The sequence below is a fragment of the Streptomyces sp. NPDC055287 genome (assembly GCF_053646035.1).
Genome location: NZ_JBSHNE010000010.1, coordinates 115,344 through 227,260, shown reverse-complemented (window position 1 = coordinate 227,260; position 111,917 = coordinate 115,344). Strand labels below are relative to the sequence as shown.

Genomic DNA, 111,917 nt, shown 5'->3' with positions numbered 1-111,917 from the left:
TCGCTGCCCGGCCGCTGTGGCGAGCCGGGTCACGACCCAGTACGCGGCCTGGTTGGTGAGGACCAGCAGCACCAGCCATCCGGCCGCGCGCATCGGCCTGGTGAGGCCGCTGCCCCGCCAGTCGAAGCGGGGCCGCCAGCGGAAGCGGGCGGCGCGCAGGGCGGGGACGAGCGCGAGCGCCTGGACCGCGATCCCGGCCGTGGTGCCCCAGCCGAGCAGGGCCGTCCCGGCCGGCGTGAGGGCACCCCGCGAGGTGGTCGTGAGCCCGAGGAAGAGCCCGAACACCGCTATGACGACGACGTTGTTGAGGACTGGCGTCCACATCATCGCGCCGAACCGGCCGCGCGCGTTGAGGATCTGGCCGAGCAGCGTGAACAGGCCGAGGAAGAAGATCTGCGGCAGGCAGTAACGGGCGAAGGCGACCGTCATGGTGGCCTGGGCGCCCGTGTAGTCGGTGTACGCCGCGACGATGGCGGGCGCCGCGAGCACCGCGCCCGCCGTGATCACCAGCAGCGCCGTGACGCAGACGGTGAGCAGCCGGTCGGTGTAGGCGGCTCCGCCGTCCTCGTGTTCCTTGGCGGCCTTGACCAGCTCGGGCACGAAGACGGCGTTGAGGGCGCCGCCGAGGAGCAGCATGTAGACGATGGTGGGGACGGAGTTGCCCACCGCGTAGCCGTCGGCGGTCAGTCCGATCCCGAGGGCCGCGGCGACGGTGGCGGACCGTACGAACCCGGTCGCGCGGGAGACGAGGGACCCGGCGGCCATGAGGGCGCCACTGCGCAGCGGCGACGCCTTCGCAACCCCGCGGTCCGGCGGGCCCCCCGGACCGGCGCCGCTCACGGCGGCGGCACGCGTCGCCGCCCTGTGCTCCCCTGCCTCGGCCGTCGCGCTCATCGGCGGGCCAGGTACGCCTGGAAGGCGCGGTACAGCGTGTGATTGGCGGTGCCTGCCATCGGTATTTCCCATTCCCCCAGCGTTTCGACGACCTGTCCACCGGTGCCGAGCTTCCAGCGCAGCAGCCCGTGTCCGCGGTCGTCCGCATCGAGGGTGGAGGGTACCCCGCGCATGTCGTATACGTCGGCGCCGAGCGCGTGGGCGTCGCACATCATGCGCCACTGAAGGGCGTTGGAGGGGCGGACCTCGCGCCGGTGATCCGCGGAGGCACCGGTCTGGTACCAGACCCTGCGGCCCACCGTGATCATGGTGTGGGCGGCGAGGATCTCGCCCTCGTGGCGGGCGAGGTAGAGCTTCATCCGGCCGGGTTCCTCGGCGTTGAGGAGCTCGTACTGTCGCTCGTAGTACGCCAGTGACCGGCCGAGCCGGAATCCGTCGCGCTCCTCGGTGATCCGCAGCAGCCGGTAGAACTCCGGGAGTTCGGCGGCGCCCCCGACGGACACCTGGACGCCGGACTTCTCGGCCCGGCGCACATTGCGGCGCCACTCCTGGTTGAGCCCGTTCCACAGGTCGTCGGTGGTGCGCCCGGCGAGCGGGACCTGGAAGACCAGGCGCGGCTGGGCGTCCCCGTCGCCGTCGGGGCCGTCGCCCCCGCAGCGCCGCCATCCGCGCGCCCGCAGCCGCTCGGACACGGCGGTGCCGAGCGGGTCGACCTCGCAGGCGAGGACATCGAAGACGCTCCGGCCGCGCCCGGTGAGCGACTTGAGCCGGGCGGCGTTCCAGCGGCGGAAGGCGGGTGAGGGGCCGATGCGTACGGCGAAGACACCGGCCTCGCGCAGATACCTCAGCAGCGGAGTGAGCCAGCCGTCCAGGTCCGGGCCCGCCCAGTCCGCGTACGGTCCTTCGGGCAGGTAGGCGAAGTACTTCCGGGTGCCGGGGAACGGGCGGAGCAGGACCAGGGCGACTCCGGTCAGCCCGTGCGCGGTGGGGGCGCCGGGGCCCTCCGCCGCGGGTCCCCAGCCGATCAGCCGGGACTGCCAGCCCTCCTTGACGTCGCCCCAGGACGGGCACTGCAGAAAGCTGGGTCCGGGAGACCCGGCCGCGCGGGATGTGAGAGATGCGCGGAAGGTCTCGGCGGTGATCGGTCCCAGCCGCGCCTCCTGGCCGGGACCGGCCGCCGTTACGAGCAGAGCTGACACAGCGTGAGCCTCCGATTTCCGCCCCTCTCCGATGGGGCGGACAGGAGATTCACAGCCGCCCGTGACCGCGCCGCGCGGCGAATGTGACGGGACGACGACGGTTTCTCTGCAGCCGCTGTCACATGGCCGCGTACCCGGTTCCCGGCGCTTTTCGCGGCCTAGAGTCCGGGCATCCCACCCCTTTTTGGAGGCTTCCGTGAGTCATGTACGTGCGTCGCGTTCCGCTGCCGTGGCCGGCGTACTGAGCGCCGTGCTCTGCGCCTGTTCGGGCGGTGCCGGGAATGTGGCGCCCCCCGCCGACGCGAAGCCCGGCGGCGGGCGCGACCGCCCGGTGACCGTGACCGTCACCCCGGACGGCAAGGGCGTGCGGGCCGGGAAGCCGGTCGTGGTGAAAGCGAAGGGCGGCACGCTGTCGTCCGTGACCGTGGTCGACGCCGAGGGCAACCGGCTCGCCGGCCGCGCGGCGCCCGGCGGGGCGTCGTGGACCTCGGACCGCAAGGCGGTGCCCGGCACGACGTACACGGTGGAGGCCAGGACCCGTACCGGCGGCGGCCGGAAGGCCACCAGCAGGACCTCGTTCACCACGGCCGCCGCGGGCCGGGTCAACAAGCTGTCGCTGGCGCCCGGCAAGGACACCACGGTCGGCGTCGGCCAGCCGCTGTCTGTCGTCTTCGACAACCCGGTCGCCGACAGGGCCGGCGTCGAGCGACAGCTCGCGGTCACCACGTCGAACGGCACCGAGGGTTCGTGGGGCTGGGTGCGGGACCACTCCGGCAAGGACCGTGCCGACTGGCGCCCCAAGGAGTACTGGAAGCCGGGTACGAAGGTCACCCTCGACGCCCGGCTCAACGGCACCGACTCGGGACAGGGCGGCGGCTGGTTCGTCCGCGACTACCGCACCGGGTTCACCGTCGGCGGTGTGCGCCAGGTCGTCCGCGTCGACCTCGACCGCAAGCGGCTCACCCTGGAGCGGGACGGGAAGACGGTGCGGGAGATCCCGGTCTCCGGCGGCACCCCCGGCGGGGAGAAGCGGTCCTGGCGGGGCACGGCCGTACTCATGTCGAAGGAGGGCACCATCAACATGAACTCGGAGACCGTGGGCCTGCGCGACGCGTACGACAAGATGGTCGACCACTCGATGCGGCTCACCTGGTCCGGTATGTACGCGCACGCCGCTCCCTGGAACGCCCGCTACTTCGGCCGGGCCAACATGAGCTCGGGCTGCATCGGCATGAGCGACGCGGACGCGGCGTACTTCTACGGGCAGGTCCGGGTGGGCGACCCGTTCGAGATCAAGGGCGAGGACACCAAGGGCACGGTCGCCGAGGGCAACGGCTACGGCGCCTGGAACCTGTCCTGGAAGCAGTGGCGGGCCAAGAGCGCGCTCAGCGGCTGACGTCAGCCGCTCATCTCCCACAGCAGCACCTCGGCCGGGGCGGCGGCCGCCATCAGCTCCAGCCCGTCCGCCCCGGTGATCCGGGCCGCGTCACCGGGCCCCAGTGCGTACTCCCCGAGACCGAAGCGGCCCCGTACGACGTGGGCGTACACCAGCGGAGCGCCGGGGACGGCCGTCCGCTCCCCCGCGCCCGGCCGCCGCACGTGCAGCAGCGCGCCGGCCGCGGGCAGGGCGTAGGGGGTGGCGTCCGCGATACCGCGCACCACCTCGTACGCGGGTTCGCCGCCGTGGTCCTGCGGCGCCAGCCACATCTGCACGAACACCAGCGGGACGTCGCCGTCGTTGCGCTCCACGTGCCGCACCCCCGCGCCCGCGCTGAGCCGCTGCACGTCGCCGGGGCGTACGACGGTGGCGTGCCCGGCCGAGTCGCGGTGGGTGAGCTCCCCCTCGACGACCCAGGTGACGATCTCGGTGTGGCTGTGCGGGTGCTCGTCGAATCCGGCGCCGGGCTCCAGCCGCTCCTCGTTGCAGGCCAGGACCGCGCCGAAACGGAGGTGGTCCGGGTCGTAGAAGTGGCCGAAGGAGAAGGCGTGGAGGGACTCGATACCGGCGGAGGTGTCGCCGCCGCGGAAGCGGTCCGCGGAACGCCGTACAGAAATCACGAGGTCCACCGTAGCCCCCGGCCCAACGCCCCGGGGTTCCGATAAGGCAGTCTTGTCCCGTGCCCCAACCCGATCCTGAGCAGCCCGCCGCGAAAGCCGCCCACCCGCATTCCGCGACCCTGCGCCGGCTGGAGAAGTCCTCCGGCCGCCTCGCCGCGAACGCGATCGCCCGCATGGACGAGACGCTGCCGTGGTACCGGGCCATGCCACCGGAGAACCGGTCGTGGATCGGCCTGGTCGCCCAGGCCGGTATCGCCGCTTTCACCGAGTGGTTCCGGCATCCCGAGACCCCGCAGGCCATCTCCACCGACGTCTTCGGCACCGCGCCCCGTGAGCTGACCCGGGCGATCACGCTGCGCCAGACCGTCGAGATGGTGCGTACGACGATCGAGGTCATGGAGACCGCGATCGAGGAGGTCGCGGCGCCCGGCGACGAGTCGATCCTGCGCGAGGCCCTGCTCGTGTACGCCCGCGAGATCGCCTTCGCGACCGCACAGGTGTACGCCCAGGCCGCCGAGGCCCGCGGCGCCTGGGACGCCCGTCTGGAATCGCTCGTCGTGAACGCGGTGCTGTCCGGCGAGGCCGACGAGGGCGCGGTCTCCCGCGCGGCGGCGCTGGGCTGGAACTCCCCGGAGCACGTCTGCGTCGTACTCGGCACTGCGCCCGACGGCGACTCCGAGCTGACGGTCGAGGCGATCCGCCGCGCCGCCCGCCACGCCAAGCTCCAGGTGCTGACCGGCGTGCTCGGCAGCCGCCTGGTCGTCATCGCGGGCGGCAGCGACAACCCCCTTCAGGTCGCGAAGGCCCTGATCGGCCCGTACGCCGCCGGGCCCGTGGTCGCCGGGCCCGTGGTCCCCGACCTGCTGGCCGCCACGCGGTCCGCGCAGGCCGCCGCCGCCGGGCTCAAGGCGTGCCAGGCCTGGCAGGACGCCCCGCGCCCGGTCCTCGCGGACGATCTCCTGCCGGAGCGGGCGATCGCCTCGGATCCTGCCGCGCGGGATCAGCTGGTGGAGGAGATCTACAGACCGCTGGAAGAGGCGGGCTCGGCGCTGCTGGAGACACTGAGCGTGTATTTGGAGCAGGCGAGCAGTCTCGAGGGCGCGGCGCGGATGCTCTTCGTGCACCCGAACACCGTGCGATACCGCCTCCGACGTGTGACGGACGTCACCGGATGGTCACCCTCCGATGTTCGATCCGCCTTCACTCTGCGCATCGCGCTCATCCTGGGGCGTCTGGCCGACGTGGATGCCCAGTCCTAGACTTTTGTCGAACACCAACAAATCCCCCGACGGTTCTTGGTCCCTGTCCCCACGGGCCCGCAGTGCCGTCCGCAAGAGAGAGTGTGAGGGTGCTCGTACTCGTCGCTCCCGGCCAAGGCGCCCAGACGCCCGGCTTCCTGACTCCCTGGCTCGACCTCCCCGGCGCCGCCGACCGGCTCGCCGCCTGGTCCGACGCCATCGGGCTCGACCTTGTCCACTACGGCACGCAGGCCGACGCGGACGCGATCCGCGACACGGCCGTCGCCCAGCCCCTGCTGGTGGCCGCCGGTCTGCTGTCGGCCACCGCCCTGGACGCCCGCACGGACGTCTCCGCGGTCGCCGGCCACAGCGTCGGTGAGATCACCGCCGCCGCGTACGCCGGTGTGCTCACCGAAGAGGCGGCGCTCGGTTTCGTACGCACCCGTGGCCTGGGCATGGCCGAGGCGGCGGCCGTCACCGAGACCGGCATGGCGGCGCTGCTCGGCGGTGAGGCCGAAGTCGTCGTCCCGCACCTGGAGAAGCTCGGCCTGACCCCGGCGAACGTGAACGGCGCGGGCCAGATCGTGGCCGCGGGCACGATGGAGCAGCTCGCCGCGCTCGCGGAGGACAAGCCCGAGGGCGTACGCCGCGTCGTACCGCTCAAGGTCGCCGGCGCGTTCCACACGCACCACATGGCCCCGGCGGTCACCGAGCTGGGCAAGGCGGCGCAGGATCTGGTCGTCTCCGATCCGGCCATCACATACATCTCGAACGCCGACGGCAGCACTGTCGCCACCGGCCCCGAGGTCGTTTCGCGCCTGGTCAACCAGGTCTCCAACCCGGTCCGCTGGGACCTGTGCATGGAGACCCTCAAGGAGCTGGGCACCACCGCGCTCATCGAGGTCTGCCCCGGCGGCACTCTGACCGGCCTCGCGAAGCGCGCACTGCCCGGCGTGCAGACCCTCGCGCTCAAGACCCCCGACGACCTCGACGCGGCCCGCGCGCTCATCGCTGAGCACGCGGCGCGATAGGAGCCCGAGAGAGCATGTCGAAGATCAAGCCCAGCCAGGGGGCCCCGTACGCGCGCATCATGGGTGTCGGCGGCTACCGTCCGACCCGTGTCGTGCCCAACGAGGTGATCCTCGAGACGATCGACTCGTCCGACGAGTGGATCCGCTCCCGCTCCGGCATCGTGACCCGCCACTGGGCGTCCGACGAGGAAACCGTCGCGGCCATGTCGGTCGAGGCGGCCGGCAAGGCGCTGGCCGACGCCGGGATCACCGCCGCTCAGGTGGACGGCGTCATCGTCTCCACCGTCTCGCACTTCAAGCAGACACCGGCCGTCGCGACCGAGATCGCGGACAAGATCGGTGCCAACAAGCCCGCCGCCTTCGACATTTCGGCCGGATGCGCCGGCTTCGGTTACGGCCTGACCCTCGCCAAGGGCATGGTCGTCGAAGGCAGCGCGAAGTACGTCCTCGTCATCGGCGTCGAGCGGCTCTCGGACCTGACCGACCTGGAGGACCGCGCGACGGCCTTCCTGTTCGGCGACGGTGCGGGCGCGGTCGTCGTCGGCCCCGCCCAGGAACCGGCCATCGGCCCGACCGTGTGGGGTTCCGAGGGCGACAAGTCCGAGACCATCAAGCAGACCGTTCCGTGGTCGGACTACCGCAACGGTGGCGAGGTCGCGAAGTTCCCGGCCATCACGCAGGAGGGCCAGGCGGTCTTCCGCTGGGCCGTCTTCGAGATGGCGAAGGTCGCCCAGCAGGCGCTCGACGCGGCCGGGATCACGGCGGACGACCTGGACGTCTTCATTCCGCACCAGGCGAACATGCGGATCATCGACTCGATGGTGAAGACTCTGAAGCTGCCGGAGCATGTCACGGTCGCCCGTGACGTCGAAACCACCGGTAACACCTCGGCCGCCTCGATTCCGCTCGCTATGGAGCGGCTCCTGGCGACCGGGCAGGCGAAGAGCGGCGACACCGCGCTGGTCATCGGCTTCGGGGCGGGTCTCGTCTACGCCGCGACGGTCGTTACCCTCCCCTAGGCACGTCCGGATCATTCCGGGCCTGCCGTCTTACCCAATTCCCTCTGCTCAACACCGAAGGAGCGCCACAATGGCCGCCACTCAGGAAGAGATCGTCACCGGTCTCGCCGAGATCGTCAACGAGATCGCCGGCATCCCCACCGAGGACGTCCAGCTGGACAAGTCCTTCACCGACGACCTGGACGTCGACTCGCTGTCCATGGTCGAGGTCGTCGTCGCCGCCGAAGAGCGCTTCGACGTCAAGATCCCCGACGAGGACGTCAAGAACCTCAAGACGGTCGGCGACGCTGCCGACTACATCCTCAAGCACCAGGCCTGATCAGGCCGCTCCTGTGTCGCCGCCCGGCGGTGGCGCCGTGAAAATTCAGCACCCTCTACACGTGGAGAAAGAATTCCTGTGAGCCCGACCAATCGCACCGTGGTCGTCACCGGTATCGGCGCAACAACACCGCTGGGTGGCGACGCCGCATCGACCTGGGAAGGCCTGCTGGCCGGACGTTCCGGCGTCAAGCCCCTGGAAGGCGAGCGCTTCGCCGAACTTCCCGTCCGTATCGCGGCCCTCGCGGCCGTCGACCCGGGCGATGTACTTCCCCGCCCGCTGGCCCGCAAGCTGGACCGCTCGGCGCAGTTCGCGCTGATCGCGGCCCGTGAGGCGTGGGCCGACGCGGGTTACACCGCGAAGGCGGGCGAGGACGAGAAGATCCAGCCCAACCGCCTCGGCGCGGTCATCGCCTCCGGCATCGGTGGCGTCACCACTCTGCTCGACCAGTACGACGTGCTGAAGGAGAAGGGCGTACGCCGCGTCTCCCCGCACACCGTGCCCATGCTCATGCCGAACGGCCCCTCCGCCAACGTCGGCCTCGAGGTCAACGCCCAGGCGGGCGTGCACACTCCGGTCTCCGCGTGCGCCTCCGGCGCCGAAGCCATCGGTTACGCCGTCGAGATGATCCGCACCGGCCGCGCCGACGTGGTCGTCGCCGGCGGTACGGAGGCGGCGATCCACCCGCTGCCGATCGCGGCCTTCGCCAACATGATGGCGATGTCCAAGAGCAACGACGAGCCCGAGAAGGCCTCGCGCCCGTACGACACGGGCCGCGACGGCTTCGTCCTCGGCGAGGGCGCGGGCGTCGTCATCCTGGAGTCGGCCGAGCACGCGGCCGCGCGCGGTGCGCGGGTGTACTGCGAGGTCGTCGGCCAGGGTCTGTCCGCCGACGCGCACCACATCGCGCAGCCCGAGCCGAGCGGCCGGGGCATCGCCACCGCCATGCAGAACCTGCTCGACGACACCGGTCTCAAGCCGGCCGAGATCGTGCACCTCAACGCGCACGCCACCTCGACGCCGCAGGGCGACATCGCGGAGATCAAGGCCCTGCGCCGGGTTCTCGGTGACGACCTCGACCACGTGGCGGTCTCCGCCACGAAGTCGATGACCGGGCACCTGCTGGGCGGCGCCGGTGGCATCGAGACCGTCGCGACCGTGCTCGCGCTGCACCACCGGACGGCTCCGCCGACCATCAACGTCGACGACCTGGACGCCGATGTCGACGCCGACATCGTGCGCGCCGAGCCGAGGGCGCTGCCCGAGGGCACGATCGCCGCGATCAACAACTCGTTCGGCTTCGGCGGCCACAACGTGGTGCTTGCCTTCCGCTCGGTCTGATCCACGACCGCACCCAGCCGAAAGGCCCTGCCGGGAAGCTCCGAGCTTCCCGGCAGGGCCTTCGTCGTCCCTGACGCGAGCTCAGCGCACGGCGAAGAGGGGCGGTTCTCCGTCGGTGTACCGGTTGACGACCACATAGCCGTCACGGACGGCGAGCATTTCGGCGTCGATCGAGACCGGCGCCTCCTTGCCCAGCGTCGTCTTCTTCGCCACCGCTCCGTCCTTGGCGGGGTCGAGCACGACGACGTCCGAGCGGGGCCATCCGGAGGTCAGCACCGCCACCCGGCCGTCCTGGAGGGTGAGGGCGCCGATGGGGCCGAGTTCGCCGCTGCGCCACAGCTCCCTGCCGTCCGCGATGGAGAATCCGGCGACGTACTGCGGCACATCGTCGCCCGGCTTCTGCACCGCGGCGACCAGCGTGTCGCCCGCCACGAAGGGGCCCTCCGCCTTCAGGTCGCTGTCGGACCGTCGGACGTCGAGATCGCCCGAACGGCCGGAGAACGGCACGGCCCCGCGCACGGCGCCCCGCTCGTCGAAGGCGAGGACCGCGCGGACACCCTGTTCGTCGGTCTCCTGGAAGCCGATCACGGCCGGCTCGACGGAGTACACATACGCGGTGCTCGCGCTCTCCACCGGCAGCTTCGTGACCCACTGCTCCTTTCCGGTCCGGGTGTCCAGCGCGAGGAGCCGCGCGGTGACAACGCCGTCGTCCTTGGCCGGCGGGCACTCCTCGACGACCACGGTGCGGGAGGCGCTCGCACGCACCGCGAGTGTCTTGCAGCGCTCCGGCACCGGCCGCTTCCACCGTTCGGCGCCGGTCTCGGCCGATCGGCCGCGTACCGCCGCGTCCTCAGCGGTGACGGCGGTGGCGCCGCCCAGCGCGATGCCTGCGCCGACGCCTTCGCCCTTGAGCGTCTGCTTCCACAAGGTCGCGCCGTCGTCGAGCCGGACGGCCGCGAGGGTCGTGCAGGGCTTGTTGTGGCGCCCGTAGGCGACCAGGCCGATGCCCTTGGACGGATGCGCGCTCTGGGCGCACACGGACTCGCGGACCGGCGCCGTGACGTTCCACCGCTCCTTGCCGTCGCGTACGGCGTGGGCGGCGAGGCCGTCGGTACGGACCCGGACCACGGTGTCGCCCACGGCCCAGCCGCGCAGTCCCTTGGCGGCGGCGGCACTGGCCGACGGGGCCTGCCAGGCGATGTCCAGCCGTTCGGCGGCCTTCACCGGCGATTCGACGCGCATCTGCTCACCACGAAGCCACTGATATCCGAACATGCCGGGCAGCAGGCCGGCCAGCATTCCGGTGACCACGGCGGCGACAGCGGCCCACCGGCGCAGCGCCGCCGCCCCCAGCGCCTTGCCGGTGAGCGCCAGACCGAAGAGGGAGAACACGAAGGCCAGGACGAGTACGGCGGGCAGGCCGTCCGGGCACTCGTCGCCGCCGCACGAACCCCCGCTCTCCCGGACCAGCGCGGTCCAGCCCAGGGCATGGAAGACAACGGCCCAGCACAGCACGACCGAGGACAACACAACGGCGGCCACTTTGGCCGCCGGTCGTATACGCACAACCGACCCCTCACACGTGGTGCACCGCGTGGTGCACTGTGGGGCGGAATGTATCGGGGCGGCGAGCGGGCGCGGTCGGGAGGGTCAGACCACTTGGTGCAGCCAGCGCACGGGGGCGCCCTCGCCGGCGTATCTGAAGGGTTCGAGTTCGTCGTCCCACGGCTTGCCGAGGAGCTTGGCGACCTCGGCCTCCAGGTCGGTCTCGCCGCCCACCGAGCGGGCGAGAGCGGCGCGCAGCCGGTCCTCGGGGATGAGGATGTCGCCGTGCATTCCGGTGACGGCGTGGAAGATGCCGAGGCCGGGTGTGGAGCTGTAGCGCTCGCCCTCGGCCGTGGGACAGGGTTCGGCCGTCACTTCGAAGCGCAGCAGATGCCAGCCGCGCAGGGCGGAGGCCAGTTTGGAGGCGGTGCCCGGCTGGGCCTGCCAGGAGAACTCGGCTCTCCAGGTGCCGGGCGAGGCCGGCTGTCTGATCCAGTCGAGGTTGACCCGCACACCGAGTACGCCCGCTACTGCCCATTCGACGTGCGGGCACAGCGCGCGCGGTGCGGAGTGAACGTACAGAACTCCACGTGTCGTCACCGGGACCTCCAGTGTGGGACGAGGTTCGCCTTCCCCAGCGGCCTCGCGCCCGTACCGCCTCTTCCCGGTCGGCTCCCGAGGTTGTCAACAGTAAACAGCATCGGGAGTTAATCTCCTGAAAAGGGACAGTATGTGACGTGATGTAATTTACCGGAGCCCCGGATGGGCGAAGGGCTGCTGGTTCGACGGGGAAAAACTACCGTGCGGCGGCGTCCGGCGGGTGACGTACTGTCGGTCCGGGGGGCCGTGGACACGAAGCTTTCACTCGCCAGGACGCCAGTACGACGCCACGGAGGGGATCAGGGGATGCGGGTACGCCGCCGCGCGCACCGCTCACGGGCCGCCGTCGCCACCGCGACGGCGGCGCTGCTCGTCATGCTGGGCGCGGTCGCCGGGTGTGACACGGGGGACGACACGGACCCGGGCGGTTCGCCGGCCGCCCGTCGGCCCTCCCCGAGGCCCACGCCCGACTGGGACCGCAGCCCGGCGTCCATCGCCGCTGTCGGGGACTCCATCACGCGCGGTTTCGACGCGTGCACGGTACTCGCGGACTGCCCCGAGGTGTCGTGGGCGACGGGCACGGACGCCACGGTGCGGAGCGTGGCGTGGCGGCTGCTCGGCGCGGCGGGCGCGGCCGGGCGCACCTGGAACCATGCCAAGTCGGGGGCCCGGATCGCCGAGCTGCCGGAGCAGATGACGCGCGCGGTCGCGGACAAGCCGGAGCTGGTGACCGTCATGGTGGGGGCGAACGACGCCTGCCGCGACGACGTGTCGCACATGACATCGGTGGCTGATTTCCGGACGTACTTCGAGACATCGGTGAAGAGGTTCCGCAGCGAGCTGCCCACGTCGCAGCTCTACGTGTCGAGCGTGCCGGACCTCAAGCGGCTCTGGTCCGAGGGGCGCGGGAACGCGATGGGCAAGCAGATCTGGAAGCTCGGGATCTGCCAGTCGATGCTGGGCTCGCCTGACGCGATGGACGCGGCGGCGGTGGCGCGGCGGGACGCGGTGCAGGAGCGGGTCGTCGCGTACAACGAGGTGCTGAAGGACGTGTGCGGGAAGGACGCGCGCTGCCGGTACGACGGCGGAGCGGTCTTCGAGTTCCGCTTCTCCGGCGACCAGTTGAGCCAGTGGGACTGGTTCCACCCGAGCAGGAACGGGCAGCAGCGGCTGGCGGAGATCGCGTACCGCAACATCACGGCCGCCGAGCCGCCGGCGTAGTCGCATAGGGTTTCCGCTCATGAACGCGGAACCCTCGGAACCTTTCGGCACGCTCGACGACGGCACACCCGTGCATCGCTGGGTCCTGGAACGGGACGGGGTGGTGGTGCGCGTGCTGACGTACGGCGGGATCGTCCAGTCGGTGGAGGTGCCGGACCGGGACGGGCGTACGGACGGTGTCGCGGTCGGGTTCGACAGCCTCGCCGGGTACCTGGACTGCCCGGGGCCGTACTTCGGGGCGCTGGTCGGGCGGTACGCGAACCGGATCGCGGGCGGGGCCTTCCAGCTGGACGGCCGCACATACGCGCTGGCGCGCAACGGCGGCGCGCACCATCTGCACGGCGGCGGGCGCGGCTTCGACAAGCGGGTGTGGGACGCGGAGCCGGTCCCGTACGGCGTGCGGCTCTCGCGGGTCAGCCCCGACGGCGAGGAGGGCTTTCCCGGGCGCGTCGAGGTCTCGGCGACGTACACGCTGGAGGAGGGCGGGGCGTTGCGGATCGCCTACCGGGCGGTGACGGACGCGCCGACCGTGGTGAACCTGACGAACCACACGTACTGGAGTCTCGGGGGTGGCCGCCCGAACGAGCTGCGACTCGCGGCGGGCGCGGTGACGCCGGTGGACGGTGGCGGGATACCGACCGGGGAGATCAGGCCGGTGGCCGGGTCGCGGTTCGACTTCCGCGAGGCGCGGGTGCTGGGCGGCGGGTACGACCACAACTTCGTGCTGGACAAGGGTGTTACGGGCGGCGCCGAGGTCGTGGGCGAGCTGTACGACCCCGGGTCGGGGCGGGTGGTGACGGTCGCGACGACGGAGCCGGGGGTGCAGGTGTACACGCCGGACGGGTTCGACGGGGTCGCCCTGGAGACCCAGCACTTTCCCGATTCGCCGAACCGGCCGGAGTTCCCGCCGGTGGTACTGCGGCCGGGCGAGGCGTTCGAGTCGGTGACGGTGTACGGGTTCGGGGTGCGGGGGTAGGGGGCGGGGTGACGGCGGCCCCGGCGGATGCTGGCATGTCCTCGAATGCCGGAGGGACCGGACAGTCGCGGCACCGTCCAGCCCCTCCGGCGTTCGAGGACCGGGGTCTGGGGGCGGAGCCCCAGCAGGAGCTCAGCCCTGGAGGTCCAAGGTTGCCGTCAGGCGGGTGTCCGTGAGAGAGCGGCCCGTGCGGACCTCGTACTCGCCCGGGACGAACGACCACTCACCCGCCTTCTCGTCCCAGATCTCGAACGCACGCCCCGGCAGCGCGATCTCGGCCTCCGCGCACTCCCCCGGCCCCGCCACGACGCTGCCGAACCCCGCCAGCCACCGCGCCGGCCGCTCGACCGGGTCCGCCTGCGGGGCCAGATAGACCTGGACGATCTCACGGCCGGTGCGTGAACCCGTGTTGCGTACGCGGACCTTGGCCGTCGACCGGGTCACCTCCAGGGACTCGTACTCCCAGGTCGTGTAGCCCAGGCCGTGACCGAAGGCGTACGCCGGTGCGACGCCCGCCCTGTCCCAGGCGCGGTAGCCGACGAACAGCCCCTCGTCGTAGCGCAGTTCGCCGTCCGTCGGCACGACCTCCGACACCGGCACGTCGGTGAGGGCCACCGGCCAGGTGGTCGGCAGCCGCCCTCCCGGCTCCTCCGCGCCGAGCAGCACGTCGGCGAGCGCAGCACCGCCCTCCTGGCCCGGGAACCAGCCGAGCAGCACCGCGGCCACGTCCTCGCGCCACGGCATCTCCACCGGGGAACCGGAGTTGACGATCACGACGGTGTTCGGGTTGGCGGCGGCCACCGCGCGGACCAGGTCGTCCTGACGGCCCGGGAGGCGCATGTCCGTACGGTCGAAGCCCTCCGACTCGACCTGTTCGGTCGTGGCGACCACGACGACCGCCGTGCCGGCCTCCCGCGCCGCATCGACGGCCTCGGCGATCAGCTCGTCGGCGTCACGCCGTGGCGCCCCGTGCAGGAACGAGAACATGACCGCCGGGAGCGGGGCGTCGTCCCGCGCGTCGACGGGGTGGGCGAGCGAGACCTCCACCGGCTCGCCCGCGGTGAGGCGGACCCGCCCGCGCTCGGCCGGTGCGCCGAAGAAGGCCTCGAAGGGGTCTGAGGCGTCGGACATCGGCTGGACGCCGTCGTAGAGGACCTCGCCGGCGACGGTCAGCGTGAAGACGCCCAGGCCGCGCGTGCCGAAGGCGTGCTCGCCGCTCTCGCGGGGGGTGAAGGTGCCCTTGACCTCGACGCTGTGGAGCGTCCGGTGCGTGACGCCGTCGGGCAGGTCGTTGCCGATCCACTGAACCTGCCCGCCGGGGAGCGAGCGCGTACCGATGATGTCGCCCGCCGCGTCGCGGCAGAGGGCGTGGAGGGTGAATCCCTTGTCGGCAGGGCTGAGTTCCTCGCTGGGGTCGGCGCCGACGGCGTACGTCAGCACGGAGTCCGGCAGTGCGGCGGCGAGTCCGTCGAGAGGGGCGACGACGCGCTCGGGGAAGACGGTGGCGGAGCCGCCGCCGAGGACGCGCGCGTCGCGGGCTGCCGCGCCGATGAGGGCGAGCTTGCGGAGCTTCGTGGGGTCCAGCGGCAGGACGCGGTTCTCGTTGCGCAGAAGCACGAAAGCGCGGCGCGCCACCTCGCGGGCCAGCGCCTGGCCGTCGACCGCTTCCGGCAGTGCGGTGACGACGGGCGGGGCGCCCTCCAGGATCCCGGCGCGGGCGGCGAGCCGCAGGACGTTGCGTACGGCGTCGTCGACGACGGACTCGTCGACCTCGCCCGACCTGACCGCGCCGGCCAGCGCGTCGCCGTAGACCGTGGCGGGGCCCGGCATGGCGACGTCGAGGCCGCCTTCGATGTCGCCGGTGGTGGAGCGGGCGGCCATCCAGTCGGAGACGATGCAGCCGTCGAAGCCCCACTCGCCGCGCAGCACCTCGTTCTGGAGGTAGCGGTGCTCGGTCATGGTCACGCCGTTGACCTGGTTGTACGCGGCCATGATGCCCCAGGGGTGGGCGTTCTTGACGATGGCTTCGAAGGGCGCCAGGTACAGCTCGCGCAGGGGGCGCGGCGCGATGACGTTGTCGACGGTGAAGCGGTCGGTCTCGGCGTCGTTGGCGACGAAGTGCTTGACGGTGGTGCCGACACCGCCGTCCTGGACGCCGTTCACATAACCGGAGCCGATCTCACCGGTGAGGTACGGGTCCTCGGAGTAGCACTCGAAGTGCCGGCCGCCGAGCGGCGAGCGGTGCAGGTTGACCGTCGGGGCGAGGAGGACGTGCACGTCCTTGCGGCGGGCTTCCTGGGCGAGGAGGCGGCCGGCGCGGCGGGCGAGTTCCGGGTCCCAGGTCGCGGCGAGCGCGGTCGGCGACGGCAGCGCGATCGACGGGTCGTCGGCACTCCAGCGGACTCCGCGCACGCCGACCGGGCCGTCGGACATGACCAGGGACTTCAGTCCGATCTCGGGGAGCGCGGGCAGCGACCACATGTCCTGGCCGCCGAGCAGCTTCGCCTTGGCTTCGAGGCCGAGCTTGCCGAGGGCCGCTTCGACGGCTGCTTCGCGCGCCCGGTCGGCGGCGTCGGTGCCAGTGGTGTCGTTGGTGCCGTCGATGCCCTGGGGGGTGGATTCTGCTGCCACGGCCGTACCTCCTCTTTGAAGTCCTGCTGTGTCTCTCGTCCGCCCATCGTCACTCGATTACCTGTAGAACGGTAGGGTTCGTTATTCTTTCGTGATTTACGGCATGGCGTACCGTCCTGCCAGCAAGGTCGAGGGGAAGGAACCAGCACGATGGCCAGGGCCAGGAGCGAGGAGCGGCGGGCGGAGATTCTTCGCGCGGCCCTCGAAGTGATCGCCGAACGCGGCTACCGGGGGGCCTCGCTGGGTGCGGTCGCCGAGCGCGTCGGCCTCACCCAGCAGGGGCTGCTCCACTACTTCCCCACCAAGGAGCACCTGCTCGTCGCCGTACTCGAGGAGCGCGACCAGTGGGACACGGGCGGCTCCGGGCGCAGCGCCGGTGCCTGGCGGCTGGACCTGCTCGACTCGCTCGTGGAGTACAACGCCATGCGCCCCGGTGTTGTGCAGACGTTCTCCGCGCTGCTGGGCGAGAGCGTCACCGAGGACCACCCGGCGCGGGAGTTCTTCACCCACCGCTATGTCCAGGTCCGCGGCGGCATGGCGGCCGCCCTGCGCGCCGAGTACGGCGACGCGCTGCCCGGCGGGCTCACGCCCGAAGAAGCGGCGCCGCTGCTGGTGGCGGTCATGGACGGGCTCCAGTACCAGTGGCTGCTCGACCCGCAGTCGGTGGACATGCCGGCCGCCTTCCGTGACTTCCTCTCCCTGCTGCGACGCTCCCCCGCCCCGTAGCGCGAGTCACAGGCGTACCGGGATACTGCCGCCACCCGACGGAAGGATCACCGTGTCCCCGATACGCCCCGCACGTCCGACACGTCCGACACGCCCCCGGCGCACCGCACTTGGCATCGCACTGCTGACCCTGACGCCACTTCTCGGGGCGCTGCCCGCTGTGGCGGCGCAGCCGCAGGCGGTGGCTCCGGCGACCGTCGAGGAGCAGCGGCTGGAGCGGGCCGTACCGCAGGAGATCCTGCGGCGCAGCGGATTCGACCCGGTGGCGCCCGACTTCGGCCGGGCGCTGCGCGAGGCCGGGTCGTACGCCGCTGCCGAGCGGGCCGTCGTACGGCACGGATCGCGCCTGTGGCAGCGGGCCGTCGACCGGGTGCAGGGGCGGGGTCCGGCGGGCGGGGACCTGAGCCGGGACGACGACCGGCCGCTGTACTGGGCGCGGCTGGGCTTGACCCGCGAACTGCGGCAGTGGCAGGCGTCGTTCGGGCTGCCGGACGCGGCGCGGGCGAAACTGCTGGACCGGCTGGAGCGGTCCTCGCGCGGCCAGGACTCGATCCGCTTCCCGGCGAGGAGGGCGGCGGCAACGGGGGCGGCGGGCAAGGGCGTCAAGCGGTTGCTCGTCACCGGCTTCGACCCGTTCACGCTGGACCGGGACATCCGGATCAGCAACCCGTCGGGCGCGACGGCGCTAGCGCTGGACGGCACGGTCGTACGGACCGCCGACGGCCCCGCACGGATCGAGACGGCCGTCTTCCCCGTCCGGTGGCAGGACTTCGCCGACGGCGCGGTCGAGCGCACCCTGCGCCCCCATCTGCCGCACCTCGACCTCTTCACCACCGTGAGCCAGGGCAGGGTCGGGCGGATCGACGTCGAGCGCTACAACGGGGCCTGGCGCGGCGGCTTCGGGGACAACGACAACGTCTCGCGCCAGGAGACCGTGCCCGTGAGTGACCCCGCCTCGCAGCCGCAGTGGACCACGACCACGCTTCCGTACCAGGACATCGTGGCCGCCGCCACCGGCCGCTTCCCGGTGTACGACAACACGTCGGTGACCGAGATTCCGGCGGGCGGGGCCGCCCCCGTGGTCCGGCCGGACGGCCCGACGGCGGGCTCGACCGCCCGCGCCGGCGGGGGCGGCGACTACCTGTCGAACGAGATCGCGTACCGCGCGACCCTGCTGCGCGACCGCCTGGGGCTGGGCGAGCTGCCCGGCGGGCATGTGCACACGCCAGTGCTGCAGTTCGGTGCGGGCAACACGGCCGAGGTGACCGATCCGGAGTTCGTACGCAACCGGCTGGACATCGTCGCGCAGGTACGGGCGATCGTCACCGTGGCCGCGGGCGCGCGCTAGGGGGACGTACGGCGGGCAGTGGGAGTCCGCCGCGCCGGCGGGGCGAGGGCTCCGGACAGCGGCCTCCTCGCCGGCGCTCCCCGCACGGGCCTGCGAAGGGGCCGCGGCTCAGCGCGCGAAGCCCAGCGTGACGCCGAGGCCGACCAGTACCGACCCGATCGCGCGGTTGAGGGCCTTCTGGCGGCGCAGCATGACCGCGCGCAGCCGGGAGTCGGAGAAGAAGAGCGCGACCGCGCCGAACCAGCCGAAGTGCGCGGCCGACATGAACAGGCCGTAACCCGCCTGCTGCCACAGCGGGGTCTCGGGGCCGACGACCTGGGTGAAGGTCGACACGACGAAGAGCGTCGTCTTCGGGTTGAGGACGTTGGTGAGGAAGCCGGAGCGCAGCGCGCCGAGCGGCCCCAGTTCCGGCTTCGATTCCAGGTCGACGGTGAGGTCGGAACGGGCGATGAAGGTCCGTACGCCGATGTAGACGAGGTACGCCGCCCCCGCCAGCTTGATCGCGGTGAACAGCTCGGTCGACGAGGCGATCAGCAGCCCGACGCCGAGCATCGTGTACGTCACGTGGACGAGGACACCCGCGGCGACTCCGGTGGCGGCGAACAGGCCGGTCGTACGCCCGTAGAGGCAGCTGCTGCGGACGACCATCGCGAAGTCGGCGCCCGGGCTGATGACCGCGAGGAGGGTGATGACGGCTACGGCTATTACTTCTGTCATAGGGCGATGCTTGCCGCCGCGCGTCGGCCGATCAAGGCGTATGCGGATAATGGTCCGCATGTTGGTCGCAGCGGCGCAGTTCACGTCCGAGCCCGGTGCCGTCGGCGCGAACGCGCGCCGGACGGCGGCGTACATCCGGGAGGCAGCCGGACGCGGAGCCCGCGTCACCGTCTTCGCCGAACTCGCCCTGACGGGGTACGAACCGGAGCTGATCACGCAGGACCCGTCGCTGCTGGTCACGCCCGGCGACCCGCGCCTGGAACCGGTCCGTACGGCCTGCCGCGAGACGGCCACGGCGGCCGTCGTCAACTGCCCGGCGCCCGCCACGGACGGCGGCGGCCGCCCCGCCATCGCGTCCTTCGTCTTCGGCCCGGACGGGACGCTGCTCACCCGCTACGACAAGCAGCATCTGTACGAGAGCGAGCGCGAGGTCTTCGTACCGGGCACGGGCGACGGGCGGTTCGAGCTGGACGGTGTGCGGTTCGCGCTGGCCACATGCTTCGACAGCCACTCCCCGGAGCTCGCGGAACGGGCCGCCTCCGACAAGTGCCTGATCTACCTGGCGAGTTCGCTGTACGGGAAGGGAAACGGCGAGCGGCAGCGCGCCGCCCTCTACCCCGCGCGAGCGAAGGACCACGGGCTGTACGTCGTCCTCGCCAACCACGTGGGACGGGCGGGACCGTACGACGGCTGCGGGCTGAGCGCGGTGTGGGGCCCCGGCGGTACGGCGCTGGGCGAGGCCGCGGCGGACGAGGCGGGCCTCGTCCTGGCCGACGTGCCTATGCCGTAGCGGGCGGCATGGCCGCCACGTCGCCGACCACGTGGTCCGCGTCCGCCGACGGCTCCTCCAGCAGGTCACGCGCCATCAGCGTCGCGCCGGCCACCGCGCCCGGCATCAGGAAGACGGCGACCAGCGGCACGAGGAACGAAAGGGTGAGCGGGACTCCGAAACCCAGCGTGAGCAGGCGGCGCCCGCGCAGCAGGGTGAGGCGCTGCTTCAGCTCTACGCCGCGCCGTTGGAGCGCCACTGCCGTCAGCTCGTGCGCGAGGAAGAACCCGGAGACGCAGAATCCGATCACGGGGACGACGGTCTGGCCGATGACGGGGATGAAACCGCAGGCGAAGAGCAGGACGCCGTACAGCACCACCCGGGCCAGGACGCGCACGCTGTCGCGGGCGGAGATCCACAGCTCGCGGAGCAGCGGGAGGCCGGACTCGGGGGCGGTCCCGTCGGGGGACACCGAGCGGTCGACCCGCTCGGAGAGCTCCTCGTAGAAGGGCTGGCCGACGAGCAGGGTCACGGCGGTGAAGGTGATCACCGCGAGGAACAGCGCCAGGGCGAAGAGCAGGGCGGTCAGCGCGCCCCGGAAGAGGCCGAGCCAGGGCGAGCCCCAGTCGTCGGCGAACGGCGTGGCCCACGCCGTGAAGTCGTCGGCGCCGTAGACGAGCCCTACGAGGGCACCGACGTACAGCACGAAGGTCACCAGGCCGGGAAGCAGTCCGAAACCGTAGGACTTGCCGTGCCGGCCGACCCAGCGCTGGCCTTTCATCAAGTAACCGAAACCCACCCCGAGATCACGCATGCGGTCAGCCTATCCACTGGCCGAGGCGGAGCTCGTACCGCGTACCCGGTCGGCCGTCCAGCTCGATGTCACCGGCCGGGACGAAGCCGGAGCGGGCCAGGACGGCGCGCGAGGCGGGGTTGTCGAGCGTGGTGGCCGCGGTGAGAACGGTGAGGCCGTAGTCGGTCGCGGCGCGTTTCCGGATCTCCCGCACGGCGGCGACGGCCAGGCCGCGGCCGGCGGCGCGTTCGGCGATCCGGTAGCCGAGATCGGCGCTCCCGTCCGTGACGTCGACCAGGTTGACGCGTCCGAGTACGGCGCCGTCGTCGTCCAGGAGGACATGGAAGTGGCATACGCCGGCGTCCTGCTCGGCGAGGAGGGCGGCGTGCCGGGACGCGAAGCCGGTGAAATAGTCGTCGCCTCGGTCGGGCACGGACCGCGCGAAATAGGCACGGTTCTCACGCTCGAAGGCGAGAAGGGCCGGGGCGTGATCGTCTCGCAGACGCGTCAGGTGTACGGGGAGAGGTGAGGTCGGCACGGGTGGACGGTACAAGGCGCGGGCAGTCCCGTCACCCCCGGGGCGACCCACGGCAGGCGCTCACTGGACGATCCGGAGGCTTTTCCGCGCGCCACCCCCACGCCACTGCGCCGGTGGGGGTCGGCGCTCAACGCCCTCTTGTCGCTGCGGGATTCAGCAGGTAGACCCTGCTTACCGATCTTCTCTGATCGCTTCCGACGCACCCGGAGACACGCATGGGCACAGGCATACCGAGACCCCTCCTGATCACCACGGCCGTCATGACGAGCACACTCCTGCTCTCCCCCGTCGCCGCGACCGCCCAGCCGGGCCCTCCCGGCGCCGACGGGGACGGTGCTCACCGGGAGCGCGCCGCCGGGCAGGGGCAGGCGGCGCGCACCCCGGCGGGCGCCGCCGCGAAGGCGCTCGAGGCGGGCGAGGGGTCGTCCGGGCTGCGAAAGGGCGGCGGCTATCCGCGCCGTACGCACCTCACCCCGCCCGCGCCGGATCCCACCGACAAGTCCATCAAGCTGGGGCTGACGCCGTACCACTCCATCGCTCCGAAGCTCAACGAGTTCCAGAAGCTCGGCGACCGGGTCAGCGTCGAGGTCGCAGGGCGGTCGGCCGGCGGGCATCAGCTGTACCTGGTGACCGTGACCGCGCCGGAGAGCGACCGTGAGGCGCGCGAGCAGGAGCGGATGCGGGAGCTGATCGAGAACGCGCCGGGGACCGCCGCGAAGGACCGGCGTATCAAAACCTCCTACAAGGCGCCCGTCTTCATCAACAACAACATCCACGGCAACGAGTGGGAGGGCACGGACGCCGCCCTGGAGCTCATCGGGGAACTGGCGAAGGCGAAGGACCGCGCGACCGCCGGTCTGCTGGCGAAGACCCGTATCCACTTCAATGTCACGGCCAATCCCGACGGGCGGATCGCCGGCACCCGCGCCAACGCCAACGGCTTCGACCTCAACCGCGACTTCATCACCGCCACCCAGCCCGAGGCGCGCGCGATCCGGCGGATCGCCATCGACAAGCAGCCGGCCGTCATGATCGACCTGCACGGGTACGTCAACGGCACGCTCATCGAGCCGACGACCCCGCCGCACGGCGAGAACTACGAGTACGACCTCTTCCTCAAGAACTCCTACGCCAACGCGCTCGGCATGGAGCGGGCCGTCAACGGCCTCGGCTACACGGCGGCGAAGGACGGCGTGGAGCCCGCCGTCATCCCCTTCCGCGACCAGCAGGAGGGCTGGGACGACTGGCCGCCGATCTTCACCCCGCAGTACATGCCGTTCCAGGGCGCGGTCGCGGCGCACACCATCGAGTTCCCGATGCAGGTCAACAACCGCGCGTACGACACCCTTCCGACCGCCGAGCTGCGCCGCAGGGCCGCCATCAATACGGACATCGCGGGCGCGGCGATGCGCGCGACGCTCGACTACACGGCCGAGAAGCGGTCCTCGGTCGTCGCCGACCAGATCGAGACGTTCCGGCGCGGCGCGGCGGGCGCCGCGCAGGTGCCGGTGTCGGAGGAGACCGTGCCGGGCGTGCCCGGCATCGGCCCCGAGGACGTCTACACGACGGACTTCCCCCGGGCGTACGTCGTCCCGGCGGGCCGGACCCAGCGCTCCGCGACGGCCGCGGCCCGGCTGGTCGACCACCTTGTCGCCAACGACGTGCGCGTGGAGCGCGCGCGCCGGGACTTCCGGCTCGGCGGACGGTCGTACGAGGCGGGGTCGTACGTCGTCGACATGCGCCAGCCCAAGCGCGGCCTGGCCAATGTGATCCTGCACGAGGGCCGGGACATCAGCGCGGACGTCTCGACGATGTACGACATCTCGGGCTGGAGCCTGGGCCTGCTGTGGGGCGCGAGCGTGGAGAAGGTGCGCACCGCTCCGGGTGGCGTGGACGTTCCGGGGCGTACGGTCCGGGCCGCGTCACCGACGGGCTACGTCGCTCCGCGCGGCGCGCTTCGGCTGCGGCTCGACGACCCGAAGGAGCTGGCCGCGCTGAACTCCCTGCTCGCGGACGGCGTTCAGGTGCGGCGTACGGCCGACGGCAGCGCGCTCGTGCCCGCCTCGGCGCGCAAGAAGGCCGCCGCGCTCGCCGGCCGGTACGGCGTCGCCTTCCACGCCACCAAAGCCAAGGGTGTGGCCGCGCTGCACCGCACACGGGTCGCGGCGGCGGTCACACCGGGCGAGCTGTTCGCGCTGCGGGAGATGGGCTTCGAGGTGCTGCCCATCTCGACGGCGGCGCTGAACGCGGGCTTCGACTGGGCGAGGGCGGACGTGCTGTTCGTGTCGTCCGGGATGGAGTACGGGAAGCTCGACGCGGCGGCGCGCGGCGCACTCGACGCGTTCCTGACCGGTGGCCGTGGCGTGGTCGGGCGGGGCGCGGCGGGAGCGGCGTTCAACTCCGAAGCGGGCCTGCTGGCGGCGAAGCCGGTCGAGGGCAACGGGGACGCCAACGGCGTCGTCCGGGTCGTCAACGCGGGCGGCGCCGTGTCCGGCGGCGCGCCCTCGCACACCTTCGTCTACTCACCGATGTGGTTCACCGACCTCGGCCCGGGCGTGCGCGTCGACCAGTCGTACGGCGCGGGGAACCCGCTCGTGTCCGGCCACTGGCGCCCTGCGGAGGGCGGCAGCGGCGGTCCGCTGGACGCGGCCGGAGAGGCGGCTGTGGTGAGCGGTACGTCGGCGAAGGGCGCGGGCGTCGTGCTGTTCGGTACGGAGCCGCTGTTCCGCGCGCACCCGAAGGGCGCTTTCGCGCAGGTCGGACGGGCGCTGATCCACTCGGCGGGCTGAGCCCGGAGAAACCCTCGGCGGGGCCTGTCGTAAGGAGACACGCCCTGCCGGGGAGGGGCTCCGCGCGACCATGACGAAAGGCCGCAACCCCGTGTCCGGGGTGCGGCCTTTCAGGTCACACGACGTGACGCGCCCGGATCAGGCGACAGCCAGCTCGACCTTGATGTTGCCGCGGGTCGCGTTCGAGTAGGGGCACACCTGGTGCGCCTTCTCCAGCAGATCCCGGGCGGTCGCCTCGTCCACGTTCGGGATGTGCGCGGTGAGCGCGACCTCGAGACCGAAGCCACCGTTCCCGTTCGAGCCGATGCCGACCTTCGCGGTCACGGTCGAGCCGGAGATGTCCGCGTTCTCCTTGCGCGCGACCACGCCGAGCGCACCCTGGAAGCAGGCGCTGTAACCAGCGGCGAAGAGCTGCTCCGGGTTGGTGCCGGCGCCGCTGCCACCCATCTCCTTCGGCGGGTTGACGACGACGTCGAGCTTTCCGTCGTCCGACGTCACACGGCCGTCACGGCCGTTCTCGGCGGTGGCGACAGCGGTGTACTTCACGTCTATGTCGAGAATGGTCATGCTGAGGTATTCCTCCTGCGTTGTTCGCCGCGACTCGCGCCCACGACCGCGACGGCTGGTGGCGAGCCTATCGGGTGAGCGAAACGATCATCTTGCCGGTGTTCTCGCCGCGGAGCAGACCGACGAACGCGTCGTAGCCGTTCTCGATGCCCTCGACGACCGTTTCGCTGTACTTGAGCTCGCCGGAGCGGATCCAGCCGGAGACGTCCTGGACGAACTGCGGCTGGAGCGCGGCGTGGTCGCCGACCAGCACACCCTGGAGCCGCAGCCGCTTGCCGATGATCAGCGCCATGTTGCGCGGACCGGGCGTGGACTCCGTGTTGTTGTACTGCGCGATCATCCCGCAGATGGTCGCGCGGCCGTGCACGTTCAGTGAGCCGATCGCCGCTTCGAGGTGGTCACCGCCGACATTGTCGAAGTAGACGTCGATGCCGTCCGGCGCGGCCTCGCGCAGCTGCTCCGCGACCGGGCCGTTCTTGTAGTTGAAGGCGGCGTCGAAGCCGAGGTCCTCGACGAGGTGCTTGACCTTCTCGTCGGAGCCCGCCGAGCCGATGACGCGCGAGGCGCCCCGGAGCTTCGCGAGCTGGCCGACCTGGCTGCCGACGGCGCCGGCCGCGCCGGAGACGAAGACAGTGTCGCCCTCCTTGAAGGAGGCGACCTCGAAGAGTCCCGCGTAGGCGGTGAGGCCCGGCATGCCCAGGACGCCGAGGTAGGCGGAGAGCGGCGCGAGCGAGGCGTCGACCTTCGTGGCGTGCTGGGCGGGGACGTCGGCGTACTCGCGCCAGCCGAGGCCGTGCAGGACGTGGTCACCGACGGCGAAGCGCTCGTCGCCGGAGGCGATGACCTCGCCGACCGCGCCGCCGTCCATCGGCTGGTCCAGCTTGAAGGGCGGGACGTACGACTTCACGTCGTTCATGCGGCCGCGCATGTAGGGGTCGACCGAGAAGTGGAGGTTGCGGACCAGAATGCGGCCCTCGCCCGGCTCGGCCACCGGGGCTTCACGCAGCGCGAAGTCCTCGGACTTGGGCCAGCCGTGCGGGCGGGCGACGAGGTGCCAGGAGCGGCCGGTCGTGGGCAGTGCGGTCATGCGGGTGCGACCTCCTTGAAAAGCTTCAGGTACTGAAACAACCATGCTCCTGGATATTTAAGATTGTCAAGTAAATCGGTAGCATGGGGTGCATGGCCTCTCGCACAGACCCTCTGACCCTCGAAGTCGTCGAACTCATCGGCGAGGTCGTCTCCCGCTACCATGAGGAGTACGACGAGGCGGCGGCCGAGCACTCCCTCACCGGCGCCCAGGCGCGCGTACTGGGTCTGCTCTCCATCGAGGCCATGCCCATGCGGCGGATAGCCAGGAAATTGAAGTGCGAGCCGTCGAACATCACCGGGATCGTCGACCGGCTGGAGGCACGCGGCCTGGTGGAGCGGCAGCCCGACCCGGCCGACCGGCGGGTCAAACTCGCCGCCGTCACAGAGGACGGGCGGCGGACGGCGGCGAGGCTGCGCGAATCGCTCGACTTCGCGCGCGAGCCGCTCGGCGAGCTCTCGGAGGACGAGCGCACGGCACTGCGCGACCTGCTGAAACGGATGCTCGGGCACTGAACGTCGGGGGGAGCCGGCGTCGGGTCCCCCGGCCCTCGGACGCGTGGATCCTCAAGTCCCCGGATCGTGAGGTCCCAGGATCGTCAGGTCCCTGGATCGTCACGTCCCCGGATCGTCAGGCCCCCAGGCCGGACCCGGGACCGGGAGCGGGCCTGACCGGCACCGGGTCAGGTGCACCACCACAGGAACCGGTCACACGCCTCGGTCGGCGTGGGCTCCGGCGTCGGCTCGGGGTCCGGCGCCGGACCCGGGTCCGGCGAGGACGCCGGCGGCGGGGCCGGGGCCGGCGGCGCGGGCGCCGGGCCGGAAGACGCGTCGCCCCCGGGCTCCGACGGGGAGCCACCGGGCGCCGACGCCGGGTCCGACGCCGTGGCGTCGGCGGATTTCGTGGCCTTCGCCGATGCGGACTTCGATGCCTTGGCGGACGGCGAGCTGCTGTCGGAGGCGGAGGCCGAGGCGGACGCGCTACTGCCCGAGGCCGACGGATCGGCCTCCGCGCCTGCGGTCGCGCCGACACCGGCGGTACCCCCGCCATCGGTCGCGGTCGGCGCGTCCGGGCCGCCCTCCCCTTCGCCCTCGTCCTCGTCGTCACCCTGCAGGGCACCGGACACCCAGCCCTCGCCGGCGGACTCCGTGGCGAGCTCGGCCAGGCTCAGCGCGCTGCCGGCCAGCACCAGGCCCATGCAGACGAGGACCAGCTTGCGGCCCTTGCGCCGGTGCGCCCTGCGTGCGGTGCGGGCCCGCTTCGTACGGCGTGCGGCGCGGCCGGGACCGGCCGGTCCGGACGACACGCCGTCTTCCTCGTCGGCCTCGTCGTCCTCGGCGCCGTCGGCGTCCTGGCTCACCTCTTCGTGACCTGGGTGACCGCGCTGCTCCTCCTGAGGGTCATGGACCTCGGGAGCACGGTGAACCTCGTGGACACCCTGTACGGCCTGGACGTCGTAGGCACCGTGGCTGTCGTAGGCACGGTGGCCGTCGTAGGCACCCTGGTCGCCGTAGGCACCGCCGTGGACGCCGTAAGCGTCATGAAGGCCGTCGTGACGCGGGGCGTGGTGTTCCGTGGGCGCCTCGGGGGCGGCGTGGCCGAGTGCACCGACGGGGGCTCCGCATCCGGCACAGGCCAGCGCGCCGTTGAGGTGCCTGCGGCAGGAGTAGCAGTAGTCCATGGCGCCCGCAGGCTATGCGTCCCAGGGTCAACATCGGGAGCCGGATCTGTGAGGATCTTGTGTGGAAGCGTGTAGTCCGCGGCGTGTCAGCAGAGCGGGGCAGGATGGACGTATGCATACGGGCACGCATCAGGGCAGGCATCCCTTCGGGCCGCTCGAATTCCAGCTGGTGCTGCTGCGCCGGATGGCCGACCACCAGCCCGACCTCGTCGAGGACGCCCGCCGCGAGCTCGGCGTGACCCTGGCGGAGATGCGCGAGGCCAATCGCCGCTGGCAGGCCATGCTGCGTTCGCCGCGGGCGCGCGGCTCGGTGGCGCGCTACCGCTCGGTGCTCGGGCCGCCGGAGACGTCCGTACGCCGCAGGATCGGCGACCTGGAGTGCGACGCCCTGACCTGGCCGGTGCCGCTCTGGCCCGGCCTGCTCTTCGAGGTGCTGACCGCGCCCGGCGGCATCGCGTGGAACGAGTGGCTGGTCCGCGCCCCTGGCGCCCCGGGCCCCGAGCTGCGTACGGCCTGTGACCTGCGCCCGTGGTCGTGCACCGTCGACGAGGTGGCCCGCGCCTTCCCGCCGGCTCGCCCGATGGAGGGAACGGCGCCCACCCGGTGGCGGCTCGCGCTGACCCTGCCCGACGGCAAACCCTGCGTCGCGGAGTTCACCTGGGGGTTGTTGCAGCGCGTGGGGTTTCCTGACGGCGCATGACATGGGCCGCACCGGCCCGTACCGCCTCCTGGCAGGGCGTCAGCTCGTACGCCCGACCGGCTCACTCAGCGCGCGCGCGGCCACCGGCCCCCGCACGATGCGTAACAGGACCCGGCACCCGCCGGGCCGTCAGCGCTCTCGGGAGAACCTGCCGTGACCGTCAGTCTTGAGCAGTTGCGCCGTTGCCATATCGCCGTCGATCTCGGGGCCGCCAGGACCCGGGTTTTCGTGAAGGGTGTGGGGCTCGTCGTCGACGAGCCGAGTGTGGCCGCCGTGAACACCCGCACCGGCGCGCTCATCGCCGTCGGTGCCTTCGCCGAACAGATGACGGGCCGTACGCCCGACTACATCCGCGTCGTACGCCCCGTCTCCGGCGGCACCGTCGTCGACATCGAGATGGCCCAGCGCATGCTGCGCCACCTCATCGGGGAGAAGCTCCGGCGCCAGCTCCGCCGCAAGCCGCGGCTGCGCGCCGCCGCCTGTACACCGCACGACAGCGACCCGCTCGCCCAGCGGGCGACCGTCGAAACGCTCATCGGCCTCGGCGCGCGCCGCGTCGAGCTCGTCGACACCCTCATCGCCGCCGCCGTCGGCTGCGGGCTGCCCGTGGAACAGCCGTCGGCCACCATGATCATGGTGTGCGGGGCGGCGGCCACCCAGGTCGCGGTGCTCTCGCTCGGTTCGATCGTCACCGCCGAGCGCATCCCGATCGGCGGCAACGCCATCGACCACGCGGTGATCCAGCATCTGCGCCAGGAGCACGAGCTGATGTTGCCGAGCCAGTCCGTACGCCCCCTCCAGCTGGCGCTCAGGGGCAACGGTCTGACGGCGGAGGGCCCCGCGTCCACCGAGATCCACGGGCGGGACGTGGCCACCGGCCTCGCCCGCTCCGTGCACGTCGACACCGCTGCCGTGCGCCAGGCCATCCACACCCCCCTCACCGCCGTGCTCGACGGCATCGGCAAGGTGCTGCGCGACTGCCCGCCCGACCTGGTCGCCGACCTCGCCGACCGCGGCATCATGATGGTCGGCGGCAGTGCGCTGCTGCCCGGCCTCGATCAGATGCTGCGCGACGCGACGGGCATGCCGGTGCACATCGCGGAGCGGCCCGACGTCTGTTCCGTCCTGGGGCTCGGGGCGATGCTGGAGGGCAAGATCCAGCCGATGAGCCTCGACCCGATCAGCGGCTGAGCAGCGCGGCGCGTACGGGGCGGCGCGTGAACCCGGAGCGCGGCGCGGGTGTGCCGCCCCGGCTGCTGATGCTGCTGGAGGCCGTGATGAGCGTCGGCTCCGACCCCGAGCGGCACGCCACCCTCCGTCGACGAGGAGACGCGTGAGCACATCGAGCGCGTCGGGCGGCTGCCGGACGCGCGCGCCGGCCTGATTCTGCCACCTGCTGCGGGAGCCGCGCCCGCTGCTCGTCCAGGACAGGTCGGCCGGCATTCGCTCGGCCGGCCTGCCGCCCGGGCATCCCTCCATGAAGTCCTTCGTCGGCGTACCGATCCGGGTGCACTCGGAGGTGTTCGGCGTCTCTACCTGACCGACGAGCGGGAAGCGGACGACTTCACCGCGGACGACCTGGCTCTGCTGCGGGTGCTCGCCTCGCAGGCAGGAGCGCTGGATCGAGGGTGCCGCCGCCTGCGCCGCCGCGCTGCTGACCGGCGAGAGCGCCGAGGACGCGCTGATGACGGTGGCCGAGCAGGCGCGCGTCCTGGCCGACGCCTCGGCAGGCGTGGTACTCCAGCCCGCCCCCGAGGGCGGCATGGAGATCGTCGCCGCCGCCACCCACGACGACCCCGCCGACCTGATCGGTACGGTCATCGAGCCCGGCAGCCCGGTCCTGGAGCAACTGCTCGGCGGGGAGTCGGTGTTCATCGAGGACTCGGCGACCGACGCCCGCATGACGACGCCGGTACGGGCCCGCCTCGGGCCGAGCATGATGCCGCCGCTCCGCAGCGGGCGGCAGGCTGATCGGCACGCCGGCCCTCCCCACTCACCGCTGGTGCGAACATCCAGGCATGAACGAGGACTTGATCGCCTCCCTGCGGGCTCGGCCGGACGAGGACCAGGAGATCGCCCAGAAGGCGTCTGCCCGTCAGCCGAAGGGTGACCTGTGGGCTCGACGACTCCGATGCGAGTGACGTACGTGCAGCCAGCGGCCTGGGAATCACCGGCCGCTCGTGGCCGCACGCGGGCGCCACATCGCCCGCCATGCCCCGGCCCGAGTCCTGGCTGACGTCGCGGCAAAGCGGCGGATCATCGACACGTACAGCTCGGCACTGGCGGAGCGGGAAGACGTCAGCGTGCGAATCCGCGGAGCGATCAAGGAAGACGCGGACCCGTTCGGCCGACTGCATCGGCGCCAGAGCGAGTTGATCGCCAAGCTCACGGCCCTCGGCCCCGTCGTTCGTACGCTCGCCCCGCCATGCGCCGCCCCAAGCCCAGCTGACCGGCCCCGTACGCGGCGACCGGACCGGAGGGGCGCACCATCACGCGGCAGTGGAGTGATCCGCCGTACGCATGGCCGGCGGCGGCGTGGCAGCGCGCACAGCGGCCCGACTCACGTGACCCGCGGCTCACGCCGACGCGGGGATTCGTCTTCCTCGCACCCCGGGCGTGACGCCCGCAGCGGCGATCTCCAGAAGCAGAAAAGGCCCCCACAGTCGTGGGGGCCGCGCGCTCTCGCCGGTGAAACGTTTCTTCAGCTGGAGCTTGAGTGGGGCGGGTGGGACTCGAACCCACGGCCGACGGATTATGAGTCCGCTGCTCTAACCGGCTGAGCTACCGCCCCTAACGGCGCGTCGCGCACATTTGTGCGCGCCGTCTGCCGCAGCATAGCCGCTCATACGATCTCCTGCCTCGGGTGGTCGGCTACGCATGACCATGAGGACTGCGCTGCCGCCTGCGCGGTTGCAGGAGATATGAAAAAGGACCCCTGAGGGGCCCTCTTTCTTGCCGCTCCCCCGACTGGACTCGAACCAGTAACCCTCCGGTTAACAGCCGAATGCTCTGCCAATTGAGCTACAGGGGATCGCGCTCCCCCGACTGGACTCGAACCAGTAACCTGCCGGTTAACAGCCGGCTGCTCTGCCAATTGAGCTACAGGGGATTGCTGCGTTGCACCGAACGTACCCTCCGGATGGCGTCCCGGGGGGCGTGTGCTCGCTGCGACACATACATTAGCGCAAGCAGGGGGGTGCTCCGCCAATCGGTATCCCCCGGACTGATCACGGGTGCTCACGGGTAGGCGGCCAGCACAGCCCCGTGGTCCGAAACTCCCCCGGGTACCAGGGGACCGCCGACGCAAGAGAAGGGTGACAGCCATGCGCTACCGGCTCACATTCATCGCCGGACTGGCCCTCGGGTACGTACTCGGGACCCGCGCCGGTCGCGAGCGCTACGAGCAGTTGAAGAAGTCCGCACGCCAGGTCGCCCAGAACCCCGCCGTGCGCAACGCCACCGAGTCCGCCGCCCACAACGGCCGCGACTTCGCGGGGAAGGCGTTCCATACGGTCAGCGACAAGGTCGGCGACCGCATGCCCGGCTCCGTGACCGAGCGGGTGCGCTCCCTGCGCGAGCGCGGTCAGAGCGGCGAGGACGACTGGGGCACGACCAACACCTAGCCGAGTCCGGCACCCCGGCCGGCCCGGCATCCGAACCGGGCCGCGACATCCGGCCGGGTCGGGCACCCTGCCGGACCGGGTCCGCGCACCCGGTCCGGCGCGTGCGCCGTCCGGCATGCGGCAGAATCTCCGACATGGGGATAGTCGCCGGCTTGGACAGTTCGTCTGGTTCTACGCGCATCGTCGTCTGCGATGCGGATACGGGTGCCGTACTGCGGCAGGGCTATGCCCCGCACCACGTGGAGGCGAAATCCACCGAGGCCGATCCGCAGGTGTGGCTTCTCTCGCTGGGTGAGGCCGCCGCCGGGGGGCTGCTCGAGGGCGTTCAGGCCATCGGCGTATCGGCGCAGCAGCACGGCCTGATCCCGCTCGACGTCCACGGCTCGCCCGTACGTCCCGCGCTGCTCGGCAATGACAAGCGGGCCCAGGTCGCGGCCGCCGATCTGATCGACGCGCTCGGCGGGCGCCAGGCCTGGGCGGAGGCCGTCGGGTCCGTGCCGCAGGCCCCTCAGCCGGTGTCGAAGCTCCGCTGGCTCGCGCGCAACGAACCCGAGTCGGCTCAGCACACCGCCGCCCTGATGCAGCCCCACGACTGGCTCGTGTGGCAGCTGCTCGGCCGCCCCGCCCGCCGGACCACCGACCGGGGCGCGGCATCGGGGACGGGTTACTGGTCGGCCGTGACCGGGTCCTACCGGCCCGATCTGGTCGAGCTGGCGCTGGGCCATCAGGCCGCGCTGCCCGAGGTGCTCGGTCCCTCGGACGCCGCCGGGACCACGCCGGAAGGGCTGCTGATCTCCGCCGGGACCGGGGAGACGATGGCCGCCGCCTTCGGGCTGGGAGTGGGCATCGGGGACGCCGTGGTGTCGCTGGGAGCCTCGGGTTCCGTGATGGCCGTGCACCACGAGGGGCTGGCCGATTCGAGCGGGCTCATCACCTCGTTCGCCGACGCCACCGGGATGCACCTGCCCGTCGTGCACACACTCAATGCCGTACGGGCGCTGCGCGGCACGGCCGAACTGCTGGGGACGGACCTGGAGGGCCTCTCGGAGCTGGCGCTCAAGTCGTCGCCGGGAGCGTACGGCCTCGTACTGCTGCCGTACCTGGAGGGTGAGCGTACGCCGCAACTTCCGCACACCGCCGGTACGTTGAGCGGGCTGCGGCGCGAGTCGATGAAGCCGGAGCATCTGGCGCGGGCGGCCTTCGAGGGAATGCTGTGCTCGCTGGCCGACGCCATGGACGTGCTGCGGGCGCGGGGTGTGCAGGTGCGGCGGGTGTTCCTGCTGGGGGCCGCCGCCGAGCTGCCGGCCGTGCAGGCGGCGGCGCCCGCGCTCTTCGGTACGCAGGTGGTCGTCCCGCAGCCCGCCGAGTACGCGGCGCTGGGCGCGGCCCGGCAGGCCGCGTGGGCGCTCGGCGTGTCGCGGGGCACGCTGGCTCCGCACACCCCGCCGGCCTGGCAGGGCGCGGCGGCACAGGTGCTGGAGCCGGGTGACGAGCTGGCGGTGGGGCAGGCGGTGCGCCAGCAGTACGGGGCGACGCGTGACCAGATCCACCCGGGGGCCTTCGGCGGCAGCTGAGGGACGTTCCACGCGGGCGGTCGCGGGAGCGGTCGCCGGCCGGACGGCGTGGTGAGGGCTCCGGCGGGGCGCGGTCCCGGAGGGGCGGCTCTCAAGAATTGACCCGGCGATGGGTTAATCCTTTGGAATTGCCGGGGCCCGGTGTCGGAGGATGGGACGAACCCCCGATCTTGCCGACACCGAGAGACTCCGCGTGCTCATAAGACTCCTACGGGCCCATCTCGGCCCGCACAAGAAACCCATCGCCCTGCTCGTACTGCTGCAACTGTTCCAGACCTCGGCCACGCTCTACCTGCCCACCCTCAACGCGGACATCATTGACAACGGTGTCGTCACCGGCGACACCGGTTACATCCTGGAGTTCGGCGGCATCATGATCGCCGTCAGCGTCGTCCAGGTGATCTGCAACATCGGCGCCGTCTACTACGGCGCGCGGACCGCCTCGGCGGTGGGGAGGGACGTGCGGGCGGCCGTCTTCGAGCGCGTGCAGAGCTTCTCCGCGCGGGAGGTCGGGCACTTCGGGGCTCCTTCACTGATCACGCGCACGACCAATGACGTGCAGCAGGTCCAGATGCTCGTCCTGATGGGGTTCACGCTGATGGTGTCGGCGCCGATCATGTGCGTCGGCGGCATCGTGATGGCTCTCGGCCAGGACGTGCCGCTGTCGGGTGTACTGCTGGCCGTCGTCCCCGTGCTCGGGATCTCCGTGAGCCTGATCGTGCGGCGCATGCGGCCGCTGTTCCGGGCGATGCAGGAGCGGCTCGACACCGTGAACCAGGTCCTGCGCGAGCAGATCACCGGCAACCGTGTGATCAGGGCGTTCGTACGGGACGAGTACGAGAAGGGTCGCTTCCGGGGGGCGAACACCGCACTGACGGACGTGTCGCTGTCCGCGGGTCGGCTGATGGCGCTGATGTTCCCGATCGTGATGACCGTCGTGAACGTCTCCAGCGTCGCGGTGGTCTGGTTCGGTGCGCACCGGATCGACAGCGGCGGCATGGAGATCGGGGCGCTGACCGCGTTCCTCGCGTACCTGATGCAGATCGTCATGGCCGTGATGATGGCCACCTTCATGTTCATGATGGTGCCGCGCGCCGAGGTGTGCGCCGAGCGCATCGAGGAGGTCCTGGACACGGCTTCGAGCGTCGTACCGCCGAAGGATCCGGTACGGGAACTGCGGCGGCACGGGCAACTGGAGCTGCGCGGCGCGGAGTTCCGGTACCCGGGCGCCGAGGAGCCGGTGATCAGGGACATCGATCTGGTGGCCCGGCCCGGTGAGACGACGGCGATCATCGGGTCTACGGGCAGCGGGAAGTCGACACTGCTCGGGCTCGTACCGAGGCTGTTCGACGCGACGGACGGACAGGTGCTGGTGGACGGGGTCGACGTACGGACCCTCGATCCGGTGCTGATGGCGACGACAGTCTCGCTGGTGCCGCAGAAGCCGTATCTCTTCTCCGGGACGGTCGCGACGAATCTGCGGTACGGGAAGCCGGACGCGACGGATGAGGAGATGTGGCACGCGCTGGAGGTCGCGCAGGCGCGGGAGTTCGTGGAGCGGCTCGACGGCGGGCTGAACGCGCCGATCGCACAGGGCGGCACGAACGTGTCCGGCGGCCAGCGGCAGCGGCTCGCGATCGCGCGGACGCTGGTGCGACGGCCGGAGATCTACCTGTTCGACGACTCCTTCTCCGCGCTGGACTACACGACCGACGCGGCGCTGCGGGCCGCGTTGGCACGGGAGACGGCCGAGGCGACGGTGGTGATCGTCGCCCAGCGGGTGTCGACGATCCGCGACGCCGACCGGATCGTGGTCCTGGACGAGGGCCGGGTGGTCGGCACGGGACGCCATCACGAGCTGATGGAAGGCAATGAGACGTACCGGGAGATCGTGCTCTCCCAGCTGACGGAGGCTGAGGCGGCATGAGCGGGCCCGGTGGACGCATGATGGCCGGCGGCGCGCCGGCCGAGCGGTCGATGGACTTCAAGGGCTCGGGGAAGCGGCTGCTGCGGCAGTTCGCTCCCGAGCGGGTGACGCTGTGGTGGATGCTCGCGGCGTGTGTGCTGAGCGTCGCGCTGTCGGTGATCGGGCCGATGATCCTGGGGCGGGCGACCGACCTGGTGTTCGCGGGGGTCGTCGGCCGCCAGACGGAGGATGGGGGCAGCAAGGCGCAGGTCGTCGAGGGCCTGCGGGAGAAGGGCGACGACGGGCTCGCGGACATGCTCTCCGCAGTCGGCTTCACCCCCGGTCGGGGCATCGACTTCGGGGCGGTCGGCGACGTACTGCTGATGGCGCTCGCGGTGTACGTGGGTGCGGGGCTGCTGATGCTGGTGTCGACGCGGCTGTCGATCCGCGTCATCAACCGGACCGTGTTCCGGATGCGCGAGGACGTGCAGGCGAAGCTGTCGCGGCTGCCGCTGAAGTACTTCGACCAGCAGAAGCGCGGCGAGGTGCTCAGCCGGGCGACGAACGACATCGACAACATCTCGCAGACCATGCAGCAGACCATGGGGCAGCTCATCAACTCCCTGCTCACCATCGTGGGTGTGCTGGCGATGATGTTCTGGATGTCGCCGCTGCTGGCACTGGTCGCGCTCGTGACCGTACCGCTGTCGGTGGTGGTGGCGGCGAAGGTCGGCAAGCGGTCGCAGCCGCAGTTCGTGCAGCAGTGGAAGAGCACGGGCAAGCTGAACGCGCACATCGAGGAGATGTACTCCGGCCACGCGCTGGTGAAGGTCTTCGGGCGGCAGGACGAGTCGGCGGAGGCGTTCCGGGAGCAGAACGACGCGCTGTACGAGGCCGGGTTCAGGGCGCAGTTCAACAGCGGGGTCATGCAGCCGCTGATGTTCTTCGTGAGCAATCTGAACTATGTGCTGGTGGCGGTGGTGGGCGGGCTGCGGGTCGCGTCCGGCGCCCTGTCGATCGGTGATGTGCAGGCGTTCATCCAGTACTCGCGGCAGTTCTCCATGCCGCTGACGCAGGTCGCTTCGATGGCGAACCTGGTGCAGTCGGGCGTCGCCTCGGCCGAGCGGGTCTTCGAGCTCATCGACGCCGAGGAGCAGGGGCCGGACTCGGCGGGCGGGGAGCGGAACGTACTTCCGTCGACGGCCCCGGAGGGCCGGGTGGCGCTGGAGAAGGTGTCCTTCCGGTACGAGGCGGACACGCCCCTCATCGAGAACCTGTCGGTCGCGGTCGAGCCGGGGCAGACGGTCGCGATCGTCGGGCCGACGGGTGCGGGCAAGACGACACTGGTGAATCTGCTGATGCGGTTCTACGAGGTGACGGGCGGCCGGATCACTCTGGACGGCGCCGACATCGCCGAGATGACGCGGGAGGACCTGCGTTCGGGCATCGGGATGGTCCTTCAGGACACCTGGCTGTTCGGCGGCACGATCGCCGACAACATCGCGTACGGAGCGTCGCCGTCGCGGGAGGTCACGCGCGAGGAGATCGAGAAGGCGGCGCGGGCCGCCCATGCGGACCGTTTCGTACGGACGCTGCCGGACGGGTACGACACGGTGATCGACGACGAGGGGGCGGGGGTCAGCGCGGGCGAGAAGCAGCTGATCACGATCGCGCGGGCGTTCCTCTCGGATCCGGTGATCCTGGTACTGGACGAGGCGACGAGTTCGGTCGACACCCGTACGGAGGTGCTGATCCAGAAGGCGATGGCGCGGCTGGCCCACGGCCGTACGAGCTTCGTGATCGCACACCGGCTGTCCACGATCCGGGACGCAGACGTGATCTTGGTGATGGAGAATGGGTCCATCGTTGAACAGGGGACGCATGAGGAGCTGTTGGCGGCGGAGGGCGCGTACGCGCGTCTGTACGCCGCCCAGTTCGCTCAGGCGGTGGCTGAAGTGGACTGACTGACCATGACGGAGAACACGGCGGGCAGCGCTCCCGAGGACGCGGGGAGCACGGGCACGGAGGCGTCCGGCGCGAAGGGGCCCGTCTCGGGCGTCGCCCTCGGGCTGTCGCTCGGGATGACGTTCGGGGTGGCCTTCGGGATGCTGCTGCTCGACAACCTGGCGACCGGGATCGCGTGCGGCATGTGCATAGGCGTGGGGATCGGTGCCATGGCCGACGCGCGCAGGAAGGCCAAGGACGACCCGGCCGCGGGGGCGGCGGACGGATCCTGACGGAGCCGGGAGTACGGGAGCCGACGGCCGCCCGGCCCCTGGTGACCGGGCGGCCGGCGTCAGTCCAGGTAGCCGCGGAGCTGGTCGGCGAAGGCGTGGTCGCGGAGCTTGTTGAGGGTCTTCGACTCGATCTGGCGGATGCGTTCGCGCGTCACGCCGAAGAGGCGGCCGATCTCCTCCAGCGTGCGGGGCCGGCCGTCGGCCAGCCCGTACCGGAGCTGTACGACCTTGCGTTCGCGCTCGCCGAGTGTGGAGAGCACCGCCTCCAGATGCTCGCGCAGGAGAAGGAACGCGGCCGATTCGACGGGCGAGGCGGCGTCGCCGTCCTCGATGAGGTCGCCGAGCGCCACATCGTCCTCCTCGCCCACGGGCGCGTGCAGCGACACCGGTTCCTGCGCGAGGCGCAGGACTTCGCTGACGCGCTCGGGGGTGAGTTCGAGGTGGGCGGCGACCTCTTGGGGGGTCGGTTCGTAGCCGCGCTCCTGGAGCATCCTGCGCTGGACGCGGACGACGCGGTTGATCAGCTCGACGACATGGACCGGGACGCGGATGGTGCGGGCCTGGTCGGCCAGCGCGCGGGACATGGCCTGGCGGATCCACCAGGTCGCGTACGTCGAGAACTTGTAGCCCCGCGCGTAGTCGAACTTCTCGACGGCGCGGATGAGACCGAGGTTGCCCTCCTGGACCAGGTCGAGCATGGTCAGGCCGCGGCCGACGTACCGCTTGGCGACGGACACGACGAGACGCAGATTCGCCTCGATCAGGCGGCGTTTGGCCATCCGGCCCATGACCACCAGCCGGTCGAGGTCGACGGCGAGCCGGGAGTCCGGGTCGGGGGTGGTGCTCAGCTTCTCCTCGGCGAAGAGCCCGGCTTCGACCCTGCGGGCCAGGTCCACCTCCTCGGCGGCGGTGAGGAGGGGGATGCGGCCGATTTCGCGCAGGTACTGCCGGAAGAGGTCGGAAGAGGGGCCCGCGGTGTCGGTGCGGGGGTTGCGGCGGCGCTCGGACGCCTCCGGCGTCTCGGGGGCGTCGGCCGGGTCCTCGACGAGGACTTCGGCCTCGGGCTCGGCTTCGGCTTCGGACTCGACCTCGGCTTCTGTCTCGGCTTCGGCTTCGGTCCCGGCTTCGGTCTCGCCGACGTGGGCGGGCTCCGTTTCGGGGTGGCGTTCGCCCCGGTTCTGCGAAGGGACCGTCGCGATGACGTCGGCCAACGTCTGGGTCTGGGTCTGCACGGGGGCGACCTCCAGGGTGATCGCTGCCGGTTCGGGGGCGTGCGGCAGCGGGACGGGAGCGGCGACCGGGCCGCCGTCCGTCCCGTACACGATGTGCGGATCCGCGGGTGTGTGAGGCCCACTCGGCGTGGGCCGGCCGCGCTCCGAGGACTCAGGCACCGCCACCCAGTGTGGGGTACGACACATCGCTGCCACGAGGGGCGTGCGGTGACTTTTTGAGTCCGGGCCGCTACTGGGCGGGTACGGGTTTTTCCCTCCCCTGCCCGTCCCTCTCCGAACTGGGGCTCCGCCCCGGACCCCGCTTCTCGAAGGCCGGAGGGGCTGGAGGTGCCGGGCCCGGTCGGTGCCGGGGGCGGTCCGGCGTCGTCAGAGTGCGGCCGCGCCGTGGTTGCGCAGGGACTGGGCGTACTGCTGGAGCACCCACAGTTCGTTCTGTACGGCGGCGAGTTGCTCCGGGTCGGCGTGCGGGCCGCCGAGGCGGGCCAGCGTGCCCTGGACGTCCAGGATGCGGCGGTCGACCGCCCGCAGGCGGACCCTGATCAGCTGCTCTCCGGCGTAGATCTCGTCGACGGTCTTGCGCATGATCGGCTCGACGGCGAGCTCCGTGACCAGCGCGCGCACCGTGTCGTTGGGCGCCGTCTCGCGGACCTGGGCCAGGTAGTCGGAGGCGTTCTGCGCGCCCTGTTCCGCGCCGCCCGACTCCTCGATGACCTGGCGTACGGCGGCGTACGGCGGGGCGGTGAACTCGTCGGCTCCGTACGCGTCGAACGCCGGGGAGACCAGCTCGGGCCGCTGGAGGGCCAGCTTCAGCAGCTCGCGCTCCGTGCGGTGCGCGGGGCTGCGCAGATTCAGTGCGGGGCCGCTCGGGGCGGCGGGTGCCGCGTCGTACGACGGCGTCGCCCGGCGGTCCTGGAGGGCGGCGGGGCCGCGCCCGCCCCGGTCACGGGCCCAGCGGGCGAGCTGCGCGACGCGCTTGACCACGAACTGCGTGTCGAGGATGCCGAGGATGCCCGCGAGCTGGACCGCGGACTCGTGCTGGATCGCGATGTTCTTGATGTTGGCGACGATCGGCGCGGCTTCGTCGAGCGCGGCGGCCCGGCCGGCCGGCGTCTCCAGGTTGTGCCGGGACACGACGTGGCGGATCGCGAACTCGAAGAGGGGCGTGCGCGTCTCGACGAGGGACGCCACCGCCGCATCGCCCTTCGCGAGCCGCAGGTCGCAGGGGTCCATACCGCCGGGCGTGATCGCGATGGACGTCTCGGCGGCGAACTTCTGGTCGTCCTCGAACGCCCGCAGCGCCGCCTTCTGGCCGGCCGCGTCGCCGTCGAAGGTGAAGACGACCTCGGCCGAGGCGTTGTCCATGAGCAGCCGGCGGAGGATCTTGATGTGGTCGCCGCCGAACGACGTGCCGCAGGTGGCGATCGCGGTGGTGACACCGGCCAGGTGGCAGGCCATGACGTCGGTGTACCCCTCGACGACGACCGCCCTGCTGGTCTTGGCGATGTCCTTCTTGGCCAGGTCGATGCCGTACAGCACCTGCGACTTCTTGTAGATCGCGGTCTCGGGGGTGTTCAGGTACTTCGGCCCGTTGTCGTCCTCGCGCAGCTTGCGCGCGCCGAAGCCGACGACCTCGCCGGTGATGTCGCGGATCGGCCACATCAGGCGGCCGCGGAAGCGGTCGATGGGACCGCGGCGGCCCTCCTGGGAGAGGCCGGAGAGGGTCAGCTCCTTGTCGGAGAAGCCCTTGCCGCGCAGGTAGCGGGTGAGGTGGTCCCAGCCGGCCGGGCTGTAGCCGACGCCGAAGTGCTGGGCGGCGCTCTGCTCGAAGCCGCGCTCGGCCAGGAACTTGCGGCCGATCTCGGCCTCGGCGGAGTCGAGCTGCTCGACGTAGAACTGCGCGGCGGCCTTGTGCGCCTCGACCAGGCGGACCCGTTCGCCGCGCTGGTGCGTGGGGTTGTAGCCGCCTTCTTCGTAGCGCAGGGTGATGCCCGCCAGCGCGGCGAGCCGCTCGACCGTCTCGGAGAAGGATAGGTGGTCGATCTTCATCACGAAGGCGATCGTGTCGCCGCCTTCCTGGCAGCCGAAGCAGTGGAAAAGACCCTTGCTCGGGCTGACCTGGAAGGACGGGGACTTCTCGTCGTGGAAGGGGCACAGGCCCTTCAGATTGCCGCCGCCGGCACTGCGGAGCTGGAGGTACTCGGAAACAACGGCGTCGATCGGGACCGCGTCCCGGACCGCCTTCACGTCGTCATCGTTGATCCTGCCTGCCACGCGTGAAGTGTACGGCGGTGGTCGGACACTCCCGTCAGCCGAGCAGGGAGGCCAGGTCCACCGACGGGTCGGAGAGCGCGTCGGTGTCCACCCGGGCCCGGGAGCGGATCAGCGCCTGGATGGTTTCGGTGACGTCCCACACATTCACGTTCATGCCGGCCAGGACCCGGTTGTCCTTCAGCCAGAAGGCGACGAACTCCCGTTTTCCCGCGACGTCGCCGCGGATGACGACCTGGTCGTACGTGCCGGGCGGCGCCCAGCCGGAGTACTCGAGCCCGAGGTCGTACTGGTCGGAGAAGAAGTACGGGATCCGGTCGTACGCCGTGTCCTGGCCCAGCATCGACCGGGCGGCGGCCGGGCCGCTGTTCAGCGCGTTGGCCCAGTGCTCGACGCGCAGCCGGGTGCCGAGGAGCGGGTGCTGGGCCGCCGCGACGTCGCCGGCCGCGTAGATGTCGGGGTCGGAGGTGCGCAGCGCGGCGTCCACCGCGATGCCGCCACCGTGCGCCCGGTCCACGAGCGTGAGGCCGGCGGTCTCGGCGAGCGCGGTGCGCGGGGCGGCTCCGATCGCCGCGAGGACGTCGTGGGCGAGGTGCTCCACGCCGTCGTCGGTGCGGGCGGCGAGGACCATGCCGTCCTGGCCGGTGATCTCGGTGAGGCGGGCGCCGAAGTGGAAGCGGACGCCGTGCTCGCTGTGCAGGTCGGTGAAGAGCTGGCCGAGTTCGGGGCCGATGACCTGGTGGAGCGGGGTCGGCTCGGGTTCCACGACGGTGACCTCGGCGCCGTAACCGCGCGCGGCGGCCGCGACTTCCAGGCCGATCCAGCCGGCCCCGGCGATGACGATGTGCCCGTTGTCGCGCCCGAGGGAGGCCAGTACGCCGCGCAGCCGCTCGGAGTGGGCGAGGCGGCGCAGGTGGTGCACGCCGGCGAGGCCGGTGCCGGGGATGTCGAGACGGCGCGGTTCGGCGCCGGTGGCGAGCAGGAGCTTGTCGTAGCGGACCGCGGTGCCGTCGCCGAGGCCGACCGTCCTGGTGTCGCGGTCGAGGTGCACGACCGACTGGCCGAGGTGCAGCTCGATGTCCGCCTGCGCGTACCAGCCGGGTTCGTGGACGAAGACGCTGTCGCGTTCCTCCTTGCCGGCCAGGAAACCCTTGGACAGGGGAGGGCGTTCGTAGGGATGCTCACGTTCGTCCCCGATGAGGATCACGCGGCCGGTGAACCCCTCGCTGCGGAGGGTTTCGGCGGCCTTCGCTCCCGCGAGTCCCCCACCGACGATGACGAACGTCAGATCTGCGTCGACCACTTGGTGCCTCCTCTGTGCCTGCCCACACGCTACGCCGCCTGTATTCGAGCGTCCCGCACAGAGCGTGATGGGGGAAGAGGGGGTGTGCTGTGGGCGTGTCGCGGAGGTGGCTCGGAGGTGACCGGCGAGGACGCGACGAGGGCGGCCGAGGAGGGGGCGGACCGGCGGGGGGCAAGGAGAAGGTGGCCGCGGACGTCTCCCCCGTTGACTGCCCGCAGCCACCACGCGACAAGCGTCACGCCGATGTGGACGCCGCGCGGGGCTTTCGTGCACAACGCAAAGGGACCACCCCGTTCCGGTGGTCGGTGAGTACGCTCGGTCGTACGTACGCACCGGAGTCGCGACAGCGGACAGGGCGCGGGACACGACGCTGCGTGGGGGGCGCATGTTACGCATCCACTTCACCACCGAGGATCTGAACCGGCTGCGGGTGGCCGCGCGCCCCGACCCCATGTGGGAGATCGTGAACAGCCTCCACCTGCTGCAGAACCGGCAGGGCGCGCTGGTCTTCGACCCCTGGCGGCGTGAGGCGCGGGCGGCGATCGCCCGCGCGGGACTCAGCCGGACGGTGACTTCGCTGCACCGGCTGTGCCCGTGTGCGGCGTACCTGCCCGACTTCCTGACGCCGGGCCGCGGCATCCCGGATCTGGAGACCGGCCTGGACCAGGTACTGTCCACGCCCGTGACCAGGATGGGCGCGGAGCTGGGGCAGCTCTTCGCGAACGGTCCCGTGCCGACGGTCGCCCGGCGGCTGGCGGAGGGCGACGTGGAGTCCCTGGAGCGGCTGGGCGACGCACTGCGGCGTTACTACGCCGTGGCGGTGGAGCCGTACCTGGGTGTCATCACATCGGCCGTGGACGCCGACCGTCCCGTGCGGGCGGAGGCGGCTCTGTCCAGCGGCCCCGAGGGTTTACTGGCCACTTACGAGGACTTCGCCTGGCGCGACGACGGGGTGCTGGAGACCGGCTATCCGGTGGACCGGGAACTGGAGCTGCGCGGGCGGTCGTTGACGATGATCCCTTCGTTCTTCTGTATCCGGCACCCCGTCGCGCTGGCCGACGAGGAGCTGCCGCCCGTGCTGGTCCATCCCGTGACGCCGGACCCCGGGTGGCTGGTGCTCGCCCGGGGGCACGGCGCGGACGGTCCGGGTGCGAGGGCGGCCGGGCTGCCGGTGGCGCAGCTCATCGGCCACACGAGGGCGGCGGTGCTGGAGGTGCTGGGGCGGCCGATGACCACGACGCAGCTCGGCGGCGTGCTGCGGCTGGCGCTGTCGACCGCGAGCCGGCACGCGACGGTGCTGCGGGAGGCGGGGCTGGTCGCCTCGGAGCGGCGCGGCAGCCGCATCGTGCACCGGCGGACCCCGCTGGGTGAGGCGATCATGAACGGTGGCCCCTCGGGGCCGTGAGCCGGGCGTGCAGGGAGCGGGCGGCGGCGTCCGTGAAGCACGCGATCTGGTCGACGATCACGCGCTTGCGGGCCCTGTCGTCGGGCGCGTCGGCGAACAGCGCGCGGAACTGGGGGTCGAGGCCCTCGGGGGCGCGGGCCGTGAGGGCCTCGGCGAGCTCGGCGATGACGACGCGCTGGTCGGCGCGGAGCCGCTCCTGTTCGTCGCGCTGCATGACGTACCGGTCGGCGACGGCCTTCAGGACGGCGCACTCGTGGCGGACTTCGCGCGGGACGACCAGCTCGGCGGCGTACCTCGTGAGCCTGCCCGTTCCGTAGGCCTGGCGGGTCGCGCCCTCGGCGGACAGGCAGAAGCGGCCGATGAGCTGGCTCGTGGCGTCCTTCAGGCGGGCCTGTGCGACGGCCGACCCGTCGTAACCGTGCGGCCACCACTCCTCGTCGAGGAGGCGGTCCAGCGCCGCCGCCAGCTCGTCCGGACTGGTGTCCTCCGGTACGTACCTGCCGATCGCCACGGCGAAGATCTCCTGGCGCTCCGGCTCGGCGAACAGGCAGTTGGGGTCGAGGTGGCCGGCGTGCAGGCCGTCCTCGAAGTCGTGCACCGAGTACGCCACGTCGTCGGACCAGTCCATGACCTGGGCCTCGAAGCACTGGCGGTGGGCCGGGGCGCCCTGGCGGACCCATTCGAAGACGGGCTGGTCGTCCTCGTAGACCCCGAACTTCACCGAGCCGGGGTCGGTGGGGTGGGCGCCGCGCGGCCAGGGGTACTTCGTCGCGGCGTCGAGGGCGGCGCGTGTGAGGTTGAGGCCGACGCTGACCATGTCGCCGCTCGCCGCCGACCGGACGAACCGCTTGGGTTCGAGGCGGGTCAGGAGCCGGAGCGACTGGGCGTTGCCCTCGAAGCCTCCGCAGTCCTTGGCGAAGTCGTTGAGTGCCTGCTCGCCGTTGTGCCCGAAGGGCGGGTGGCCCATGTCGTGGGAGAGGCAGGCCGCCTCGACGAGGTCCGGGTCGCAGCCGAGGGCGGCGCCCAGCTCGCGGCCGACCTGGGCGCATTCCAGGGAGTGGGTGAGGCGGGTGCGCGGGCTGGCGTCCCAGACCTGGCTGCTGGAGCCCGGGGTGACCACCTGGGTCTTGCCCGCGAGGCGGCGCAGCGAGGCGGAGTGCAGCACGCGGGCGCGGTCGCGCTGGAAGGCGGTCCTGCCGGGCCGTTTGTCGGGCTCGGCGGCCCAGCGCTCGGTGGCGGCCCCGTCGTAGAGGGCGGCGTCGAGGGCGGTGTGGGGCTGGGCGTCGGCGGGTCGGTCGTCGGTGTGCGGGGCTTGGTGCGCTGTGCCTTCCATGCACCGACAGTAAACGGAGCCGGTGACAGCCGGGGCTCAGGCGGCGGTCAGTTGACGCCGGGGCGCCAGGGAACGGGTGGCGAGCGTCTGGTCGTAACGCAGCAGGAGCAGTCGCGCCAGGGCCGGGTGGGTGCCGAGCGGCGCGGACGCGATCCAGGGCGCGGCGGCGGCGCTCTGGGTGGCGAAGCGGCCGGGCGCGGTGAAGTACGAGGCGACGGCCGTCCGGTGCCGGCCGCGCGCGGCGAGCGCGCGCAGGGCTCCGGGGACGGTGGGCGAGGCGGCGGACGCGTAGGCGGGGACGACGGGGACTCCGCCGAGGCGTTCGCTGAGCAAGCTCGCGGTGCGGCGGGTGTCGGCGGCCGATTCCGGGTCGCGGGAGCCGGCGGCGGCGAGGACGACGCCGCTCCCCCGGTGCGTGGCGTCGGAGGTCCGCCAGCCGGCCTCGGTGAGGCGGGCGTACAGCGCCTCGACGAGCAGGGGGTGCGGCCCGAGCGGGGAGGCGATGCTCGTGCGCAGGTGGGGGGCGGTGGCGGCGGCCTGCGGCAGGTCCTCCTTGACGTGGTAACCGCGGCCGAGCAGCAGCGGTACGAGGACGGCCTCTCCCGGGTCGAGGTCCGCGAGGGTGCCGGTGAGCAACGGCTCGTTGAGTTCGATGTGGCCCAGCCGTACGTCGAGACCCGGGCGCAGCTCGCGTACGCGCTCCAGCAGTGCGGTGACGGTGCGCAGCGCGTCGGGGTCGCGGCTGCCGTGGGCGACGGCGACGAGGGTGGGCGCGGAGGGGGGCCTGGGCGGGGGCGTGGGCGGGGTCATCGGACGGCGGGTTCCGTTCAGGGAGACGTGCCTCAGCTGAGTGCCGAGCTGGGTGGTGATGCGGGTGAGCAGTTGCGCCGTACTGTCGAGAGGAAGTGACTCGCGGTGTGCTGCCGACTCCGTCATGAACCGATACTGCCGGGCGCAGATTGCCGCCTCGTTGCGTGGGCGTGACGGGTGTTTGCGATGGCCTCACGGGGCGGGCGGGTGCGGTGTCAGGCGGCCCGTCCCCTTGCCCCGGTCCCGCTCCGGTCCCGTCCGTCGCCCCCGGGTCCGGGGGCGGGACCGGGTCCCAGGCGGGACCGGGCACAAGCCGGGGCACGCCCCCCCGGCGGGGTCCTGCACCCCGCACGCCCCCGCCGGGGGGGCTACACCCCGAAGAGCTCCCGGCAGGGCTCGAGGCCCGTCACCTCCACCGGCACCGTCCGGTGGGCCTCCCAGGCCTCGCGGGTGAGCCGCAGCCGCCGCACCGTCCTGGGCTCTCCCCGTACCGACTCCACCATCAGCCCGTCCGGCCGGTAGCCGAGCTTCTCCGACACCCGCAGGGAGCGGACGTTGTCCGTCATCGCCCCCGAGGTGACATGCCGCGCCCCCAGCCCTTCGAAGGCCAGGTGCAGCACGGCCGCCCGCATCTCCGTGCCGATGCCGCGTCCCTGGTGCGCCAGCCCGAGCCAGGAGCCGGTCTCTCCTTCCCTGGTCACCGGGAAGCAGTCCGTCATGAGGTCCTGTCGGCCCACGGTCTTCCCCTCGCAGCGCACGGCGAGGCTGAGCGTCCACTTCTCCGGCTGCCACTGCGCGACGGTGCCCAGTACGTGCTGGAAGGTCGCCCGCGCCCGGTCCTGCGGCGACCCGTGCGTCCACGGCACCGAGAACGGCATGGACGCCTCGTCGTGCACGCCGTCGGCCGCCACGCCGGCCAGTTCGTCGAGCACCTCGCCGTCCGGAAGCGCCAGTTCGAGCCGCGGCGTTGTGATCCGGAGTCCGTACAGGGGCCAGAATTGTGTCGACATGGCGAAATCATTCCAGTCGGGGGCGGGCAGAAGCATGCGTTTTACCTGGGGCGGGGCACGACGCCGGGCAGCCGGACGACTGAAACTGCCGCCCCTCATACCCCGCACCCGCCGCGCCCAGCGGCGGACCGTCCAGGCCCTCGTGCTCGCCGCCGTGTTCGCGCTCGCGCCCGCGACCTGGCTGCACGCCGTCGCCGACAGCCGGGTCAGGACGACGGCCGACGCCCCAGCCCGCGATGTGGTCGTGGTCTTCGGGGCGGGTCTCTGGCGGGGCGGCCCGTCGCCGTACCTCGCGAACCGCCTCGACACCGCCGCCGAGCTCTACCGGGCGGGCAAGGCCAAGGTGGTGCTCGTGACCGGGGACAACAGCCGGACGGAGTACGACGAACCGGACGCCATGCGGGCCTACCTGGTCGAGCACGGCGTGCCCGACCGGCGGATCGTCAGCGACTTCGCGGGCTTCGACACCTGGGACTCGTGCGTACGCGCCAAGAAGATCTTCGGGGTGGACCGGGCCGTGCTGGTGAGCCAGGGATTCCACATCCGCCGGGCGATCGCGCTCTGCCGGGCGGCAGGTGTCGACGCCTACGGCGTCGGGGTCGACGCCCGGCGCGACGCGACCTGGTACTACGGCGGCGTACGGGAGATCCTCGCGGCCGGCAAGGCGGCGCTCGACGCCGCGACCGAACCCGACCCGCAGTTTCTGGGGCGCAGGGAGACCGGTGTCACCGAAGCGCTGGCCGAGGCGTCGGGGCGCTGACAGACTGACGACTGCCGGTATGCCTAATAGGCATAACTTCGAGTGAGCAGGGGTTGGTCGTCGTGTCTGCTGCTGTCGTCGATCTGAGCGACAAGGTCGTCCTCGTCACCGGCGGAGCCCGCGGCCTCGGCGCCGCCACCGCGCACGCCGTCGTCGACGGTGGCGGGAAGGCCGTCATCACCGACGTACTGGAGGACGAGGGCGCGGCGGCGGCCGGGAAGCTCGCTGGACGGCCGGGATGACGGTCAGGCACCTCACGGGGCAGTAGAAGTACGCCGCCGCGCACCAGGCACCCCGTCGGCGGCACGAGCACCTCACCGCGCACCAGCCACCTCACCAGCACGAGCACCTCACCGGGCGGCGGGGGCGAGGCTGAGCCGTGCGTACCGGGGGCGTAACACCCGGGCGCCCGTCGCCGTAACACCGCCGTCGCATGCTGACGGCATGCCCCGCACCTCCCCCGCCCCGGCCCAGGCCCCGCCGTCGACCCCCACGCACTGTCCGTACTGCGCGCTCCAGTGCGGCATGAACCTGCGCGCCACCGCCGACAGCGGGGCCTCAGGCAGCGAGACGGACGTGGTGGAGGTCGTCGAGCGTACGGACTTCCCCGTGAACCGGGGCGCGCTGTGCGGCAACGGCCGCACAGCGCCCGCAGTGCTCTCCTCCCGGGTGCGCCTGACCGGGCCACTGGTCCGTCGCCCCGCCACAGGCAGGCTCGAACCGGCCACCTGGGAGGAGGCCCTGACGAAGATCGCGGAGGGGCTCGGCCGTACACAGGAGGTGTACGGCCACGACGCCGTCGGCGTCTTCGGAGGCGGCGGGCTCACGAACGAGAAGGCATACGCGCTCGGCAAGTTCGCCCGCGTCGTCCTGTCCACCTCGCAGATCGACTACAACGGCCGCTTCTGCATGTCGTCCGCCGCCGCCGCCCACCAGAAGGCCTTCGGCCTCGACCGCGGTCTGCCCTTCCCGCTGGAGGACATCCCGCGCACCGGCTGCGTGATCCTCGTCGGCTCGAACCTGGCCGAGACGATGCCGCCCGCGCTCCGCTACCTCACCGAGCTGAGGGAGAACGGCGGCAAGCTGATCGTCGTCGACCCGCGCCGCACCCGCACCGCCGAGCAGGCCGACCTGCACCTCGCGCCCCGCCCCGGCACCGACCTGGCGCTCGCGCTGGGGCTGCTGCACATCATCGTCTCCGAAGGCCGTACGGACGACGCCTTCATCCAGGACCGTACGGCCGGCTGGGACGAGGCGCGGGCGGCGGCGATGGCGCACTGGCCGGAATTCGTCGAGCGCATCACCGGCGTACCGGTCCCCCAGCTCCGTGACGCGGTACGGATGTTCTGCGACGCCGGGACCGGCATGGTCCTCACCGCGCGCGGCCCCGAGCAGCAGTCCAAGGGCACCGACACGGTGGGCGCCTGGATCAACCTCTGCCTCGCCACGGGCAACGCGGGCAGGCCCCTGTCCGGTTACGGTTGCCTCACCGGCCAGGGCAACGGCCAGGGCGGTCGCGAGCACGGCCAGAAGGCCGACCAGTTGCCGGGCTACCGCAAGCTCACCGACCCGGCCGCGCGGGAGCACGTCGCGGGGGTGTGGGGCGTGGACCCGGACAGCCTGCCCGGTCCTGGACGCAGTGCGTACGAACTCCTCGACGCACTCGGCGGCGACATCAAGTCCCTGTTGCTGATGGGCTCGAACCCGGTCGTCTCGGCGCCGCGCGCCGCCCACATCGAGGAGCGCCTGCGCTCACTGGACTTCCTCGCCGTCGCGGACGTCGTTCTCTCCGAGACCGCGGCACTGGCGGACGTCGTCCTGCCCGTCACCCAGTGGGCGGAGGAGACCGGGACGACGACGAACCTGGAGGGCCGGGTGCTGCTGCGGCGCCGGGCGGTCGACCCGCCGCAGGGTGTCCGCACGGACCTGGAGGTGCTGCACTCCCTGGCGGCGCTGCTCGGTCACGAGAAGGGCTTCCCGGTCGACCCCGAAGAGGTCTTCGACGAACTGCGCCGCGCGTCGGCGGGCGGGCCGGCCGACTACTCGGGCATCTCGTACCGGCGGATCGCCGAGGAGGACGGCGTCTTCTGGCCCTGTCCGGAGACGGCCTCGGGCGACGAGCACCCGGCCGAAAGCCACCCCGCCGACCCGCAGCCCGGCAGTCCGCAGCCCGCCGGCCCGCACCCCGGTACGCCCCGCCTCTTCCTCGACCGCTTCGCGACCGAGGACGGCCTGGCCCGATTCGTCCCCGTCGCGCACCGCCCGGCGGCGGAGGAGACGGACGCCGAGTACCCGGTCCTGCTCACCACCGGCCGGGTCGTCGCCCAGTACCAGTCCGGCGCCCAGACCCGCCGCGTCGACGAGCTCAACACGGCCGCGCCCGGCCCCTTCGTGGAGCTGCATCCGCGGCTGGCGCAGCGCCTGGGCGTCTCCGAGGGCGAGCGGCTGACGGTGGTGTCGCGGCGCGGGCGGGCGGTCGCCCCGGCCCGGATCACCGATTCGATCCGCTCGGACACGGTCTTCATGCCGTTCCACTGGCCGGGCGAGGGCCGCGCCAACACGCTCACGAACCCGGCGCTGGACCCGACGTCACGTATGCCGGAGTTCAAAGTGTGCGCGGTACGGATCGAACGCGTACCGCAGGACTGATCACGGGCCGGCGGGGCCGGTGGTCTCCTCCGCCAGCCACGCCAGATACTCCGCGCTGCCGCTCACCACGGCCGTGGCGATGATCTCGGGCGTCTCGTAGTCGTGCGCGGCCTTGAGATGCGCCTCCAGTTCGGCGTACCGCGCACCCGCCGTCTTGAACACCACCTGCCACTCCTGCGCGCTCTCCGTCTGCCCCTTCCACCGGTAGACGGAGGTCACGGGCCCGCCGACCTGCGCACAGGCCGCCAGCCGGGCGTCGACGGCGCCGCGCGCGAGCGCCAGCGCCTTGTCCCGGCTGTCGGTCGTGGTCTGTACGGTCAGCCATTCGGTCATGGTGGTCTCCCTTGCGCGTACGCCCCGTCCATGCTCTCAGGCCGCTGCCGCGAACTGCGAGGCGTGCAGCCGGGCGTACGCGCCGCACTTCGCCAGCAGCTCCTCGTGCGTGCCCTGTTCGACGATCGCGCCGTCCTCCATCACCAGGATCACGTCGGCGTCGCGGATCGTGGAGAGGCGGTGGGCGATGACGAAGGACGTCCGGCCCGCGCGCAGCGAGTTCATCGCGCGCTGGATGAGGACTTCGGTGCGGGTGTCCACCGAACTGGTCGCCTCGTCCAGGACCAGGATGGACGGCTCGGTGAGGAACGCCCGCGCGATGGTGAGCAGTTGCTTCTCGCCGGCGCTCAGGTTGGCGCCCTCCTCGTCGATCACCGTGTCGTACCCGTCGGGCAGCGTGCGGATGAAGCGGTCGGCGTACGTCGCCATCGCCGCCTCGACGACCCGCTCGCGCGGTACGCCGCCCTCGACGCCGTACGCGATGTTGTCGGCGATCGTCCCGCCGAACAGCCAGGTGTCCTGGAGGACCATGCCGATGCCGGACCGCAGGCCCTCGCGGGTCATGGCGGCGATGTCGGTGCCGTCGAGGGTGATCCGGCCGCCCGTCACCTCGTAGAAGCGCATGAGGAGGTTGACGAGGGTGGTCTTCCCTGCGCCGGTGGGGCCGACGATGGCGACCGTCTGCCCGGGCTCGACCTTCAGGGTGAGGTCCTCGATGAGGGGCTTGGCCGGCTCGTAGCGGAAGGCGACGTTCTCGAAGGCGACCTTCCCGGTGAGGCGGGCGGGGCGCTCCGGCGCGGCCGGCGCCGCCGACTCCTCCTCGGCGTCGAGCAGGTCGAAGACGCGCTCGGCCGAGGCGACGCCGGACTGGAGGAGGTTCGCCATCGCCGCGACCTGCGTGATCGGCCCGTTGAATTCGTACGAGTACTGGATGAAGGCCTGGATGTCGCCGATGGAGAGGGTTCCCGAGGCGACGCGCAGGCCGCCGATGACCGCGATCAGGACGTAGTTGAGGTTGCCGATGAAGGACATCGCGGGCTGGATGACGCCCGAGATGAACTGGGCCTTGAAGCTGGACGCGTACAGCGCCTCGTTGTGCTCGTCGAAGGTACGGATCGCCTCCTTGCGGCGTCCGAAGACCTTCACCAGCGCGTGGCCGGTGTACATCTCCTCGACGTGGCCGTTGAGTCTGCCGGTGACCGCCCACTGCCTGACGAACTGCGGCTGGGCGCGCTTGCCGATGAGTACGGCTCCGAGGACCGACACCGGCACGGTCGCCAGCACCACCAGCGCCAGCAGCGGCGAGATCCAGAACATCATCGCCAGTACGCCGACGATGGTCAGCAGCGCCCGCAGCATCTGCCCGAACGCCTGCTGCATGGACTGCGTGATGTTGTCGACGTCGTTGGTGGTGCGGGAGAGGACTTCGCCGCGCGGCTGCTTGTCGAAGTACGACAGGGGCAGCCGCGCCAGCTTCGTCTCGGCCTGCTCGCGCAGCCGGTAGCCGACGCGCTGCACGACCACCATGACCAGCCGCAGCTTGATCCAGATGAAGAGGGCGGAGCCGGCCGTCACCGCGAGGGCGAGGGCGAGGATCTCCCCCACGGCCCGGAAGTCGATACCGCCCGGCGCCGTGGCGCCCGCGACCACGAGGTCGGTGGCGTGGCCGAGGATCTTGGGGCTCAGTACGGCGAGGGCGACGGCGGCGACACCCGCCGCGAGGAGGACGAGGAGCAGGGGCCGCTCGGGGGCCATCGTCCTCAGCAGGCGCAGGCCGGAGCGCCGGAAGTCGAGTGAGCGTTCGAGGGGTGGGGCGGCGGGGGCGCCGGGGACGCCCCGCTGCGGGGCGGGGCCCTTGCGCTCGGGGACGGTGGGGTCGGTGCGGGTGGTAGAGGTGGGGGCGGTGCGGGAGGTGGGGGCGGTGCGGTCCGTACTCATGCGGCTTCCTCCTCGGAGATCTGGGAGAGGACGATCTCCCGATAGGTGTGGTTGTCCCGCATGAGTTCTTCGTGTGTGCCGGTGCCGACGACGCGCCCTTCGTCGAGTACGACGATCCGGTCGGCCCCGCGGATGGTGGAGACCCGTTGGGCGACGATGACCACGGTCGCGTCGGCGGTCTCCCTGGCGAGCGCGGCCCGCAGCGCCGCGTCGGTTGCGTAGTCGAGGGCCGAGAAGGAGTCGTCGAACAGGTAGATGCCGGGCTTGACGACCAGGGCCCTGGCGATCGCGATGCGCTGGCGCTGGCCGCCGGACAGGTTGCCACCGCCCTGGGCGACGGGCGCGTCCAGGCCCTCCGGCAGAGCCTCGACAAAGCCCTTGGCCTGTGCGGTCTCCAGCGCGTGCCACAGCTCCGCGTCGGTGGCGTCGGGATTTCCGTACCGCAGGTTGGAGGCGATCGTCCCCGAGAAGAGGTACGGCTTCTGCGGTACGAGGCCGACCGTGCGGGACAGCACCTCCGGGTCGAGGTCCCGTACGTCGACGCCGCCGACCCGCACCTCGCCGCCCGTCGCGTCGAAGAGCCGGGGGACGAGCCCGAGCAGGGTCGTCTTCCCGCTGCCGGTGGACCCGATGACGGCGGTGGTGCGGCCGGGGCGGGCGGTCAGGTCGACGCCGCGCAGGACCGGTTCCTCCGCGCCGGGATAGCTGAAGCCGGCGCCCCGGATGTCGAGCCGGCCGCGGATCCGCTCGTCGAGCGCGGTGACCGGCACGGAGGGCGGGGCGACGCTGGACTCGGTGGTGAGGACCTCCCTGACTCGCTCGGCGCTGACGGCGGCGCGCGGTACCTGCATCAGCAGGAAGGTCGTCATCATCACGGCCATCAGGATCTGCATCAGGTAGCTGAGGAAGGCGATGAGCGAGCCGATCTGGAGCTCGCCTGCGCCGATGCGGTGTCCGCCGACCCAGATGACGGCCACGGTCGCCAGCTCCCAGACCAGGACGACCGCGGGCATGGTCAGCGCCATCAGGCGGCCGGACCGCAGGGCGACGCCCATCAGCTCCGCGTTGGCGTCGGCGTAACGGCGCTGTTCGTGCCCGTCCTTGACGAAGGCGCGGATGACGCGGATGCCGGTGATCTGCTCCCGCATCATCCGGTTCACCTGGTCGACGCGCTTCTGCATGCCGCGGAAGAGGGGCGGCATCCGGCGGATGATCAGGCCCACGACCCCGGCGAGCAGCGGCACGAAGAGCAGCAGCAGCGCGGCGAGCGGAACGTCCTGGCTCACGGCCATGACGATGCCGCCGACGCACATGAGGGGTGCGGCGACCAGCATGGTCAGGCCGAGCACCGTCAGCATCTGGATCTGCTGCACGTCGTTGGTGGTGCGGGTGATGAGGGACGAGGCACCGAACCGGCCGACTTCCCGTACGGAGAAGTCCTGGACCCGGGAGAAGACGGCGGAGCGCAGGTCGCGGCCCACGCCCATCGCGACGCGGGCGCCGAAGAAGACGGCGGCCGCGGCGGCGATGATCTGGAGGAGGGTGACGGCGATCATGACGCCGCCGGTGGACAGGACGTAACCGGTGTCGCCGGTGAGGACGCCGTTGTTGATGATGTCGGCGTTGAGGGTGGGCAGGTAGAGGGTGCCGATTGTCTGGGCGAGCTGGAGTACGACGACCAGGGCGATGGTCCGCGCGTAGGGGCGCAGCTGCGTGCGCAGTAAACGGATCAGCATGGTTTCGCCGCCCGCTCAGCCGGTGTACGGACGGACGGACTTGGCGTCGCGCAGGGCGTGCGCCCACCAGGTCAGCTGGGTGAGAAGGGCCTTGGCGGCGGTGTTGGGCGCGGACGGGTCCTTGTGCCGGCCGTCGTCGTCGAAGTGGGACCAGGCGCCGTGGAAACTGACGGTCTCGCGGATGGTGGTGGCGTGCATCTCGGCGAAGACCTGACGCAGCTGCTCGACTGCGCGCAGGCCGCCGGACATTCCGCCGTAGGAGACGAAGCCGACGGGCTTGGCGTGCCATTCGCTGCCGTGCCAGTCGATGAGGTTCTTGAGGGCGGCGGGGAAGGAGTGGTTGTACTCGGGGGTGAGGACGACGAAGGCGTCGGCGGCGGCGAGCCGTGGCGTGACCTGCGCGAGGACCGCCTTGACGTCGTCGGACGGCTTGAAGGACAGGGCGGTCGGCAGGTCGACGAGGGCCAGGTCGATCACATCGATGTCGAGATCGTCGTGCGCGGCGGCCCGGGAGACGAACCAGTCGGTGATGACGGGGGCGAAGCGGCCCTCGCGGTTGCTGGCGACGATGACGCCGACGCGCAGCGGGACGAGGGCGGCGGTCGTGGCCGCGACTGCGGTCGTGGTGGCGGAAGCGGTGCTGACCAGGTCGGATTCGTACGTCGTGATGTCCATGCGACAAGACTCGTACCTCAACCAAGATTGAGGTCAAGCCGTTCTGCGGGCAACTTCCAAGTCGGTTGTACGCAGGCGAAGTCATCACCGGCCGGTGCGATCGCCCCGCCCGCCCGGCCGTTGTTCGCGCCCCTTTACGGTGGTGGCATGACCGCATCCTCCGCACCCGCCGCTCCCCACATCGAGATCGACGGCCGCACGGCCACGACCGCGGACGACCTCCTCGTCCCCACCCTGTACGGCGGATATGCCCACTTCACCGCGATGCAGGTCAGGGACGGCCGGGTGCGCGGACTCGGCCTGCACCTCGCGCGGCTCGACGCCGCGACGCGGGAGGTGTTCGGCGCCGGGCTCGACGGGGAGCTGGTGCGCCGGCGGGTGCGGCACGCGCTCGACGGGGCCGGAGTGCGCGACGCCGCGGTCCGCGTCCACGTGTTCTGGGCGCCCGAGGCGGAGGCGGCCACCCTGATGGTCACCGTGCGCCCGCCCGCCACCATGCCCCCGGCCCCGCAGGCCCTGATGTCGGTTCCGTACGAGCGCCCCTTCCCGCACCTCAAGCACCTGGGCGGCTTCGCCCAGACCCACTACGGCAGGCTCGCGCGGCAGGCCGGCTTCGACGACGCGCTGCTGACCGGCCACGGCGGGGTGGTCACGGAGGGCGCGATCACCAACATCGCTTTCTACGACGGCACTTCGGTCGTCTGGCCGGACGCGCCGTCGCTGCTCGGCGTGACCATGGCGCTGCTCGAACCCCGGCTCGCGGAGGCCGGCCTGCCGTCGGTGCGGCGCCCGGTGACACTGGACGGCCTGGGGGCGTACCGGGCCGCCTTCGTCACGAACTCGCAGGGCATCGCCCCGGTGCGGCGTATCGACGATACGGAGTTCGCCGTCGACGAGGCGCTGATGAAGACGGTCGTGTCGGTGTACGGGGCGACGCCCTGGGACAGCGTCTGAGGCGGCCCCGCACGCCTCCCGTCACCCATTCGGGGCGCTGGGCGGGGTGAACCGTCCGGCCTGCCGCCGCCGGGGGCTGACCTGGGTGAACGCCGGGTGCGCGGGGCGCGGCGCGGCGGCGCGGCGGGCCATCTGACCGGGCCTCAGCAGGCGCGGGGCGCGTACGGCCACTTATCTCGGAGGGAGTGCCGCACCGACGCTTCCGGGAGGATCACCATGCGCCCTGCACTTCTGCTGACCGGTACCGCGCTGGCGGCCGCCGTGGTCGGCTTCGGCGCGGGCCCGGCGTACGCCGAGAACGACACGCCGCAGCACACGCTGGAGGTGCACCCGGCGACCGCGGGCCCCGGCGAGACCATCACGGTGAACACCACCGCCTGCGGTACGGACAGCGGCGGCACGGGAGACGCCGACTCCGTCGGGGCGGGCGACTTCCCCCTGCGCCCCGCCACCCACAAGGAGGTCGTCGCCGGGCAGTTCAAGCTTCCCCCGGACGCCCCGGAGGGAACCCACGACATCGCTGTGGCCTGCGACAACGGCAACACCGCCCAGGGAACCCTGACCGTGACCGCCGGCCCGTCGCCCGGGCCCACCCACCACGACCCGGGCCACCGTGACCCGTCCGAGCACGACCCGGCCCGCCTCCACCCGACCCACCGGCCCACGCACCCCACGGGTCACGTCAAGACCGGTGTCGGCGGGGCCGCGGACTCCGACACCACCCAGATCGCGGCGGGTGTGGCCGTACTGGCCGCGACCGCCGTCGGCGGTACCTGGCTCCTGCGTCGCCGGGCGAGCGGCACGCGGGAGCGCTGACGGGCCGGCTCCGCCGCCCCGTACCCGTACCGCCGGAGTTCCCCGTGCCTCCGCCCTGGCCCCGAGCCGGGCGGGGGCACGCGGGGCGTCCCGGGCCGGCGGTCGAGCCCCGGGCCGCACCGGCGGGTGGAGTGTCCCGGAGCGGAACGGAGAGGAGGGGTGATCACCGATGACGGACCGGCGTACGACAGGCGGCCTCGTCGCCATCGGCATCTGCACCGGCCTCTGGCTGATCCAGAACGGCGCCGCGGGCCTGGACCCGCCCCGGCCCTCGTCCGCCGAGGCGTTCGCCGCCGGGTCCGAGCACGTCCCGAGGAGTACGGTCCCGCCGGAGCGGCCGCTGCGGCCTTCCGAGCCCGTAGGGATCCGGATACCCGCCGTACGGGTGGACGCTCCCGTCATGCGGCTCGGTCTGGGCCCCGACGGGAGTCTCGACGTACCGCCGGCCGGGAACCGCAACCTCGCCGGCTGGTACCAGGACGGCACCCCGCCCGGCGCCGAGGGCACGTCGGTCATCGCCGGGCATGTCGACAACGCGCGGGGGCCGGCCGTCTTCTACCACCTCGGCTCGCTGCAGAAGGGCCACACGATCGAGGTGGTGCGCAAGGACGGGCGTACCGCCGTCTTCACGATCGACGCCGTCGAGGTCTACGACAGCGAGGACTTTCCGGAGCAGCGGGTGTACGCCGCCTCCGGGCAGGCGGAGCTGCGGGTGATCACCTGCGGCGGGACGTTCAACGAGAAGACCGGCTACCGGGGAAATGTCGTGGCGTACGCGCACCTGACGGCGGTGCGGTAGGCGCGCCTCACGTCCACTGGTCGAACGCCAGCTTGGCGACCAGCGAGAAGACCACGACCAGCAGCACACCGCGGACGAATTCGCTGCCCTTGCGCAGCGCCATGCGTGCGCCCGCCATCGCCCCTGTGAGGTTGAACAGCGCCATGAGCGCGGCGAGTTGCCACAGGACCGTGCCCTGGTACGCGAACATCGCGAGCGCGCCGGCGTTGGTGCAGACGTTTACGATCTTGGCGTTGGCGGAGGCGGTGACCAGGTCGAGGTGGAGCACTGCGGTCAGTGCCAGCACCAGGAACGTACCGGTGCCGGGTCCGAAGAGGCCGTCGTAGAAGCCGATGCCGCCGCCGACGAGGACGATCGCGGTGACCGTACGGGCCCGGGTGACCGGCGTCTTCGTGTCAGCGGCGGCGCGGCCGAAGGAGGGCCGCAGGAGCACGAAGCCCGCGACGGCGAGCAGCACCACCATGATCACCGGGCGTAGCACGTCGCTGCTGATCCCGGCGGCGAAGAACGCGCCGGTCATCGAGCCGGTGAGGGCCGCGAGCCCGATCCGTACCGCCGTCCCGACCTTCACCGGCGCCTTGCGGAGGTACGTCACCGCGGCGCCGGAGGTGCCCACGATGGCCACTGCCTTGTTGGTGCCGAGGATGTGCGCGGCGGGCACGTGCGGCAGGCCGAGCAGCAGGGCCGGCAGGAGCAGCAGCCCTCCGCCGCCCACCACCGCGTCGATCCAGCCGGCCGCCGCGGCGGCGAGGCACAGGACAACGAGCGTGGTCAGCGATATGTCGGGCATGATCGCGACCTTAGGGAGGGGCCGGGCGCGCCGTCCACGCAATCCACGGAGAGTTGAGCCACATCTGAGGTCCGGCCGGGCAGCGTGGGCCGAACCCGCACCCACGCTCGTCTGCGGGCCCGGACGCGGGTGGGTACGGCGGGTTCCGCCGTACCCACCGGGTCCCGGTCAGGCGCCGATGTAGGCCGCGAGGTGCTCGCCGGTGAGAGTGGAGCGGTCGGCGACGAGGTCGGCGGGGGTGCCCTCGAAGACGATCCGGCCGCCGTCGTGACCGGCGCCGGGGCCGAGGTCGATGATCCAGTCGGCGTGCGCCATGACCGCCTGGTGGTGCTCGATCACGATGACCGACTTGCCGGAGTCGACGAGCCGGTCGAGCAGGCCGAGCAGCTGCTCGACGTCGGCGAGGTGGAGGCCGGTGGTCGGCTCGTCGAGGACGTAGACGCCGCCCTTCTCCGCCATGTGGGTGGCCAGCTTGAGCCGCTGCCGCTCGCCGCCGGACAGCGTGGTGAGCGGCTGGCCGAGGCTGAGGTAGCCGAGGCCGACGTCGGCGAGCCTGGTCAGGATCCTGTGGGCCGCCGGGGTCTTCGCCTCGCCCTCGCCGAAGAACTCCTCGGCCTCGGTCACCGACATCGCGAGCACCTCGCTGATGTCACGGCCGCCGAGGTGGTATTGCAGCACCGATGCCTCGAACCGCTTCCCCTCGCACTCCTCGCAGGTGGTGGCGACGCCGGCCATCATCGCCAGGTCGGTGTAGATGACGCCGGCGCCGTTGCAGGTGGGGCAGGCGCCCTCGGAGTTGGCGCTGAACAGCGCCGGCTTCACGCCGTTGGCCTTTGCGAACGCCTTGCGGATCGGTTCGAGCAGTCCGGTGTACGTCGCCGGATTGCTCCGCCGCGAGCCGCGGATCGGCGCCTGGTCCACCGACACCACGCCCGTGTCGGCCGGGATGGAGCCGTGCAGGAGCGAGCTCTTGCCGGAGCCCGCCACACCGGTGACCACGCAGAGCACCCCGAGCGGGATGTCGACGTCGACGTCCCGCAGGTTGTTCGCCGTGGCGCCGCGGAGCTCCAGCGTGCCGGTGCCCTTGCGGACCGTTTCCTTCAGGGTGGCCCGGTCGTCGAGATGGCGCCCGGTGACGGTGTCGCTGGCCCGCAGCCCCTCGACGGTGCCCTCGAAGCAGACGGTGCCGCCCGCCGTACCGGCGCCCGGGCCGAGGTCCACGACATGGTCCGCGATCGCGATGGCCTCCGGCTTGTGCTCCACGACGAGCACCGTGTTGCCCTTGTCCCGCAGCCGCAGCAGCAGGTCGTTCATCCGCTGGATGTCGTGCGGGTGCAGACCGATGGTCGGCTCGTCGAAGACGTAGGTGACGTCGGTGAGCGAGGAGCCGAGGTGGCGGATCATCTTGACGCGCTGCGCCTCACCGCCGGAGAGCGTGCCCGCCGGCCGGTCGAGCGAGAGGTAACCGAGGCCGATCTCGGTGAACGAGTCGAGGGTGCCCTGCAGCGCGGTGAGCAGGGGCGTCACCGAGGGCTCTTTGAGGCCGCGGACCCACTCGGCCAGGTCGCGGATCTCCATCGCGCACGCGTCGGCGATGCTGATCTTCTTGATCTTCGACGACCGGGCGTCCTCGCTGAGCCGGGTGCCGTCGCACTCGGGACACGTGGTGAAGGTGACGGCCCGCTCCACGAACGCCCGGATGTGCGGCTGCATCGCCTCCTTGTCCTTGGCCAGGAACGACTTCTGGACCCGCGGGATCAGACCCTCGTAGGTCATGTTGATGCCCGCGATCTTCATCCTGGTCGGCTCGTGGTGGAGGAAGTCGTGCAGCTCCTTCTTGGTGAACCTGCGGATCGGCTTGTCCGGGTCGAAGAGGCCCGACTCGGCGTAGAGCCGGGAGTTCCAGCCGCCCGCCGTGAAGCCGGGGATGGTGAACGCGCCCTCCGAGATCGACTTGGAGTCGTCGTAGAGCTGGGTGAGGTCGATGTCGGAGACCGTGCCCCGGCCGTCGCAGTGCGTGCACATGCCTCCGGTGCGGCGGAAGGTCACTTTCTCCGTCTTGGACTTCTCACCGCGGTCGACCCTGAGCCCGCCGCTCGCCGTCACCGTGGCGGTGTTGAAGGAGTACGCGCTGGGCGGGCCGATGTGCGGCTTGGCGAGCCGGCTGAAGAGGATGCGCAGCATCGCGTTGGCGTCGGTGGCGGTGCCGACCGTGGAGCGGGGGTCGCCGCCCATCCGCTGCTGGTCGACGCTGATCGCCGTCGTCAGGCCGTCGAGGACGTCGACCTCCGGCCGCGCCGTGGTGGGCATGAAACCCTGCACGAAGGCGCTGTAGGTCTCGTTGATCAGCCGCTGCGACTCCGCGGCGATCGTGTTGAACACCAGCGAGCTCTTGCCCGAGCCGGAGACCCCGGTGAACACCGTCAGCCGGCGCTTCGGGATCTCGATGCTGACATCCTTGAGGTTGTTCTCGCGCGCGCCGTGCACGCGGATCAGATCGTGGGTGTCGGCAGCGTGCGGCGCAGGCGACTGCGTGTCCGCCCTCTTGGCCCTGCTCATCGTGTCTCCATCTGTTACGCGGGCCGCCTTCGCGGTCTCCGTCGGCGTCGCCTGGATCGATCGGACGCCGGCCGGTACGGTGACCGGCCGGCGACGGGGGTTACTTGCCGGCGCGCTGCGCGAACCGCAGCATGTTGCCCGCGGGATCGCGGAAGGCGCAGTCGCGAACCCCGTACGGCTGGTCGATCGGCTCCTGCAGCACGTCGGCGCCCGAGGCCTGGATGCGCTCGAACGTGGCGTCGCAGTCGTCGGTCGAGAAGATCACACCGCGCAGCATGCCCTTGGCCAGCAGCTCCTCCATGGCCTGCTTGTCGGCCGGCGAGGAGTTCGGGTTCGCCGCGGGCGGTTCCAGCACGATCTCCACGTCGGGTTGCGACGGCGAGGCCACCGTCACCCAGCGCATCCCCTCGAACCCGACGTCGTTGCGCACCTCGAGTCCGAGCACGTCCCGGTAGAACGCGAGCGCCTTGTCGTGGTCGTCGACGGCGATGAAGCATTGCGAGAGTTTGATTTCCATGCGCCTCACGCTACGGACGGGCCGCGTCCTTCGCTTCTCCGTTCCTGACCGGTTCCGCGTTCCTCACCGGTTCGCGTTCCTCGCCGCTTCCGGATTCCTGATCGGTCGCGTGTACATCTTGGCGATGCAGGCAGGGATGTCCGCGCCCTCCTCGTGCCGGCGCGCCCGGTACGCGCTCGGGCTCTCGCCCACCAGCTCGGTGAACCGCGAGCTGAACGACCCCAGCGACGTACAGCCCACCGCGAAGCAGACGTCCGTCACCGACATGTCGCCGCGCCGCAGCAGGGCTTTGGCCCGCTCGATCCTGCGGGTCATCAGGTAGCTGTACGGCGTCTCCTCGAACGCGGCGCGGAAGCTGCGGGAGAAGTGGCCGGGCGACATGTGGGCGGCGCGTGCCAGCGCGGGGACGTCGAGCGGCTCCGCGTAGTCGCGGTCCATCAAGTCGCGGGCCCGGCGGAGCCGAACCAGGTCCGATAGCGTCACCGCTCCAGCATCGCACGGCGCCGTCGCCGCAGGACAGGCATTTCGACACCCGGCGCGGGGCAGGGCTCGTTGTGCGGATCGCCCACGCCACGGGCCCGGCGTCGGGACCCTGGCGGCGTCCTTGCTGTGCGGCGACGGGCCCCGGCCGTCGCATTCACCCTCACAGTGCGGTGCACGTGACGCTGAGCGCAGTGTTCCCCGCGGGAAACAGACGGGATGCGGTCGGGTAACACCGCCCCCGCAGGCTGCAGTCATGAGCGAGGACATCGTGGTGATCGGCGGCGGGACGGCAGGTGCCCGGCTGGCCCGGCAACTGACCCGCCGGGCGGCCCCGGCGGCCCCTGCGGTCCCGGGGCCCGCGTCGGCGGGTCCGACGGCGGCGCCGGCGCCGAAGGTCACCGTCATCGGCGAGGAGGAGCACGCCCCGTACAACAGGGTGCTGCTCGCCGAGGTCCTCGCGGGCCGCTACGGCCCCGAGGTCATCGCCCAGCCCGCGACGCCGGTGCGGCGCGGGGTGCGGGTGGTCCGTATCGACCGGGCCGAGCGGGTGGTGCAGTGCGACGACGGCAGCGTCGTCCCGTACGGCACGCTCGTCCTCGCGACCGGTTCCAACCCCGTCCTGCCGCCCCTGCGCGGCCTCGGCGCCGACCTCCCCGACGGCGTCCACCCCTTCCGCACCCTGGACGACTGCCTGGCGCTGGCGGCAGCCACACGCGAAGGCACGCGCGCCGTCGTCATCGGCGGCGGCCTCCTCGGCGTCTCGGCGGCACGTGCGCTGGCGGAGCGCGGCGCCCAGGTCGTACTGGCCCAGCAGGGCGAGCACCTCATGCAGCGCCAGCTCGACCCGGCCGCGAGCGAGTTGCTGCGCGGCCACCTGGAGGTGCTGGGCGTCGAGGTCCACACCGAGTGCCGGGTACGCGGCCTGCGCTGCGAGGCCGGGGAGCAGGGGGCCACGTCCGTTCGCGCCGTCGAACTCGCCGACGGCTACGCCCTCGACGCCGACCTGGTCGTTCTGGCCTGCGGTGTCCGGCCCCGCGTGGGCCTCGCGCAGGCGGCGGGCCTGGACGTGCGCCACGGCATCGTCGTGGACGACGAGCTTCGCACCTCCGACCCGCACATCCGCGCGATCGGCGACTGCGCCGAGCACAACGGCCGCGTATACGGTCTCGCGGGCCCGGCCCTCGAACAGGCCGACATTCTGGCCGCACTGCTGCTCGACGAGGGTCCGGCCGCTCCACTCACCACCCCGCGGGCGGACCATCCCGGCGTCGCCGCGGCAGCGGCCGTCCGGCCTGCGGCGTTCACCGTTCCCGGGAGCGATCCCGCGCCCCGTTACACCGGCACGCGCGCTCTCACCCGCCTCACCCTCAACAGCGGCGGCGCCGGCAACAGCTCCGGCGCCGGGCCGCTCGACCTCGCCGCCTTCGGTGAGACGAATCCGCTCCCCGGCGACGACGTCGTCCGCCTCGCCGACGCCACCCGCGGCGCGTACCGCAAGGTCGTCGTGCGCGGGGACCGGCTGATCGGCGGCATTCTGCTGGGCGATCTCGGCGCCGTCGGCGAGCTCGCCCGCACCTGGGAGGGCGACGAGCCGCTCCCCTCCACCCCGTTGTTCCATCTGCTTGGAGGCGCCTGAGATGTCCACACCACCCACGATCGTGGTCGTCGGCCACGGCATGGTCGGCCAGCGCTTCCTGGAGGCCCTCGCAGAGAAGGGCGTCACGGAGAGGGCACGGATCGTCGTCCTGTGCGAGGAGCCGCGTCCCGCGTACGACCGCGTTCAGCTCACCTCGTACTTCTCGGGCCGCACCCCCGACGAGCTCGCTCTCGGCGAGCCGGGCTTCATGGAGCGGCACGGCATAGAGCTGTACCTCGACGATCCGGCGACGGCCGTCGACCGCGAGGCGCGCACGGTCACTTCGCGCACCGGGCGGACGTTCTCCTACGACACGCTGGTCCTCGCCACCGGTTCGTACCCCTTCGTACCACCCGTTCCCGGGAAGGACGCGGAAGGCTGCTTCGTCTACCGCACCATTGAGGACCTGCTGGCGATCGAGGCGTACGCGAAGACAGCGCGTACGGGAGCGGTCGTGGGCGGCGGCCTGCTCGGTCTCGAGGCGGCGGGCGCGCTGAGCGGGCTCGGGCTCGCCACGCACGTGGTGGAGTTCGCGCCCCGCCTGATGCCCGTCCAGGTCGACGAGGGCGGCGGCGCGGCTCTTCTCCGTACGATCGAGGGCATGGGCCTGACGGTCCACACGGGCGTCGGCACCCAGGCCGTCACCACGGACGCCGCCGGCGTGGTCAACGGCATGTCCCTCTCGGACGGTTCGACGCTGGAGACCGACCTCGTCGTCTTCTCGGCGGGTGTACGCCCGCGCGACCAGCTGGCCAGGGACTGCGGCCTGTCCGTCGGCGAGCGGGGCGGCATCGCGGTCGACGAGCAGTGCCGTACGTCCGACCCCGCCGTCTTCGCCATCGGCGAGTGCGCGCTCGCGGTGGACGGCCGGGTGTACGGGCTCGTGGCGCCCGGTTACGAGATGGCCGAGACGGCCGCCGAGATCATCACGGGAACGCTCGCGGACGCGTTCCCGGGAACGGCCGAAACCGCGAACCGGACGTTCACGGGTGCGGACATGTCCACCAAGCTCAAGCTCCTCGGTGTGGACGTGGCGTCCTTCGGCGACGCCCACGGCCACGCGGAGGGCTGCCTCGACGTCACCTACTCCGACTCGCGCTCCGGCGTCTACAAGAAGCTCGTCGTCAGCCCGGACGGCACGCTCCTCGGCGGCGTCCTGGTCGGCGACGCGGACGCGTACGCGATGCTGCGACCGCTCACCGGTTCCGTACCGCCCGTCGCACCGGAACAGCTGATCGCGCCGGCCGGCGGCGGCCAGGTCACCCTCGGCCCGTCCGCCCTGCCCGACGACGCCGTCGTCTGCAACTGCCACAACGTCACCAAGGGCGCGGTGACAGCCTGTTCCACGCTCCCCGAGGTGAAGAAGTGCACCAAGGCGGGCACGGGCTGCGGCAGCTGCGTGAAGCTGATCGGCCAGCTGCTCCCCCAGTCGGGCGACAAGGGCCTGTGCGGCTGCTTCCCGCACACGCGCTCCGAGCTGTACGAGATCGTCCGCACCCTGCGCATCACGTCGTACGCCGCGCTCCTCGACTCGCACGGCCGTGAGGCGGCCCGGGGCGGAGACGGCTGCGAGATCTGCAAGCCGACGGTCGGCTCGATCCTGGCCAGCCTGAGCAACGGCTACATCCTCGACGGCGAACAGGCCGCCCTCCAGGACACCAACGACCACTTCCTCGCCAACATGCAGCGCAACGGCTCGTACTCGATCGTGCCGCGCATCCCGGGTGGCGAGGTCACCCCCGAGAAGCTCATCGTGATCGGCGAGGTGGCACGCGACTTCGGTCTCTACACGAAGATCACGGGCGGCCAGCGCATCGACCTCTTCGGCGCCCGGGTCGACCAGCTCCCCCTGATCTGGACGCGGCTGGTGGATGCCGGCTTCGAGTCGGGCCACGCGTACGGAAAGGCCCTCAGGACGGTGAAGTCCTGCGTCGGGCAGACGTGGTGCCGTTACGGCGTCCAGGACAGCGTCCGCATGGCCATCGACCTGGAGCTCCGCTACCGGGGCCTGCGCGCGCCGCACAAGCTGAAGTCGGCGGTCTCGGGATGCGCCCGCGAGTGCGCCGAGGCACAGTCCAAGGACTTCGGTGTCATCGCCACCGCGAACGGCTGGAACCTCTACGTCGGCGGCAACGGCGGCGCGACCCCGCGTCACGCCGACCTCCTCGCCCAGGACCTGTCGGACGCCGAACTCGTGCGTCTCATCGACCGGTTCCTGATGTTCTACATCCGCACCGCCGACCGCCTGGAGCGCACCTCCACCTGGCTGGAGCGGCTGGAGGGCGGCCTGGACCACCTCAGGGACGTCGTCGTCCACGACTCCCTGGGGATCTGCGAGCAGCTGGAAGCCCTGATGGCCGACCACGTGTCCGGCTACCGCGACGAGTGGGCCGAGACCATCAACGACCCCGAGCGGCTGTCCCGGTTCGTCTCGTTCGTCAACGCTCCCGACGCGCCCGACCCGTCCGTGCGGTTCGTTCCCGAGCGCGACCAGATGAAGCCGGACCTGACCATCCTCACCCTCGAAGGGACCCGTGCCGGATGACCCTGCAACTGCGTATCGACGACTCCTGGTTCACCGCCTGCGACCTGTCCGCCCTCACACCGGGGCGCGGCGTGGCGGCCCTGCTCCCCGACGGCCGCCAGGCGGCGCTGTTCACGGACCGCAGGGGACGCGCGTACGCCATCGACAACCGCGACCCGTTCTCCGGCGCGCAGGTTCTCTCGCGCGGCCTGATCGGATCCGAGAACGGCCGCCCCTTCGTCGCCTCACCTCTCCTCAAGCAGCGCTTCGACCTGGAAACGGGGCACTGTCTGGACGACGAAACGGTCACGGTGGGCACGTTCTCCGTACGCGTCGGAGTTAATTGACCGATCGTTCCGGAACGGTTACTGTCTCCGACGTGGCCAGGACCAAGGAATTCGACCCCGACGCCGCACTGCAGGCAGCCCTGGAGCTGTTCTGGCGGCGCGGTTACGAAGCGACGACCATGGCGGACCTCGTCGGTCACCTCGGCATCGGCCGCGCCAGCATCTACGCCACGTTCGGCAACAAGCACGAGCTCTACCTGAAGGCGCTCGACCGGTACGCCGGCTCCCGCAACCCGCACCTGCTCGGCGAGCTCTCCCAGCCGGGCCCCGCACTGCCGGCCGTGCGGGCGGTGATGCGGCGGTTCGCCGCCGAGGCGGCCTCCGACGAAGAACGGCCGGCCGGCTGCTTCGTCACCAACACGGCCGCCGAGCTGGCCCCGCACGACGACGCGGCGGCCCGCCGGGTCGAGGTGAGCTGGGCGCACGTCGAGACCCTGTTGCACTCCGCGCTCGTACGGGCACAGGCGCAGGGCGAGCTGCCCGAGGACCGCGATCCCCGGGCGCTCGCCCGCATGCTTCTCGTCCTGATGCAGGGCCTGCGGGTCGTCGGCAAGGCCTCCAGCGACCCGGCCAGGGTGCGGGACGCCGCCGAACAGGCACTGACCCTTCTCGACTGACCCGGCCGGCCCGGAACGCGGAACCACTCTTCACCAGGCGCCCCCAGGGCGTCTCTTTCATGCCCCAATAACAGAACGATCGTTCAAATATAAGGACGGACAGATCATGACTGCTCGCTTCTCCGGAAAGACCGCCCTCGTCACCGGCGCGGGCTCGGGCGTCGGCCGCGCCATCGCGCTCGCCCTCGCCGCCGAGGGCGCGAACGTCGTCGTCGCGGGGCGCCGCGCCGCGCCGCTCGACGAGACCGTCGCACTGGCACGGCAGGCGGGCGGAGGTGGCACGGCGGTCTCGGTCAGCGCCGATGTCAGCCGTTCCGAGGACGTGAGGGCGCTCGTCCGCGAGAGCACCGAGCGCTTCGGCAGCCTCGACGTCGCGGTGAACAACGCCGGTGTGTTCCGGGGAGGCGGCCCCGTCGCCGAGCTGTCCGAGAACGACTGGCGCACGCTCCTCGACATCAACGTCACGGGCGTACTCCTGGCGATGCAGTCGGAGATCGATGTGATGCGCTCCCAGGACGGCGGCGGCGCGATCGTCAACATCTCCTCCAACCTGGGCGCACACCTGCGCATCCCGGGCGTCGCCGGCTACATCGCCTCCAAGGCCGCCGTCTCCGCGCTCACCCGCGCCGCCGCCCTCGACCACATCCAGGACGGCGTCCGGATCAACGCGGTCAGCCCGGGCCCCGCCGCCACCGCCATGTCGCTGCGCCCCGGCGAGAGCGACGCGGAGCGCGCCGTCCGCATGAAGGGCGAGTCGCCGCTCGGCCGGGTCTCGACGACCGGGGAGGTCGCCGCCGCCGTGCTGTACCTGGCCTCCGCCGACGCCGCGTCGGTCGTCGGAAGCGACCTCGTCATCGACGGAGGCGCCTCCGCCTGACGAGGCGTGCGGTCGTACGCTGACCCCATGACGACTGGCTGGAAAGCGAGCGACATCCCCGACCAGAGCGGCCGTACGGCCGTGGTCACGGGGGCCAACAGCGGCATAGGACTTGTCACGGCGCGCGCACTCGCCCGCCGCGGCGCGCGGGTCGTTCTCGCGTGCCGCAGCGAGCAACGCGGCGAGGAGGCGGCGGCGCGCATCACCCGCGAAGTCCCCCATGCGGTCGTCGAGTTCGCCCCACTCGACCTGGCGGACCTGGCCTCCATACGGCACTTCGCGAGCGGGTACGCGTACGACCGCCTCGACCTGCTCATCAACAACGCGGGCGTCATGGCGCTGCCGTACGGACAAACCGCCGACGGTTTCGAGACGCAGTTCGGCGTCAATCACCTCGGCCACTTCGCCCTCACCGGGCTGCTCCTGCCGCACCTGCTCCAGACGCCCGGAGCCCGCGTCGTGAGCGTCTCCAGCGGGCTGCACGCCCTGTCCAACATCGACATCGGCGACCTCAACAGCGAGCGCAAGTACCGCCGCTGGATCGCCTACGGCCGGTCCAAGACCGCGAACCTGCTCTTCGTCCACGAGCTGGCCGGGCGGCTGGCCGCGACCGGCTCCGACATCGTCGCGGCAGCCGCCCACCCCGGCTATGCCAGCACCAACCTCCAGACCGCGGGCGTACGTATGGAGGGCCGCCGGGCGGCCGAGCGGATCGTGGCGCTGGGGAACAGGATCATCGCCCAGCCCGCCGAGTCCGGCGCCCTGCCCACCCTGTACGCGGCGACCGCGCCCGGCGTACGGCCCGATTCGTTCACGGGGCCGAGGATCCAGGGCCTGCGGGGCGCGCCCACGAAGTCGTGGCGCGCACCGTGGACGACGAACGATGTGGCGAGCGAACGGCTGTGGGTGGCCTCGGAGCAGCTTACCGGGGTGACGTACGAGGGCCTCAAGTCCTGAGGCCCTCCGCGGCACATCCAGGGGCGGCCGGGCCTCAGCCCTGGCCCTCGACGGCCGACGGGTCCATCCAGATGACCTCCCACGTGTGACCGTCGGGGTCCTGGAAGGAACGGCCGTACATGAAGCCGTGGTCCATGGGCTCGTTCGCGGGGGAGCCGCCGGAGGCGAGGGCCGTGTCGGCCAGCTCGTCGACCTTCTCCCTGCTCTCGGCGCTGAGCGCGAGCAGGACCTCGGTGGTCGTGCTCGTGTCCGCGATCTCCTTCTTGGTGAACTCCTTGAAGCGCGGTTCGGCGAGCAGCATCGCGAAGATCGTGTCGCTGATCACCAGGCACGCCGTCGTGTCGTCACTGAACTGAGGGTTGAACGAGAACCCGAGCTTGCCGAAGAAGGACTTCGTGGTGTCGAGGTTCTTGACCGGCAGGTTCACAAAGATCATTTGAGGCATGAGCTGTGTCTCTCTTCTCTCGGTCGGCCATTCGGTGCCGTCGTTGCCATGTGCAGGGGTAGACCCGGGTGCCGCACGAAACTCATCGGTCGACCAGAAACTCGCAGAAAGATTCCGTCTTGCGGGCGCGCCACGCCCGTCCTAGCGTCGGCGCCATGACCCGCTCCGCCGGTTCCGCCGGCTCCGCGAACTCCGCCGGCAAGAGGATCACCGAGAAGCTGTCGGCCGACGCCCTGAAGGCGGCCACCGGCCGGGACTGGGACGCGTGGTTCGCCCTCCTCGACACGTGGGGCGCCACCGGGCGCGGACACACGGAGATCGCCCGCCACCTGACCGGCGACCTCGCGGTCGACGGCTGGTACGCCCAGTCGATCACGGTCGGGTACGAACAGGAGCGCGGCATGCGCGCGGTCGGCCAGTCCTCGGAGGGCGACTGGCAGGCGAGCGGCAACAGGACCGTGGACGCGCCCCTCGCGCGCTGCGAAACCGCCTTCACCGATGAGGACGTACGCCGCCGGTGGCTTCCCGGGAGCGAGTTCTCGCTGCGTACGCACCGCGAGGGCAAGTCGCTGTCCGCCGACTACGCGGACGGCCGGCTCTCCGTCCGCTTCACGCCCAAGGGCGAGGCCAAGACACAGGTGTCGCTCGCGCACACCAAACTGGCCGATGCGGAAGCGGTGGCGGCGTACAAGGCCTTCTGGAAGGAGCGTCTCGCCGCTCTGAAGGCGCTGCTGGAGAACTGAACGTACCCGGGAGCGCCCGAAAGCCGTTGCGGGGAACGCTCCGCAACCGTTCCCGGGAACGTCGCGAAGCCGTTCCGGAGAACGCCCCGAAGCGCGGACGCCCGGCCGCTCAGCCCCGGAGCTCTTCCGCCGCGTCCGCGACCCGGCCGATCAGGCGCAACAGCGTCTCCTGCTCGCCCTCGTCGAGGGGCGCGAGGAACACCCGGTTCATCCGCGCCGTCCTGGTGACCAGCTTGCGGTGCACCGCTGCGCCCTCGTCCGTGAGCTTGAGTACGTTGCGCCGGCCGTCGTGCGGGTCGCGCACGCGCTCCAGCAGACCGCGCCTGCCGAGGCGCGCCACCAGGTCCGCGATGGTCGAGCGGTCGAGGTGGACGTGCTCGCTCAGGGTGCGCTGGTCGATGTCCGGCTTCTCGGCCAGCGTGTTGAGCACGGCGAACTGCGGCGACGTGGTGTCCTCCGACACCATCGTCGTCCACAGCAGCGTGTGCGCCTGCTGCAGCCGCCGGGCGAGATGCCCCGGGTGGGTGCTCAGATCGACCGCAGCCATGCGGGCCTCCTGCGATTCTGGGGTGATGCTCCGTGTACTGAGCCATTGACGCGAGCGGAACACGATGGAAGTGTACGGCCTCACGAGAAAATAATCAGTGCACTGAGCAACTCACGGAGCGAGTGACGATGGCGGACATCCGCAGCCTGCACGACGCCGTGGCGGACCTCGTCCACGAGGGGAACACCCTCGCCATGGAGGGCTTCACCCACCTGATCCCGTACGCCGCCGCGCACGAGATCATCCGCCAGGGCATCACCGACCTGACCCTCGCCAGGATGACCCCGGACGTCATCTACGACCAGCTGATCGGCGCCGGCCTGGTGAAGAAGCTGATCTTCTCCTGGGGCGGCAACCCGGGCGTCGGCTCCCTCCACCGCTTCCGCGACGCCGTCGAGAACGGCTGGCCGCGCCCCCTGGAGCTGGACGAGCACAGCCACGCCGGCATGGCCAACCGGTACGTCGCGGGTGCGTCGCGCCTGCCGTTCGCCGTACTGCGCGGCTACCGCGGTTCCGACCTCGCCACCCGTACGGACACGGTCTCCTCGGTCACCTGCCCCTTCACCGGCGAGGAGCTGGCCGCCGTCGCCGCGCTCAATCCGGATGTCACGGTCATCCACGCCCAGCAGGCCGACCGCGAGGGCAACGTCCAGCTGTGGGGGCTGACAGGCGTCCAGAAAGAGGCCGCGCTGGCCGCCGGCCGGGTGCTGGTCACGGTCGAAGAGCTCGTCGACGAGCTGACTCCCCGGCCCGGCGGCGTCGTCCTGCCGACCTGGGTGATCGACGCGGTCGCCGTCGTGCCGGGCGGCGCGCATCCGTCGTACGCCGCCGGCTACACCGTGCGCGACAACGCCTTCTACCAGGAGTGGGACCCGATCGCCCGGGACCGCGACACCTTCACCCGCTGGATCGACGAGAACGTACGCGCCGAAGGGGATGCCGTCCTATGACCGAGGACTTCACCCGCGACGAGCTGATGGAGGTCAACGCGGCCCGCGCACTGGCCGGGGCCCGCACCTGCTTCGTCGGCATCGGGCTGCCGTCCACGGCCGCCAACCTCGCCCGCAATACCGTCAACCCGAACCTCGTGCTCATATACGAGTCGGGGACGATCGGCTCCAAGCCGACCCGCCTGCCGCTCTCCATAGGCGACGGCGAACTGGCCGAGACGGCCGACGCGGTGGTGCCCGTACCCGAGATGTTCAACTACTGGCTCCAGGGCGGCCGGATCGACGTCGGCTTCCTCGGCGCCGCCCAGGTCGACCGTTTCGCCAACATCAACACAACGGTCGTGGACCGTGGCCCCGGCAAACCGGAAGGCCGCCTTCCGGGCGCCGGCGGCGCACCCGAGATCGCGTCCAACTGCAGCAAGGTGCTGATGGTGCTGCGCCACTCCGCCCGCAACTTCGTGCGCGAGCTGGATTTCGTCACCACGCTCGGCCACGGCTCGGGCCCCGGCGACCGCGAGGAACTGGGTATGAGGGGCGCGGGCCCCGTCGCCGTCATCACCGACCTCGGCATCCTGCGTCCCGACCCGGCCACCGCCGAACTCGTGCTCACCGAACTGCACCCCGGTGTCACCGTCGAGCAGGTACGGGCCGCCACCGGCTGGGAGCTGAGGACCGGCGGCACGGTCGCCGTCACCGAGCCGCCGGCCGCCGCCGAACTTGGCGCCCTGCGCGCCCTCAAGGCAGCAGGAAAGGACACCGGTCAGTGACTCTCACGCAGTCCGACATCGACGGCGAGCTCGCCGGAATCCGGGCGGGTTACGAGAAGGCCCGCGCCGCCGGAGCGCCCGCCGCGCACCACCCGCCGCGCGACTTTCCGCCGTACCGCAGCAGCCTCCTGCGTCACCCCCAGCAGCCCCTGGTGGCCGTCAACGGGGACCCCGACACCGTCGAGCTGTCCGGACCCGTCTTCGGCCGCACCGACGTCACCGAGCTCGACCACGACCTGACCCGGCAGCACGCGGGCGAGCCGCTCGGCGAGCGCATCACCGTCTCCGGGCGGCTGCTGGACAGCGCGGGCCGGCCGGTGCGCGGGCAGCTCGTGGAACTGTGGCAGGCCAACGCCTCCGGCCGGTACGCCCACCTGCGCGACCAGCACCCGGCGCCCCTGGACCCCAACTTCACGGGCGTGGGGCGGGTGCTGACGGGCGACGACGGTTCGTACAGCTTCACCACCATCAAGCCCGGCGCCTATCCGTGGCGCAACCACGAGAACGCGTGGCGGCCCGCCCACATCCACTTCTCGTTGTTCGGCTCGGCCTTCACCCAGCGTCTGGTCACGCAGATGTACTTTCCCGGCGACCCGCTCTTCGCGTACGACCCGATCCTCCAGTCGGTGACGGACGACGCGGCACGCGCCCGGCTCGTCGCCGCGTACGACCACTCCCTCTCCCGCCCCGAGCGGTCGCTGGGCTACCGCTGGGACATCGTCCTCGACGGCCCGTCCGCCACCTGGATCGAGGAAGGCCGCCGATGACGTATCTGCCGCCCACCCCTTCACACACCGTCGGCCCCTTCTACGGGTACGCCCTGCCGTTCCCGGGAGGCGGCGCGATCGCACCCGCGGAACGCCCCGACGCGATCACGCTGCACGGGTACGTGTACGACGGCGCCGGGGAGCCGGTCCCGGACGCGATCGTCGAGTTCTGGCAGGCGGGCCCCGACGGCTCACTGGCCGGCGCACCGGGGTCGATGCGCCGCGATCCCGTGACCGGCGGTTTCCTCGGCCGCGACGGCGTCGGCTTCACCGGCTTCGGACGGGTCCCGACCGACGCGGACGGCCACTACACGGTCCGCACGCTGACGCCGGGCGCGCCCGCTGTCCCGTACATCAGCGTGTGCGTGTTCGCGCGCGGCCTGACCCACCACCTGTTCACGCGCGCTTACCTGACGGAGCGCCCGGACGCCCTGCTCGCCTCGCTGAGTCCCGAGCGCCGCGCGACACTGATCGCCCGGCCCGAGCCGAACCGCACGCACCGCTTCGACATCCGCCTCCAGGGCGAGGAAGAGACGGTCTTCCTTGACTTCGCCTGACCGAACCGGCCGAACCGGCCGAACCGACAGTCCCGACCGACCCGACCGACCCGACCGTCCCGACAGCGGACTCCTCTCGCCCGTACGCGCCGGAACGGCGGCCGAGGCCGAGACCGGGGACGTGGCCCTGCTCCAGGCGATGCTGGACGCGGAGGCGGCCCTGACCCGGGCCCAGGGCCCCGCCGGGGCGGGCGAGGCGGTGACGGCGGCGGCGCGGGCCGACCACTTCGACGTGCGCGACCTGGCGCTGCGGGCCAGGTCCGGCGGCAACCCGGTGATCCCCCTGGTGGCCGCCCTCGCGGCAGCTGCCGGCCCGGAAGCTGCGCCGTACGTGCACCGGGGAGCGACGAGCCAGGACATCGTCGACACGGCGATGATGCTGGTCGCCACCCGTACGCTCCCCCTGATCACGGTGGACCTGACCCGAACGGCCACGGCCCTCGCCACCCTCGCGGCGGAACACCGGGACACCCCCATGCCGGGCCGCACCCTGACCCAGCACGCGGTCCCCACCACGTTCGGCCTGAAGGCAGTCGGCTGGCGCTCCCTGACCCTGGACGCCACCGACCGCCTGACCGCCCTCACCCTCCCCGCCCAACTGGGCGGCGCGGCAGGCACCCTGGCGGCGTTCGAACCGGTCCCCGGCGCCCCCGGCCACGGCCTCGCGCTCGTCTCCGTGTACGCCGCCGAACTCGGCCTCGCGGCGCCCGGGCTCCCCTGGCACACCCTCCGCACCCCCGTCGCCGACCTCGCCACCGCGCTCGCCTTCACCTGCGCCGCACTCGGCAAACTCGCCACCGACGTCCTCACCCTTTCCCGCACCGAGATCGCCGAACTCTCCGAAGGCACCGGTGGCGGTTCCTCCGCCATGCCGCACAAGGCCAATCCCGTCCACGCCACCCTGATCGCCTCCGCCGCCCACCAGGCGCCCGCCCTGGCCTCCGTACTCCTCGCCTCCCTCGCCTCCGCCGGTGACGAACGCCCCGCGGGCGCCTGGCACGCCGAATGGCAGCCCCTGCGCGAGCTCCTGCGCCTGGCCGGCGGCGCGGCGGCCCACGCGGCCGAGCTGACCGAGAGCCTCCGCGTCCACCCGGACCGCATGCGCCAGAACCTCGGCCTCACCCGCGGCCTGATCGTCAGCGAACGCGTCTCGGCGGCCCTGACCCCCGCCCTCGGGCGGACCCGGGCCAAGGAACTCCTCACCACCGCCTCCCGCCGCGCGGCCACCGAGGGCATCTCGCTGGCCGAGGCACTCACGGACGCGCTCCCGCAGGACCGGCTGGCCGAACTCACCGACCCCACCCGCTACGCCGGTTCCGCGGCAGCGCTGGTGGACCGCGCCCTGGACCGGAAGCCGGAGCCCCCTCGTGACTGAACCCCAGCGCCCCGCCCTCCCCCACGTCCGCCTCGACGGCCCCGAATCGGGCGTGCCGTTGATCCTCGGCCCCTCCGTGGGCACCTCCCTGACCGTCTGGGAGCCCCAGCTCGCCGCCCTGGCCCGCGCCCACCGTGTCCTGCGCTGGGACCTCCCGGGCCACGGCGGCACCCCCGCAGCGCTGATGCCGCTCGACGGCTCCGCCACAGTCGCCGCTCTGGCGGAGCTCGTACTGCGGGCCGCCGACGCGCAGGGCTGGCAGACCTTCGCGTACGCCGGTATCTCGATCGGCGGAGCCGTGGGGCTCCACCTGGCGACGCACTTCCCCGAACGTGTCACCGCCCTCGCGGTGGTCTGCTCGTCGGCCCGCTTCGGCGAGCCCGCCACCTGGCGCGAGCGGGCCGCCCTGGTCCGGGCGGAAGGCACCGAGGCCATGGTGCCGAGCCGCCCGGGCACCTGGTTCGCGCCCGCGTTCGCGTCGACACCTCTCGGCCACGCGCTCATCGAAGACCTGCGCGCCACCGACCCGGCGGGCTACGCCGCCTGCTGCGACGCGCTCGCGGCGTACGACCTGCGCGGGGCGCTCCCGATGGTCACCGCACGGACCCTCGTCGTCGCCGGCCGCGACGATCCGGCGACGACTCCCACGCACGCCCGCGAGATCGCCGACGCGATCCCGGGGTCGAGCCTGCTGGAGATCGCGGGGGCGGCCCATCTGGCGGGCGTGGAGAAGCCGGAGACGGTGACCGCCGCGCTGCTGGCCCACTTCGCCCCGCCGCCCGCCCCCACCGACGCCTCCCGCCACGCGGCGGGCACGCGCGTCCGCAGGGCGGTGCTGGGCCCGGCCCACGTGGACCGGGCGTCCGGGCGCACGACACCGTTCACAGCCCGCTTCCAGGACTTCATCACGCGGTACGCCTGGGGCGAGATCTGGGCGGACGAGACGCTGGACCGGCGCACGCGCAGCTGCGTCACGCTCACCGCGCTCGTCGCCCACGGCCACGAGGCGGAACTCGCACTCCATGTGCGAGCCGCGCTGGCCAACGGCCTGACCGGGCAGGAGATCGGCGCGGTCCTGCTCCAGACGGCGGTGTACTGCGGAGTCCCGGCGGCGAATTCGGCGTTCGCCGTGGCCCAGGGCGTCTTCGACGACCTCGACCGCCTCGATTACGAGGAGGAGCCGGCCGGACCTGCCGAGCCGGACGGGCTCGACGTACTGGTCGAACCGGACACGCTCGACGAACTTGTCGAACCGGACGGACCGGACGTCCTCACAGCCCGGCCCGACCGGGGCACCCTCCCCGACGACCAGGTCGACGACTGATCACCTCCCGCTCACCGGCTGTTGATGCACTGTCAATTCGAGACGCTTACGTTCCGAGGTCACAGTCCCCCCATCCTGGAGTGACACATGGAACGTCGTAGCTTCCTGCGCGGCGCTGTCATCGGCACCTCCGTCGCCGCCTTCGGTGGCACCCTCTGGCGCGGCGCGGCGTACGCCGCCCCCGCACAGCCCGGCGCCGGCCCCTACGGTGCGCTGGGTCCCGCGGACGCCAACGGCCTGCGACTGCCGTCCGGCTTCAGCAGCCGCGTCATAGCCCGCTCCGGCCAGAAGGTCGGTTCCACCGCGTACACCTGGCACAACGCGCCCGACGGCGGCGCCTGTTACGCGGACGGCACCGGCTGGATCTACGTCTCCAACTCGGAGATCAACCCCTCCGGCGGCGCGGGCGCGGTCCGCTTCTCCTCGACGGGCGCGATCACCGGCGCGTACCGCATCCTGTCGTCCACCCGCCAGAACTGCGCGGGCGGCAAGACGCCGTGGAACACCTGGCTGTCCTGCGAGGAGGTCGACCGCGGCTACGTCTACGAGACCGACCCGTGGGGCGTGAAGGCCGCCGTACGACGCGACGCCATGGGCCGCTTCAAGCACGAGGCCGCAGCCGCCGACCCCGTACGCCGGACCGTCTACCTCACCGAGGACACCACCGACGGCTGCTTCTACCGCTTCACGCCCACCACCTGGGGCGACCTGTCGGCAGGCAGGCTCGAGGTGCTGAAGATGGGTTCGGGTACGTCCGGACCCGTCACCTGGGCCACCGTCCCGGACCCGAGCGGCGCCTCGACCGCCACCCGCAACCAGGTCTCGGGCGCCAAGCGCTTCACCGGCGGCGAGGGCTGCTACTACGCCGACGACACCTGCTGGTTCACCACCAAGGGCGACAACCGTGTCTGGCAGTACAACGCGGCCGCCCAGACCATCGAGCTCGCCTACGACGACTCGCTGGTGAACGGCACCGCGCCGCTCACCGGTGTCGACAACGTCACCGGCACGTCCTCCGGCGACCTGTTCGTCGCGGAGGACGGCGGCAACATGGAGATCTGCGTGATCACGCCGGACGACGTGGTGGCGCCGTTCCTGCGGATCGACGGGCAGTCGGGCTCGGAGATCACCGGCCCCGCCTTCTCACCGGACGGCGGGCGCCTGTACTTCTCCAGCCAGCGCGGTACGACCGGCAGCTCGTCCGGTGGCATCACCTACGAGGTGACGGGCCCCTTCCGCGCCTGACGGCCCACCGCTCCCGTCATGTCCGACGGGGGTACGAGCGCTTCCGCCGTGGCGCCGCCCCGCAGCAGGGCGGCGCCCAGTGGCGTCAGGGTGTGCAGCACCGCGTTGCCGTGCCGCAGGGTGACGACCAGGCCCGCCTCGCGCAGTACGCACGCGTGCTGGCTCGCCGAGGCGAGCGACACCCCCACCCTGCGGGCGAGTTCGCTCGTCGTACAGCCGCCGCCGATGGCCCCGAGAACCGCCGAGCGGGTGTGGCCGACCAGGCGCCCGAGGGGCGGCCCGGGGTCGTCCACGGGTACCGGGGCGTCGGCGTGGGTCACGGGATAGACCAGGACCGGCGGCAGGTGCGGGTCGCGGTAGACGACCGGGGTGCCGCGGCAGAAGAACGACGGCTGGAGCAGCAGGCCCCGGCCGCGCAGATACAGATCCCGGTCCACCGGATAGTCGGCCTCCAGGACCGGCGGGCGCCACCGCAGCATCGACGGCAGCGAGGCAAGGAGTTCGTCCGCGCCGCCGTCCAGCAGGGCGCGGCCCCTAGCGGCCCTGTCGGCCTCGACGCGGGCCTGTATGTGCGGCCAGTACGGTTCGACGGCGGCACGGTGGTAGCCGCGCAGAGCGCCCACGAGGCGTGCCAGGGGCTCGCCTCGGCCGCCGGCCAGCGGTGCGAGGCGCTGCCGCGTGGATGCCGCGCAGTTCTGCGCGGCCGGGGAACCGGCCTGGCGGTGGGAGGCGGCGAGCAGGGCCAGTTCGGCCCGCAGCCGCTCGGGGGCGGTGGCGCGTACCGCTTCGAGTCCCGTCTCCATGCCGCGTGTTCCCTCGCGCGGCGTCAGGAAATCGGGGAAATAACCCTTGCTCGGTATCAGGGATGCCAGCAGTCGTGTTTCACCGTTCAACCGAGTCCGTGATTCCCGGCGCCAATCTCCGAACACCTTGACGCCGCGCCGGTCTCGCAATCTGTGAAAACTGAGCACCGTTTCCCATAACGCGTCCGGCCGGTCGGACAGCCGAATCCTCGACAGGTCAACACCGGAGAAATGAACACGTAGCACCGAAGCCCCATCTGTTGCATCCGCAATCGTCCCCCGCAGCTGAGTATGCACGCCATCACACGCCGTCACCACGGCCTTTCGGCCACAGTTGAAACGCATCGCGCGCCCCCTGTGCCGAACGAAATGCTGTTCCCCGTCGGGCACGACACCGGAGTCACCGGAAAGACACAGCGAAGGCCGTGGGGGGCTTTGCTGGGTCTGGCGGCGGTCGGCGAAGGTAGCGGCTCAGTGTCCGGCGAGGTATCAGGATGTGGTCGTCGGGTGGGGATCCGGCGACCGCATCCTGCCGCCGTTTTCAGGAGAGAATGGCGGAATTCGGCCGCTGTTGCTTTCTGTTGTTTCCTGTACTTCTCAGTGCCTCTCGCGCGCGGAATCGTATGCACAACGAAGCGGCGGCACCTCGCACCAGGTGCCGCCGCTTCTTTGTTGCGCCGGAGCCACTACCGGTTCGGTTGAGGGTAAGGATGAACCGACAGCGGCTCCGGTGGTCCTGTGCCCCCGGGTACGGGTCCCGGGGACCTTGTCAGCGCGAGTCGCTGCCCGAGGACTGCGCCGCCGCGCGGCCGGCCTCCAGGCGCGCCACCGGGATCCGGAAGGGCGAGCAGGACACGTAGTCCAGGCCGACCTCGTGGAAGAAGTGCACCGACTCCGGGTCGCCGCCGTGCTCGCCGCACACGCCGAGCTTGAGGTCGGGGCGCGTGGCGCGGCCCGCCTCGACGGCCGAGCGCACGAGCGCGCCGACTCCGTCGCGGTCGATCGTCTCGAACGGGGAGACCCCGAAGATGCCCTTCTCCAGGTACGCCGTGAAGAAGCTCGCCTCGACGTCGTCGCGGGAGAAGCCCCACACGGTCTGGGTGAGGTCGTTCGTGCCGAAGGAGAAGAACTGCGCGGCCTCGGCGATCTGGCCGGCGGTCAGGGCGGCGCGCGGCAGCTCGATCATCGTGCCGATGGTCAGCTTCAGCTTCGTGCCGGTGGCGGCCTCGACCTCGGCGATGACCTGGTCGGCCTCGTCGCGGACGATCTCCAGCTCCTGGACGGTGCCGACGAGCGGAATCATGATCTCCGCGCGCGGGTCGCCCTTGGCGTTCTTGCGGTGCGCCGCCGCCTCGGCGATGGCACGGACCTGCATCGCGAAGAGGCCCGGGATGACGAGGCCCAGACGTACACCGCGCAGACCCAGCATCGGGTTCTGCTCGTGCAGCTTGTGCACGGCCTGGAGGAGGCGCAGGTCGTTCTCGTTGGCGTCCTTGCGGGACTCGGCGAGGGCGACGCGCACCGACAGCTCGGTGATGTCGGGGAGGAACTCGTGCAGCGGCGGGTCGAGGAGCCGTACCGTCACCGGCAGGCCGTCCATCGACTCGAAGAGCTCGATGAAGTCGGCCTTCTGGAGCGGCAGCAGGGCGCCCAGCGCCTGCTCGCGCTCGTCGTCCGTGTCGGCCAGGATGAGCCGCTCGACGAGCTCGCGGCGCTCACCGAGGAACATGTGCTCGGTGCGGCACAGACCGATGCCCTGCGCGCCGAAGCGGCGGGCGCGCAGCGCGTCCTCGGCGTTGTCGGCGTTGGCGCGTACGCGCAGGCGGCGTACTCGGTCGGCGTACGCCATGATCCGGTGGACGGCGGCGACCAGCTCGTCGGCGTCGTCGGCACCGGCGTGCATGCGGCCCTCGAAGTACTCGACGACCGGCGACGGCACGACGGGCACCTCACCGAGGTACACCTTGCCGGTGGAGCCGTCGATGGAGACGACGTCACCCTCCTCGACGACGACCCCGCCCGGGGCCGTCATGCGGCGGCGCTTGGTGTCGACCTCGATCTCCTCGGCGCCGCAGACACAGGTCTTGCCCATGCCGCGCGCGACGACTGCGGCGTGCGAGGTCTTGCCGCCGCGCGAGGTCAGGATGCCTTCGGCGGCGATCATGCCGTCGAGGTCGTCCGGGTTCGTCTCACGGCGGATGAGGATGACCTTCTCGCCGGAGCGCGACCACTTGACGGCCGTGTACGAGTCGAAGACCGCCTTGCCGACTGCGGCGCCCGGGGAGGCGGCGATGCCGCGGCCGAGCTTCTCGGTCTTCGCCTCCTCGTCGAAGCGCGGGAACATCAGCTGCGCGAGCTGCGCGCCGTTGACGCGCTGGAGCGCCTCGGCCTCGTCGATGAGGCCCTGGTCGACGAGCTGCGTGGCGATGCGGAAGGCGGCACCGGCGGTGCGCTTGCCGACGCGGGTCTGGAGCATCCACAGCTGGCCGCGCTCGATCGTGAACTCGATGTCGCAGAGATCCTTGTAGTGGGTCTCCAGCGTCTCCATGATCTGCATGAGCTGGTCGTACGACGCCTTGTCGATGGCCTCGAGGTCGGCGAGCGGCACGGTGTTGCGGATACCGGCGACGACGTCCTCGCCCTGCGCGTTCTGCAGGTAGTCGCCGTAGACGCCCTGGTGGCCGCTCGCGGGGTCGCGGGTGAAGGCGACACCGGTGCCGGAGTCGGGGCCGAGGTTGCCGAAGACCATGGAGCAGATGTTGACGGCCGTGCCGAGGTCGCCGGGGATGCGCTCCTGGCGGCGGTACAGCTTGGCGCGGTCGGTGTTCCACGAGTCGAAGACCGCGTTTATGGCGAGGTCCATCTGCTCGCGCGGGTCCTGCGGGAAGTCGCGCCCGGCCTCGTCGGAGACGATCTTCTTGAACTTGCGGACCAGCTTCTTGAGGTCGGCCGCCTCGAGGTCGGTGTCGACCGTGACCTTCTTGGCGTGCTTGGCCTGCTCCAGCGCCTCTTCGAAGAGCTCGCCGTCGACGCCGAGAACGGTCTTGCCGAACATCTGGATGAGACGGCGGTACGAGTCCCACGCGAAGCGCTCGTCGCCGCCGGACTGCTTGGCGAGGCCGGTGACCGACTTGTCGGAGAGCCCGATGTTCAGGACGGTGTCCATCATGCCGGGCATGGAGAACTTGGCGCCCGAGCGGACGGAGACGAGCAGCGGATTGTCGGCCTGGCCGAGCTTCTTGCCCATCTTCTGCTCGAGGGCGTCGAGGTGCGCGCTGACCTCGGCGCGCAGCGCCTCCGGCGCCTCACCGCTGTCGAGGTAGACCTTGCACGCCTCGGTGGTGATGGTGAAGCCCGGAGGGACGGGCAGCCCGAGGTTGGTCATCTCGGCGAGGTTCGCACCCTTGCCGCCCAACAGGTCCTTGAGGTCCCTGTTGCCTTCGGTGAAGTCATAAACGAACTTCTGACCCTGGGGCTCGGTGGCTACCTGGGGTTCTTTGTTTTCCGACACGGGTCTCGACTCCTCGAGGACGCGGTGGCTGCCCTGACGGCGAGGAACATACCCAGATCGAAGGTGTCTGGGTACGTCCACCTGACTGTCATGCGGCCTTAACCACTCGTCCGCCAGCAGATCGAAAGTGATCAACTGGCTGCGGCCGATCTCCGGCACCGTTCAAGTATTTAACACATAACTACACCGAGCTTTGATCTTGGCGCGATTGGCCACCACAGAGTGACGGATGGTTTGATCGATCAAAACAAAAGAAGGTGGCACCCAGTGCCACCTTTTGAGAGGTGCAGCCCCGCCTGAAGTGCTCATCTGAGCAATGACCACATCAGGCGTGGCGAGGATCACGTCACAGATGAGACCCGACCGAGACCCGGATCTCAGCCTCCGGACGTGTCCAGCTCCGCTTCGGCGCTCACCGCGGAGCAGTCGTACGGGTCCTTCAGCCAGCCATCCGGCAGGACAACCCGCCCATTGCCGGACGAACGGCCGCGAGGCCCGTCCGCCCCCTCGGGCCACGCCTGGTCCAGATTGAGCCCGCTCAAGTGAGCATCCATTTCATCCAGAGATGAGGAGATTGCAAGCTTCTTCCGCATCTCCGAGCCGACCGAGAATCCCTTGAGGTACCAGGCGACGTGCTTACGGAAGTCAATGACCCCGCGTGCCTCGTCCCCGATCCATTCCCCGAGCAGTTCCGCGTGCCGGCGCATCACCGCGGCGACCTCGCGCAGCGTCGGGGCGGCGTACGCGTCCGTACCCTCGAAGCCCGCCACCAGGTCTCCGAACAGCCACGGCCGCCCCAGGCATCCGCGCCCGACGACCACACCGTCGCAGCCGGTCTCGCGCATCATCCGCAGCGCGTCGTCGGCGGACCAGATGTCGCCGTTGCCGAGGACCGGGATCTCCGGCACGTGCTCCTTGAGGCGCGCGATGGCGTCCCAGTCGGCCGTGCCGCCGTAGTGCTGCGCCGCGGTCCGCCCGTGCAGGGCGATCGCCGTGACGCCCTCCTCGACCGCTATCCGTCCGGCGTCGAGATAGGTGAGGTGATCGTCGTTGATGCCCTTGCGCATCTTCATCGTCACCGGCAGGTCGCCGGCGTTGGAGACGGCCTCGTTCAGGATGGCCCGCAGCAGCGGCCGCTTGTACGGCAGGGCCGAGCCGCCGCCCTTGCGGGTGACCTTGGGGACGGGGCAGCCGAAGTTCAGGTCGATGTGATCGGCCAGGCCCTCGTCGACGATCATGCGGACCGCCTTGCCGACGGTGACGGGATCGACGCCGTACAGCTGGATCGAGCGCGGCGTCTCCGTCGCGTCGAAGTGGATCAGCTGCATGGTCTTCTCATTGCGCTCGACCAGCGCTCTCGTCGTGATCATCTCGCTCACGAACAGCCCCTTGCCGCCGGAGAACTCGCGGCACAGGGTGCGGAACGGGGCGTTGGTGATGCCGGCCATGGGCGCGAGCACCACCGGCGGCTGCACGGAGTGCGGGCCGATGGAGAGCATGGGGAGCGCGGTGGTCATGGCCCCATTGTCCCGTACGGCGAGAGTCGTTAGTGAGCCGTACTATCCGCGTATGCCCGAGCTGAGCCACCGGCGGCAGTTGCTGGTGCTGGCGATCTGCTGCATGAGCCTGTTGATCGTGAGCCTCGACAACACCGCGCTCAACGTCGCCCTCCCTTCCATGCGCGAGGAACTCGGAGCGACGGTCGCCGGGATGCAGTGGACGATCGACGCGTACACGCTGGTCCTCGCCTCGCTGCTGATGCTCGCGGGGTCCACCGCCGACCGGATCGGGCGGCGCAGGGTCTTCAAGGCCGGGCTGGTGCTCTTCACGCTCGGCTCGCTGCTGTGCTCCCTCGCGCCGAACCTCGGATCGCTCGTCGCCTTCCGCATGGTCCAGGCCGTGGGCGGCTCGATGCTCAACCCCGTCGCCATGTCGATCATCACCAACACCTTCACCGAGCCGCGCCGGCGGGCGAGGGCGATCGGGGTGTGGGGCGGTGTGGTCGGGATCTCCATGGCCGCGGGCCCGGTGATCGGCGGGCTGCTGGTGGACGCGGTGAGCTGGCGGGCGATCTTCTGGGTCAACCTGCCGATCGGACTGGCCGCGCTGCTGCTGACCGTCCGGTACGTACCCGAGTCGCGCGCCCCGAGGCCCCGCCGCCCCGACCCGGTCGGACAGCTCCTGGTCATGACGCTGCTCGGATCGCTCACGTACGCGATCATCGAGGCGCCCGTGGCGGGCTGGACGTCGCCGCTGATCCTGCTGTTCGCGGGAACGGCCGCGACCGCGCTCGTGGGCCTGCTCCTGTACGAACCGCGACGGGCCGAGCCGTTGATCGATCTCCGGTTCTTCCGCAGCGCGCCCTTCAGCGGGGCGACGGTGATCGCGGTGTGCGCGTTCGCGGCGCTCGGCGGGTTCCTCTTCGTGAACACGCTGTACCTCCAGGACGTACGCGGGTTCTCGGCCCTGCACGCAGGGCTCTACATGCTGCCCATGGCGGCGCTGACCCTGGTCTGCGCACCGCTCTCCGGCCGCCTCGTCGCCAGCCGGGGGCCGCGCGTCCCGCTCCTGGTGGCCGGGGTCGCGATGGCGGCGAGCGGGTTGCTGTTCGCGGCGTTCGAGGCGGAGACGTCCACGTCTCTGCTGTTCACCGGGTACGTACTCTTCGGCCTCGGCTTCGGCATGGTGAACGCGCCGATCACCAACACCGCCGTGTCGGGAATGCCGCGCGCCCAGGCGGGCGTCGCGGCAGCGGTCGCCTCGACCAGCAGGCAGGTCGGCCAGACGCTGGGCGTCGCCGTCATCGGCGCGGTCCTCGCGGCCGGGCTGCGCGGCCGGTCGTACGACGAGGCCTTCGTCGCGGCGAGCGTGCCGGCCTGGTGGATCGTCGCGGGCTGCGGACTGTGCATCCTGCTGGTGGGAGCCCTGACCAGCGGCCCGTGGGCCCTGAGGTCCGCCCGCCGGACGGCCGCCCACCTGTCGGACTGTCCGGCCGGACAGTCCTCCGCCGGCGCCGTGCACTGAGCCGGACACAGGAGCCGACACAGGTGTGTGTGGGCCGGACACAGATGTGGGCCCGGACCGCTGTGCGCGGTCCGGGCCCACTGCTGTGTACTGCTGTGCTGCCCGTACGTCAGCTCTGCGCGTCCTGCGCGTCCTGACCGCCGTCGGCGGGCTCCTCGGCGCCCTCTGCCCCGGCGGCGCGCTCACGCATCTTGCGCAGCAGCTCCTCCTTGTGGTCGGAGGCGAGCTTGCGGTCGGCGTTGCGCGTGGGACCGTTGTCCGCGAGTTCGGCGCGGGACATCCTCTTGCGCTGCCCGCCTACGCCGAGAAGGTTGTTGCGGCTCTTTGCCACGGGGTTCTCCCGAAGTGATGAGAAGTGATCTGCGGATTCGTCTGGTGGGGGGCGGACGTGGGATCCGCCGCGCTCTCACTCGTAGATCTGGAAGAACATGCATGCGACATTACCGGGCCCCGGGGCCGCCGGGCACCAGTTTTTCCGCCGCGGGCGCCCGTCGGCTCAGGTCCGGGAGCCCGCCGGGTCCACGGTCGCCTGGTGAGCGTCGGTGAGGTGCTCCTCTGCCTTGAGCCACGGCAGGAACTGCACCCCCTTGCGCCAGCCGCACGTACCGCAGTGCAGCGAGCGCTGTAGGCCGGTCCGCTGGACCTGGACCACATGCTCGCGGCCGTGCTGATCCCATCTGCTGACCTTGCTGCCGGTCGTCGAGGGCATCACGCCTCCTTGGTGTGAGTCGGGCCCAGTGTGCACGAAGGCCCCGGCTCCGCAGTGCGGAACCGGGGCCTTCGGGACGTACGACCAGGTCAGCAGCCGAGGAGGCGGCCGCCCAGGTACGACTGGATCTGGTCCAGCGAGACGCGCTCCTGCTTCATGGTGTCGCGCTCGCGCACCGTGACCGCGTTGTCGTCGAGGGTGTCGAAGTCGACGGTCACGCAGAACGGCGTACCGATCTCGTCCTGACGGCGGTAGCGGCGGCCGATGGCGCCCGCGTCGTCGAACTCGATGTTCCAGTTCTTGCGCAGGTCGGTCGCCAGGCCCTTGGCCTTCGGCGACAGCTGCGGGTTGCGGGACAGCGGCAGCACGGCGACCTTGACCGGCGCCAGGCGCGGGTCGAGGCGCATGACGGTGCGCTTCTCCATGACGCCCTTGGCGTTCGGGGCCTCGTCCTCGATGTACGCGTCGAGCATGAAGGCGAGCATGGCGCGGTTCACACCGGCCGCCGGCTCGATGACGTACGGAGTCCAGCGCTCGCCGGCCTCCTGGTCGAAGAACGACAGGTCCTGGCCCGACGCCTTGGAGTGGGCCTTGAGGTCGAAGTCGGTGCGGTTGGCAACGCCCTCGAGCTCGGAGAACTCACTGCCCCCGAAGTTGAAGCGGTACTCGATGTCGGCCGTGCGCTTGGAGTAGTGCGAGAGCTTCTCCGCCGGGTGCTCGAACCAGCGCATGTTCTCCTCGCGCAGGCCCAGCTCGCGGTACCAGCTCCAGCGCTGCTCCATCCAGTATTCCTGCCACTGCTCGTCCTCGCCCGGCTTGACGAAGAACTCCATCTCCATCTGCTCGAACTCGCGCGTGCGGAAGATGAAGTTGCCGGGCGTGATCTCGTTGCGGAAGGACTTGCCCATCTGCGCGATGCCGAAAGGCGGCTTCTTGCGGGAAGTCTGCTGCACCTGGGCGAAGTTGGTGAAAATACCCTGCGCGGTCTCGGGACGCAGGAAGGCGCGCGAGCCGGTGTCCTGGGTCGGGCCGAGGTGCGTCTCCAGCATGCCGGAGAACTGCTTGGGCTCGGTGAACTGACCCTTGGTGCCGCAGTTCGGGCAGTTGATGTCGGCCAGGCCGTTCTCAGGGGCACGGCCGTTGTGCTTGGCCTCGTACGCCTCGATCAGGTGGTCGGCGCGGTGGCGCTTGTGGCAGGCGGTGCACTCGGTGAGCGGGTCGGAGAACGTCGCGACGTGGCCGGACGCCTCCCACACCTCGGGAGCCAGGATCACCGAGGAGTCGAGACCGACGACGTCCTCGCGCGCGATGACCATGGAGCGCCACCACTGGCGCTTGATGTTCTCCTTGAGCTCGACACCCAGCGGCCCGTAGTCCCAGGCGGCCCGGGAGCCGCCGTAGATCTCACTGCACGGGTAGACGAAGCCACGGCGCTTGCTCAGGCTGACGATGGTGTCGATCTTGTCGGCGGCCACGGTGCTCTCTTCATTACGACGACGACGAACGCGAATGATTCAGATTACCGGCGGCCGTACCCCCCGGATCAAATCGGTACCGGGTAACGGATCACCGCCGGGACCAGGACCCAGGTCACACCCGCCATTATTGACAATCGTTTCCACCTTTGTTGAAAATGGGTGTCATGAACGTACGACGACGCCTCATACCCACCGCCGCCACCGCAGGAGCGGTCGCGCTCGGCCTGATGGCCGTCAGCGCCTGCTCGTCCTCCTCCGGTGCCGCCGACAAGAACGGCGACGGCAAGCTCGACGTGGTGGCGTCGTTCTACCCGATGCAGTTCCTGGCCGAGGAGATAGGCGGCGACCACGTCTCCGTATCGACCCTGACGAAGCCTGGCGTGGAGCCGCACGACCTGGAGCTCAGCCCGAAGCAGACCGCCGGACTCGGCGAAGCCGACTTCATTCTCTACCTCAAGGGCCTCCAGCCCGCCGTCGACGAGGCGGTCGCGCAGTCCGGTGTGAAGAACACCGTCGACGCCGCCGGCCTCACCCACCTCGAAGAGCACGGCGCCGAGGTCGGCCACGACGAGCACGGCGCCGAGGAGCACGGCGAAGAGCACGCCGAAGAAGAAGGCCACGATCACGCCGGGGCCGCCGGCGACCCCCACATCTGGCTCGACCCCGTGAAGTACTCCGAGGTCGCCAAGGGCGTCGGCAAGGCGCTGGAGAAGGCCGACCCCGACAACGCCGCGGCGTACAAGAAGAACACCGACGCCCTGGTCGGCAAGCTCGACGGGCTGCACACGAAGTTCGAGAAGGGCCTGAAGAACACCGACACCCGGACGTTCATCACCACCCACTCCGCCTTCGGCTACCTCGCGGAGCGCTACGACCTCGAGCAGGAGGGCATCAGCGGCCTCGACCCCGACTCCGAGCCCAGCCTCTCCCGCATGAAGGACCTCCAGAAGACCGCCAAGGAGGACAAGGTCACCACCGTCTTCTTCGAGACGCTCGTCAGCGACAAGACGGCCAGGACCCTCGCGGGCGACACCGGCCTCAGGACGGACGTCCTGGACCCGCTGGAGGGAATCACGGACAAGTCCGAGGGCGCTGACTACGTCGAGGTCATGGAGTCCAACCTCGCCGCGCTGGAAAAGGCCCTCGGCGCGAAGTGAACCGGATCACCCCAGCAGCATCGGAGGCGCGAGCCATGAAGCCAGAGCAGCCCGTCATATCCCTGCGCGGCGCGACGGCCACACTCGGCTCGCGCCCGGTGCTGCGCGGCGTCGACCTCGCCGTGCACCGCGGTGAGGTCGTGTCCCTGCTCGGCGCCAACGGCTCCGGCAAGTCGACAGCCGTACGTTCCGTGATCGGCCAGGTGCCCCTCACCGGCGGGTCCGTCGACCTGTTCGGTACGCCGCTGCGCCGCTTCCGCGACTGGGCGCGCGTCGGGTACGTACCGCAGCGCACCACGGCCGCCAGCGGCGTACCCGCGACCGTGTTCGAGGTGGTCTCGTCCGGCCGCCTCTCCCGGGCGAAGCTGCGGTGGCCCTCGAAGGCCGACCGCGCCGCCGTGCACCGGGCCATCGAGCTCGTCGGGCTCGGCGACCGTGCCAAGGACTCCGTGAACGCCCTCTCGGGCGGCCAGCACCAGCGCGTCCTGATCGCGCGGGCGCTCGCCTCCGAGCCGGAGCTGCTGATCATGGACGAGCCGATGGCGGGCGTGGACCTGACCAGCCAGGAGATTTTGGCGGCGACCCTGCGCGAGCAGGTCGTGGCCGGTACGACCGTGCTCCTCGTACTCCACGAACTCGGCGCCCTCGAGCCGCTGATCGACCGCGCGGTCGTGCTGCGCGACGGCTGCGTCACCCACGACGGGCCGCCCCCACAGTCGCTCGGCCAGCACGCGCTGCCCGGCCACGACCACGTACATCCGCACTCGGATTCCGAGCCTGTCCGGACGGGACTGCTGACCTGATCATGGAGATCCTCGAAACAGCCTTCATGCAGCGGGCCCTGCTCGCCGCCGTCCTCGTCGGCATCACCGCGCCCGCCGTCGGCATCTACCTCGTGCAGCGCCGCCAGGCCCTGATGGGCGACGGCATCGGCCACGTCGCGATGACCGGTGTCGGGCTCGGCTTCCTGCTGAGCGCCAATCCGGTGTGGATGGCCGCGCTCGTCTCGATCGCCGGCGCCATCGCGATGGAACTGATCCGCTGGTACGGGCGCATGCGCGGCGACATGGCGCTGGCCATGCTCTTCTACGGCGGCATGGCGGGCGGCGTCCTGCTGATCAACCTCGCGCCGAACGGCTCGAACTCCAACCTCACCTCGTACCTCTTCGGCTCTCTCTCGACCGTCTCGGACGAGGACGTCGTCGCGATCTGCCTGCTCGCCGCCTTTGTGATGCTTGTCACGGTCGGTCTGCGGCGGCACCTCTTCGCGATCAGCCAGGACGAGGAGTTCGCCCGCGTGACCGGTCTGCCGGTGCGCGCCCTGAATCTGCTGATCGCGGTCACGGCGGCCGTCACGGTCACCGTCGCGATGCGCGTCGTCGGCCTGCTGCTGGTCAGCGCGCTGATGGTGGTGCCGGTGGCGGCGGCGCAGCAGATCACCCGGTCCTTCAAGGTCACGTTCGTGCTGGCCGTGGTCATCGGCACGGCTGTGACACTGGCCGGCACGGTGACCTCGTACGAGTACGAAGTGCCGCCGGGCGCGACGATCGTGCTGCTGGCCATCGGCGTGTTCTTCGTACTGACGGCGCTGGCCTCCCCGCTCGCCAGGCGCCGGGCGCGGGCCCTGAGCGAGGCGGAGGCCGGATCGGCGGGCGGCTGTAGCGTGGAGGCGGGCGGACTGCCGGACGGCTCCCGCCCCGCCAACGGCGTCAAGGTCTGAGCGCCGCTCGGCAGCGACCTGGCAGAATGGCCCGACATACGTACGGGCGACCAGAGGAGGCACCTGTGACCACTGCGGGAACCCCATCCCCGGTGCGTGGCCGGTCCACCCGGCAGCGGGCCGCCGTAGCGGCCGCGCTCGACGAGGTGGACGAGTTCCGCAGCGCGCAGGAGCTTCACGACATGCTCAAGCACCGGGGCGACTCGGTCGGGCTGACAACGGTCTACCGCACCCTGCAGTCCCTCGCCGACGCCGGTGAGGTGGACGTGCTGCGCACCAGCGACGGTGAGGCGGTGTACCGGCGCTGCTCGAGCGGCGAGCACCACCACCACCTCGTGTGCCGGGTGTGCGGCAAGGCCGTCGAGGTCGAGGGCCCTGCGGTCGAGAAGTGGGCGGAGGCCATCGCCGCCCAGCACGGTTATGTGAACGTGGCCCACACGGTGGAGATCTTCGGCACGTGTGTGGAGTGCGCGGCAAGCGTCTGAGGCCGCACGAGAGCGGGCCCGTACCGGATACCGACCGGTACGGGCCCGCTCTCTTCTCCGGACCGCCTCAGAGCCGCCGCAGGTTCCGCTCGAGGACGTCCCGCAGCCGGTCCATGTCGTCCGGGGCCGCGAGTCCGCGCTTGGGCAGGACCTCCAGGCACAGGATGCCCGGGTCCCGGCTGAGCAGCACGACGTGGTCGCGGGTCTCCCGGTAGCCCCGGAAGAGCGACCAGCGCACGATCAGGGTCGCGTGTTCGTTCGCGGCCGACACGCCCGCCTCGGTGACCGTCGCACGGTATTCGCCCTGCCATCGCACGACGCGCAGCACGTGGTGGGCCTGAAGGTGCGGAACCGACCAGATGAACAGGACGACCAGTGCGCACAGCAGGACGTTGGCCGCCGGCGGCCCCCCGGGTGCCACCAACAACAGCAGGCCGCAGCCCGCGAACAGCGCCATCACCGCCCCCCGCAGCACATGGAGCCGCCGGACTCGGTCGCGTACCCGGATGCCCGCCAGAACGTCGCCGCGCGCCGGGCGGTACGTCAGCTCGACGGTCTCCGCGGCCTGAATGATGTCCCGCCCCTGATGATCCATGGGGCGGGATCCTAGCCACGTCGTCCGGGCGGCCCCGCGCCGCCCTACATGCTGCCGGCGGCGAGCTGCTCCTCGTTCGGGACGGCGCCGCCGAAGCGGCGGTCGCGGGAGGCGTACTCGACGCAGGCGCGCCACAGGTCGCGGCGGTCGAAGTCGGGCCACAGGACGTCCTGGAAGACCATCTCGGCGTACGCGCTCTGCCAGATCAGGTAGTTGGACGTGCGCTGCTCACCGCTGGGGCGTACGAAGAGATCGACGTCCGGCATGTCCGGGTAGTACATGTACTTCGCGAAGGTCTTCTCGTTGACCTTCGACGGGTCGAGCCTGCCCGCCGCGACATCGCGCGCGATGGCCTGCGCCGCGTCGGCGATCTCGGCGCGACCGCCGTAGTTGACGCAGAAGTACAGCGTCATGGCGTCGTTGTCCTTGGTCTGCTCCTGGGCGACCTGGAGCTCCTGGACGACGGACTTCCACATCTTCGGCATCCGGCCGGTCCAGCGGATGCGGATGCCGAGCTCGTCCATCTCGTCGCGGCGGCGGCGGATGACGTCCCGGTTGAAGTTCATCAGGAAGCGCACCTCCTCGGGCGAGCGCTTCCAGTTCTCCGTGGAGAAGGCGTACAGAGAGAGGTTCTTGACGCCCATCTCGAGGCACCCCTTGAGCACGTCGAGCACGACGCCCTCGCCGACCTTGTGGCCCTCGGTGCGCGGCAGTCCGCGCTCCTTCGCCCAGCGGCCGTTGCCGTCCATGACGACGGCCACGTGCTCCGGGACCAGCTCGCTGGGGATCTTCGGCGGCCGCGCGCCGGACAGGTGCGCCTCCGGCGTCTTGTACTCGCGCCGGTTACGGCCCAGAATCCCGCGTCGTGCCATCAGCTTCTCTCTCCCTCGATTCACTTTTCCACATACCGCAGTGAGCGCAGTCCGCGCTCCAAGTGCCAGTGCAGATACGCCGACACCAGCCCGCTGCCCTCCCGGACGTGCCGCGCCTCACAGCTGTCCGCCGTCTCCCAGTCCCCCGTCAGCAACGCGCTGAGCAGTCCGACGGCCTCCGCCGAGGGTACGACGCTTCCGGGCACCCGGCAGTCGCCGCATATGACGCCGCCGGCGGCGACCGAGAAGAACCGGTTCGGCCCGTGCAGACCGCACCTCGCGCAGTCGTCGAAGCTGGGCGCGTAGCCGTTCACGGCCAGCGAACGCAGCAGGAAGGCGTCGAGGATGAGGTTGGGGGCGTGCTCGCCGCGGGCGAGGGTGCGCAGGCCGCCGACGAGCAGCAGGTACTGCTGTACGGCGGGCTCGCCCTCGTGATCGGTGAACCGCTCGGCGGTCTCCAGCATCGCCGTACCGGCGGTGTAGCGGCCGTAGTCCGTGACGATTCCGCCGCCGTACGGAGCGATCGTCTCGCTCTGCGTGCACAGGGGCAGGCCGCGCCCGACGAGTTCGCTGCCGCGCGAGAAGAACTGCACGTCCACGTGCGAGAAGGGCTCCAGCCGCGCCCCGAACTTCGACTTGGTCCGCCGTACCCCCCGCGCGACGGCGCGCACGCGGCCGTGTCCGCGGGTGAGCAGCGTGATGATCCGGTCCGCCTCACCCAGCTTCTGGGTGCGCAGCACGATGCCGTCGTCGCGGAACAGGGTCATGCGTCCATTCTCGCCCACCTCCCGGCCGCCGCGTCCGGCCCGCCCCCTGTCCGGAACACGCCCATCAAGGGGATCTTTGGGTAGCCATAAGGGCTGCTTATGGGGTCATAGGCAGGGGTCAGGTACCTGACCCGGCATATCGTTGCCTAGGGTGACGCACGAGACAGTTGTCGCCACCCGAAGGGAAACCCCCCATGCCCCGCCCCCTGAGGGTCGCGATCGTCGGTGCCGGCCCGGCCGGAATCTACGCCGCCGACGCCCTGCTGAAGTCCGACGCCGCGACCGACCCCGGGGTGTCCATCGACCTCTTCGAGCGGATGCCGGCGCCCTTCGGACTGATCCGGTACGGCGTCGCCCCGGACCACCCCCGCATCAAGGGCATCATCACCGCGCTGCACCAGGTCCTGGACAAGCCGCAGATACGGCTCTTCGGCAACGTCGACTACCCGTCGGACATCGGCCTGGACGACCTCCGCGCGTTCTACGACGCGGTGATCTTCTCCACCGGCGCGAGCGCCGACCGGGCGATGGACATACCCGGCATCGGGCTCGACGGCTCCTACGGGGCCGCCGACTTCGTCTCCTGGTACGACGGCCACCCGGACGTGCCGCGCACCTGGCCGCTCGACGCGGAGAAGGTCGCCGTTCTCGGGGTCGGCAATGTCGCCCTGGACGTGGCCCGCATCCTGGCGAAGACCGCCGACGAGCTGCTGCCGACCGAGATCCCGCCGAACGTCCACGCGGGGCTCGCCGCCAACAAGGCGCGCGAGATCCACGTCTTCGGACGGCGCGGGCCGGCGCAGGCGAAGTTCAGCCCGATGGAGCTGCGCGAGCTCGACCACTCCCCGAACATCGAAGTCATCGTGAACCCCGAGGACATCGACTACGACGACGGCAGCATCGCCACCCGCCGCGCCAACAAGCAGGCGGACATGGTCGCCAAGACGCTGGAGAACTGGGCGATCCGGGACATCGGCGACCGGCCCCACAAGCTCTTCCTGCACTTCTTCGAGTCGCCCACCGAGGTCGTCGGCGAGGACGGCCGGGTCGTCGGCCTCCGTACGGAGCGCACGCGGCTCGACGGCACCGGCAACGTCACGGGCACGGGCGAGACGCAGACGTGGGACGTGCAGGCCGTCTACCGCGCCGTCGGCTACCTGTCCGACGAACTCCCCAAGCTGCCCTTCGACTTCACCTCCGGCACGGTCCCGCACGAGGGCGGCCGCGTGATCGAGGCGGGCGAGCACCTCCGGTCCACGTACGTCACCGGATGGATCAAGCGCGGCCCGATCGGTCTCATCGGCCACACCAAGGGCGACGCCAACGAGACGGTGGCGCACCTCCTGGAGGACCACGGCGCCGGCCGCCTGCCGGCCCCCGAGGCGCCGGAGACGGACGCCGTGGTGGACTTCCTCGCGGGCAAGGGCGTCGCGTACACGACGTGGGAGGGCTGGCACCGCCTCGACAGCGCGGAGCGCGCGCTGGGCGCCGCCGAGGGGCGCGAGCGCGTGAAGATCGTCGACCGCGAGGGAATGCTGCGGGCGAGCGCGGCGCCTCAGGACTGAGCGGGACGGACCAGGCCCGACTCGTACGCGACGATGACGAGTTGGGCCCGGTCGCGGGCCCCGAGCTTGCCCATGATCCGGCTGACGTGGGTCTTCGAGGTGAGCGGGCTCAGGCCGAGCGAGTCGGCGATCTCCGTGTTGGTCAGACCGCGGGCGACCAGGGCGAGCACCTGGCGTTCACGGTCGGTCAGGCCGTCGGGGCCGCCGGCCGTCGGGGCTTCGGGGGTGGCCAGGACGCGGGCGATCAGACGGGCGGTGGGGCCGGGCGACAGCAGCGACTCGCCCGCGGCCACCGTCCTGATCGCCGCCAGCAGTTCGGCCGGCCGGATGTCCTTGACGAGGAACCCGGACGCACCCGCGCGCAGGGCCTCCAGGATGTACTCCTCGGTGTCGTACGTCGTGAGGACGAGGACCTTGACGCCCGCCAGGTCCTCGTCGGCGGCGATCAGGCGGGTCGCCTCGACGCCGTCCATCTCGGGCATCCGCAGGTCCATGACGACGAGGTCGGCGCGGGCGGCACGGGCCAGGTCGACCGCCTCGCGCCCCGTGCCGGCCTGGGCGACGACCTCCATGTCGCGGGCGGACTCGACGAGCATGGCGAAGGACGCCCGTACGAGCGTCTGATCGTCGGCGAGCAGTACCCGGATCGGGCTCACGCGGTTGCCTCCTCCTGCCCGGGCGTATGACCGGGCCGATGTGCGGTCCGACGTCCGGACTCATTGCGCAGGTCACGGCCGGGCGCGGCCCCGGGCCGGCCGGGCGTCGCGACAGCAGGCGCGGGCTCGCGGCCGGGTGGCTCGGGTGCGGGCTCGCGACCGGCACGCTGCCGGAGCGCGGCCGCGGGCCGACGCCCGGCCTGGTGAACCGGGTCGTGTCCGGATCCGGTTCCGGCCTGCCGGCCGAGCGGCAGGACCGCCATGACCTCGAAACCGCCCCTGTCCGCGCGCGGCCCGGCCGTCAGCGTCCCGCCGACGCTGCGGGCCCGCTCCCGCATCCCGACCAGTCCGAAGCCGAGGCCGAAGCCGAAGCTGCCCGCGCCGTCGGTGCCCGGCGTCCCGGGGCCGCCGTGAACCGGGAGACCGGCACCGCCCGCACCCGGAGTGCCGCTGCCGGGCGCCGGGTTGTCCGTCGCGGCGGTGGCGCCGTCATCGGTGACCGTCACCCGCAGGGCGCCGTCCTCCCCGGCCACCACCTCCACCCGCACCCGTACGTCGGGGCCCGCGTGGCGTACCGCGTTGGTCAACGACTCCTGCACGATCCGGTACGCCGCCGCGGCCACCGCCGGGCGCAGCTCCGGTGTCCGTACCGTCAGGCCGACTTTCGCCCCGGCCGTCCGCGCCGCCCGTACGAGCGCGGGCAGCGCCGCCAGGTCCGGGAGCGGGCCGTCCGCCCCGGCCTCCCCCGTTCCGTCGGCGCGCAGCACCTCCAGGGTGGTGCGCAGCTCGCCCCGCGCCGTACGGCAGGTCTCCGCGATGCCGTCGAGCGCCTTGGCGACCGCCTCCCGGTCCAGCCGGTCCGGATCGGCGACCAGGATGTGCGCGGCGACCGACGTCTGGACGCCGATGAGCGTGATGGAGTGCGCCAGCAGGTCGTGCAGGTCGCGGGCGATGCGCAGGCGCTCCTCCGCGACCCGTCGCGCGGCTTCCTCCTCGCGGGTCCGTTCGGCGCGTTCGGCGCGCTCGACGGTCGCGGCGATGTACCGCCGGTGGGTCCGCACCGCGACCCCCAGGACGATCACGGCGAGGATCCACCCGGAGTTGCCCAGCAGCTCGAGACCCTGGTGGGCGTTGAGGGTGAACATCACCGACACGGCGACGGCCACCACCCCCGAGCCGATCAGCACCGTCCGCAGCGGTCTGCCGGTGACGGCCATCGTGTACACGGCGATCAGCGAACCCGGCACCGGTGCGGCGTGGTTGTAGTCGAGCCCGTGGTACGTCCCGACGGCCGCCACCACCGCCAGCAGTACGGGCACGGGCCTGCGCCGCCGCCACGCCAGCGGCAGCGTGCTCGCGGCGAGCAGCGCCCAGCCGTACGTGTCCAACCTGCGCCCGTCGTCGATCAGGAGCGCGAGCGCGACGGCGAGCGCACCGGTCACGGCGGTGATCACCGTGTCGGTCCGCTGCCGGTGCGGTGCTCGCACCGGGTCCCGCCGCAGGGCGGCGAAGACCCGTTCGGACATCAGGGGCACGCTCTCATCCTCCGGTACGGGCCGGTTCCGGGACACGGGGTTGGCGAAAGCGGCCCGTGCCGGTCACCAGGTGTTCCCAGTCCTCGCCAGAGTCCCATCGCGGGACGGCCGACTCGTCGCACGCACGGGCGAGATCAGCGGTACTGCCGGGGGCGGTACGCGGCTCCCTTACTCCCTGGGGAGTACCGGAAGGATCAGGAAGGTGTACGCGCCGTCGCGAGCAGCCGGGTGGTGTCGTCCGGGCGGATCAGCAGTGCGCCGCCGACGATCGTCAGCACCTCGCGCTCGGCGGGGCTGTAAGGGCCGTCGGCGAGGGCGATCCTGGCGCCCTGGAGCAGGATCGATTCGCGGCCGGCCGGCGCGAGGTGCGGGGCCAGCGGTTCGAGAGCCTCGTGCAGTTCGATGGCGAGCGCGGCGCCGCAGGGCTCGGAGGTCCCTTCGTACGCCCCCGGCAGGCGCCCGGTGTCGGCGGCGAGCGCGTCGATGAGGGTGGTGAGCTGGTCCTCGGTGCAGTCGTCGAACCCGGCGGCGCGGACGGCCGCGACGGCGGTGACTCTGACCGTACGGGAGGACGTGCCGCCCGCGGCGAGGACGGCGAGGGCGACGGTGTGGACGGCGTCGCGGAGCATCGCGGAGAAGCGGACGGTGGTGGGGCGGTCGAGCGCCTCGGTGCCGAAGTGGGTCTGGCAGGCCGCGCATTCGACGACCGGGCCGACGTATCCGCGCGGCAGCAGCGGGACGCCGAGGACGGTGAAGCGCCTGCGGCCCGTGCGGCGCCGGTAGTTGCGGTCGCCGCCGCAGTCCGGGCAGAAGAAGTCACCGTCGCCGACGGTGTTCCAAGCGGTGCGAATGCCCCATACGCATTGTTTCCGCCCTCGGGCTGTCCGCACGTCGCACCTCCGTAACGCTCCGGCAACACTGCCGCGGTTGCCGTGATGTTAGCCACATCCGTGATGTCGCGTCAGCACCCTGTCGGAGCGAGAGATACGGGAAACGCCGGGCGTGGCCGAAAATCAGCACGCCCGGCGCTTCGGAACCGGAGCCCCGGGGTCTTAGCGCGTGGCCCTGTTCACGGCCGAAACGACCGCCTTCAGCGACGCGCGCGTGGTGTTGGCGTCGATGCCGATGCCCCACAGCACCTTGCCGTCGATGGCGCACTCGATGTACGACGCGGCCTGGGCACTCGCGCCCTCGCTCATCGTGTGCTCCTGGTAGTCCAGCAGCCTGGCGTCCACGCCGACCGCTCCCAGGGCCTCGAAGAAGGCCGAGATCGGGCCATTGCCCGTGCCGGTCAGCGCGGTGTCGACGCCGTCCACGACCGCCTCGACGGTCAGCGTGTCCTGGCCGTCCGTGTCGGTGGTGGTCTGGCCGGAACGCAGCTGGATCCGCCCCCACGCGTTCTCGGAGTTCGGCAGGTACTCGTCCTGGAAGACCGACCAGATCGCCTTCGGCGTGACCTCGCCGCCCTCGGCGTCCGTCTTGGCCTGGATGATCCGTGAGAACTCGATCTGCATGCGGCGCGGCAGGTCCAGCTTGTGGTCGTTCTTCAGGACGTACGCGATGCCGCCCTTGCCGGACTGCGAGTTGACCCGGATGACGGCCTCGTAGGAACGGCCCACGTCCTTCGGGTCGATCGGCAGGTACGGCACGGCCCACTCGATGTCGTCGACCGTCTTGCCGGCGGCGGCCGCCTCGGCCTCCATGGCGTCGAAGCCCTTCTTGATGGCGTCCTGGTGGGAGCCGGAGAAGGCGGTGTAGACCAGGTCGCCCGCGTAGGGGTGGCGCGGGTGGACCTCCATCTGATTGCAGTACTCGCTGGTGCGGCGGATGTCGTCGATCTGCGAGAAGTCGATCTGCGGGTCGACGCCCTGGCTGAACAGATTCATGCCCAGGGTGACCAGGTCGACGTTGCCGGTGCGCTCGCCCTGCCCGAACAGGCAGCCCTCGATGCGATCGGCGCCCGCCATGATCGCCAGCTCGGCGGCGGCGACGGCGGTGCCGCGGTCGTTGTGCGGGTGCACCGACAGGCAGATGTGCTCACGCCGGGACAGATTCCGCGACATCCACTCGAAACGGTCCGCGTGCGTGGACGGCGTCGAGCGCTCCACGGTGGCGGGCAGGTTGAGGATGATCTCCCGGCCCTCCTCCGGCTGCCATACGTCGCAGACGGCCTCGCAGACCTCCAGGGCGAAGTCCAGCTCGGTGTCGGTGAAGATCTCCGGGCTGTACTGGTAGCCGAAGACGGTCTCCGGGCCCAGCAGCTTGTCGGCGTACTCCACGACCAGCCGGGTGCCGTCCACCGCGATCTGCTTGACCTGCTCCTTCGAGCCGCGGAAGACCACGCGACGGAAGGTCGGCGCGGTGGCGTTGTACAGGTGCACGGTCGCGCGCCGCGCGCCGACCAGCGATTCCACGGTCCGCTCGATCAGCTCTTCGCGCGCCTGGGTCAGGACGGAGATCGTCACGTCCTCGGGGATCGCGCCCTCTTCGATGATGGAGCGTACGAAGTTGAAGTCCGTCTCGCCGGAGGACGGGAAGCCGACCTCGATCTCCTTGTAGCCCATGCGTACGAGCAGGTCGAACATCTCGCGCTTGCGGGCGGGGCTCATCGGGTCGATCAGGGCCTGGTTGCCGTCGCGCAGGTCGGTGGACAGCCAGCGGGGCGCCTTGGTGATACGGCGGTCCGGCCAGGTGCGGTCGGGGATGTCCACGGCCTCGTACTTGCCGTACTTGTGGACCGGCATCCCGGACGGCTTCTGCAGCTGCGTCGCGTTGGTGATCGGCGTGGGGCGGCCAACAGGGGCGTTCATCGCGTAGGGCTCCTCGGTGTCCTGCAAAGGGGACGGCCGACGGTGTCGCTGCAGCACCAGACTCCGCGGGGAGGGGGTCGGCCTGGAACTACAGACCCTCGCCGCGGCAGCTAAGGAGAAGCAGCCCGTAACGCATGATGTGCCGCAGCCTAGCCGAGGGAAGCCGGAATTGCCGGTCCCGTATCAGTATGCGGGACTGCCCTGTTGGTAACGGGCGAGTAACGGGCGAAAGTGATTCTTCACTCGATTTCATCAATCATGGTCGCAAGTAGTGACAGTCATGTGACCCAGTGCCACATTGCCGCCATGAAGGCCACCCATCCCGTGTTCTGCACCATCGTGCCGCCCCACGTCCTCGACAAGCTCGCCCGGGCCGACGATCCGGCGCTCGCCCGCCCCGCCCGCCGGACGCTCGAGGCGGACGCCGCGCAGCGTACCCACCGTCGGCTGACCACCGTCCTCGGTGCCCCGTCGGCCGCCCCGTCGGCCGCCGCCGACGGCAGGCCGCACCGCACGCTCTACGACGCGCAGCACCGCCAGGTCCTGCCGGGCGTCGAAGTACGGGCCGAGGGCGACGAGCCGGGCCAGGACGCGACCGTCAACCGCGCGTACGCGGGTCTGGGCGCCACCTTCGAGCTTCTCCTCAAGGCCTTCGGGCGCGATTCCGTCGACGGGAACGGCCTGCCCCTCGTAGCGAGCGTCCACTACGGCGAGAACTACGGGAACGCCTTCTGGGACGGCGAGCAGATGGTCTTCGGCGACGGCGACGAGATCTTCCGCGACTTCACGCTCCCCGTGGACGTCATCGCCCACGAGCTGGCCCACGGCGTGACGCAGTACACGGCGAACCTCACGTACTTCGGCCAGCCCGGCGCGCTCAACGAGTCCGTGTCCGACGTCTTCGGCTCGCTGGTCAAGCAGTACGTCAACGGGCAGACCGCCGACCAGGCCGACTGGCTGATCGGCGCGGGCCTGCTGACCGAGCGCGTCAGCGGGGTGGCCCTGCGCTCCATGAAGGCGCCCGGCACGGCGTACGACGACGACGTGCTCGGCAAGGACCCCCAACCCGCGACGATGGACGACTACGTCCGCACCGGCCGGGACAACGGCGGTGTCCACATCAACTCCGGCATCCCCAACCGCGCCTTCTGCCTGCTCGCCACCGCCCTCGGCGGAAAGGCGTGGGAGGGGGCGGGGCAGATCTGGTACGACACGCTGACCGGCGGGAGCCTCCGGGTCGACGCGAGCTTCGCCGACTTCGCGCGGGCCACCGTGGCGGCCGCACAGGTCCGTTTCGGTGAAGGCGAGGAGATGGAGGCTCTGCTGAAAGCGTGGTCCCAGGTCGGGGTGCCTACCGGCTGAGCCGTATCCGTACTAGAACGGGAACCATGCGAATTGGGGTACGGCGTACGGGCGGATTTGCCGGGATCGAGCGCTACGCCGAGGTGGACACCTCCGGGCGGTCCGACGCGGGTGCGTGGCACGCCCTGGCCGAGGAGGCGGTGGCCTCCGGCCGGAGCACGCCGCCCATCGGCGTACCGGACGGATTCAGCTACCAGATCACGGTCGACGGCAAGACCGTCTACTGCGCGGATCCACGGCTGACCGAGGCACAGAGCCGGCTGATCTCACAGGTCTTGAAGGAAGGGGCCTGAAGGATAGGGACCCGCACTCCGCCCCGGCCGACGCTGGGACGGACTCGAGCCGACCGGGCCGGCGACGCGGGAGCGCCCGCTGGTGCTCCTGGAGGACGACGGAGGCCATACCGCAGTATGGTAGCTGTATGGCCTCCAAAAAGATCACCATCTCGCTCCCCGAAGAGCTCGTGGCCTCGGCTCGGGAGCTCACCGACAACCTGTCCGGTTACGCGGCGGAAGCCCTCGCCCGCAGGATCCGCAATGACCTGCTCGGCGAGGAACTGCGCCGGTACGAGCGAGAGCACGGCGCCTTCACCGACGAAGAGCGCGCCCGGGCCGATGCGCTGCTGCGCGGCGCCTCCGCTCCGCGAGAGGAAGCCGCGTGACGGCCCTCGTCCTGGACTCCCAGGGCTTGTCCGCCTGGATCACCGACGACCGGTTCGCAACCGCGCTCATCGACTCGGCGCACCGCAGCGAGACAGACCTTGTCATCAGCGCCAACACGATCATCGAGGTCACGCACGCGAAGACCGACCTGGCCCGGCTGAGCTGGCTGCTCTCGCGCATCAAGGTGGAACCTGTCACCGAGCACACGGCGAAGGCCGCGGCGCGGCTGCTCAAGGACGCCGGGCTGCACGGCCACAAGTACGCGATCGACGCCACCGTCGCCGAAGCGGCCCTTCGGCAGTCGGGTCCGGTCACCATTTTGACATCGGACGTGGACGACATGACGAAGCTCTGCGGCGGCCGGGTCCGGCTCATCGCCGTCTGACGGTTCCGCCCACCCACTCCCCATTGACAGGGTTACCGGCGGTACCGAGCATCGCTGCATGACGACGCCGCCGCCGCACCCGCTGCCCCGATTCCCTGCCGACTTCCTCTGGGGCGTGTCGACTTCGGCCCATCAGATCGAGGGCGCGTTGGACGAGGGCGGGCGCGGGAGGTCCTCGTGGGACGCCTTCGCCGCCGAGCCGGGGCGGATCAAGGACGGTTCGGACGCGTCCGTGGCGACCGATCACTACCACCGGTATCCGCAGGACGTGGCGCTCATCAGGGACCTGGGCGTCGGGGCGTACCGGTTCTCGGTGGCCTGGTCGAGGGTACTGCCGGAGGGCGTGGGGGCGGTCGGCCAGGCGGGGCTCGACTTCTACGACCGGCTCGTCGACGAGCTGTGCGCGGCGGGCGTGCGTCCGGTGCCGACCCTCTTCCACTGGGACACCCCGCTCGTCCTGGAGGAGGCCGGTGGCTGGCTGGAGCGGGACACTGCCCACCGGTTCGCGGAGTACGCCGATGTGGTGGCCGCCAGGATCGGTGACCGCGTGGACCGCTGGATCACTCTCAACGAGCCCGCCGAGGTGACGTTGCTCGGGTACGGGCTCGGGCAGCACGCCCCCGGCAAGCGGCTGCTCTTCGACGCGCTGCCCGCCGCCCACCATCAGCTCCTGGGGCACGGTCTCGCCGTACAGGCGCTGCGGGCCAGGGGCGCCGGCAGCATCGGGATCGCCAACTCGCACGGGCCGGTGTGGGCGGTGTCCCGGAGCGACGAGGACAGGGGCGCGGCGGACTTCTACGACCTGCTGCTCAACCGGCTGTTCGCCGATCCGCTGCTGCTCGGGCGGTATCCGGACGGGATCGCCGAGATGCTGCCGGGTCCCGTCGCCGAGGACCTGCAAGTCATCGCGGGGCCGCTCGACTGGTACGGGATCAACTACTACCAGCCGACGCTGGTCGGAGCACCCGATCCGGACGCGCCCACCGACTTCGCGGGCATCGGGATACCGCCGGAGATGCCCTTCTCCGTCCGGGCGATCGAAGGCTATCCACGGACGGCCTTCGACTGGCCGGTCGTCCCGGACGCGCTCACCGAGCTGCTGACCTCCTTCCGTGAGCGGTACGGCGACCGGCTCCCGCCCGTCGTCATCACCGAGAACGGCTGCTCGTACGACGGCCTGGACGACCGGGAGCGGATCACGTTCCTCGACGGCCACCTGCGGGCGCTGCACCGGGCGATGGAGGCGGGCGTCGACGTACGGGGCTACTTCGTCTGGTCGCTGATGGACAACTTCGAGTGGGCCGAGGGGTACGCCCAGCGCTTCGGCCTCGTCCACATCGACTACGAGACGCTGGCCCGGACGCCCAAGGCGTCGTACCGCTGGCTGCGGGACGCGTTGCGCGGGCAGCGGGCGTGACGACCGCGGGGTCCGCGGGCGAGGCCGCCGGAGCCGTCCCTGCTCTCGTGGAACCCACGGTCCCCGTCGGACGTGGCTGGACGATGTCGCTGTCCCTCGCCAACGGGGCGGTCTGGGTCGGCTGGTTCGGCCCCCTCCAGATCCTCCTCGCGCTCCAGGCGGCGGAGCTCGCGCCGGCCGGCACCTCGAAGGAGACCGTGCTGGCGTGGGTCACCGGCATGGGCGCGGCCGTGGCACTGGTCGCCAACCCGCTGTTCGGCGCGCTGTCGGACCGTACGACCTCACGATTCGGCCGCCGTACGCCGTGGATCGTGGCCGGGGCGGCCGGCGGGGCGGCGGCGCTCGTACTCCTGGCGGCCGCTTCGAACGCCGCCGTGATGGCGCTGGGCTGGTGCCTGGTCCAGCTCGGCCTCAACGCGGCCTTCGCCGCCGTCACCGCCGCCGTGCCCGACCGGGTGCCGCGCCTGCAGCGCGGGGCGGTCGGCGGCAGGCTGGGCGCGGCGCAGATGCTGGGGGTGGTCGCCGGGACGGGCCTGGCGACGCTCGCGGGCGGGATCACGGCCGGGTACGCGGCGTGCGCGGTGTTCACGGCGCTGGGAGTGCTGCCGTACGTACTGCGTCACAAGGATCTGGTGCTGGCCCCGGGCGACCTGCCGCCGTTCGCGTGGCGGCCGTTCCTGGCCGACTTCTGGATCCCGCCGCGCCACCATCCGGATCTGGCGTGGGCCTGGCTGACCCGCTTCCTGATCAACCTCGGCAACTCCATCGCGCTGCTCTACCTGCTCTACTACCTGCGCGACGAACTGCGTCACGGCAGTCCGCAGGACGGCGTTCTCGTCCTGACGGCCGTCAATGGGGCTCTGCTGCTCGTCACGGTCGTCGTGGGCGGGGTGTGGTCGGACCGTACGGGCCGCCGCAAGCCGTTCGTGCTGTGGGCGGGCGTCCTGATGGCCGGGGCCACGGCGATGCTCGCGTACTGGCAGACATGGACGGGCGCGCTGGTCGCGGCGGCGCTGCTCGGGGTCGGCTTCGGCGTCTTCACGTCGGTCGACTTCGCGCTGATGACGGAGGTGCTGCCGGCCGCCGCGCACCGCGGCAAGGACCTGGGCGTCATCAACATCGCCAACTCGCTGCCCCAGGTCGCCGCCCCCGCCGTGGCCGCCCCGGTCGTCACGCACCTGGGCGGCTACACGACGCTGTACCTGGTCGCGGCGGGGATGGGGCTGGCGGGAGCGGTACTGGTGACGCGCATCCAGGGCGTGGACTGAGTCGCCCCGGCACGTACGCGGGGCTCAGAAACCGAGCTTGCGCAGCTGCTTCGGGTCCCGCTGCCAGTCCTTGGCGACCTTCACGTGCAGGTCCAGGAAGACCGGCGTGCCGAGCAGGGCCTCGATGTGCTTGCGCGACTTCGTGCCGACGTCCTTCAGGCGCTGGCCCTTGGGGCCGATGATGATGCCCTTCTGGCTGGGGCGCTCGATGTAGACGTTCGCGTGGATGTCCAGGAGCGGCCTGTCGGCCGGGCGGTCCTCGCGCGGCAGCATCTCCTCGACGACGACCGCGATGGAGTGCGGCAGCTCGTCCCGTACGCCCTCGAGCGCGGCCTCGCGGATCAGCTCCGCGACCATCACCATCTCGGGCTCGTCGGTGAGGTCACCCTCGGGGTAGAGCGGCGGGCTCTCGGGCAGCAGCGGGATCAGCAGGTCGGCGAGGAGCGAGACCTGGAGGTCGCCGACGGCGGACACCGGGACGATCTCCTGCCACTCGAAGCCGAGCTCCGTGGCGAGCTGGTCGACGGCGATGAGCTGCTCGGCGAGCTGCTTGGAGTCGACAAGGTCGGTCTTGGTGACGATCGCGATCTTCGGCGTCTTCTTGATACCCGCGAGTTCCTTGGCGATGAACTTGTCACCGGGGCCGAGCTTCTGGTCGGCGGGCAGGCAGAAGCCGATCACGTCGACCTCGGCCCAGGTGGTGCGTACGACATCGTTGAGACGCTCGCCCAGCAGCGTGCGCGGCTTGTGGAGGCCGGGGGTGTCGACCAGGATCAGCTGCGCGTCGGGGCGGTGCACGATGCCGCGCACCGTGTGGCGCGTGGTCTGTGGCCGGCTGGAGGTGATGGCGACCTTCTGGCCGACCAGAGCGTTCGTCAGGGTGGACTTGCCCGCGTTGGGGCGGCCGACGAAGCAGGCGAAGCCGGCCCGGTGGGGGACCTCGGAAGACTGGGTGCGAGCGCTCATGCGTGCCATTCTCCCCGATGTACGCCGTCGGCCCGACCAGTGCGGCCCGGGGGCGGCCCTGCGGGGCTTCCCCCTGCCCGCCCCGGGCCCCGCTCCTCGAACCCCGAAGGGGTGGGGCAGTGCCGCTGAGCGGGAAGTTCCCCGCTCAACAGGCGCTCGGCCGGTCAGCCGCCCGCGGTGACGCTGACCCGCAGCTCTCCGTCCGGTCCCGCCACCAGCACCGGCGTCTGCGCACCTCCCAGGTCCCGTACCGCCGCCCGGTCCTCCTCGGACGCCGTGGCCGCCTCGGTCACGACCGCCGCCGCCTCCAGTGACTTCGCGCCGCTCGCCACGGCCATCGCGACAGCGGTGCGCAGGGCGCTGAGCCGCAGGGAGTCGAGCGCGACGGTACCGGCGACGTACGTGCGGCCCGTCTCGTCCCGCACGGCCGCCCCCTCCGGCACCCCGTTCCGCGCCCGCGCACTGCGCGCCAGCGTGATGATCTTGCGGTCCTCGGGGTCGAGTGCGGTGCTCGGCGTGGTCTCAGTCATGCCCCGAGCATAGGGAGCGGTCACCGCTCAGCCCGCGACCGGGTACATCGAACCGCGCCGCCCCTCGGGCGACGCCAGCCACTCCAGCTTCGCCGCCGTGTCCGCCTCCGGAAGCGCCGTGTGCAGCACGATCGTCAGATCGGGGCGGGCCGGCACCCGCAACTGCGTCGACTCCACGACGAGCGTGCCGACGACCGGATTTCCCATCTCCTTGCGCACCTGGCCACCCGGCGCGATGTCCCGCCGCTCCCACAGTCCGACGAACTCCGGCGAGAGCTCCTTCACCTCGTCGACGACCGCGCGGAAGCCCTCGTCGTCCGGCCGCTCCGAGCACGCCGCCCGGAACTGCGCCACGACGAGCGGCGCGTTCTGCTCCCAGCTCTTCGCCCTGGAGCGGTAGATGGGATCGGTGAAGAAGGCGACCAGGCAGTTCTGGGTGATGCCGGGACGCATGCCCAGGACCGCGCCCGCCGCGTCGTTGTACATGATCGTGTTCCAGTACGCGTCCATGATGTGCGCGGGGTACGGCATCCACGCGTCGATCAGCCGGCGCAGCCCGTCGCACATGTCGGCGTTGCGCGGATCGACCTCCGGCGCGGGCGGGTTGAGCCCGGCCAGGACGTACAGATGACGGCGCTCCGCGCTGCTCAGCCGCAACACCCGCCCCACCGAGTCGAGCACCTGCGGCGAGACGGTGATGTCCCTGCCCTGCTCCAGCCACTGGTACCAGGAAACGCCGACGCCCGCGAGCACCGCGACCTCCTCCCGGCGCAGTCCGGGCGTACGCCGCCGCGCGCCGCCGTCCGGAAGTCCCGCTTCCGCGGGGCTGATCCGGGCCCGTCTGCTCATCAGGAACTCGCGCAGTTCGCCGAGTCGGTGTCGCTTGAGATCGACCGGTGTAGCCACGCGCTCCACGTACTCCCCCTGTCCGGCTGCCTGGTGCTGGCACCAACAGGATAAGTTCCCGCTCCCCACGGCTGTTCCGGCCGCCGCAGGGTGTCCACCATGGCCCTAGACACCTCTGCCCCCGGCTCCCCCGGCCCCACTTCCACCACACCCCCGGCGACAGCGCCCGCGAAGCTCTCCGGGCGCGCCAGGATGATTCTCTTCGTGCTGTGCGCCGCCCAGTTCATGGTGGCGCTCGACTTCTCCGTACTGAACGTGGCGCTGCCCGTCCTCGGCAAGGACCTCGGCATGAGCCGGTCCGCGCTGCAATGGGCGGTCACCGCGTTCGCCCTGCCCTCCGGCGGATTCCTGCTCCTCTTCGGCCGCGTCGCCGACCTGTACGGGCGCCGCAGGCTCTTCCTCACCGGCCTCGCCGTCTTCGGCGCGGCCTCCCTCCTCGCGACCTTCGCCTGGGACCCGGCGTCCTTCCTGGCCGGGCGCGCGCTCCAGGGGCTCGGCGCGGCCGTGATCGTGCCGACCGGCATGTCGCTGCTGACCACCACGTTCCCCGAAGGCCCGCTGCGCGACCGGGCGCTGGGCATCAGCGGCACGCTGCTCTCGCTCGGCTTCACCGTGGGCATGGTGCTCGGCGGCGTCATGACCGACACCCTGGGCTGGCGCTCGACGATGGGCCTGCTGGCCGTCGCCGCCGTGGTCGTGCTCGTACTGGCGCCGGCTCTCCTGTCGGAGTCCCGCCACCCCGAGCGCCCGCGCCTCGACGTCCCCGGCGCGGTCACCGTCACCGGCGGTCTGCTCGCCCTGATCTACGCCCTGTCGACCGCGGCCGAGCACGGTTTCGGCGGCGCCGACGTACGCGTGACCCTGGTAGCGGGCATCGCTCTGCTCGCCGCGTTCGGCTACGTCGAGTCCCGCGCCGCGGCGCCCCTCGTCTCCCTGCCGATGCTGCGGCGCCGCACCGTGGCCTGGGGCAACCTCGGCGGGCTGGTCACCTTCTCGATGATGAGCACGGTCGTCTTCGTCCTGACCCTCTATCTCCAGGAAGTGCTCAACCTCTCCGCCTTCCTGACCGGTCTGGTCTTCGGCGTCCAGGGCGCGCTGTCCGCCGTCGCCGGCCTTTACGCCCCGAAGCTCATCGGCCGCATCGGCGCCCGGCGCACCCTCGTCGGCTCGCTGCTCGGCCAGGGCCTGTTCGTCGCCGCCCTGCTGGGCATCGGCACCGGGTCCGGCGCGCTGCTGGCGACCGCGGCCGTCTCACTGGCCAGCATGTGCCACCTGGGCGCGATCATCTCGTACGGGCTGATCGTCACGTCCGGGGTGCCGGACGAGGAGCAGGGCCTGGCCACCGGTCTGGTCACGACGACCCAGCAGGTGGGCCTCACGGTCGGCATCCCGCTGCTCGGTGTGCTGGCAACGACGCAGGGCGCGCTCTTCGACGGCGTACGCACGGTCCTCGCCGTGGACGTGGCGATCGTGCTGGTCGCGGCGGTGCTGGTGGGTGCGGGTCTGCGGACCCGGCGCGGCGCCTGAGCCCCGGGTCAGGCCCGGTCGAGCCGGAGGCGTTCCGCCTTGGGGAGGCCGGCCACCACCAGGTCGTACGAGTCCTCGACGAGCTCCCGGACCATGCGGTCCGGGAGCTGCCCGTCGGCGGTGACCGTGTTCCAGTGGCGCTTGTTCATGTGCCAGCCGGGGACGATCTCCTCGTGCTCCTCGCGGAGCTGGACCGCGATCTCCGGCTCGCACTTCAGGTTGACGGTGAGCGGGTCGGAGTCCAGGGCGCTGAGCGCGAAGAGTTTCCCGAGCACCTTGAAGACGGATGTTTCGGGGCCGAAGGGGAACTCCTCCGTCGCCGCGTTGAATTCCAGACAGAACGCCCTGAGCTCCTGCGGCGTCATGCCGCCTCCTTCTCCTCGGGCTCGACGAGTACCGTGACGATCTTGTTCCGGCGGCCTGCCGGGGACTCCGCGGTCAGGCGCAGCGTGCGCCCGTCGGGGAGGTCCACCGTCGCGGACGCGCCCGCGATCGGCACCCGGCCGAGCGCCTTGGCGAGCAGTCCGCCGACCGTTTCCACGTCCTCGTCGTCGAACTCGTCGAAGCCGAAGAGCTCGCCGAGGTCGCCGATGTCGAGCCGGGCGGTCACCCGGTAGCAGCCGTCGTCCAGCTCCTCGACCGGCGGCAGTTCGCGGTCGTACTCGTCCGTGATCTCGCCGACGATCTCTTCGAGGATGTCCTCGATGGTGACGATGCCGGCCGTGCCGCCGTACTCGTCGATGACGACGGCGACGTGATTGCGCTCCTGCTGCATCTCGCGCAGCAGGTCGCCCGCGTTCTTCGTGTCGGGGACGAAGACGGCGGGGCGCATCGCGGTCGAGACCAGGTCGGACTCGGAGTCGCGGTTGATGTGCGTCTTCCTGACCAGGTCCTTGAGGTAGACGATGCCGACGATGTCGTCCTCGTTCTCACCGGTCACCGGAATGCGGGAGAAACCGGAGCGCAGGGCGAGGGTCAGGGCCTGGCGGATCGTCTTGAAGCGCTCGATGGAGACCAGGTCGGTCCTGGGGACCATGACCTCGCGTACGAGCGTGTCGCCGAGCTCGAAGACGGAGTGCACCATGCGGCGCTCGTCGTCCTCGATCAAGGACTCCTGCTCGGCCAGGTCGACCATCGCGCGCAGCTCGGCCTCGCTGGCGAAGGGGCCCTTGCGGAAACCCTTGCCGGGGGTGAGCGCGTTGCCGATGAGGATCAGCAACTGCGGGATGGGGCCCATGACACGGGCGAGCGGCAGCAGGACGTACGCCGACGCGGTGGCCGTGTTCAGCGGGTGCTGGCGGCCGATGGTGCGCGGCGAGACGCCGACGGCGACGTACGAGACGAGGACCATCACCGCGATGGCGACGGTCAGTGCCTCCCAGGTCTCGTCGAACTCGCGCACGCAGGCGTACGTGACGAAGACGCCGGCGGCCATTTCGCAGGCCACCCGCATCAGGAGGGCGACGTTCAGGTACCGGGTCGGGTCGGACGCGACCTGCGCCAGCTTGGCGCTTCCGCGCCGTCCCGACCGTACGGCCTCCGCGGCCCGGAAGCTGGAGACCCGGGCGATGCCCGCCTCCGCGCAGGCCGCCAGCCAGGCGACCACGACCAGGAGGACCGCGCCCGTGATCAGTTGGGCGGTCATGAAACGGTCGGTGCGGGAGACGGGCCGGTGAGGCCCTTCTCCGATCGCCAGCCGTCGACGATCGCCGCCTGGAGGCCGAACATCTCGGCCTTCTCGTCCGGCTCCTCGTGGTCGTAACCGAGCAGGTGCAGCACCCCGTGGACGGTCAGGAGCTGGAGCTCCTCGTCCATGGAGTGCTGTGTGTCGGCTTCCTCACCCTGCTTCTGGGCGACTTCGGGACAGAGCACGATGTCACCGAGGAGCCCCTGCGGGGGCTCCTCGTCGTCCTTCTTCGGCGGACGCAGCTCGTCCATCGGAAAGGACATGACATCGGTCGGGCCCGGGAGGTCCATCCACTGGATGTGGAGCTGCTCCATGGCGGCCGTGTCCACGACGATCACCGACAGTTCGGAGAGCGGGTGGATCCGCATCCGGGCGAGTGCGTAACGGGCGATGTCGAGAATCGCCTGCTCGTCGACCCCGGTGCCGGATTCGTTGTTGACGTCGATCGACATGGTGCTGGATCTACCCCTGCTTCAAAGTCACAGCCCGTTTTGGCTGTCGTCGTACTTCTGGTACGCGTCGACGATACGGCCGACCAGCTTGTGCCGGACGACATCCTGCGACGTGAGCCGGGAGAAGTGCACGTCGGCGACGTTGTCCAGGATCTCCTGGACCTGGCGCAGACCGCTCTTCGTCCCGCCCGGCAGGTCGACCTGGGTGACGTCACCCGTGACGACGATCTTCGAGTCGAAGCCGAGCCGCGTCAGGAACATCTTCATCTGCTCGGCGCTGGTGTTCTGCGCCTCGTCCAGGATGATGAACGCGTCGTTGAGTGTCCGGCCTCGCATGTACGCCAGCGGGGCGACCTCGATCGTGCCCGCGGCCATCAGGCGGGGGATCGAGTCGGGGTCCAGCATGTCGTGCAGGGCGTCGTAGAGCGGGCGCAGGTACGGGTCGATCTTCTCGTAGAGAGTGCCGGGCAGGAAGCCGAGCCGCTCGCCCGCCTCGACGGCGGGCCTGGTCAGGATGATCCGGTTGACCTGCTTGGACTGCAGAGCCTGGACCGCCTTGGCCATGGCGAGATAGGTCTTGCCCGTACCGGCGGGGCCGATGCCGAAGACGATGGTGTGCTTGTCGATGGCGTCGACGTACCGCTTCTGGTTGAGCGTCTTGGGGCGGATGGTGCGACCGCGGCTGGAGAGGATGTTCTGAGTGAGCACTTCGGCCGGGGTCTCGGTGACGGCCTCCGCGCCACTGCCGTTCCCGTCCGCTCTGAGCATGGCGATCGAGCGTTCCACTGCGTCCTCCGTCATCGGCAGTCCGGTGCGGAGCACCAGCATCATCTCGGCCAACAGGCGCTGGATCAGTGCGACCTCCGTCGGGTCGCCGACCGCGCTGACCTCGTTCCCCCTGACGTGGATGTTCACGTCGGGGAACGCGTTCTCGATCACGCGCAACAGGGAATCGCTGGAACCCAGGACCGTCACCATGGGATGTCTGTCGGGAACGGTGAACTGGGCGCGGGCCTGCGGCTGTGTGGGTGTCTGAGTCATGGGCCGGCACTGTGGCCTGCACATACCTCCCGTTGCAGGGTTCTCGCTGCTCGACAACCTCGTGAATCCAAGCCTACGTCGGTGCACTGACAGGGCCGAAGGCTTTTCGCACGCAGCCCGGCCGTCGGTTACCCGGCGGTTACGCGGGCCTGCGGAATCCGATCGTCGGCACCGCCCTGCGCAGCGGCCACACACGGGCCGCCGTCGGCAGCAGGCCGTCCAGGAAGGCGTACCGGCGCAGCGCCTGCGGGTCCTGCCCGTCGACCGCCTGCACCTGCTGCCACCAGGCCGCGATCTCCGACCAGCCGGGCGCCGACAGCGACCCGCCGAACTCCTGCACCGAGAGGGCGGCGGTCAGTCCGGCGAAGGCCAGGCGGTCGGCGAGCGGCCAGCCCGCGAGCGTACCGGTGACGAATCCGGCGACGAAGACGTCACCGGCGCCGGTCGGGTCGAGTGCCTCGACGGCGATGGCGGGGACCTCGGCGGTCTCCCCGGTCGAGCCGTCCACGGCGTACGCCCCCTCCGCGCCCAGCGTGACGACCGCGACCGGGACCTTCTCGGCCAGGGCGCGGGCGGCGGCACGCGGGCAGTCGGTGCGGGTGTAGCGCATCGCCTCCTCGGCGTTGGGCAGGAACGCCTCGCAGTGCTCCAGGTCGGCGAGGCCGGCCAGGTCCCAGCGGCCCGTGTCGTCCCAGCCCACATCGGCGAAGAGCTTGGCACCGCGGCGGGCGGCGGTGGCGATCCACTCCTCCGTGCGGCCGGGCGTCAGGGCGGCGACGGCGGCCCGCGCGCGAGGCGGGCAGTCGGGGAACGGGCCGGGTTCGGCGGGCGGCGGGGCCTCGTGGCCGTGGG

Annotated in this window: 103 protein-coding genes, 3 tRNA genes and 2 pseudogenes (2 of these 108 cut by a window edge); 56 read left to right on the top strand and 52 right to left on the bottom strand. The window is 71.2% G+C overall.

Annotated features, from left to right (window positions below; genetic code table 11):
- Both murJ and ACWIHY_RS18610 read right to left on the bottom strand, forming a co-directional pair.
- Positions 1–894, bottom strand: partial view of a murein biosynthesis integral membrane protein MurJ gene (gene murJ / locus ACWIHY_RS18615; protein ID WP_454376713.1) — the 5' portion only. 816 nt of this gene lie to the left of the window's left edge; the window shows 894 of its 1,710 coding nt (coding positions 1–894); the start codon lies at positions 892–894; its stop codon lies beyond the left edge, outside the window.
- Positions 891–2,093: a lipid II:glycine glycyltransferase FemX gene (locus ACWIHY_RS18610; protein WP_454376712.1), complete on the bottom strand. Its 1,203-nt coding sequence runs from the start codon at positions 2,091–2,093 to the stop codon at positions 891–893. The genes murJ and ACWIHY_RS18610 overlap by 4 nt, the downstream gene beginning before the upstream one ends.
- Before the next feature lie 196 nt (positions 2,094–2,289).
- On the opposite strand from ACWIHY_RS18610, the gene ACWIHY_RS18605 reads away from it, so the two are divergent.
- On the top strand, positions 2,290–3,489 hold the full coding sequence (locus ACWIHY_RS18605; RefSeq protein ID WP_454376711.1) for an Ig-like domain-containing protein: 1,200 nt from the start codon (positions 2,290–2,292) through the stop codon (positions 3,487–3,489).
- A gap of 2 nt (positions 3,490–3,491) precedes the next feature.
- Here the strand turns inward: ACWIHY_RS18605 and ACWIHY_RS18600 are convergent, their stop codons facing one another.
- Positions 3,492–4,151 (bottom strand): pirin family protein, encoded by a 660-nt coding sequence (locus ACWIHY_RS18600; protein WP_454376710.1) that lies wholly within the window; start codon positions 4,149–4,151, stop codon positions 3,492–3,494.
- 59 nt (positions 4,152–4,210) lie between these two features.
- On the opposite strand from ACWIHY_RS18600, the gene ACWIHY_RS18595 reads away from it, so the two are divergent.
- The 5 genes from ACWIHY_RS18595 (at position 4,211) to fabF (ending at position 9,099) form a co-directional block, all read left to right on the top strand.
- On the top strand, positions 4,211–5,410 hold the full coding sequence (locus ACWIHY_RS18595; RefSeq protein ID WP_454376709.1) for a PucR family transcriptional regulator: 1,200 nt from the start codon (positions 4,211–4,213) through the stop codon (positions 5,408–5,410).
- 89 nt (positions 5,411–5,499) lie between these two features.
- The gene (locus tag ACWIHY_RS18590) at positions 5,500–6,420 is read left to right on the top strand and encodes an ACP S-malonyltransferase (protein ID WP_454376708.1); all 921 of its coding nucleotides are present in this window, start codon (positions 5,500–5,502) and stop codon (positions 6,418–6,420) included.
- 14 nt (positions 6,421–6,434) lie between these two features.
- Entirely contained in the window at positions 6,435–7,439 is a 1,005-nt protein-coding gene (locus ACWIHY_RS18585; RefSeq protein ID WP_454376707.1) for a beta-ketoacyl-ACP synthase 3, read from the top strand.
- Between the two features lie 70 nt (positions 7,440–7,509).
- A complete protein-coding gene (locus ACWIHY_RS18580) occupies positions 7,510–7,758 on the top strand; it encodes an acyl carrier protein (protein WP_028811172.1) in 249 nt (82 codons plus the stop codon).
- A 78-nt stretch (positions 7,759–7,836) separates the two neighbouring features.
- Positions 7,837–9,099, top strand: coding sequence for a beta-ketoacyl-ACP synthase II (gene fabF / locus ACWIHY_RS18575; RefSeq protein WP_454376706.1), 1,263 nt, complete (start codon positions 7,837–7,839; stop codon positions 9,097–9,099).
- An 81-nt stretch (positions 9,100–9,180) separates the two neighbouring features.
- Here fabF and ACWIHY_RS18570 read toward each other — a convergent pair whose 3' ends face one another.
- Both ACWIHY_RS18570 and ACWIHY_RS18565 read right to left on the bottom strand, forming a co-directional pair.
- The gene (locus ACWIHY_RS18570) at positions 9,181–10,665 is read right to left on the bottom strand and encodes an outer membrane protein assembly factor BamB family protein (protein ID WP_454376705.1); all 1,485 of its coding nucleotides are present in this window, start codon (positions 10,663–10,665) and stop codon (positions 9,181–9,183) included.
- Between the two features lie 84 nt (positions 10,666–10,749).
- Positions 10,750–11,244, bottom strand: a complete 495-nt coding sequence (locus tag ACWIHY_RS18565) for a DUF3145 domain-containing protein (protein WP_028811169.1) — start codon at positions 11,242–11,244, stop codon at positions 10,750–10,752.
- 306 nt (positions 11,245–11,550) lie between these two features.
- On the opposite strand from ACWIHY_RS18565, the gene ACWIHY_RS18560 reads away from it, so the two are divergent.
- Both ACWIHY_RS18560 and ACWIHY_RS18555 read left to right on the top strand, forming a co-directional pair.
- On the top strand, positions 11,551–12,465 hold the full coding sequence (locus ACWIHY_RS18560; protein ID WP_454376704.1) for an SGNH/GDSL hydrolase family protein: 915 nt from the start codon (positions 11,551–11,553) through the stop codon (positions 12,463–12,465).
- 19 nt (positions 12,466–12,484) lie between these two features.
- Positions 12,485–13,441, top strand: a complete 957-nt coding sequence (locus ACWIHY_RS18555; protein WP_454376703.1) for an aldose epimerase family protein — start codon at positions 12,485–12,487, stop codon at positions 13,439–13,441.
- 132 nt (positions 13,442–13,573) lie between these two features.
- Here the strand turns inward: ACWIHY_RS18555 and ACWIHY_RS18550 are convergent, their stop codons facing one another.
- The gene (locus ACWIHY_RS18550) at positions 13,574–16,045 is read right to left on the bottom strand and encodes a beta-glucosidase (RefSeq protein WP_454376766.1); all 2,472 of its coding nucleotides are present in this window, start codon (positions 16,043–16,045) and stop codon (positions 13,574–13,576) included.
- A 177-nt stretch (positions 16,046–16,222) separates the two neighbouring features.
- Here ACWIHY_RS18550 and ACWIHY_RS18545 point away from each other — a divergent pair, with 177 nt between their 5' ends.
- Together ACWIHY_RS18545 and ACWIHY_RS18540 are read left to right on the top strand one after the other, a co-directional pair.
- Complete coding sequence (locus tag ACWIHY_RS18545; protein WP_454376702.1) at positions 16,223–16,798, top strand: TetR/AcrR family transcriptional regulator; 576 nt, start codon at positions 16,223–16,225, stop codon at positions 16,796–16,798.
- 52 nt (positions 16,799–16,850) lie between these two features.
- Positions 16,851–18,146 (top strand): pyroglutamyl peptidase, encoded by a 1,296-nt coding sequence (locus ACWIHY_RS18540; RefSeq protein WP_454376701.1) that lies wholly within the window; start codon positions 16,851–16,853, stop codon positions 18,144–18,146.
- A gap of 108 nt (positions 18,147–18,254) precedes the next feature.
- On the opposite strand, the gene ACWIHY_RS18535 is transcribed toward ACWIHY_RS18540, so the two are convergent.
- A complete protein-coding gene (locus tag ACWIHY_RS18535; protein WP_454376700.1) occupies positions 18,255–18,863 on the bottom strand; it encodes a LysE family translocator in 609 nt (202 codons plus the stop codon).
- Between the two features lie 58 nt (positions 18,864–18,921).
- Here ACWIHY_RS18535 and ACWIHY_RS18530 point away from each other — a divergent pair, with 58 nt between their 5' ends.
- Entirely contained in the window at positions 18,922–19,653 is a 732-nt protein-coding gene (locus ACWIHY_RS18530) for a carbon-nitrogen hydrolase family protein (RefSeq protein ID WP_454376699.1), read from the top strand.
- Here the strand turns inward: ACWIHY_RS18530 and ACWIHY_RS18525 are convergent.
- A complete protein-coding gene (locus tag ACWIHY_RS18525; RefSeq protein ID WP_454376698.1) occupies positions 19,643–20,446 on the bottom strand; it encodes an EI24 domain-containing protein in 804 nt (267 codons plus the stop codon). The genes ACWIHY_RS18530 and ACWIHY_RS18525 overlap by 11 nt on opposite strands.
- 4 nt (positions 20,447–20,450) lie before the next feature.
- Positions 20,451–20,963, bottom strand: a complete 513-nt coding sequence (locus ACWIHY_RS18520) for a GNAT family N-acetyltransferase (protein WP_454376697.1) — start codon at positions 20,961–20,963, stop codon at positions 20,451–20,453.
- Positions 20,964–21,223: 260 nt separating this feature from the next.
- Between ACWIHY_RS18520 and ACWIHY_RS18515 the strand changes: the two genes are divergently transcribed.
- Positions 21,224–23,752 carry a M14 family zinc carboxypeptidase gene (locus tag ACWIHY_RS18515; protein ID WP_454376696.1) on the top strand — a complete coding sequence of 843 codons (2,529 nt, stop codon included), beginning with the start codon at positions 21,224–21,226 and terminating at the stop codon, positions 23,750–23,752.
- A gap of 138 nt (positions 23,753–23,890) precedes the next feature.
- Here ACWIHY_RS18515 and ACWIHY_RS18510 read toward each other — a convergent pair whose 3' ends face one another.
- Together ACWIHY_RS18510 and ACWIHY_RS18505 are read right to left on the bottom strand one after the other, a co-directional pair.
- Complete coding sequence (locus tag ACWIHY_RS18510; RefSeq protein ID WP_454376695.1) at positions 23,891–24,319, bottom strand: organic hydroperoxide resistance protein; 429 nt, start codon at positions 24,317–24,319, stop codon at positions 23,891–23,893.
- 67 nt (positions 24,320–24,386) lie between these two features.
- Positions 24,387–25,406, bottom strand: coding sequence for an NADP-dependent oxidoreductase (locus ACWIHY_RS18505; RefSeq protein WP_454376694.1), 1,020 nt, complete (start codon positions 25,404–25,406; stop codon positions 24,387–24,389).
- A 92-nt stretch (positions 25,407–25,498) separates the two neighbouring features.
- On the opposite strand from ACWIHY_RS18505, the gene ACWIHY_RS18500 reads away from it, so the two are divergent.
- Entirely contained in the window at positions 25,499–25,921 is a 423-nt protein-coding gene (locus ACWIHY_RS18500) for a MarR family winged helix-turn-helix transcriptional regulator (protein ID WP_454376693.1), read from the top strand.
- A gap of 167 nt (positions 25,922–26,088) precedes the next feature.
- Here the strand turns inward: ACWIHY_RS18500 and ACWIHY_RS18495 are convergent, their stop codons facing one another.
- The gene (locus tag ACWIHY_RS18495; protein WP_454376692.1) at positions 26,089–27,087 is read right to left on the bottom strand and encodes an SCO2400 family protein; all 999 of its coding nucleotides are present in this window, start codon (positions 27,085–27,087) and stop codon (positions 26,089–26,091) included.
- Between the two features lie 112 nt (positions 27,088–27,199).
- On the opposite strand from ACWIHY_RS18495, the gene ACWIHY_RS18490 reads away from it, so the two are divergent.
- The 4 genes and pseudogenes from ACWIHY_RS18490 to ACWIHY_RS18475 form a co-directional block, all read left to right on the top strand.
- Positions 27,200–27,787: a hypothetical protein gene (locus tag ACWIHY_RS18490; protein ID WP_454376691.1), complete on the top strand. Its 588-nt coding sequence runs from the start codon at positions 27,200–27,202 to the stop codon at positions 27,785–27,787.
- A 153-nt stretch (positions 27,788–27,940) separates the two neighbouring features.
- Positions 27,941–28,978: a rod shape-determining protein MreB gene (gene mreB / locus ACWIHY_RS18485; RefSeq protein ID WP_454376690.1), complete on the top strand. Its 1,038-nt coding sequence runs from the start codon at positions 27,941–27,943 to the stop codon at positions 28,976–28,978.
- A gap of 68 nt (positions 28,979–29,046) precedes the next feature.
- Positions 29,047–29,787, top strand: a pseudogene (locus ACWIHY_RS18480) (GAF domain-containing protein); the annotation flags it as partial.
- Positions 29,788–29,967: 180 nt separating this feature from the next.
- A pseudogene (locus tag ACWIHY_RS18475) lies at positions 29,968–30,072 on the top strand (DUF6221 family protein); the annotation flags it as partial.
- A 432-nt stretch (positions 30,073–30,504) separates the two neighbouring features.
- Here ACWIHY_RS18475 and ACWIHY_RS18470 read toward each other — a convergent pair.
- From ACWIHY_RS18470 to ACWIHY_RS18460, 3 genes are all read right to left on the bottom strand, one after another.
- Positions 30,505–30,578, bottom strand: a tRNA-Ile gene (locus tag ACWIHY_RS18470).
- 167 nt (positions 30,579–30,745) lie between these two features.
- A tRNA-Asn gene (locus ACWIHY_RS18465) sits at positions 30,746–30,818 on the bottom strand.
- A gap of 5 nt (positions 30,819–30,823) precedes the next feature.
- Positions 30,824–30,896: transfer RNA gene (locus ACWIHY_RS18460), tRNA-Asn, on the bottom strand.
- Between the two features lie 214 nt (positions 30,897–31,110).
- Between ACWIHY_RS18460 and ACWIHY_RS18455 the strand changes: the two genes are divergently transcribed.
- From ACWIHY_RS18455 to ACWIHY_RS18435, 5 genes are all read left to right on the top strand, one after another.
- On the top strand, positions 31,111–31,410 hold the full coding sequence (locus ACWIHY_RS18455) for a YtxH domain-containing protein (protein ID WP_454376689.1): 300 nt from the start codon (positions 31,111–31,113) through the stop codon (positions 31,408–31,410).
- A 134-nt stretch (positions 31,411–31,544) separates the two neighbouring features.
- The gene (locus tag ACWIHY_RS18450; protein ID WP_454376688.1) at positions 31,545–32,984 is read left to right on the top strand and encodes an FGGY family carbohydrate kinase; all 1,440 of its coding nucleotides are present in this window, start codon (positions 31,545–31,547) and stop codon (positions 32,982–32,984) included.
- Positions 32,985–33,177: 193 nt separating this feature from the next.
- Positions 33,178–34,911 carry an ABC transporter ATP-binding protein gene (locus ACWIHY_RS18445; RefSeq protein ID WP_454376765.1) on the top strand — a complete coding sequence of 578 codons (1,734 nt, stop codon included), beginning with the start codon at positions 33,178–33,180 and terminating at the stop codon, positions 34,909–34,911.
- Positions 34,908–36,854, top strand: coding sequence for an ABC transporter ATP-binding protein (locus tag ACWIHY_RS18440; protein ID WP_454376687.1), 1,947 nt, complete (start codon positions 34,908–34,910; stop codon positions 36,852–36,854). The genes ACWIHY_RS18445 and ACWIHY_RS18440 overlap by 4 nt, the downstream gene beginning before the upstream one ends.
- Before the next feature lie 6 nt (positions 36,855–36,860).
- Entirely contained in the window at positions 36,861–37,127 is a 267-nt protein-coding gene (locus ACWIHY_RS18435) for a hypothetical protein (protein ID WP_454376686.1), read from the top strand.
- Positions 37,128–37,186: 59 nt separating this feature from the next.
- Here ACWIHY_RS18435 and ACWIHY_RS18430 read toward each other — a convergent pair whose 3' ends face one another.
- From ACWIHY_RS18430 to ACWIHY_RS18420, 3 genes are all read right to left on the bottom strand, one after another.
- Positions 37,187–38,518, bottom strand: a complete 1,332-nt coding sequence (locus ACWIHY_RS18430; RefSeq protein WP_454376685.1) for an RNA polymerase sigma factor — start codon at positions 38,516–38,518, stop codon at positions 37,187–37,189.
- Positions 38,519–38,725: 207 nt separating this feature from the next.
- Positions 38,726–40,630 carry a DNA primase gene (gene dnaG / locus ACWIHY_RS18425; protein WP_454376684.1) on the bottom strand — a complete coding sequence of 635 codons (1,905 nt, stop codon included), beginning with the start codon at positions 40,628–40,630 and terminating at the stop codon, positions 38,726–38,728.
- Positions 40,631–40,664: 34 nt separating this feature from the next.
- On the bottom strand, positions 40,665–41,930 hold the full coding sequence (locus ACWIHY_RS18420) for an NAD(P)/FAD-dependent oxidoreductase (RefSeq protein ID WP_454376683.1): 1,266 nt from the start codon (positions 41,928–41,930) through the stop codon (positions 40,665–40,667).
- A gap of 385 nt (positions 41,931–42,315) precedes the next feature.
- On the opposite strand from ACWIHY_RS18420, the gene ACWIHY_RS18415 reads away from it, so the two are divergent.
- A complete protein-coding gene (locus ACWIHY_RS18415; RefSeq protein ID WP_454376682.1) occupies positions 42,316–43,335 on the top strand; it encodes an ArsR/SmtB family transcription factor in 1,020 nt (339 codons plus the stop codon).
- On the opposite strand, the gene ACWIHY_RS18410 is transcribed toward ACWIHY_RS18415, so the two are convergent.
- From ACWIHY_RS18410 to ACWIHY_RS18400, 3 genes are all read right to left on the bottom strand, one after another.
- Positions 43,307–44,668 carry a deoxyguanosinetriphosphate triphosphohydrolase gene (locus tag ACWIHY_RS18410; protein WP_454376681.1) on the bottom strand — a complete coding sequence of 454 codons (1,362 nt, stop codon included), beginning with the start codon at positions 44,666–44,668 and terminating at the stop codon, positions 43,307–43,309. The two genes, ACWIHY_RS18415 and ACWIHY_RS18410, sit on opposite strands and share 29 nt — an antisense overlap.
- 36 nt (positions 44,669–44,704) lie before the next feature.
- Positions 44,705–45,604, bottom strand: coding sequence for a sirohydrochlorin chelatase (locus ACWIHY_RS18405; RefSeq protein ID WP_454376680.1), 900 nt, complete (start codon positions 45,602–45,604; stop codon positions 44,705–44,707).
- 242 nt (positions 45,605–45,846) lie between these two features.
- Positions 45,847–46,488: a GNAT family N-acetyltransferase gene (locus ACWIHY_RS18400; RefSeq protein WP_454376679.1), complete on the bottom strand. Its 642-nt coding sequence runs from the start codon at positions 46,486–46,488 to the stop codon at positions 45,847–45,849.
- A gap of 34 nt (positions 46,489–46,522) precedes the next feature.
- On the opposite strand from ACWIHY_RS18400, the gene ACWIHY_RS18395 reads away from it, so the two are divergent.
- The 3 genes from ACWIHY_RS18395 to ACWIHY_RS18385 all read left to right on the top strand — a co-directional run bounded on the left by ACWIHY_RS18395 (position 46,523) and on the right by ACWIHY_RS18385 (position 49,897).
- Positions 46,523–47,248, top strand: a complete 726-nt coding sequence (locus ACWIHY_RS18395; protein WP_454376764.1) for a SanA/YdcF family protein — start codon at positions 46,523–46,525, stop codon at positions 47,246–47,248.
- Between the two features lie 62 nt (positions 47,249–47,310).
- A complete protein-coding gene (locus ACWIHY_RS18390; protein ID WP_454376678.1) occupies positions 47,311–47,490 on the top strand; it encodes an SDR family NAD(P)-dependent oxidoreductase in 180 nt (59 codons plus the stop codon).
- Between the two features lie 202 nt (positions 47,491–47,692).
- Positions 47,693–49,897 (top strand): molybdopterin oxidoreductase family protein, encoded by a 2,205-nt coding sequence (locus tag ACWIHY_RS18385; RefSeq protein ID WP_454376677.1) that lies wholly within the window; start codon positions 47,693–47,695, stop codon positions 49,895–49,897.
- On the opposite strand, the gene cutA is transcribed toward ACWIHY_RS18385, so the two are convergent.
- Genes cutA through ACWIHY_RS18365 form a run of 4 tightly spaced genes read right to left on the bottom strand, consistent with a single transcriptional unit; the run spans position 49,898 to position 54,579 of the window.
- Positions 49,898–50,230 (bottom strand): divalent-cation tolerance protein CutA, encoded by a 333-nt coding sequence (cutA, locus tag ACWIHY_RS18380; RefSeq protein ID WP_454376676.1) that lies wholly within the window; start codon positions 50,228–50,230, stop codon positions 49,898–49,900. It lies immediately after the preceding gene.
- Positions 50,231–50,266: 36 nt separating this feature from the next.
- Positions 50,267–52,168 (bottom strand): ABC transporter transmembrane domain-containing protein, encoded by a 1,902-nt coding sequence (locus ACWIHY_RS18375; protein WP_454376675.1) that lies wholly within the window; start codon positions 52,166–52,168, stop codon positions 50,267–50,269.
- A complete protein-coding gene (locus ACWIHY_RS18370) occupies positions 52,165–53,904 on the bottom strand; it encodes an ABC transporter ATP-binding protein (protein ID WP_454376674.1) in 1,740 nt (579 codons plus the stop codon). The genes ACWIHY_RS18375 and ACWIHY_RS18370 overlap by 4 nt, the downstream gene beginning before the upstream one ends.
- Positions 53,905–53,919: 15 nt before the next feature.
- Positions 53,920–54,579 carry an NADPH-dependent FMN reductase gene (locus ACWIHY_RS18365; RefSeq protein WP_454376673.1) on the bottom strand — a complete coding sequence of 220 codons (660 nt, stop codon included), beginning with the start codon at positions 54,577–54,579 and terminating at the stop codon, positions 53,920–53,922.
- Between the two features lie 147 nt (positions 54,580–54,726).
- Between ACWIHY_RS18365 and ACWIHY_RS18360 the strand changes: the two genes are divergently transcribed.
- From ACWIHY_RS18360 to ACWIHY_RS18350, 3 genes are all read left to right on the top strand, one after another.
- Entirely contained in the window at positions 54,727–55,533 is an 807-nt protein-coding gene (locus ACWIHY_RS18360; protein WP_454376672.1) for an aminotransferase class IV family protein, read from the top strand.
- A gap of 216 nt (positions 55,534–55,749) precedes the next feature.
- Complete coding sequence (locus ACWIHY_RS18355) at positions 55,750–56,349, top strand: hypothetical protein (RefSeq protein ID WP_454376671.1); 600 nt, start codon at positions 55,750–55,752, stop codon at positions 56,347–56,349.
- 169 nt (positions 56,350–56,518) lie between these two features.
- Positions 56,519–57,148: a class F sortase gene (locus ACWIHY_RS18350; RefSeq protein WP_454376670.1), complete on the top strand. Its 630-nt coding sequence runs from the start codon at positions 56,519–56,521 to the stop codon at positions 57,146–57,148.
- A gap of 7 nt (positions 57,149–57,155) precedes the next feature.
- Here the strand turns inward: ACWIHY_RS18350 and ACWIHY_RS18345 are convergent, their stop codons facing one another.
- The 4 genes from ACWIHY_RS18345 to ACWIHY_RS18330 form a co-directional block, all read right to left on the bottom strand.
- Positions 57,156–57,938: a sulfite exporter TauE/SafE family protein gene (locus ACWIHY_RS18345; protein WP_454376669.1), complete on the bottom strand. Its 783-nt coding sequence runs from the start codon at positions 57,936–57,938 to the stop codon at positions 57,156–57,158.
- Positions 57,939–58,106: 168 nt separating this feature from the next.
- Positions 58,107–60,497: an ATP-binding cassette domain-containing protein gene (locus ACWIHY_RS18340; protein ID WP_454376668.1), complete on the bottom strand. Its 2,391-nt coding sequence runs from the start codon at positions 60,495–60,497 to the stop codon at positions 58,107–58,109.
- Between the two features lie 100 nt (positions 60,498–60,597).
- Positions 60,598–61,014 carry a VOC family protein gene (locus tag ACWIHY_RS18335; RefSeq protein ID WP_454376667.1) on the bottom strand — a complete coding sequence of 139 codons (417 nt, stop codon included), beginning with the start codon at positions 61,012–61,014 and terminating at the stop codon, positions 60,598–60,600.
- 63 nt (positions 61,015–61,077) lie between these two features.
- On the bottom strand, positions 61,078–61,497 hold the full coding sequence (locus ACWIHY_RS18330) for a helix-turn-helix domain-containing protein (RefSeq protein ID WP_454376666.1): 420 nt from the start codon (positions 61,495–61,497) through the stop codon (positions 61,078–61,080).
- 253 nt (positions 61,498–61,750) lie between these two features.
- Here ACWIHY_RS18330 and ACWIHY_RS18325 point away from each other — a divergent pair, with 253 nt between their 5' ends.
- From ACWIHY_RS18325 to ACWIHY_RS18300, 6 genes are all read left to right on the top strand, one after another.
- Entirely contained in the window at positions 61,751–63,133 is a 1,383-nt protein-coding gene (locus ACWIHY_RS18325; RefSeq protein WP_454376665.1) for an NAD(P)/FAD-dependent oxidoreductase, read from the top strand.
- Position 63,134: 1 nt separating this feature from the next.
- Entirely contained in the window at positions 63,135–65,678 is a 2,544-nt protein-coding gene (gene nirB, locus ACWIHY_RS18320) for a nitrite reductase large subunit NirB (protein WP_454376664.1), read from the top strand.
- Complete coding sequence (nirD, locus tag ACWIHY_RS18315) at positions 65,675–66,004, top strand: nitrite reductase small subunit NirD (protein ID WP_454376663.1); 330 nt, start codon at positions 65,675–65,677, stop codon at positions 66,002–66,004. Before nirB ends, nirD begins: the two co-directional genes overlap by 4 nt.
- Positions 66,005–66,036: 32 nt before the next feature.
- The gene (locus tag ACWIHY_RS18310) at positions 66,037–66,621 is read left to right on the top strand and encodes a TetR/AcrR family transcriptional regulator (protein ID WP_454376662.1); all 585 of its coding nucleotides are present in this window, start codon (positions 66,037–66,039) and stop codon (positions 66,619–66,621) included.
- Positions 66,622–66,727: 106 nt separating this feature from the next.
- Positions 66,728–67,498, top strand: coding sequence for an SDR family NAD(P)-dependent oxidoreductase (locus ACWIHY_RS18305; RefSeq protein ID WP_454376661.1), 771 nt, complete (start codon positions 66,728–66,730; stop codon positions 67,496–67,498).
- A 27-nt stretch (positions 67,499–67,525) separates the two neighbouring features.
- Positions 67,526–68,455, top strand: a complete 930-nt coding sequence (locus tag ACWIHY_RS18300) for an oxidoreductase (RefSeq protein WP_454376660.1) — start codon at positions 67,526–67,528, stop codon at positions 68,453–68,455.
- A 34-nt stretch (positions 68,456–68,489) separates the two neighbouring features.
- On the opposite strand, the gene ACWIHY_RS18295 is transcribed toward ACWIHY_RS18300, so the two are convergent.
- Complete coding sequence (locus ACWIHY_RS18295) at positions 68,490–68,900, bottom strand: VOC family protein (protein ID WP_454376659.1); 411 nt, start codon at positions 68,898–68,900, stop codon at positions 68,490–68,492.
- 155 nt (positions 68,901–69,055) lie between these two features.
- Here ACWIHY_RS18295 and ACWIHY_RS18290 point away from each other — a divergent pair, with 155 nt between their 5' ends.
- Entirely contained in the window at positions 69,056–69,643 is a 588-nt protein-coding gene (locus tag ACWIHY_RS18290) for a hypothetical protein (RefSeq protein ID WP_454376658.1), read from the top strand.
- Positions 69,644–69,752: 109 nt separating this feature from the next.
- Here ACWIHY_RS18290 and ACWIHY_RS18285 read toward each other — a convergent pair whose 3' ends face one another.
- Entirely contained in the window at positions 69,753–70,190 is a 438-nt protein-coding gene (locus ACWIHY_RS18285; RefSeq protein WP_454376657.1) for a MarR family winged helix-turn-helix transcriptional regulator, read from the bottom strand.
- A gap of 128 nt (positions 70,191–70,318) precedes the next feature.
- Here ACWIHY_RS18285 and ACWIHY_RS18280 point away from each other — a divergent pair, with 128 nt between their 5' ends.
- From ACWIHY_RS18280 to ACWIHY_RS18250, 7 genes are all read left to right on the top strand, one after another.
- Positions 70,319–71,140 carry a CoA transferase subunit A gene (locus ACWIHY_RS18280; protein WP_454376656.1) on the top strand — a complete coding sequence of 274 codons (822 nt, stop codon included), beginning with the start codon at positions 70,319–70,321 and terminating at the stop codon, positions 71,138–71,140.
- Positions 71,137–71,907, top strand: coding sequence for a CoA-transferase subunit beta (locus ACWIHY_RS18275; protein ID WP_454376655.1), 771 nt, complete (start codon positions 71,137–71,139; stop codon positions 71,905–71,907). The genes ACWIHY_RS18280 and ACWIHY_RS18275 overlap by 4 nt, the downstream gene beginning before the upstream one ends.
- Positions 71,904–72,674: a protocatechuate 3,4-dioxygenase subunit beta gene (gene pcaH / locus ACWIHY_RS18270; RefSeq protein WP_454376654.1), complete on the top strand. Its 771-nt coding sequence runs from the start codon at positions 71,904–71,906 to the stop codon at positions 72,672–72,674. The genes ACWIHY_RS18275 and pcaH overlap by 4 nt, the downstream gene beginning before the upstream one ends.
- Positions 72,671–73,231: a protocatechuate 3,4-dioxygenase subunit alpha gene (gene pcaG / locus ACWIHY_RS18265; protein ID WP_454376653.1), complete on the top strand. Its 561-nt coding sequence runs from the start codon at positions 72,671–72,673 to the stop codon at positions 73,229–73,231. The genes pcaH and pcaG overlap by 4 nt, the downstream gene beginning before the upstream one ends.
- A gap of 121 nt (positions 73,232–73,352) precedes the next feature.
- Entirely contained in the window at positions 73,353–74,606 is a 1,254-nt protein-coding gene (gene pcaB, locus ACWIHY_RS18260) for a 3-carboxy-cis,cis-muconate cycloisomerase (protein ID WP_454376763.1), read from the top strand.
- Positions 74,599–75,930, top strand: a complete 1,332-nt coding sequence (pcaDC, locus tag ACWIHY_RS18255) for a bifunctional 3-oxoadipate enol-lactonase/4-carboxymuconolactone decarboxylase PcaDC (protein WP_454376652.1) — start codon at positions 74,599–74,601, stop codon at positions 75,928–75,930. The genes pcaB and pcaDC overlap by 8 nt, the downstream gene beginning before the upstream one ends.
- Positions 75,931–76,017: 87 nt before the next feature.
- Entirely contained in the window at positions 76,018–77,175 is a 1,158-nt protein-coding gene (locus ACWIHY_RS18250; protein ID WP_454376651.1) for an alkaline phosphatase PhoX, read from the top strand.
- Here the strand turns inward: ACWIHY_RS18250 and ACWIHY_RS18245 are convergent.
- The 3 genes from ACWIHY_RS18245 to dusB form a co-directional block, all read right to left on the bottom strand.
- The gene (locus tag ACWIHY_RS18245) at positions 77,145–78,224 is read right to left on the bottom strand and encodes an ArsR/SmtB family transcription factor (RefSeq protein WP_454376762.1); all 1,080 of its coding nucleotides are present in this window, start codon (positions 78,222–78,224) and stop codon (positions 77,145–77,147) included. The genes ACWIHY_RS18250 and ACWIHY_RS18245 overlap by 31 nt on opposite strands.
- A 523-nt stretch (positions 78,225–78,747) precedes the next feature.
- Positions 78,748–81,489, bottom strand: a complete 2,742-nt coding sequence (ppdK, locus tag ACWIHY_RS18240) for a pyruvate, phosphate dikinase (protein ID WP_454376650.1) — start codon at positions 81,487–81,489, stop codon at positions 78,748–78,750.
- 377 nt (positions 81,490–81,866) lie between these two features.
- Entirely contained in the window at positions 81,867–83,006 is a 1,140-nt protein-coding gene (gene dusB / locus ACWIHY_RS18235; RefSeq protein ID WP_454376649.1) for a tRNA dihydrouridine synthase DusB, read from the bottom strand.
- 52 nt (positions 83,007–83,058) lie between these two features.
- Between dusB and ACWIHY_RS18230 the strand changes: the two genes are divergently transcribed.
- On the top strand, positions 83,059–84,513 hold the full coding sequence (locus ACWIHY_RS18230) for an MFS transporter (RefSeq protein ID WP_454376648.1): 1,455 nt from the start codon (positions 83,059–83,061) through the stop codon (positions 84,511–84,513).
- Between the two features lie 109 nt (positions 84,514–84,622).
- On the opposite strand, the gene ACWIHY_RS18225 is transcribed toward ACWIHY_RS18230, so the two are convergent.
- From ACWIHY_RS18225 to ACWIHY_RS18215, 3 genes are all read right to left on the bottom strand, one after another.
- Positions 84,623–84,844: a DUF6243 family protein gene (locus ACWIHY_RS18225; RefSeq protein WP_454376647.1), complete on the bottom strand. Its 222-nt coding sequence runs from the start codon at positions 84,842–84,844 to the stop codon at positions 84,623–84,625.
- 165 nt (positions 84,845–85,009) lie between these two features.
- The gene (locus tag ACWIHY_RS18220; RefSeq protein ID WP_454376646.1) at positions 85,010–85,222 is read right to left on the bottom strand and encodes a hypothetical protein; all 213 of its coding nucleotides are present in this window, start codon (positions 85,220–85,222) and stop codon (positions 85,010–85,012) included.
- An 89-nt stretch (positions 85,223–85,311) separates the two neighbouring features.
- Positions 85,312–86,697 (bottom strand): glycine--tRNA ligase, encoded by a 1,386-nt coding sequence (locus ACWIHY_RS18215; RefSeq protein WP_454376645.1) that lies wholly within the window; start codon positions 86,695–86,697, stop codon positions 85,312–85,314.
- Positions 86,698–86,864: 167 nt separating this feature from the next.
- On the opposite strand from ACWIHY_RS18215, the gene ACWIHY_RS18210 reads away from it, so the two are divergent.
- From ACWIHY_RS18210 to ACWIHY_RS18195, 4 genes are all read left to right on the top strand, one after another.
- Positions 86,865–87,857 (top strand): metal ABC transporter substrate-binding protein, encoded by a 993-nt coding sequence (locus ACWIHY_RS18210; RefSeq protein WP_454376644.1) that lies wholly within the window; start codon positions 86,865–86,867, stop codon positions 87,855–87,857.
- A gap of 35 nt (positions 87,858–87,892) precedes the next feature.
- Positions 87,893–88,660 (top strand): metal ABC transporter ATP-binding protein, encoded by a 768-nt coding sequence (locus tag ACWIHY_RS18205; RefSeq protein WP_454376643.1) that lies wholly within the window; start codon positions 87,893–87,895, stop codon positions 88,658–88,660.
- Between the two features lie 2 nt (positions 88,661–88,662).
- Positions 88,663–89,577, top strand: coding sequence for a metal ABC transporter permease (locus ACWIHY_RS18200; protein ID WP_454376642.1), 915 nt, complete (start codon positions 88,663–88,665; stop codon positions 89,575–89,577).
- A gap of 65 nt (positions 89,578–89,642) precedes the next feature.
- Positions 89,643–90,062 carry a Fur family transcriptional regulator gene (locus tag ACWIHY_RS18195; protein WP_454376641.1) on the top strand — a complete coding sequence of 140 codons (420 nt, stop codon included), beginning with the start codon at positions 89,643–89,645 and terminating at the stop codon, positions 90,060–90,062.
- Between the two features lie 67 nt (positions 90,063–90,129).
- Here ACWIHY_RS18195 and ACWIHY_RS18190 read toward each other — a convergent pair whose 3' ends face one another.
- From ACWIHY_RS18190 to recO, 3 genes are read right to left on the bottom strand one after another with little or no spacing between them, the layout of a single operon-like run.
- Entirely contained in the window at positions 90,130–90,657 is a 528-nt protein-coding gene (locus tag ACWIHY_RS18190) for a YcxB family protein (RefSeq protein ID WP_454376640.1), read from the bottom strand.
- Positions 90,658–90,701: 44 nt separating this feature from the next.
- Positions 90,702–91,529 carry an isoprenyl transferase gene (locus tag ACWIHY_RS18185; protein ID WP_454376639.1) on the bottom strand — a complete coding sequence of 276 codons (828 nt, stop codon included), beginning with the start codon at positions 91,527–91,529 and terminating at the stop codon, positions 90,702–90,704.
- Between the two features lie 20 nt (positions 91,530–91,549).
- Entirely contained in the window at positions 91,550–92,296 is a 747-nt protein-coding gene (gene recO, locus ACWIHY_RS18180; protein WP_454376638.1) for a DNA repair protein RecO, read from the bottom strand.
- 194 nt (positions 92,297–92,490) lie between these two features.
- On the opposite strand from recO, the gene ACWIHY_RS18175 reads away from it, so the two are divergent.
- Positions 92,491–93,861 carry an FAD-dependent oxidoreductase gene (locus tag ACWIHY_RS18175; RefSeq protein ID WP_454376637.1) on the top strand — a complete coding sequence of 457 codons (1,371 nt, stop codon included), beginning with the start codon at positions 92,491–92,493 and terminating at the stop codon, positions 93,859–93,861.
- Here ACWIHY_RS18175 and ACWIHY_RS18170 read toward each other — a convergent pair.
- From ACWIHY_RS18170 to leuA, 4 genes are all read right to left on the bottom strand, one after another.
- The gene (locus tag ACWIHY_RS18170; RefSeq protein ID WP_454376636.1) at positions 93,852–94,517 is read right to left on the bottom strand and encodes a response regulator; all 666 of its coding nucleotides are present in this window, start codon (positions 94,515–94,517) and stop codon (positions 93,852–93,854) included. The two genes, ACWIHY_RS18175 and ACWIHY_RS18170, sit on opposite strands and share 10 nt — an antisense overlap.
- Positions 94,514–96,043, bottom strand: a complete 1,530-nt coding sequence (locus ACWIHY_RS18165; protein WP_454376761.1) for a sensor histidine kinase — start codon at positions 96,041–96,043, stop codon at positions 94,514–94,516. Before ACWIHY_RS18165 ends, ACWIHY_RS18170 begins: the two co-directional genes overlap by 4 nt.
- Positions 96,044–96,246: 203 nt before the next feature.
- The gene (locus ACWIHY_RS18160) at positions 96,247–96,942 is read right to left on the bottom strand and encodes a TerB family tellurite resistance protein (protein WP_454376635.1); all 696 of its coding nucleotides are present in this window, start codon (positions 96,940–96,942) and stop codon (positions 96,247–96,249) included.
- Between the two features lie 162 nt (positions 96,943–97,104).
- Positions 97,105–98,862 carry a 2-isopropylmalate synthase gene (gene leuA, locus ACWIHY_RS18155; protein ID WP_454376634.1) on the bottom strand — a complete coding sequence of 586 codons (1,758 nt, stop codon included), beginning with the start codon at positions 98,860–98,862 and terminating at the stop codon, positions 97,105–97,107.
- A 306-nt stretch (positions 98,863–99,168) separates the two neighbouring features.
- Between leuA and ACWIHY_RS18150 the strand changes: the two genes are divergently transcribed.
- The 6 genes from ACWIHY_RS18150 (at position 99,169) to ACWIHY_RS18125 (ending at position 103,956) form a co-directional block, all read left to right on the top strand.
- Positions 99,169–100,224, top strand: coding sequence for a M4 family metallopeptidase (locus ACWIHY_RS18150; protein WP_454376633.1), 1,056 nt, complete (start codon positions 99,169–99,171; stop codon positions 100,222–100,224).
- Between the two features lie 26 nt (positions 100,225–100,250).
- On the top strand, positions 100,251–100,517 hold the full coding sequence (locus ACWIHY_RS18145) for a protealysin inhibitor emfourin (RefSeq protein WP_454376632.1): 267 nt from the start codon (positions 100,251–100,253) through the stop codon (positions 100,515–100,517).
- Between the two features lie 128 nt (positions 100,518–100,645).
- On the top strand, positions 100,646–100,885 hold the full coding sequence (locus ACWIHY_RS18140) for a type II toxin-antitoxin system CcdA family antitoxin (RefSeq protein WP_454376631.1): 240 nt from the start codon (positions 100,646–100,648) through the stop codon (positions 100,883–100,885).
- Positions 100,882–101,271 carry a PIN domain-containing protein gene (locus ACWIHY_RS18135; protein ID WP_454376630.1) on the top strand — a complete coding sequence of 130 codons (390 nt, stop codon included), beginning with the start codon at positions 100,882–100,884 and terminating at the stop codon, positions 101,269–101,271. Before ACWIHY_RS18140 ends, ACWIHY_RS18135 begins: the two co-directional genes overlap by 4 nt.
- A gap of 58 nt (positions 101,272–101,329) precedes the next feature.
- Positions 101,330–102,688 (top strand): GH1 family beta-glucosidase, encoded by a 1,359-nt coding sequence (locus ACWIHY_RS18130; protein ID WP_454376629.1) that lies wholly within the window; start codon positions 101,330–101,332, stop codon positions 102,686–102,688.
- An 83-nt stretch (positions 102,689–102,771) separates the two neighbouring features.
- On the top strand, positions 102,772–103,956 hold the full coding sequence (locus tag ACWIHY_RS18125) for an MFS transporter (protein WP_454376760.1): 1,185 nt from the start codon (positions 102,772–102,774) through the stop codon (positions 103,954–103,956).
- 24 nt (positions 103,957–103,980) lie between these two features.
- Here ACWIHY_RS18125 and era read toward each other — a convergent pair whose 3' ends face one another.
- The 3 genes from era to ACWIHY_RS18110 all read right to left on the bottom strand — a co-directional run bounded on the left by era (position 103,981) and on the right by ACWIHY_RS18110 (position 106,301).
- Complete coding sequence (era, locus tag ACWIHY_RS18120; RefSeq protein WP_454376628.1) at positions 103,981–104,922, bottom strand: GTPase Era; 942 nt, start codon at positions 104,920–104,922, stop codon at positions 103,981–103,983.
- Positions 104,923–105,086: 164 nt separating this feature from the next.
- Positions 105,087–105,452, bottom strand: a complete 366-nt coding sequence (locus ACWIHY_RS18115) for a cytidine deaminase (protein WP_454376627.1) — start codon at positions 105,450–105,452, stop codon at positions 105,087–105,089.
- A 27-nt stretch (positions 105,453–105,479) separates the two neighbouring features.
- Positions 105,480–106,301: a helix-turn-helix transcriptional regulator gene (locus ACWIHY_RS18110; RefSeq protein ID WP_454376759.1), complete on the bottom strand. Its 822-nt coding sequence runs from the start codon at positions 106,299–106,301 to the stop codon at positions 105,480–105,482.
- Between the two features lie 156 nt (positions 106,302–106,457).
- On the opposite strand from ACWIHY_RS18110, the gene ACWIHY_RS18105 reads away from it, so the two are divergent.
- On the top strand, positions 106,458–107,885 hold the full coding sequence (locus tag ACWIHY_RS18105) for an MFS transporter (protein WP_454376626.1): 1,428 nt from the start codon (positions 106,458–106,460) through the stop codon (positions 107,883–107,885).
- Positions 107,886–107,893: 8 nt separating this feature from the next.
- On the opposite strand, the gene ACWIHY_RS18100 is transcribed toward ACWIHY_RS18105, so the two are convergent.
- The 5 genes from ACWIHY_RS18100 to ACWIHY_RS18080 form a co-directional block, all read right to left on the bottom strand.
- Complete coding sequence (locus ACWIHY_RS18100) at positions 107,894–108,250, bottom strand: MmcQ/YjbR family DNA-binding protein (RefSeq protein ID WP_454376625.1); 357 nt, start codon at positions 108,248–108,250, stop codon at positions 107,894–107,896.
- A complete protein-coding gene (locus ACWIHY_RS18095) occupies positions 108,247–109,530 on the bottom strand; it encodes a hemolysin family protein (protein ID WP_454376624.1) in 1,284 nt (427 codons plus the stop codon). Before ACWIHY_RS18095 ends, ACWIHY_RS18100 begins: the two co-directional genes overlap by 4 nt.
- Entirely contained in the window at positions 109,527–110,024 is a 498-nt protein-coding gene (gene ybeY / locus ACWIHY_RS18090) for an rRNA maturation RNase YbeY (RefSeq protein WP_454376623.1), read from the bottom strand. Before ybeY ends, ACWIHY_RS18095 begins: the two co-directional genes overlap by 4 nt.
- 27 nt (positions 110,025–110,051) lie before the next feature.
- Positions 110,052–111,065, bottom strand: a complete 1,014-nt coding sequence (locus ACWIHY_RS18085) for a PhoH family protein (RefSeq protein ID WP_454376622.1) — start codon at positions 111,063–111,065, stop codon at positions 110,052–110,054.
- A 139-nt stretch (positions 111,066–111,204) separates the two neighbouring features.
- Positions 111,205–111,917, bottom strand: the 3' portion of a protein-coding gene (locus tag ACWIHY_RS18080; RefSeq protein ID WP_454376758.1) for a carbohydrate kinase family protein. The gene runs 355 nt beyond the window's last position; only the last 713 of its 1,068 coding nucleotides appear in the window; its start codon lies beyond the right edge, outside the window — the gene reads right to left on this strand; its stop codon occupies positions 111,205–111,207.

Coding starts and splice junctions, on each gene's coding strand:
- ACWIHY_RS18585 (WP_454376707.1), top strand. CDS start 6,435: ATGTCGAAGATCAAGCCCAGCCAGGGGGCCCCGTACGCGCGCATCATG.
- ACWIHY_RS18580 (WP_028811172.1), top strand. CDS start 7,510: ATGGCCGCCACTCAGGAAGAGATCGTCACCGGTCTCGCCGAGATCGTC.
- ACWIHY_RS18560 (WP_454376704.1), top strand. CDS start 11,551: ATGCGGGTACGCCGCCGCGCGCACCGCTCACGGGCCGCCGTCGCCACC.
- ACWIHY_RS18555 (WP_454376703.1), top strand. CDS start 12,485: ATGAACGCGGAACCCTCGGAACCTTTCGGCACGCTCGACGACGGCACA.
- ACWIHY_RS18545 (WP_454376702.1), top strand. CDS start 16,223: ATGGCCAGGGCCAGGAGCGAGGAGCGGCGGGCGGAGATTCTTCGCGCG.
- ACWIHY_RS18535 (WP_454376700.1), bottom strand. CDS start 18,863: ATGACAGAAGTAATAGCCGTAGCCGTCATCACCCTCCTCGCGGTCATC.
- ACWIHY_RS18530 (WP_454376699.1), top strand. CDS start 18,922: ATGTTGGTCGCAGCGGCGCAGTTCACGTCCGAGCCCGGTGCCGTCGGC.
- ACWIHY_RS18525 (WP_454376698.1), bottom strand. CDS start 20,446: ATGCGTGATCTCGGGGTGGGTTTCGGTTACTTGATGAAAGGCCAGCGC.
- ACWIHY_RS18515 (WP_454376696.1), top strand. CDS start 21,224: ATGACGAGCACACTCCTGCTCTCCCCCGTCGCCGCGACCGCCCAGCCG.
- ACWIHY_RS18510 (WP_454376695.1), bottom strand. CDS start 24,319: ATGACCATTCTCGACATAGACGTGAAGTACACCGCTGTCGCCACCGCC.
- ACWIHY_RS18505 (WP_454376694.1), bottom strand. CDS start 25,406: ATGACCGCACTGCCCACGACCGGCCGCTCCTGGCACCTCGTCGCCCGC.
- ACWIHY_RS18500 (WP_454376693.1), top strand. CDS start 25,499: ATGGCCTCTCGCACAGACCCTCTGACCCTCGAAGTCGTCGAACTCATC.
- ACWIHY_RS18495 (WP_454376692.1), bottom strand. CDS start 27,087: ATGGACTACTGCTACTCCTGCCGCAGGCACCTCAACGGCGCGCTGGCC.
- ACWIHY_RS18490 (WP_454376691.1), top strand. CDS start 27,200: ATGCATACGGGCACGCATCAGGGCAGGCATCCCTTCGGGCCGCTCGAA.
- ACWIHY_RS18455 (WP_454376689.1), top strand. CDS start 31,111: ATGCGCTACCGGCTCACATTCATCGCCGGACTGGCCCTCGGGTACGTA.
- ACWIHY_RS18450 (WP_454376688.1), top strand. CDS start 31,545: ATGGGGATAGTCGCCGGCTTGGACAGTTCGTCTGGTTCTACGCGCATC.
- ACWIHY_RS18440 (WP_454376687.1), top strand. CDS start 34,908: ATGAGCGGGCCCGGTGGACGCATGATGGCCGGCGGCGCGCCGGCCGAG.
- ACWIHY_RS18435 (WP_454376686.1), top strand. CDS start 36,861: ATGACGGAGAACACGGCGGGCAGCGCTCCCGAGGACGCGGGGAGCACG.
- ACWIHY_RS18415 (WP_454376682.1), top strand. CDS start 42,316: ATGTTACGCATCCACTTCACCACCGAGGATCTGAACCGGCTGCGGGTG.
- ACWIHY_RS18410 (WP_454376681.1), bottom strand. CDS start 44,668: ATGGAAGGCACAGCGCACCAAGCCCCGCACACCGACGACCGACCCGCC.
- ACWIHY_RS18405 (WP_454376680.1), bottom strand. CDS start 45,604: ATGACGGAGTCGGCAGCACACCGCGAGTCACTTCCTCTCGACAGTACG.
- ACWIHY_RS18400 (WP_454376679.1), bottom strand. CDS start 46,488: ATGTCGACACAATTCTGGCCCCTGTACGGACTCCGGATCACAACGCCG.
- ACWIHY_RS18395 (WP_454376764.1), top strand. CDS start 46,523: ATGCGTTTTACCTGGGGCGGGGCACGACGCCGGGCAGCCGGACGACTG.
- ACWIHY_RS18385 (WP_454376677.1), top strand. CDS start 47,693: ATGCCCCGCACCTCCCCCGCCCCGGCCCAGGCCCCGCCGTCGACCCCC.
- cutA (WP_454376676.1), bottom strand. CDS start 50,230: ATGACCGAATGGCTGACCGTACAGACCACGACCGACAGCCGGGACAAG.
- ACWIHY_RS18375 (WP_454376675.1), bottom strand. CDS start 52,168: ATGAGTACGGACCGCACCGCCCCCACCTCCCGCACCGCCCCCACCTCT.
- ACWIHY_RS18370 (WP_454376674.1), bottom strand. CDS start 53,904: ATGCTGATCCGTTTACTGCGCACGCAGCTGCGCCCCTACGCGCGGACC.
- ACWIHY_RS18365 (WP_454376673.1), bottom strand. CDS start 54,579: ATGGACATCACGACGTACGAATCCGACCTGGTCAGCACCGCTTCCGCC.
- ACWIHY_RS18360 (WP_454376672.1), top strand. CDS start 54,727: ATGACCGCATCCTCCGCACCCGCCGCTCCCCACATCGAGATCGACGGC.
- ACWIHY_RS18355 (WP_454376671.1), top strand. CDS start 55,750: ATGCGCCCTGCACTTCTGCTGACCGGTACCGCGCTGGCGGCCGCCGTG.
- ACWIHY_RS18350 (WP_454376670.1), top strand. CDS start 56,519: ATGACGGACCGGCGTACGACAGGCGGCCTCGTCGCCATCGGCATCTGC.
- ACWIHY_RS18345 (WP_454376669.1), bottom strand. CDS start 57,938: ATGCCCGACATATCGCTGACCACGCTCGTTGTCCTGTGCCTCGCCGCC.
- ACWIHY_RS18340 (WP_454376668.1), bottom strand. CDS start 60,497: ATGAGCAGGGCCAAGAGGGCGGACACGCAGTCGCCTGCGCCGCACGCT.
- ACWIHY_RS18335 (WP_454376667.1), bottom strand. CDS start 61,014: ATGGAAATCAAACTCTCGCAATGCTTCATCGCCGTCGACGACCACGAC.
- ACWIHY_RS18325 (WP_454376665.1), top strand. CDS start 61,751: ATGAGCGAGGACATCGTGGTGATCGGCGGCGGGACGGCAGGTGCCCGG.
- nirB (WP_454376664.1), top strand. CDS start 63,135: ATGTCCACACCACCCACGATCGTGGTCGTCGGCCACGGCATGGTCGGC.
- nirD (WP_454376663.1), top strand. CDS start 65,675: ATGACCCTGCAACTGCGTATCGACGACTCCTGGTTCACCGCCTGCGAC.
- ACWIHY_RS18305 (WP_454376661.1), top strand. CDS start 66,728: ATGACTGCTCGCTTCTCCGGAAAGACCGCCCTCGTCACCGGCGCGGGC.
- ACWIHY_RS18300 (WP_454376660.1), top strand. CDS start 67,526: ATGACGACTGGCTGGAAAGCGAGCGACATCCCCGACCAGAGCGGCCGT.
- ACWIHY_RS18295 (WP_454376659.1), bottom strand. CDS start 68,900: ATGCCTCAAATGATCTTTGTGAACCTGCCGGTCAAGAACCTCGACACC.
- ACWIHY_RS18290 (WP_454376658.1), top strand. CDS start 69,056: ATGACCCGCTCCGCCGGTTCCGCCGGCTCCGCGAACTCCGCCGGCAAG.
- ACWIHY_RS18285 (WP_454376657.1), bottom strand. CDS start 70,190: ATGGCTGCGGTCGATCTGAGCACCCACCCGGGGCATCTCGCCCGGCGG.
- ACWIHY_RS18280 (WP_454376656.1), top strand. CDS start 70,319: ATGGCGGACATCCGCAGCCTGCACGACGCCGTGGCGGACCTCGTCCAC.
- ACWIHY_RS18275 (WP_454376655.1), top strand. CDS start 71,137: ATGACCGAGGACTTCACCCGCGACGAGCTGATGGAGGTCAACGCGGCC.
- pcaG (WP_454376653.1), top strand. CDS start 72,671: ATGACGTATCTGCCGCCCACCCCTTCACACACCGTCGGCCCCTTCTAC.
- ACWIHY_RS18250 (WP_454376651.1), top strand. CDS start 76,018: ATGGAACGTCGTAGCTTCCTGCGCGGCGCTGTCATCGGCACCTCCGTC.
- dusB (WP_454376649.1), bottom strand. CDS start 83,006: ATGACCACCGCGCTCCCCATGCTCTCCATCGGCCCGCACTCCGTGCAG.
- ACWIHY_RS18230 (WP_454376648.1), top strand. CDS start 83,059: ATGCCCGAGCTGAGCCACCGGCGGCAGTTGCTGGTGCTGGCGATCTGC.
- ACWIHY_RS18220 (WP_454376646.1), bottom strand. CDS start 85,222: ATGCCCTCGACGACCGGCAGCAAGGTCAGCAGATGGGATCAGCACGGC.
- ACWIHY_RS18210 (WP_454376644.1), top strand. CDS start 86,865: ATGAACGTACGACGACGCCTCATACCCACCGCCGCCACCGCAGGAGCG.
- ACWIHY_RS18205 (WP_454376643.1), top strand. CDS start 87,893: ATGAAGCCAGAGCAGCCCGTCATATCCCTGCGCGGCGCGACGGCCACA.
- ACWIHY_RS18200 (WP_454376642.1), top strand. CDS start 88,663: ATGGAGATCCTCGAAACAGCCTTCATGCAGCGGGCCCTGCTCGCCGCC.
- ACWIHY_RS18190 (WP_454376640.1), bottom strand. CDS start 90,657: ATGGATCATCAGGGGCGGGACATCATTCAGGCCGCGGAGACCGTCGAG.
- ACWIHY_RS18185 (WP_454376639.1), bottom strand. CDS start 91,529: ATGGCACGACGCGGGATTCTGGGCCGTAACCGGCGCGAGTACAAGACG.
- recO (WP_454376638.1), bottom strand. CDS start 92,296: ATGACCCTGTTCCGCGACGACGGCATCGTGCTGCGCACCCAGAAGCTG.
- ACWIHY_RS18175 (WP_454376637.1), top strand. CDS start 92,491: ATGCCCCGCCCCCTGAGGGTCGCGATCGTCGGTGCCGGCCCGGCCGGA.
- ACWIHY_RS18165 (WP_454376761.1), bottom strand. CDS start 96,043: ATGTCCGAACGGGTCTTCGCCGCCCTGCGGCGGGACCCGGTGCGAGCA.
- leuA (WP_454376634.1), bottom strand. CDS start 98,862: ATGAACGCCCCTGTTGGCCGCCCCACGCCGATCACCAACGCGACGCAG.
- ACWIHY_RS18150 (WP_454376633.1), top strand. CDS start 99,169: ATGAAGGCCACCCATCCCGTGTTCTGCACCATCGTGCCGCCCCACGTC.
- ACWIHY_RS18145 (WP_454376632.1), top strand. CDS start 100,251: ATGCGAATTGGGGTACGGCGTACGGGCGGATTTGCCGGGATCGAGCGC.
- ACWIHY_RS18140 (WP_454376631.1), top strand. CDS start 100,646: ATGGCCTCCAAAAAGATCACCATCTCGCTCCCCGAAGAGCTCGTGGCC.
- ACWIHY_RS18130 (WP_454376629.1), top strand. CDS start 101,330: ATGACGACGCCGCCGCCGCACCCGCTGCCCCGATTCCCTGCCGACTTC.
- ACWIHY_RS18125 (WP_454376760.1), top strand. CDS start 102,772: ATGTCGCTGTCCCTCGCCAACGGGGCGGTCTGGGTCGGCTGGTTCGGC.
- era (WP_454376628.1), bottom strand. CDS start 104,922: ATGAGCGCTCGCACCCAGTCTTCCGAGGTCCCCCACCGGGCCGGCTTC.
- ACWIHY_RS18115 (WP_454376627.1), bottom strand. CDS start 105,452: ATGACTGAGACCACGCCGAGCACCGCACTCGACCCCGAGGACCGCAAG.
- ACWIHY_RS18110 (WP_454376759.1), bottom strand. CDS start 106,301: ATGAGCAGACGGGCCCGGATCAGCCCCGCGGAAGCGGGACTTCCGGAC.
- ACWIHY_RS18105 (WP_454376626.1), top strand. CDS start 106,458: ATGGCCCTAGACACCTCTGCCCCCGGCTCCCCCGGCCCCACTTCCACC.
- ACWIHY_RS18100 (WP_454376625.1), bottom strand. CDS start 108,250: ATGACGCCGCAGGAGCTCAGGGCGTTCTGTCTGGAATTCAACGCGGCG.
- ACWIHY_RS18095 (WP_454376624.1), bottom strand. CDS start 109,530: ATGACCGCCCAACTGATCACGGGCGCGGTCCTCCTGGTCGTGGTCGCC.
- ybeY (WP_454376623.1), bottom strand. CDS start 110,024: ATGTCGATCGACGTCAACAACGAATCCGGCACCGGGGTCGACGAGCAG.
- ACWIHY_RS18085 (WP_454376622.1), bottom strand. CDS start 111,065: ATGACTCAGACACCCACACAGCCGCAGGCCCGCGCCCAGTTCACCGTT.